Below are 115343 nucleotides of genomic sequence, written 5' to 3' on the forward strand. Positions count from 1 at the left end.
CGCAGGTAAGCCTCTGCCCTGTCGTGCAGGGGATGGCTCAGCAACAGGTCAACCGTGGTGAAATCATCCATATCCTCCGGCCGGCCGGCAATATGCTGCAACGCAATCGCCGCCGTGGTGCCGGTCGCGAAGCGCGTCTCGAAGCCAAGGCTCAGGCTGTGGGCGGGAACCTCTGCCCATTCCGAGGCCACGTCGTTATCGGTATAGGTATAAGCCGCCGTCACCGCATGTCCCAAGCCGAATGCATAGCGTCCATCGAGTTCCAGCCCCCTGCGGTGCGCCTTGCCTTCCACCTGCGCATAGCCATCGTCATTCCAGTCGTCCGGGGTGTCGCGATCATCCCAACCGATCAGGTGATCCGCCTCCATCCAGAACAAGGTGGCACGCAGATGGCTGTCCTCGCCCCACAGCTTCTCCACCCCGATCTCGGCGGTCCTGCTTTCTTCACGCTGCAACTCCGCATCGCCGTAAGGCCCGAACAACTCGTAAAGCGACGGCGCGCGGAAACCGTTGCCGAAAGCGGCCCGGAAAAGCAGATCGTCATCGGCACGATAGACAGCGGCGAAGCGGCCTGATGTAAAACCGCCGAAGCTGGAATGATCATCGCGCCGCAACGAGACGCTGATATCGACACGATCCCCGAGCGGAGCGGAAGCTTCGGTAAACACGCCCGACAGCCGGGTTTCGCCATGCCCCCTGGCTTTTTCCTTCTCGGTATCGGCGCCAAAGATCACGCGCGCTCCGGATGCCCCCAGATCTGTCGCCCCCTGCCAGGACAATTTCGTGCGGGTGCCAACGAAAGGATCACCATGCCCGTTTTGCCAACTGGTTCTGTCGATATGATATCGCGTCAGTGCCAGCTCGTGATCGACTGCACCGGCCGAGAATGTCGTAAAGCCACGCAGACCGTAGGACTCGCGTTCGTTGTAATCATCTCCGGGCGTACTCCCTATATCTCCACCGAAATCGTCGAATTCGCCCTCGCTCTTTTCCCAGAAGCCGTTGAGACCTATGGTCACGCCGTTCTGCAACTCCTGCGCGGCATAGAAATTCAGGCGCGCGGCATCGAAACCGTCATTCTCGAAATTGCCGTCATTATCGTCCGTGGCGGAAAATCCGTCGCTGTGAATGCGACTGGCAGAGAAAGCCAGATCGGTCCCGCCCCGCCTGAATGTCACGCCGTAATTGGCGAGAGCCGTGTTGTAACTGCCCGCCTCGATCGCGAAACTGTGCTGCACGCCATCCTGCGTCGGACGCAGCGATTGCAGGCTGAGCACCCCGGCCACCGCGCGCGAGCCATAGAGGGCGGATTGCGCGCCACGCAAAAGCTCTGCCCGCCCGATTCCCGCACCGGTCATCCCGCCGATATCGAAATAGGGCTGCCCCGCCGCCGGATCGGAAACGTCGATCCCGTCTATGATGACCGGCAGATATTGCGCTGGCGCGCCCCGCAATTGCAGTGATCCAGTCGTTCCGAGCGGGCCCGATTGACGCAATGAGACCCCCGGCAACCGGCTAAGGCTTTGCGCGATCGGCTGGCCGGTGCGGGCAATCAACGCGTCATCCGTCAGCACGGACACCGAGCTGCCCGACCGGCTGAGTTCGGTCGCCTCGCGGTTTGCAGTCAGGGTGATTTCAGGCAGAACAAAAGCATCCTGCGCCATGGCGGGCAGGGCCGTAACGGCAGTGGTCGCAGCCAGAATGGCAAGCTGTCTCATCGGATGTATTCCCTCCGGACGCCCTTGCGGGGCGGGATGCGGTCTGTCCGGAGGGGTCTTTCCTTCGGACGGCGAATACCACCACGACGGAAGAACCGTTTCGCGCATGCCCCTCGCATGCACTCAGGGTGATCGCATCGGCAGGTCTCCTGACTTCGCGGGTCGCAGCTTGGCCGGGCCTTCCCATCGGCGTATTCGCAGACAGTGGCATTCTCCGGTCTCGCTCACCGCTCACAGTTGCGGGGGCAGTCGCGGATTCACACCGCGTTCCCTTTTCACCGGGCAAATCGCCCGAAACCGAGGCAGGGCGGAATTAATCCATCGCCTCATATTAAGCAAGCAATATCGCCGAAACAGTAACGATATTACCTGCTTCCGGCTCAGGAGGACGATCCGGTTGTCGACAGAAGGCACCATACCGGCTAATCATCATTTATGTTGCGCAGATGTGCTGCGATTGACGGGTTCGACTGGTTTACTGCGCAGTTCTAAGTAGATAAGCCGGACGAGTTTCAGGAATCCGATGCACATGAATACAAAGCCATTACCCCGTTCCGCCCGACTTACACGCACATCCCTGTCCGAACGCGCGGCGACAAAGTTGCGCAAACTGATCCTGCGCAATGTGCTGGTCCCGGGCAGTTCCGTCACCGAGCGCGAGGTCTCGGAACAGCTTGGCATCTCGCGCACCCCGGCGCGTGAGGCGATCCGGACGCTGGTTGGCGAAGGGTTGATCGTCGTCAGCGAAACCGGGCGCCTGTCGATTGCCAACCCGGATTTCGATGCGATCATAGATCTCGTGCAGGTGCTCAGAGCATTGGAAGCACTTGGGTGCGAACTGGCCGCAGAAAACGCCAGCGACGCCGAGTTAACCAGTATAAAGCAGAGTCATAACAGGATGTGCGAGGCGGTGGCTGATTCCAGTGACTTCAAGTATTTTGACGCCAATATCGCCTTTCACCGCTCTATCGTCGCCGCCAGCCATAATCCGGCATTGGTGCAGACGCATAAACTGATCGACGATCAGCTTTACCAGGCCCGTTTCCGCTGTTCGCGCCAACAGGGCCGGCGGGAGATCGCGATAGAGGAACATGACCGAATCACCAAAGCCCTGCTCGCCCGGGACAAGGCACAGGCGCGGCAGGCCATGACCCTTCACCTGACCACAACCATCCACAATCTGCGCGCCATCGAGGAAGAGGACTCGCAATCCGCAGAATGATGTAAACGCGATGCGCTTCTGGGCAGCGAACCCGTCGCCGGTGCATTCAGGAAGGCAGCTTCAGGGATAACAAGGCGCATGCCGCATGCCGACCGGACGATCGTACAAGACGATGATCGTCCGGCCATCTCCCTGATCTACGGGATAAATTTCGGGGCGGGAATCCGCTGTTCAGGCTGCTTTCAGCAATCCACTGTCCGAATTCTCGATAAGGGCATGGTGCAGCGCCTTGATCGCCGGCTGCATCACCTCGCGCTCGACGATGAACTGCACATCCACGGGGCGCGGTCCCTGCGTCGCGCCGATCGCCTCCAGCCCGTTATCGGCCAGCGCATTCAGCCCGCGGCTCAGCACCGCCAGCCCGTTCAGGTCGCGTCCCACCGCAGCGACCATCGAAATCGCGCGTGACGTTACCCGCGCCGAAGGATAGCGCTCCACCAAGTCCTTCTCGACCCGGCGCAGCACCTTCAACGAGCTGTCGACGTAATGCGTAACCGTATTGGCGTTCGAGACCTTGGAGACGATGCGGACGTTATGCCGGGTCAGGATATCCAGAACGGCGCTGTCATAGCCCTTGGCACCGACCATGTCCTGTTCGAACAGTTCCAGTGCGAACAGGTCGAGGCCCGTCACGATCTCGACATTCGGCCCGTCTGCGGGCTGGTCATCGATCAGCGTGCCGGGGTCCTCGGGCTCGAAAGCGTTGGTCACGCGCAGCGGCACACCGGACTGGCGCAGCGTCTTGGCGGCCTTGGGATGGATCGCCTCCATGCCAAGGTTGGAAAGCTGATCGGCGACATCATAATTCGTCCGGCCCAGCTTACGCACGGCATCCTGCCCGACAAGCTTCGGATCGGCCGAGGAAAGGTGAAATTCCTTGTGGATAATCGCCTCGCGTGCACCGGTCATCGACGCCAACCGCGAGAAGGTCACCTCGGAATAGCCACGGTCGAATTCACGCATCAGCCCTTCGGCACATTGCGCATAGCCGGTGACGATGGGCATCTCGGCTGCCGGATCGATATCCTTCATCGCGCCCTCGATACGCTCGTCCAGGCTCACATCGCCCTCGTCGCGCCAACCCGACAGGTCGACGAAACGGGCATTCACGCCGGCGCGTTGCAGCATCAGCGCGGTGACGAAAGCCGAATGCGCCTCGCCCAGTCCCGACAGCAGCTCGCGCGTCTGCAGCATATGCTCGGACAGGCGGAAATGGCCGTAAGTGCACAGGCGCTGCAGATCGATCAGGCAGTTGCGGGCGCCAAGGATGCGATCATGCACAAAGGCATCCGCGCGCTCGATATCGCCGGGGTGATCCAGCACCGCCTTATGCGCCGCGACCATCGCGTCCGACACGCGGTCCAGAGCCTCGTGCCAGCCGTGATCGGAATCCGAACTGGCGAAGGCCGCATAGACCCCGGCCTTGCCGGATTTCTTGTGTTCCAGCAGCAGATCGGTGATCCCGCCGAAAGCCGAAACGACAAAGATGCGTCCGTAAAGGTCGGCCCCCTTGCGGTTTCCGATGATCAGCGTGTCGCGCAACTCATTCACCCGCGACATGGACGTGCCGCCGATTTTCTCGACAGTATGGGTCATGTTCAGTCCGTCAATTCTTCCACCGGGGCGTAAGAGCCGTCTTCGCGGTGGACTTCCTTGCCCGTTACCGGCGGGTTGAAGCAACAGGCCATGACCAGTTCTTCTTCGGCCCGCAGGGTATGCTTGTCATGCAGGTTCAGCGCATACATGACACCGGGTTTGATTTCATGCGTCTCGCCGGTCGCCAGATCGGTGATCGAGCCCTTGCCCGACATGCAGTAGACGCTTTCGAAGTGATGCTTGTAGTGGAAGGTATGCTCGGATCCCGCCTCGAGCGTGGTGATGTGGAACGAGAACCCCATCCCGTCATCGGCCAGCAGCATCCGCACCGAGTTCCAGCGTGCATCCGACACCGAGCGGTCGGTGTCTTTCAGTTTGTTGAAGTCGCGAACGATCATCTCTGTCTTACTCCGCAGCAATCTTGGTCGTGTCGAGAGTTTCCCGGGCCGCATCCAGCAGGATGTCAAAGCCTTTTTCGAATGTCTCCACCGGGGTGGTCAGCGGGGCCAGGACCTTCACGACCTGATCTTCGCTACCCGACGTCTCGATCACAAGCCCCTTCTCATAGGCACGTGCGCAGATTTTCCCGGCCAGATCCCCGGACCCTACATCGACGCCGCGCATCAGCCCGCGGCCCTTCAGGAAGGCTCCGGGAACCAGATCGGCCAGTTCGGTCAGCCGCTTTTCGATCAGCGCGGCCTTTCCGGCCAGCTCGGTCTCGAAACTCTTGTCGGCCCAGAATTTCTCGATCGCGATACGGGCAGTGACGAAGGCATGGGTATTACCCCGGAAAGTGCCGTTATGCTCGGCCGGACCAAGTACGTCATGCTCGGGACGCACCAGAACCAGCGCCAGTGGCAAACCGAAGCCCGAAATGGATTTCGCCATGGTGACGATATCGGGAGTGACCCCCATCTCTTCGAACGAGAAGAAAGTGCCGGTCCGGCCGCAGCCAGCCTGGATATCGTCAACGATCAGCAGCGCGCCGTGCTTTCTGGCGACAGCGGCGATCTTCCGGACGAATTCGCTCGAGGCGGCGTTCAGCCCGCCCTCACCCTGTACGGTTTCCAGCATGATGGCGGCGGGCGCGTCGATCCCTCCCGAAGCATCGGACAGCATCTGATCCAGCAGTGCGGCCCCATCGACACCATCGGCATAGCCGTCATAGGGCATCCGGGTGACACCCTGCTTGTCGATCCCCGCGCCACCACGGTGATAACCGTTACCGGTTGCCGCCAGCGCCCCCATGGTCACGCCATGAAAGCCATTGGTGAAGGCGATGACATTCGTGCGGCCGGTCGATTTGCGTGCGATCTTCATCGCCGCCTCGACAGCGTTCGCACCGGTGGGACCAGTGAACATTATCCGATGATCCATGCCGCGCCGGGCAAGGATGTGGCGCTCGAATGCCGACAGGAAGCCGGCTTTCGCGTCAGTGTGCAGGTCCAGCCCATGGGCCAGCCCATCAGCGGTGATATGTTCGACCAGCGCGGTCTTCATGTCGGGATCGTTATGGCCGTAATTCAGTGAGGAACAGCCCGCTAGGAAATCGATATATTCCGTGCCGCCCTGCGCGGTCAGGATCGAGCCGCGCGCGGCAATGAAAACAGCCGGAATACCCCGGCAATAGGAACGCGCCTCGCTTTCGCGGCGCTCGAAAATACCGGTATCGATACCGTTGGTCATATCCTTGGACATTGGAAATCCTTTCGCACCTTGTGCGTTTTGATAAAGTCGGCCTGTTCGGCGAAGCTCAGGCGGCAGCCGAGGACGCGTCTTCCTCGTCGGGCAGGGTGATCGTCACCATATGCTCGGTGGCGTGCTGGCCATCGAAATGAAGATCGCGCTTGTAATGCGCCTTGTCGGAAAGCTCCCCGCCCACCTCGCGGGCAAAGCTGCGGAACAGCGCCCAGGAAGCCTCGTTATCCCTGGTGATGGTGGTGTTGAGCTGCTGCGCCTCTGCACAGGCATCGCGGCCGATCAGATGCTCCAGCATCTTGCGGCCCAGTCCCAGCCCACGGGCGCGGGGGCTGACGGCCACTTGCCAGACGAACAATGCATCCTCATTGGGGATCATGTGACCGGAGATCCAGCCGACGATATCGCCATTCATTTCCGCCACCACGCAGGTGTCGCTGAAATGCTCGGCCTGAACGATATTGCAATACATCGAGTTCTCGTCCAGCGGTTTGCATTCCCGCACGAGTTCCCAGATGGCCGAGCCGTCGGTGCTGCGCGGTTTGCGCAGGACAATCGTCCGGTTGCGATGCTTTTCGATCTCGTTCACGTCTTTGGGCATGGAGTCCGATCTCTGCTTTGCTTCGCTTTACTAACTAATAAAAACACCCCTCGGTTGCAACCGATACGGCAAATTTTAGCCAATATCAGCTAAATAACTGTCGATATGGAGATTTTGGCGGCACCCAAACCAGAACCCTGTGGAAAATCACTTAGTCAAGCAAAATATTTACTCATTGTTTAGCAATTGAACGATTCCCGCGTTTCATGTGATGATCGCAACATGAGCAAGCCGAACGAAAATCGCCTCAACGAAGCCTTGATCGCGTTGCGCCGCATCCTGCGCGCGACCGAGCTTTACGAGCGTGAACTTGCCCAGGCCGCCCGGCTGACACCGGCCAAACTGCGTGTATTGCAAATTCTTGCCAGCCGCGAAGGCGGCAGCGCCACCCCTACGGCATTGGCCAATCAGATGGGCGTCAGCCAGGCAACGGTGACAGCGCTGGTCGATCAGTTGCAAAAACGCGAGATGGTCAGCCGCCAGCGATCCAGCATGGACCGGCGGCAGACCAATGTCGTCATCGCGGAAGCGGGCACAGAAGCGCTGAAAAACGCGCCAAGTGCCCTGCAACAGCATTTCGTCAGGAATTTCGAGAAGCTCGAGAACTGGGAGCAGCAAATGGTCCTAGCGGTCCTGGAACGCGTCGCGGCTATGCTGAATGCCGGAGAGATTGAGGCATCGCCAGTGCTGACCATCGGCGATATCCGCAAGGACCGCGATCGCCTTTGACTACGGCAATGTATCGAACGATTTCGGCCGCCTGGCTTTCGCCGCGCAGCGTCCGGCGGCATTGCCGGGGTCTCAGGCGACCAAGGCTTCGGCGCGCTGCAGATCGACGCTGACAAGCTGGCTGACGCCCTGTTCGACCATAGTCACACCGAACAACCGGTCCATCCGCGCCATGGTGACCGCGTGGTGGGTAATGATCAGGAAACGCGTCTCGGTGCGCCGCGTCATCTCGTCAAGCAGATCGCAGAAGCGGCTGACATTGGCATCGTCCAGCGGCGCGTCAACCTCGTCCAACACGCAGATCGGCGCGGGATTGGCCAGGAACACAGCGAAGATCAGCGCAAGCGCCGTCAGTGTCTGCTCGCCCCCGGACAGCAGGCTGAGCGTGGACAGTTTCTTGCCCGGCGGCTGGCACATGATCTCCAGCCCGGCCTCCAGCGGATCGTCGGATTCGACCAGCACCAAGCGTGCCTCGCCGCCCCCGAACAAGGTGGTGAAAAGCGTCGAGAAATTGGCATTCACCGTGTCGAAAGCCGCCAGCAGCCGCTCGCGCCCCTCGCGGTTAAGGCTGCCGATCCCGGCGCGCAGCTTGCGGATCGCCTCTTCCAGATCCGCCTTCTCGGCAGCCAGCCGGTCGCGCTCTTCCTCCAGTTCGCGCTTGTCCTCGTCGGCGCGCAGATTGACCGCGCCCAAGGCATCGCGCTGTGCGCGCAACCGTGCGATCCGATCCTCCAGCGCGGCAGCGGGGGTCTCGGTATCGGCTTCCTCCAGACTGTCGCACAGCGCCTGCGGCGTCGATTCGGTTTCCTCGAAGATCCGCGTCCGGGCCACGGCCTCGCTGTCCCGCGCCGCCTCCGCCCGTGCCTCACGCGCGGCCCGCGTCTCGCGCGCCTCCGAGGCCATGCGCTCGGCATCGCGCTCGGCGTGGGCGGCGGCGCGGGCTGCGTCATCGGCAGCCGACAGCGCGTTGCGGGCACGGGAAAGCCGGTCCTCGGCCTGCGCCTCTCGCTCGCTCAGACTGTCGCGTTTCTCAGCCAGAACAGCGGGTTGCGCCTCTGCCTGCTGCAATTCCCCGGCGGCGGCCTCGCGGCGGCTGGCCAGCTCAGCGGCCCGCGTGCCCGCCTGCTGAAGCCGCAGCTTCCAGCCCGATTCCTCCTTGGCGATTTCCTGCAGGCGTTTCTGCCGGGCGTTCCCCTCGCGGCGCAATTCATCCAGAGCGGCCCGGCGGGTCATGGTCGCGATTCGCGCCGCCTCGACCCCGGTGCGAGCATTCTCGACTGCCTGCGCGGCATCGCCGCGATCCGGCAGATCGGCCAGAGCCCGCTCGGCCTGGGCCAGTCGGGTCCGGGCGTCCGAGGCATCTGCCCGGTGCCGGGTCAACTCACCCCGCGCCGATTCCACACGGCTGTTCGCCATCGCCAGATCGGATTCCGCACGGGTCGCGGCCCGCGCCGCATCCGACAAGAGCCGTTCGGCCTCGCGCCGCCCGTCGCGGGCGGATTTCTCCTGCATGGAGGCATCGTTCAGCCGCGCCTTGGCCTCGTCATGGGCGACAGTAGCCGCATCCGCTCGTGCCTGCGCTTCTTCAACTTGCGCGATTATCTCGTTGAGTTGGTTGACCTTTTGTAGATGCAGCGCAGCGGAGGAGGATGCCTCGCCCGCCATCACCCGCATCCCGTCCCACCGGAACAGATCGCCCTCGGGTGTCACCAGCCGCTGGCCGGGCAGCAAGCCCGCCTGCATCGCCGCCCCGGTTTCCGTATCCGCGACCAGCCCGACCTGAGACAAGCGCCGCGCCAGCACTTCGGGACCGGTGACATGCCGCGCCAGAGGCTCCGCCCCTTCGGGCAAGGGCTGCGGCGAATCCCAACCGGGCAGATCGTGCCAACCCGTCTCCCCGTCCTCGGCCAGCCCGGCCCGTAGATCGTCGCCCAGGGCGGCACCGAAGGCGACCTCGTAACCCTTGGCCACCTGCACCCGGTCAAGGATCGCCTTGCCATCCGACTGCCCCCGCTCAACCAGCCGTTTGAGCGCCGCCATTTCGGCGGCCAAAGCGCCCGCCTCGCCCTCGGCCTCCGACCGGGCGGCGCGGGCAGAGGCTTCGGCTGCTTCGGCTTCGGCGCGGGCGGCTTCCGCACCGCCCAAAGCCTCCTCGGCAGCCTCGGCCCGGTCGCGCGCGGCGTCTTGCGCTTCTTCGGCGGCCCGCAATGCCTCTTCGGCAGCGATCCCGGCCTGAGCGGCCCGGTTAGCATTCTCGTCGGCCTCGGCGGCGGCGCGTTCCGCACGCGCCAGCATATCGCGCAAATCCGAGACCAGCCGCTCGGCGGATTGATGGCGGGCGGCAAGCCGCGCCGATTCGTCGGTCAGTTCGGCCAGCCGCGCCTCGACCTCGCGTAGCGCCTCGGCGGCCTCATCCGCCGCAGCGGCCGCCGCGTCCACGCGCTCGTCATGGCCCTGCCCCGATTTCTCCAACTCGGTCTTTTCCCAGGTCAGACGCTCCACTACCTCGCCCGCATCGCGGTTCAGTGCTTCCTCGCGTTCGATATCCCGGTCAAGCTGCGCGATCCGGGCGGCCAGCGCCGAAACCTGCTCGGCAGCCCGCGCCTCGGCCTCGTCCAGCGCCTCGCGCTCCACGGTCAGGCGCGACAGGATCGCCGCCGCCACCTGCTCTTCCTCGCGCAAGGGGGGCAGCGCCTCATCTGCGGCCTCTCGCCGCTCTGCGGCCTGGCGCGATGCCGCCTCGGCCTCAGCCGCAGCCTTGACCGCCGCCGCAAGGGCCTCGGTCGCCGCCAGCCGCGCCTCTTCCGCCTCGGACCAGCGGCGATAGAGCAGCAGCCCCTCGGCCAGTCGCAAGGCCGCCCCGATCTCGCGATATTTCGCCGCCGCCCGCGCCTGCCGGGCAAGGCTGGCCGCCTGCGTGGACAACTGATCCAGCGTGTCGTCCACGCGGGTCAGGTTGTTCTCGGCCCCGTTCAGCTTCAGCTCTGCCTCGTGCCGGCGCTGATAGAGCCCCGAGATCCCCGCCGCCTCCTCAAGGATCCGACGGCGGCTTTTGGGCTTGGCGTTGATCAGCTCGCTGATCTGCCCCTGCCGCACCAGCGCCGGGGAATGCGCGCCGGTCGAGGCATCGGCGAACAGCATCTGCACATCGCGCGCCCGCACATCCTTGCCCGCGATCTTGTAGGCGGAACCGGCATCGCGGGTGATCCGGCGCACGATGTCGAAATGATCCTCGTCATTGAAACCCGCCGGCGCCAGCCGGTCCCGGTTATCGAGGGTCAGCGTGACCTCGGCATGCCCTTTGGCGGAACGCCGCGAGGTGCCGGCAAAGATCACATCCTCCATCCCCTCGCCGCGCATCGCGGTCGGGCGGTTCTCGCCCATGACCCAACGCAATGCCTCAAGCAGGTTCGACTTGCCACAGCCATTGGGACCGACAACACCGGTCAGCCCCTCGCGGATGACCAGGTCGGTCGGGTCCACGAAGCTCTTGAAGCCGTTGAGACGAAGGCGGTCGAAGCGCAAAGGTCGGCCTTTCCAGAATCAGAGTTATAGAGGATTGTTGCCGCGAGACCGCTACAAGTCAACACGAACCCCAAGATATGGACGAATATACCATTTTATCCACAAGATGCGTGCAAGCCGCCCCCGGCATGAAACAGCATATTCGTATATGACGCAAAGCCGTCTGGCACAGGTCGCATCGCTCGGCTAGCCTGCCTTTCATGATCAGCACATTGGCCATCATCCTGTCGTTTCAACTGATTGGCGAGGTTATCTCGCGCGCGCTCACCCTCCCCCTGCCGGGGCCGGTCGTGGGGCTGATCCTGCTGGTCCTGACCTGCATCCTGCGCCCCTCTGTCGCCGCCCATATCCGGGGCACGACGCTTGGGCTGCTGCAACACCTGTCGCTGTTCTTCGTGCCCGCCGGGGTGGGCATCGTGGCGCATCGCGACCTGCTGCGCGAGGATGGCGTGGCGCTGATGCTGGCGCTGATCGGCTCGACGGTGCTGGCGATCGCGGTCGGGGCATGGGTTTTCGCGGCGGTGGCACGCTGGACCGGCTCGACCGATCCCGAGGCACAGAAAGGTCCGAACGATGCGTGATCCGCTTCTGATCTGGTCCTACCTGGCGCAGGGGCCGCTCCTGTGGCTGACGGCGACCCTGGTCGCCTATCTGGCGGGGGATGCCTGTTTCCGGGCCACGGGGCGGCAAAGCTGGGCGAACCCGGTGCTGATCGCGGTGATCCTGCTGGCGCTGCTGCTATGGCTGACAGGCACCGATTACGCGACCTATTTCGAGGGTGCGCAATTCGTCCATTTCATGCTCGGCCCCGCAACCGTCGCTCTGGCACTGCCGCTTTACGACAACCTGCCCCGCGTCAGGAAAGCCGCCCTGCCGATGCTGGCCGCCCTGCTCGCGGGTTCGGCCACAGCCGTCGTCTCAGCCCTTCTCATCGCCCGCGCCTTCGGCATCAGCGGCCCGGTTCTCGCATCTCTGGCACCGAAATCCACCACCGCGCCGGTCGCCATCGGCATCGCCGAGCGTATCGGCGGCCAGCCCACCCTGACCGCGGCACTGGTGCTGCTGACCGGCATATTCGGCGCCATCATCGTCACGCCGCTGCTCAATGCCCTGAAGATCCGCGACTGGCGGGCGCGCGGTTTCTCGGTCGGAGTCGCCGCCCATGGAATCGGCACCGCCCGCGCGTTCCAGGTCAATGAAACCGCCGGAGCATTCTCCGGCATCGGCATGGGGCTGAACGCGGTCCTGACCGCCATCATCGCGCCACTGGCGCTGCGCCTGTTTGGCGGTTAAGTCTTTCAGGTATTTGAACAAAGAAGAAATATCCGCTTCTTCTTTGTTCAAATACCTATCCAAAGCCCGCAGCCGGGAATTCACTTGCCCTTGGGGCGGAACGCCTCGATCCGCGCCGGGTCCGTCTCGATCCGAGCGGCGCCGATCAGGTCGAGGCAATAAGGCACGGCGGCGAAAACCGCATCGAGGCAGGTGGCGATGGCCGAGGGTTTGCCGGGAATCGTGATGATCAGCGAGGCGCCGCGGATCACCGCCGTCTGGCGCGACAGGATCGCGGTGGGCACTTCGGCCAGCGAGGCGCGGCGCATTTCCTCGCCGAATCCCGGCAGCTCCTTTTCGGCCACATCGGATACCGCCTCGGGCGTCAGGTCGCGCGGGGCGGGGCCGGTGCCACCGGTCACCAGAATCAGGTCGGCACCGCCATCGGCCAGTTCGCGCAGCTTGGCGGCCACGATGTCGCGGCCGTCGGGGATGATGTGGCGATCGATCCGGACCGGCGAGGTCACAACCCCGCGCAGCCATTCCTCAGCACCCGGACCACCCTTGTCCTCGTATTCGCCACGCGACGCACGGTCGCTGACCGTGACAATCGCGATTCGGGCGGTCAGGCGCTGTTCACTCATGGCTTGATCCGGGCGTTGCGGTTGCCAATCAGTTTCAGGCGCAGCGCGTTCAGGCGGATGAAGCCCGCCGCGTCCTTCTGGTCATAGGCGCCGGCATCATCCTCGAAGGTCACATGCGCTTCGGAGTAAAGCGAATGCTCCGAGTGACGGGCGACCGTCCGGGCAAGACCCTTGTAGAGCTTGAGCCGCACCGTCCCGGTGACATGCTCCTGCGACTTGTCGATCAGCGCCTGCAGCATCTCGCGCTCAGGCGAGAACCAGAAGCCGTTATAGATCAGCTCGGCATATTGCGGCATGATCTGGTCCTTGAGATGCCCCGCGCCGCGATCCAGCGTGATCTGCTCGATGCCGCGATGGGCTTCCAGCAGGATGGTGCCGCCAGGGGTCTCGTAGACGCCGCGTGATTTCATCCCGACAAAGCGGTTCTCGACCAGATCGAGGCGGCCGATGCCATGCCTGCGCCCGTATTCGTTCAACGCGGTCAGCACCGTGGCCGCGGACATCGCCTCGCCATTGATCGCGACCGGATCGCCCTTCTCAAAGGTGATCTCGATGAATTCCGGCTGATCGGGCGCATCCTCGGGGTGAACCGTGCGCTGGTAGACGTAATCGGGCGCCTCCTCGCCCGGATCCTCCAGCACCTTCCCCTCGGACGACGTATGCAACAGGTTCGCGTCGACACTGAACGGCGCCTCGCCACGCTTGTCCTTGGCGATGGGAATCTGGTTCGCCTCGGCGAATTCCAGTAGCCTGGTGCGCGAAGTCAGGTCCCATTCCCGCCACGGCGCGATCACCTTGATCGCCGGATCCAGCGCATAGGCTGCGATCTCGAAGCGAACCTGGTCGTTGCCCTTGCCGGTCGCGCCATGGGCGATGGCATCGGCCCCGTGCTCCTGCGCGATCTCGACCAGCCGCTTGGAGATCAGCGGGCGGGCGATCGAGGTGCCCAGCAGGTAGCAGCCCTCGTAGACCGCATTGGCGCGGAACATCGGAAAGACGAAATCGCGCACGAATTCCTCGCGCAGATCCTCGATATGGATGTTCTCGGGCCTGATGCCCAGCATCTCGGCCTTCTTGCGGGCGGGGTCGAGCTCCTCTCCCTGCCCCAGATCGGCGGTGAAGGTGATGACCTCGCAGCCATATTCGGTCTGCAGCCATTTCAGGATGATCGAGGTGTCGAGCCCGCCCGAATAGGCAAGGACGACTTTCTTCGGCGCGTCGGACATGTGTCTAAACCTTTAAAGATCCCGGTCACGGAATAGAGGGATTTGTTAGTCATCTCAAGGCAGGCTCGGCAGAAAGAATTATCCTGCCGTCCGAGGCATCATGCTCGCGTTCCGAATCGTTAACCACTCCATCCGGCAGATCATCTGCGATGTCCCGGTTATGCTGCGGCTTCTATGGGCACCGGTGGGCCTGCATGTGCTGGCGGTCTACATCTTGTTCAATGCCGGAGAACGGCAGTTGCTGCTACGCGAATTCGGTGATCCGTTTCCGCCCGAGACTGCATCACGCGAAGTTCTCCTGCTGCTGCTCTTTTTCCTGCTTGTGATGTGGCTGGCTGTATCCTTTCACCGTTTCATCCTCCGGGAGGAGGAACCTTCCGTAGTCCCCGCACTCAGCCATGAAACCCGCAGCTATCTGGCACGAAGTATTCTGATCGTTGTCATGGCCATATTGCTGGTGATCCCGGTGGCGATCTCCGGAGCCATCATTGCGGGAATCGCCGAAACCTCCCTTGGGCCCCATCCGGTTGTCTCCTTTCTGGTGATCACTGCTCCGATACTTCTGGTGGAACCCGTCATTCTGCGCTGGTCCGCAGGTCTGCCGGGTATCGCGCTCGGAGAGGAAAACGCGTTCAAAAAGGGCGAGGCCAGCCTCGCGGGGCATTACTGGCTGCTTCTTTGGGTCACGGTCATCGTCTCCGTGATCGGATATATCGTGCATCTTCTCGTGGTGCTGCCCGGCCTGCCCGTTCTGTATTACATTGCCTCGAACTGGTTCAGCACCCTGCTGAACCTGTCCGTTCTGACCACCCTCTGGGGATATTTCGTGGAAGGGCGCGAATTGCACTGACCCTTGCCAAACCCACGCTTTCGCGGCATGGGGCGGGCATGGAAAACTTTGTCGCCTCCGTCCGCCAGGCCGAGGCCGCGCTTCGCGACCTGTTCGAGCCTACGCCGCTACAACGCAATGACCACCTGTCGGCGAAATACGATGCCGATATCTGGCTCAAGCGCGAGGACTTAACCCCCGTTCGCAGCTACAAGCTGCGCGGTGCCTTCAACGCGATGCGCAAGCTCGTCGGCAGCAAGCCCGGCAGCAACGCGCATTTCGTCTGCGCGAGCGCCGGCAATCATGCACAGGGCGTTGCCTTTGCCTGCCGCCATTTCGGCGCGAAGGGAACGATCTTCATGCCGGTCACGACGCCGAAGCAGAAGATCGACAAGACCCAGATCTTCGGAGGCGACGCCGTCGAGATCGTCCTGACCGGCGATTACTTCGACCAGACTCTGGCGGCCTCGCAGGCTTTTGCGCGCGAGCAGCAGGCGCAATTCCTGTCACCCTTCGATGCCCCGGATATCATCGAGGGACAGGCGACGGTCGGACTGGAGATGCTGGAGCAACTGGGCCGCGCGCCCGATCTGGTGGTTCTGCCGGTCGGTGGCGGCGGGCTGTCGGCGGGTGTGACCCGCTATCTCGGCGAGACCGCACCCGAGACCCGCTTTGCTTTCGCCGAGCCATTGGGCGGGGCCAGCCTGCAAGCCGCCCTGCAGGCCGGAGCGCCCGTGGCACTGCCTGCCATCGACAGTTTTGTGGATGGCGCCGCCGTTGCCCGGATCGGCGCCCTGCCCTTCGAAAGCCTGTCGCGTTTCGAGGTCTCGGACGTCCATCTCGCGCCCGAGGACCGTATCTGCCGCACCATGCTGGAAATGCTGAATACCGAGGGCATCGTTCTTGAGCCCGCCGGGGCGTTGGCCGTCGACGTGCTGGATGATCTGGGCGATCTGACCGGCAAGACCGTGATCTGCGTCTGTTCGGGCGGAAATTTCGATTTCGAGCGCCTTCCCGAAGTCAAGGAACGTGCGCAGCGTTTTGCGGGCGTCAAGAAATATTTCGTTCTCAGGATGCCGCAACGCCCCGGAGCGCTTCGCGATTTCCTGCAACTCCTGGGACCGAATGATGATATTTCGCGTTTCGAATATCTCAAGAAATCGGCGCGCAATTTCGGCTCGGTCCTGATCGGAATCGAGACGACGGACCCGGACAGCCTGACCCAACTGACCGAGCGGCTTGACCGGTCGGGTTTTGCCTATCGCGACATAACCGGCGACGAGATACTCTCGGAACTTTTGGTCTAGGCATCGCGGCCTGCAAATGGGTGAACGATAAAACTGTCACGATTCCGGTAATTTGGGTTCATGGGCTGTTTACGCGGACAGTGCTAGCCCTTTGTCATGAGCATCGCCGACCGATCATTGCCCGCTGCAGCCGCCTGCCCCAATGCCGCGACAATGCGCCGGGTTCTGGTCATCGGCGATCTTGCCCGGCAGCAGAAGAAGCTCCTGCAGGCGGGATATCATCTGACCCTGGCGGCCTCTGCCGCCGACGCTCTGGCGATCGGGCCGCAATTCAGGCCCGATGTCGTCATCGCCGACGCTGCCGCACTCGACATGCCCGTCGCCGGATTCTGCCAGATCCTTCGCGGCCTCGATCACGGCGGGTATTGTTATGTCATCCTTGTGGTCCAAAGCCGGGATGCCCGGGAAATCGCTGGTAATCTTGACGCGGGTGCAGACGATTTCCTGGTAAAGCCGGTCAAGACCTTCGAACTGCACGCGCGCCTGTTGGCCGGAGAAAAAACTCTGCTTGCCGGGGGGGACCTGCAACTGCGGAACAGCCGGCTGCACGGCCTGCTTCAGCAGATGCGTGAAGCGCAAGGAAAGGCAGAGCGGGATCTGGGTGACGCGGGTAGGCTGCAACGGGCCATGATGCGGGATCACAGCGGCCAGTTCGGCGATATGACCATATCATTGCTGCTGCGCCCGGCGCATCAGATCGGCGGCGATCTGGTGGGCTTCTTCCCTATCGACGATCAGCGGGCCGGCATTTTCGCGCTGGACATCGCCGGTCATGGCGTGGCTGCCGCCCTGCTGACTGCACGGCTATCGGTGCATTTGTCGGCTTCTCCTGATCTCAACGAGGTGCTGCGCCCATTACGCGGGGGTAACGCAGCGCTGACACCGGTCGAACTGGCCCATCGCCTGAACAGCATCCTGCTGGATGAAATGGGCTGCAATAGCCACATGACCATGGCTTACGCGGATATCAATCATGTCACCGGCCGCGTCAGTATGGTCCAGGCGGGCCACCCGCATCCGGTCCTGCAATCCGCCGACGGCAGCCTCCGGCGTCTTGGACAAGGGGGGATGCCGCTCGGCCTGTTCTCCGCGCCGGAATTCGACGCGTTCGAATTCACCCTGCAGCCGGGGGAGCGGTTGCTGATCGTCTCGGACGGTTTCACCGATTCCGCCGACTTCAAAGGGCACCCCTTGGGGGAACACGGTCTCGACGCCCTTATCGCCGCGAACTCTTCGCTTTGCGGCCATGCATTTCTGGAAGCGCTGATCCTTGCGCTGAACGGGCGAAGCCTTGGAAAGGTCCGGGATGACCGGTCAGCGGTTCTGGTGGAAACCGATCTCTTCCGGAGGTCCTGCTCCACGATCATCCTGACCGGCCCAGTTCCTGATCAGGACGGGGGCGACGGAGTACGGGCCATACCCTGGCGGCTTCGATGCGAGCTTTGCGAATTCAAGGCAGGCTGCCTCGGGCCCGGCTGAACTGTCCGAAGCACCTGCCTTATCGCCGCCTTCGAGCCGGGATCGGACAGCAGTTCCATCGCCTGACCGGCGGGAATCCAATGCGCCTCGTGGCCGGGTTCAGACGGGGCGGCAAGGCGGGTTACCGGACGGGCCAGCCAGACAGAGCACAGCTTTTCGGCATAAAGGTCGTAGTCGGGCATATAGCAGAACCGCCGATAGATCCCGATTCGGCGAGGCGTGGAAATCGTCCAGCCGGTCTCTTCCAGAACCTCCCGGTGCAGGGCCGCGATCGGCCCCTCCCCCGGATCGATGCCGCCGCCGGGCAGCTGGAATTCCGGCTCGGGCCAATCCTGATGCGTCAGCAATACCCGCCCCTCGCGCAACAGTAAGGCATAGGCGCCCGGACGGCGCCGATATTGACGGGCGGGTTCTGGAGCGATTCCGAAACGGGGGATCATGCTGGCCTCCGGACAGGACGCCTTCTCCTAACGCAGTCACAATGTATAGAAAAGCCGCCCCTTGGGATCGCCGGTGAAAGCTCTATATTGGGGCCAACCCGGCTCGCGACCGCAGGCCAGACATAATTTCAAGGATCAGCCATGAGCAAAATCAACCAGATTGCCTGGGACGACACGGTTCTGCCCTTTCAGCTCGACCGCTCGAATATCCGCGGCCGCACCGCTCGGCTGGATGGCGTGCTGGACCATATCCTGTCGCGCCATAACTATCCCGCGGCGGTCAGCGCGCTAGTTGCCGATCTGGCCTTGCTTGCTGCGCTGATCGGCCCGACCATCAAGCTGCGCTGGAAGCTGAGCCTGCAGGTCCGGGGCAATGGCGCCGTCCGTACCATCGCCGCTGATTACTATGCCCCTGCCTCCGAGGACGAGCCCGCCCATATCCGTGCCTGGGCCAGTTTTGATTCCGACCGGCTGGATGACCGCCCTCCCTTCGAGCAGATCGGGGAGGGTTATTTCGCCATCCTCATCCACCAGGGCGAGGACATGCAGCCGTATCAGGGCATCACACCCCTTGCCGGAGGATCGCTGCCGGCCTGCGCGCAGACCTATTTCGCCCAGTCCGAGCAGCTGCCTACCCGTTTCTCGCTGGCGCATGGGCGCTCGCAGCTTTCCGGGGAGCCGGAGCATTGGCGGGCGGGCGGCGTCATGTTGCAAACCCTGCCCGGACAACCCATGGACAGTGCCGACGGCGGCAGCGGAGAGGGCGGCTTGATCGAGGCCGCCGATATCCTGCAGGGCGCGGAATCCGAGGACTGGAACCGCGCCAACCTGCTGCTGGACACGGTTGAAACGCTGGAACTGATCGGCCCGACGGTCGGCCCCACCGACCTGCTCCTGCGGTTGTTCCACGAAGAAAACCCCCGGGTCTTCGATGCGCAGCGGGTGGAATTCGGCTGTCCATGTACCTCGGACCGGGTCCGCGACACGCTGTCGATCTATTCGGCCAAGGATATTTCGCACATGACCACAGATGAGGGAATCGTCACCGCCGATTGCCAGTTCTGCGGTGCGCATTACGAATTCGACCCCGACAGCCTCGGGTTTGAAGCGACGATCGATGCCGATGGCTTGCCGATCGCCGGCGATGACGAAGGCAACATGAAAGGCAGGGCAGCCGAGTGACGCTGGAATGGTCCGAAGACAACCTGCGCAGGGCTCTGTCAGCAACGGCGGAACCGAGTTCGGATTACGAGTTGAACGATCCGGTGCCACCCGACACGCCCCTACGGCCCGCCGGGGTGCTGGCCGCGTTCCACGAGGATGACGGCCGGTTGTTGCTGACCAAGCGCGCCTCGGGGCTGCGGCATCATCCCGGCCAGATCGCCCTTCCCGGCGGCAAGGTCGATCCCGGCGACACCGACGAGACCGCCGCCGCCCTGCGCGAGGCGCTCGAGGAGGTCGGGCTGGATCCGGCACAGGTGGACCTGATCGGCACCCTGCCCCCGCACCGGACCGTGACCAGCTTTGCCGTCACCCCGGTTCTGGGCATCATCCGGGGCAGCTTCACACCCATAGCCGAGCCGGGCGAGGTGGACGAGGTCTTTACCCTGCCCTTCGCCCATATCTCCGATCCCGCACGCTATCGCATCGAACAGCGGCGCTGGCGGGGCGGCTGGCGCAGCTATTACGCCGCACCTCACGGCCCTTACTACCTTTGGGGCGCGACGGCACGGATCCTGCTGGGGCTTGCCAGAAGGCTGCATGCATGACCCGGCTGCCGCCCGAGATACTGGAAGATCCGGCATTGATCGCGGTGCTCGATGCAGTCGAAGCACAGGGCAACCGAGCCTATCTGGTCGGAGGCGCAGTGCGCAATGCACTGTTGGAACAGCCCGTCGATGATATCGATATCGCAACCGATGCACGGCCCGAGCATGTCCAGCGGCTGGCCCTGTCGGCGGGGTTGAAACCGGTTCCGACGGGTATCGAACATGGCACCGTCACCATCGTCTCGGACGGACGCGGCTTCGAGGTCACGACATTTCGTCGCGACGTGGAAACCGATGGCCGCCGTGCCGTAGTGGCCTTTTCGGACAATCTTGACGAGGATGCGCATCGCCGCGATTTCACCATGAACGCGCTGTACGCCGACCGCACTGGCGCGGTGATCGATCCGGTCGGCGGTCTGCCCGATCTGGAGGCGCGGCGGCTGCGCTTCGTGGGTGATCCCGAACAGCGCATTCGCGAGGACTACCTGCGCATCCTGCGGTTCTTCCGGTTCCACGCCTGGTACGGGCATGAGGCGGAACCGGGGGCCGTCGCGGCCTGCGCGGCATTGAAGGATGGATTAGAACAGATCGCCCGCGAACGGATCGGCAGTGAGATGAAGAAGCTTCTGGCGGCTCCGGCTCCCGTGGCCTCGATCCTGCTGATGGCGGAAACCGGGATATTGGATCAACTCTTGCCCGGCGCGGAACCCGGTGCCCTGAGCGACCTGGTGGCACTGGAGGCACGCGAGAACATCCCTCCCTCATGGTCCCGGCGTCTGGCCGCCCTGAGCGGCGGCAGGGATTGCGCCGATGCCTTGCGCCTGTCGAAGGATGAGATCCGCGGGCAAACCGCGCTGGCAGAGGCTATCACGGCAAAATGGTCGCTTAACGAGGCCGGTTATCGCCTCGGGATCAGGGCAGGCACGGATTATGCCCTGCTTGCGGGTAGCCGGAGAATGGCATTACCGCCAAACTGGCGGCCACAGGTCGCGCGGGCAGCCGAGGCAAGATTGCCGATCTCGGCCCGGGATCTGATGCCGCAACTGACCGGACCGGCGGTTGGACGCGGGTTGCAGGCAGCCGAAACCCTGTGGATCGAAAGCGATTTCACCCGGCCCGCCCCGGCTCTGATCCAGGCAGCCCTGCAAGCGGGGGAGGAAGGATGACCCTGCACCGCCGTCTCGGGCAGCTGATCGATGCATTCCGCCCGGCGGATGGCCCTCCTCCGGACAGTTTGCTGGCCTTTGCCCGCTGGTGCCTGTCGGGCGCTTGGGGCGGCCTGTCGCTGGCCGCCGTTGCGTCCGCCCTTGGCGGGGTGGCCGATGTGCTGGCGGCGGTGTTGCTGGGCGCGGTGGTCGATGCGGTGGCGATAGGCAGCCCCGACAGCCTATGGAGCCAGAACGGCTTGCTGATCGCCGCTTTCGTCGGCTTTTTCCTGCTCTTGCGCCCGGTGATCTTCGGGATCTCTTCTGCCACTTCCAGCGTGATCGTCGGGCCGAATGTCCTGCCGCTGGTGCTGTCGCGGCTGCATCGCTGGACCATGGGGCATTCGGTCACATTCTTTGACAATGATTTCGCGGGGCGGCTCGCGCAAAAGCAGATGCAGACCGCCCGTGCCGTGACCGATGTGGCAACCGAGATGGTCAACGTGGTGGCTTTCGCGCTGGCCTCGGTGCTGGGCTCGGCAGCCTTCCTGGTTTCTGTCGATGGCTGGGGCGCGGTGGCGCTGATCGTCTGGCTGGGGGCCTATCTGGGGCTGATCCGCTTTTTCCTGCCCCGGATCCGCTCACGCTCCAGCGCCCGCGCCTCGGCTCGCGCCATGGTGACGGGGCAGGTCGTCGATACGATCACCAATATCAAGACCGTCAAACTGTTCGCCCATGCCGAGCACGAGGACCGCGCCGCGCTTGGCGCCATGGCCGGGTTCCGCGAGCGGGCACTGGATTTCGGCGTGGTCAGCAGCAGTTTCCGCCTGTCATTGATGGTCATCGCGGGGCTGTTGCCGGTGATCCTTGTCGGCGGCTCGATCGTGTTATGGCGCGAGGGGCTGGCCACGCCGGGCGATATCGCCGCCTCGGGCGCCATCTCGATGCGGCTGAGCCAGATGACCGGATGGGTCAGCATGGCGCTGATGGGGATCTGGGGCAGCATCGGCGAGGTCGAGGACGGCATGCGCACCCTGGCGCCGCCCCATGCGCTGACCGATGCCCCCGAAGCCAAGGAGCTGGAACGCGTGGCGGGCAAGATCGATTTCGACGATGTGAGCTTTGCCTATGGCCGCGATCTGGGCGGGTTGCAGGATGTCGCGCTGCATATCCGGCCCGGCGAAAAGATCGGCATCGTCGGGGCCTCGGGCGCGGGAAAATCGACGCTGGTGGCTCTGCTGCTGCGGCTTTACGATGTCGAGGACGGCACGATCCGCATCGATGGCCGCGACATTCGCGAAGTGACCCAGGAAAGCCTGCGCCGTCAGATCGGCATGGTCACGCAGGAAACCGCGATGTTCAACCGTTCGGCCCGTGACAATATCCTGTATGGCCGTCCCGGCGCCACGCAGCAGGAGATCGAGGCCGCAGCCAAATCCGCAGAGGCGCATGATTTCATCCTCGGACTTCAGGATCACGCCGGGCGCAAGGGATACGAGGCACATCTGGGAGAGCGCGGCGTCAAGCTGTCTGGCGGCCAGCGTCAACGGATCGCACTGGCGCGGGCTTTTCTGAAGGATGCCCCGATCCTGGTGCTGGACGAGGCAACAAGCGCGCTGGACAGCGAGGTCGAGGCGCAGGTGCAGCAGGCCCTTTCCCGCGCTATGAAGGGCAAGACCGTGCTGGCCATCGCGCATCGTCTTTCGACAATCGCCCAGCTTGACCGGATCATCGTCATGGATGCGGGACGGATCGTCGAGCAGGGCACGCATGAGCAGTTGCTGGCGAAGGCCGGGCTTTATGCGCGCTATTGGAACCGGCAATCGGGCGGCTTCCTGGGGACCGAAGAGGCGGCCGAATGAGCCTGTGGCAGATCGAGCGGCTCGGACGGCGCGGCGACGGCGTGGCGGTCGGAGCGGATGGGCGCGCCCTCGCCCCGCTGACCCTGCCCGGAGAGGAGATCGAGGGAGAGGCGCGGGATGGCCGTATCGCCTCTCCGCGTATTGCGACGCCATCGCCCGATCGGGTCAAACCCATATGCAGACATTACAGCGCATGTGGAGGCTGTGCACTGATGCATGCCTCCGAGGGGTTCACGACCGGGTGGAAAACCCGGGTGGTCGAGGGCGCACTGGCAGCACATGGCTTGCAGGCGCCGGTGGCAGGGATGCATATATCGCCGCCGCGATCCCGCCGCCGGGCGGTCCTGTCGGGACGCAGGACGAAGAAAGGGGCCCTGGTCGGTTTTCACGCCCGTGCCTCGCAGGTGATCACGGACCTGCAGGCATGTCATGTGCTGCATCCCGTGATCGCGGCGGCTCTGCCCCTGTTGCGGCAGATCGTTATCGTTGGCGCATCCCGGTCGGCCGAGCTGACCCTGACCGTCATTCACGGCCCCGCCGGGCTGGACGTGGCGGTGCGTGGAGGCAAGCCGGTGGATGCCGGGCTGTTCCGGGCATTGGCGGCGCTTGCCGACCAGGGCGACCTGGCGCGGCTTGACTGGGATGGCGAAGCCATAACCCGCCGCGCACCCGCGCTGCCGATGGGGTCCGCGCGGGTGGTGCCGCCGCCCGGGGCTTTTCTGCAGGCGACTACCGAAGGCGAAGCAGCCCTTCTGGCAGCCGTGCAGGAAATCACGCGGGACGCAAGGCGGATCACCGACCTCTTTGCCGGTTGCGGGACGTTCTCCCTGCCCCTGGCCGAGGCGGCACAGGTCCATGCGGTGGAGGGTCTGGCCGCTCCTCTGCAAGCGCTGGATGCCGCCTGGCGCGATACGCCGGATCTTCAGCGCGTCACGACAGAGATTCGCGATCTGGCCCGCCGCCCTTTGGCAGCCGGTGAACTCGCGAGGTTTGACGCAATCGTGATCGACCCGCCCCGCAGCGGGGCCGGGGCGCAGGCGCGGGAAATCGCCGCCTCGCCGGTGCCGAAAATCGCCTTCGTTGCCTGTGATCCGGTGAATTTCGCCAGGGATGCGAAAATTTTAACGGATGGAGGCTATGTTCTGTCAGGCATTCATATCGTCGATCAGTTCCGCTGGTCGCCACATGTCGAAACCGTGGCAGAGTTTCATCGCCGCTAGTCAACCGGGCTGAAAATATGCTATCCAGTCCATACAAAACAATAAAGTTTCTGAGGCAGTGATGTATCGAGCAACCCGCCGGACAGTCGCGTTTTCGTTGCTGGCCTTACTGGCAGCATGCGGCAAACCTCCATCCAAATTCAAATCCTATAGCGGCCCGCCCGTGACCCAGGTCGTGGTCAACAAGGGTGACCGCCGCTTGTATCTGCTAAGCGGCAAGACCGTGCTGAAAGCCTATGATATCGGGCTGGGCAATGTGCCGGTCGGCCACAAGCAGTTCGAAGGCGATGGCAAGACCCCCGAAGGGATCTACTTCATCGACCGCTTCAATCCCAAGAGCCGTTATCACCTGTCGGTAGGTGTTTCCTATCCCGACCCACGCGACATGGCATTTGCCGAATCCATGGGCCGCAAGCCGGGTGGAGATATCTTCATCCATGGCTGGGGGCCCGAAGGAAACGCGCTGGCACCGAAAAAACGGGACTGGACTGCCGGTTGCATTGCCGTGAAGGACGAAGAGATCGAGGAAATCTTTGCCATGGTTCGTCCGGGTGTGCCGATCATCATCAATCCCTGATCGTACCGGATGACGTGGATCAAGCCCCGGCTGGCTGGCCGGGGCTTTGCCGTTCTTGTAGCCTTCCGGTCAATTGCCTCCGGTCAGCAATGTCCACCAGATTTTGCCCGATGGCTCCTGATACCATGCGATCCCCAGTCTGGTCGCGCTCGGATCCATGATTACATCGCGGGTATCGCGCGTCGCCATCCATGCGTTCAGCGTCTGGATATCGTTTTCATATGTTTCCGAGATATTCTCTCCGACCAGATGTCCATAGAAGCCCTGGCGCCGAACCCGCTCCAATGGCGAGGACCCGTCCGAGCCCCAGTGCCAGGCGCGGTTCTGCGCGGACATGTCCCGCGAATGTGCCAGCGCCGCCGCCGCCAGTTGCGGGTCCAATGTCAGCGGTGTCAAAGCAACATTGGCGCGCAGAGTGTTGACTTGCTGCAACACCCGGACGGGAATTTGTGCCTCTTCACGGGCATCGATTTTATATGCGACCGGCAGTGGCTGTCCGTCCGGTCCGATCTGCGCCGCCATGCGCGGCTGGCATGCAGCCAGTGCGATTAGCGCAACCACCGATATTAACTTGATTTTTTTCATCCACCTTGTCCCTCGACTGCTCTGGGTTACAGATCTACCGAATGGCAGGGGAGCCTTCAAACGCAAGAATGCGTGAGCTAGGCGCGTTTTCATCCGAGGTAATTCTCGCATCTGTTTGATTTGGCGCTTCTCTGCCACCGGGCTATATATTCATTATCCGCAATGCAGAAGCAGTAGGCCCCCGAAAGAGCGGCCATGAGGAACGAGGACAACAGCTGATGAGCATGACAGCTTTTAATCGCCGGGCATTTCTTGGCTCGGCCGTTGCGCTTGGAGCGACCGGTTTGGCGGTACCGGGCCTTGCGCAGCAAATCGACCCATATACCGGACAGCCAATCTATGGCGGCGCGGCAGGCGGCGCGACCCCTGATGCCGGGGCAGTCCAGTATGACAATGGCGGCGACCAGCGCCACAATATATCGAGCTTCCGGGCACAGGACTGGCGTCCTTACTTCAGCAATCTGACCAACGGCGCCATCCTGTGCGACATCACCTCGCGCGCGGTGCATTTCTGGTCCGAGGATGAAAGCGTCTATCGCGTCTATCCGTCGTCAATCCCGGTCAGCAAGGACCTGACCCGCCTTGGCCGGACCGAGGTGATCAAGAAGGTCGAAGGTCCCTCATGGGCGCCGACCCCCGAGATGAAGGCCCGCAACCCCTCCTGGCCCGATTTCGTGCCGCCGGGGCCGGACAACCCACTTGGAACCCATGCTCTGTGGCTAAGCTGGCAGTATTACCGGATCCACGGGACCCATGACACGCGCAAGATCGGGCGCAAATCCTCGAATGGCTGCATCGGTCTGTATAACGAGCATATCAAGGAACTCTTCGGCATGGCCAAGATCGGCACCCAGGTGCTGCTGATCTGATCCGGCACAAGAACCGAGTATCCACAGGGGGCCCGACGGCCCCCTTTTCGTTCTGTCAGACCCATCCACCGATATTCTCGCGGATGACATTCATCATCACCTCGATATGCGCCGGGTCGTCGTTGAGACAGGGGATATAGGTGAACCCCTTGCCGCCCGCATGTTCGAACGACTCGCGGATCTCTCCGTTGATTTCCTCCAGCGTCTCGATGCAGTCGGCTGCAAAGGCAGGTGAGATCACAGCGATGTCGGAATGCCCCTGCCGCGCCAGTTCGGCCACATGCTCGACCGTGTAGGGGCGCAGCCATTCCTCGCGCCCGAAAACCGACTGGAAGGAGGTGTCGATGATACCGTCCTCCCAGCCCAAACGCTCTTGCAGCAGTCGGGAGGTTTTCCGGCACTGGCAGTGATAGGGGTCGCCCTGCGTCAGGTAGCGCTTGGGCATGCCGTGATAGGAGGCGACAAGCCTGGAGGGTTTGCGCCCCTCCAGCGCCCGCTCGACCGAGCCCGCCAGCGCGTCGATATAATCGGACCGGTCGAAATAGGGAGCGCAGGTGCGCACCGAAGGCTGCCATCTCTGCTCCATCAGCGCCCGAAAAAGCTGGTCATTCGCTGTCGCCGAGGTCGCCCCCGCATATTGCGGATAAAGCGGCAGGAACAGGATACGGCGGCAGCCCGCCTGGACCATTCGCCCCACGACCTCATGGGTCGAGGGGTTTCCATAGCGCATGCAGAACTCCACCATCACCTGTTCGCCCCATTCGGCGGTGGCGCGTTCGCGCAAGGCCTGTGCCTGGTCGCGGGTGATGGTCATCAGCGGGCTTTCGCCCTTTTCCTCGTTCCAGATGGTCTTGTAATTCGCGCCCGAACTGAAAGGCCGCTTGGTCAGGATGATACCTTGCAAAATCGGCTGCCATTTCCAGCGCGGCAGGTCGATCACCCGCCGGTCCGAGAGGAACTCGTTCAGATAGCGGCGCATCGACCAGTAGTCATAGCCGTCCGGCGTGCCCAGATTGGCAATCAGGATCCCTGTTCTAGCGGGCGCTATCCGGGGATGATCGGCGGGCGCATAGGCTGGCGTCATGACTTGTTCCTGATTTCGTTGAGCGCATCGGCAAGACTTTTCTGTGCGGAGCCGGGACGCAGGGGTTTCTGCTGTGTTTCGGACGGAGCCCATCCAGTCAGAAAAACCAGATCGAAGCTCGCCTGGATACGGGACGGATCGTCGCGGTCGGGATGGGCCTGCGCATAGATCGCCCCTGCGCGGGCGAATACCTCGCGCCGGGTGGGCCTGCGCAGCCGCGCGGCCATCGCGTTGCCCTCGCCCATCGCCCGCAAATCATGCGCCAGATGCAGCAGGTCGCGATAGCTGGCACGCTGACTGACCAGATCGGCAACCGGCAGCGCCAGCCCGGCGCGCGCAAGCAGCGCGCCCATATCGCGGATCTCGCCCATCGGGAGGATCCGCGGCGACAGCCCGCCGGTGACCTCTGCCTCGGCCTGGGCTATGGCAGCACGCGCCTCGTGCAAGGTCTGCCCGCCGAAACAAACGGCGATGAACAGCCCGTCCTCGCGCAGCGCCCGCGACGACTGCACGATCTGCCCGACCGGATCATCGGCCCAGTGCAGCGCCATGGCGTGGACGACCAGATCATGCGATGCCGGAGTCAAATCCAGCACCGGATCGTCGGAAACCACGCGAGCCTGCGGAAATTCCGCCGACCAGAAGCCTGGAAAACCGGTCACGACGACAGGTGCGCGAAAATCCCTGTTAACTTCCGACAGCCTATCCTTCAGTTCCGCCGCCGCGATGCGGTGCAATATATCGACATGCCCCTGAAGCATCGCCCTGCGCCGCTGACGCCGCAGCGCCTCGCGATCGGTCAGCGGGGGGCGTTCGGTAAGGGATGGGGAAGGACTGCTGCTCATGGGCATGGAACATAGGATGCTTCGCGGCCCGGTAAAAGCCATGCTGCGCATGCTTTATCCACCGCAATGCCTTTCATGCGGCCAGGCCGTTGCGAGCGGACCGGACGTTACCCCTGCGCAAGATGCCGGGGGTGGGCTCTGCCCCGAGTGCTGGCAGGAGACATGTTTCATTTCCGGTCTTGCCTGCGCAAGTTGCGGTGCGCCACTTGCCGATGACGGCCATTCCGGCGCCCAGGAGCAAGAGACCAGATGCGACGATTGCCTGTCGGTCGCACGCCCGTGGCATCACGGCCGGGCGGCAATCGTCTATTCCGGTGTCGGACGGGAACTTGTCCTGACACTGAAACATGGCGATCGACCGGATCTGGCGCCGACACTTGCCCTCTGGCTGTCGCAGGCCGCCGCGCCGGTCATTCGCCCCGGCATGATCGTCGCACCGGTCCCCCTGCATTTCCGCCGCCTGCTGAAACGGCGCTATAACCAGTCCGCCCTGCTCGCCCGGCATCTCGCCGGGATGCAGGGGTTGCACCACCTGCCGGATCTGTTGCTGCGCAGGCGGCACACACCCGGTCAGGACCATCGCGGCGTGGCGGATCGCTTCGCGAATATCTCGGGAGCGGTCGCCATCAATCCCCGCCGTGCATCCCGCATAGCGGACAAGCAGGTGCTGCTGGTCGATGACGTGATGACTTCTGGCGCGACCCTCGCCGCCGCGGCAGAGGCGTTGCTGGCAGCGGGATCGGGACCGGTTTCGGTTGCAGTGCTGGCGCGCGCCGTGAAGGATGCCTAGATAGAGGAAAATCCACCAAACGGAAATGCCAATGACCGATCAGCCGCGTATCGAGATCTATACCACCCGGACCTGCCCTTTCTGCATTTCGGCGAAATCGCTTCTGCAACGCAAAAATGTCCCCTTCGAGGAAATCGACGTGGGCGCCCAGCCCCAGTTGCGCGCCGAGATGACCCAAAGGGCGAATGGCCGCCGCACGGTTCCGCAGATCTTCATTGGCGGCAAACATGTGGGTGGCTGCGACGACCTGTTCGCGCTGGAACGCGATGGCAAACTGAATCCGTTGCTTGCGGGATCGGCCGCATGACCACTCCCGAACCCGCCTCGCTGAAGATTGCACTGCTGCAGCTCAATTCCGGGGACGATGCCTACGCGAATCTCGCCGCCACGGTGCCGATGATCCGCGAGGCAGCGTCGGCCGGCGCCAAGTTCGTGCTGACGCCCGAGGTCACGAACCTGCTTTCCCCGGACCGCAAGCGGCAGGCAGCCATCCTGAAGCCCGAGGCAGAGGATCCGACCCTGTCCGCGTTGCGGGCCGAGGCGAGCGCAGCGGGAATCTGGCTGCTGATCGGCTCGCTGGCGCTGAAAGGCGACGATCCCGATGACGGGCGTTTCGTGAATCGGAGTTTCCTGATCGATCCGGAGGGCGGGATCGCGGCGCGTTACGACAAGCTGCACATGTTCGACGTCACCATCTCGGAGACAGAGCAATATCGCGAAAGCTCTGCCTACCGTCCCGGCAGTCGGGCGGTGCTGGCGCGCGCTGCGGGGCAGCCGGTTGGCATGACCATATGTTACGACCTGCGCTTTCCCTATCTGTATCGCGATCTGGCAAAGGCCGGGGCGCGGATCCTGACCGTTCCATCGGCCTTCAGCCCCACCACCGGCAAGGCGCATTGGGAGGCGCTGCTGCGCGCCCGCGCCATCGAGACCGGCTGTTTCGTGCTGGCGCCGGCGCAATGCGGCACCCATCCCGCCCCGCATTCGCCTGACCGGCTGCCGCGGCAAAGCCATGGCCATTCGCTCGCGGTCGATCCATGGGGCAACGTGTTGTCCGATGCTGGTGTATCACCGGGGGTGAGCATGGTTTCCCTTGACCTCGAGGCGGTTGACAGGGCACGGTCCCGCATCCCTTCCCTGGCACATGACCGGGCCTATGACGGCCCCTGAGGCAATGACCACGACCAAGAACGAAATCGAGCGCGACCAAAGCAGCGACCGGCTGGCCGCAAGCCTGTTTGCCGAAGTCTTCATTGCCGATCAGCTGTCGCGCAGCCTGATCAGCCATGCCCTGCCGCGCGGCATGCAGATCTCGCATTTCTCGGTGCTGAACCTGCTGGCCCATGTGAATGAAGAGCGCACACCCGCACAACTGGCCGAAGCCTTCCACGTCACCCGGGGCGCGATGACCAATACACTGTCCCGGCTGGAATGGGCGGGCCATATCCATATCCGTCCCGATTGGGACGACGCGCGGCGCAAATTCGTATCGATCAGCCCGGCGGGCCGGGCCGCCCGCGACGCGGCGATCGCCGCCTTCATGCCGATCATCGCCGAGGTCGTGCGCGATATCGGCGCCGAGCGGGTCCGCCTTGCCCTGCCCGTCCTGCGCGAGCTGCGCCGCAGGCTCGAGGGTGACAGTTAGGCGGGCCGTCGCGCCGCGATGGCGTAATTCACCGACAGGTCGCGATCGGACAGGCTCCATCCCCATGTCAGCGGGTTGAACACCATCCCCCGCGCATCGACCGGGGCCAGTCCCGCACCGCTCGCCATTTCCGACAATTCGTCCGGCGTGATGAAACGGCTCCATTCATGCGTGCCCCTGGGCAGCCAGCGCATGATCCATTCCGCGCCGATGATGGCCGCGCCGAAGCTTTTCGCCGTGCGGTTCAGGGTCGAGACGATGGCCAAGCCGCCGGGGTGCAGCAAGCTGTGACACGTGGCGATGAAAGCGGCCGGATCGGCGACATGCTCGACAATCTCCAGCGCCAGCACCACGTCGAAAAACTCGCCCGATTCGGCCAGCGCCTCGGCTGTGGTGGCACGGTAGTCGATCTCCAGCCCCTGCTGCTCGGCATGCAGCTTCGCCACAGCGATGTTGCCCTCTGCGGCATCGGCCCCAATGACCTCTGCCCCCAACCGCGCCATCGGTTCGGCGATCAGCCCGCCGCCACAGCCGATATCCAGCAGCCTGAGCCCTTCGACGGGTCGCAGGCTGCGCCGGTCCCGTCCATATTCAGCGGCGATCTGTGTCACGATATAGTCAAGCCGCACCGGGTTCATCATATGCAGCGGCTTGAACTTGCCCTTCGGATCCCACCATTCCGCCGCCATGGCCTCGAACTTGGCGATTTCGGTCGGGTCGATGCTTGTCATGACGGGTCCTTCTGGCGGGTTGCGGCAGTTGGGCTTATAGTCGGTCCATGGACAGATTGGCAGGACAAATCGGCGCGTCAGATGGCCGCCTTTACCGCTCGACCGAACCATATGAGCGACGCGTCGTCGATACCGGCGACGGGCATCGGCTTTATGTCGAGGAATGCGGCAATCCCGAGGGCCGGCCGGTCATCGTCCTGCATGGCGGTCCGGGCGGAGGATGCAGCCCCTATATGCGTCGCTTCTTCGATCCGGAGCATTACCGCGTGGTGCTGTTCGACCAGCGCGGCTGCGGCCGTTCCCGCCCCGCAGCCTCGGTCGAGGGGAACACCACTCCTGACCTGATCCGCGACATCGAGCAGATCCGCACTGTGCTGGGGATCGAGACCGCGCTGCTCTTTGGCGGCAGTTGGGGGGCCGCGCTGGCGCTGGCCTATGCGCAGGCGCATCCCGACCGTGTAGCAGGACTGATTCTGCGCGGGGTATTCCTGGGCAGGCAGGCCGAACTCGACTGGTTCTATGGCGGCGGCGCGGGTCGTTTCTTTCCCGATCTCTGGGCAAGATTCTGCGATCCGATTCCCGAAGCCGAGCGGGATGACATGATCGCGGCCTATCACCGCCGGCTCTTTTCCGACGATCTTGGCCAGCAGGGGCGTTATGCAATGCCCTGGCTGATGTGGGAAAACGCGCTGGCCGGGTTACAGAACTCCGCTACCGGCCACGCGCCCCCCGAATATGCCCGCGCCTTCGCCCGGCTGGAGAATCACTATTTCGCCAATGGCTGCTTTCTGGACGAGGGTCAGCTCCTGCGCGACCGGCATCTGATCGAGCATCTGCCCGCCGTGATCGTGCAGGGGCGCTACGACATGGTTTGCCCGCCGCTTTCGGCATATGAGCTGGCGCGGGGCTGGGAAAAATGCGACCTGCGCCTGATGCCCGCCTCGGGACATGCATTGTCGGAGCCGCGGATCTCGGCGGAACTTGTGCGGGTCATGGATGCGATTCGCGACGATGACCGGCGCGAATCGGGAAAGGCGGATTGACATGCTTCACTGCCATCGCCTGCTTGCAATCCGGAAGATTCGGTCCTATATGCGGGTCAACAGCGGTGCAGGCTTCCACCCCCTGCCCACCGGAAGTTTCGCACGGGCCCGCTGACGGCCCGTTTTTTGTATCCGAAAGGAAGTCATGTCCAACGATCTGATCGCCAAGACCGCCATCGACAGGCGCCTTGCCGAGATCATCACCCCGGTGATCGAGGATCTTGGCTTCGAGCTGGTGCGCGTGCGGCTGCAGGGCGGCAAGACGGCGACCCTGCAGATCATGGCCGACCGTCCCGAGGGCGGCATCAATGTCGATGATTGCGGCGATATCTCCGTCGCTGTTAGCGCCACGCTGGATGTCGAGGACCCGATCGAGGATGCCTATCACCTCGAAGTGTCCAGCCCCGGCATTGACCGTCCGCTGACCCGGCTGAAGGATTTCGCGGCATTCGAGGGTTACGAGGCCAGGCTGGAAACCAACCAGCCCATCGACGGGCGCAAACGCTGGAAGGGCGTGCTCGCTGGCGTCGAGGGCGACGAAGTCCTGATAAATATAGAAGAAGGCGGTGAGGTGCAGACCATCGGGCTGAATTTCGACTGGCTGTCGGACGCCAAGCTGGTTCTGACCGATGAACTGATCCGCGAAATGCTGCGTCAGAAGAAAGAGGCCGGTGTCGAGATCGACAATCTCGACGAGACCGCCTTCGACGCGATTGAAACCGACGATGAACAGGGCGCGGACAGCGCCGATGACGCAAGGAGTAAGTGATGGCAATCACCTCTGCCAACCAGCTGGAACTGTTGCAGACGGCCGAGGCCGTCGCGCGCGAGAAGATGATCGAGCCTGAACTGGTCATCGAAGCGATGGAGGACAGCCTCGCCCGTGCCGCCAAGTCGCGCTACGGCGCCGAGATGGATATCCGGGTCAAGATCGACCGCAAGACCGGCAATGCCAGCTTTACCCGCGTCCGGACCGTGGTCGAGGATGACGCGGTCGAGAATTACCAGGCCGAACTGACCGTCGAACAGGCCCGCCCCTATCTGGACGATCCGAAGGTCGGCGACGTGATCGTGGACGAGGTGCCGCCGGTCGAACTGGGCCGGATCGCCGCGCAATCGGCCAAGCAGGTCATCCTGCAGCGCGTCCGCGAAGCCGAGCGCGACCGTCAATACGAGGAATTCAAGGACCGTGCCGGCACCATCATCAACGGTGTCGTCAAGCGCGAGGAATACGGCAATATCATCGTCGATGTAGGCCGTGGCGAGGCGATCCTGCGCCGCAACGAAAAGATCGGCCGCGAAAGCTATCGCCCGAACGACCGTATCCGCGCCTATGTCAAGGATGTCCGCCGCGAGACCCGTGGCCCGCAGATCTTCCTGTCGCGCACCGATCCGCAATTCATGGCGGAACTGTTCAAGATGGAAGTGCCGGAAATCTATGACGGCATCATCGAGATCAAGGCCGTGGCCCGTGACCCCGGCTCGCGCGCGAAAATCGCCGTGATCAGCTATGACAACTCGATCGACCCGGTCGGCGCCTGCGTTGGCATGCGCGGCAGCCGCGTTCAGGCCGTGGTCGGCGAATTGCAGGGCGAGAAGATCGACATCATCCCGTGGAACGAGGATCAGGCGACCTTCCTCGTGAACGCGCTGCAGCCCGCCGAGGTCAGCAAGGTCGTGTTCGACGAGGATGGCGGCCGCATCGAGGTCGTGGTGCCGGACGAGCAGCTTTCGCTGGCCATCGGCCGCCGCGGCCAGAACGTGCGCCTCGCCAGCCAGTTGACGGGCCTGGATATCGACATTCTCACCGAGGAAGAGGAATCCAAGCGCCGCCAGGCCGAGTTCAACGCCCGCACCAAGCTGTTCATGGATGCGCTGGACCTGGACGAATTCTTTGCCCAGCTTCTGGTCGCCGAAGGCTTCACCGATCTGGAAGAGGTCGCCTATGTCGAACAGGACGAGTTGCTGAGCATCGAGGGCGTGGACGAAAGCACGGCCGAGGAATTGCAGGCCCGTGCCCGTGACGTCCTGGAAGCCCGTAACAAGGCGGCACTGGAAAATGCCCGCGCGCTCGGGGTCGAGGATTCGCTGGTTGAATTCGAGGGGCTCACTCCCCAGATGATCGAGGCGCTGGCGAAGGACGGCATCAAGACGCTGGAGGATTTCGCGACCTGCGCCGATTGGGAACTGGCCGGGGGCTGGACCACCGTGGATGGCCAGCGCGTCAAGGACGAAGGCCTTCTGGAACCTTTCGACGTCTCGCTGGAGGAAGCGCAGACCATGGTCATGACCGCGCGCGTCAGCCTTGGCTGGGTCGATCCGGCAGAGCTGGAGGCACCGGCCGAGGAAGCCGGGACCGAAACCGACGAGGAGGCCGGGGCCTGACCGCCCCGGATCTGGCAAGGCCGTGAGCCGAGGCGGACGGGACAAAACGCGCGAGCAGCCGGAACGCCGCTGCATCGTGACCGGCGAGGTGCAGCCCAAGCCGGGGCTGATCCGTTTCGTCATCGGGCCGGACAATCTGGTGGTGCCGGATCTGGCGGAAAAGCTGCCCGGCCGCGGCATCTGGGTTGCAGCCGACCGTGCGGCTATCGAAAAGGCCGCGGCCAAGGGATTATTCTCGCGCGCCGCCAAGGCCCAGGTGAAGGCGCCCGAGTCTCTGGCCGGAATGGTCGAGGATGGCCTGGCGCGGCGTGTCGTGGAACTGGTTTCGCTGGCCCGCAAATCCGGAAACGCGGTGGCCGGGTTCGAAAAGGTCAAGGGATGGCTGGCCGATGGCAAGGCCAAGGTGCTGCTGCAGGCCAGCGATGGCTCGGAACGTGGGAAGGGCAAGCTGTGGACGCCAACGGGCGGACGCTGGTTCGGTTGCCTCACCGCCTCAGAATTGGGTTTGTCCTTCGGGCGCGATCATGTCATACACGGCGCGCTTGCGGCGAGTGGCCTGACGGACAAGGTGATCTTGGAAGCCGGCAGACTGACGGGTCTGCGCGGGCATGACGGTGGCAATACGGCCACCGGGAAGGAATGAAGACGCAGATGAGCGATAAAGACGGTAAGAAGACACTCGGTCTGGGCGGTGGTAGTGGCCGCTCGGGTCAGGTCAAACAGAGTTTCAGCCATGGCCGCACCAAAAGTGTGGTCGTGGAGACCAAGCGCAAGCGCGTCGTGGTGCCGAAACCCGGCGCGGCTCAGTCCGGTGCCGGTGACATGTCCAAATCCGCAGGCCTCGCGAAACGTGGCGGCGATCCGTCGAAGCGTCCGGCCGGGATCACCGAAGCCGAGATGGAGCGTCGGCTGAAGGCTCTTGCCGCCGCCAAGGCGCGCGAGGCCGAGGAAACGGCTGCCCGTGAGGCCGAGGAAAAGGCCCGCGAGGCAGAGCGCGAACGCCGCCGGGCCGAGGCCGAAGCCAAGGCACGCGAAGAACGCGAGCGCGAGGAAGCCCTGAAGGCGAAAGCCGAAGAAGAGGCCCGCAAAGCCCGCGAAGCCGAGGAAATGGCCAAGCGCAAGGACGAGCCGAAGAAGGAAGAGCGCGCCAAGCCCGCCGCCACTCCGCCCGCCCCCCCCGCTCCGCAGGATCAGGCCGCCATAGAAGCTGCCGCAGCACGTGCCGAGACCAAGGGTGTGACCGCAGCCGGTCCGCGCAAATCCGATCGCGACCGTCCTGATCGCGTCGCAGAGCGTGACAGCCGTGGCAAGAGCGTCCGCGATGACAACCGCCGCTCGGGCAAGCTGTCGCTGAAGCAGGCGCTTGACGGCGAAGGTGGCCGCCAGCGCAGCCTTGCCGCCATGAAGCGCAAGCAGGAACGTGCCCGCCAGAAGGCGATGGGCCAGCAGCAGCGCGCGGAAAAGCAGTCGCGTGAAGTGCAGTTGCCGGAAGCCATCGTCGTGCAGGAATTGGCCAATCGGATGGCCGAACGCGCCGCCGATGTGGTCAAGTCGCTGATGAAGATGGGCATGATGGTGTCGATGAATCAATCCATCGATGCCGACACCGCCGAACTGGTGATCGAGGAATTCGGCCACAAGGCCGTGCGCGTCAGCGATGCCGATGTCGAGCAGGTCATCGATACGATTCAGGACAAGCCCGAAGATCTCCATCCGCGCCCGCCGATCATCACCATCATGGGCCATGTCGATCACGGCAAGACCTCGCTTCTGGACGCGATCCGCCACGCCAATGTCGTTTCGGGCGAAGCCGGCGGCATTACCCAGCATATCGGCGCCTATCAGGTGAAGGCCGAATCGGGCGCGGTGCTGACCTTCCTCGATACGCCGGGCCACGCCGCCTTCACCTCGATGCGGGCGCGTGGCGCACATGTCACCGATATCGTGGTGCTGGTGGTGGCCGCCGATGACGCGGTGATGCCGCAGACCATCGAGGCGATCAATCACGCCAAGGCGGCGAAAGTGCCGATGATCGTGGCGATCAACAAGGTCGACAAGCCGGAAGCAGATCCCGACAAGGTGCGCACCTCGCTGCTGCATCAGGAGGTGATCGTCGAGAAACTGTCCGGCGATGTGCAGGATGTCGAAGTATCGGCCAAGACCGGTCAGGGGCTGGACGAGTTGCTGGAGGCCATCGCGCTGCAGGCAGAGATCCTGGAACTCAAGGCCAACCCGGATCGGGCGGCACAGGGGGCGGTGATCGAGGCGCAACTCGATGTGGGCCGCGGCCCGGTGGCCACGGTTCTGGTACAGAATGGCACATTGAGGCGCGGCGATATCTTTGTCGTCGGCGAACAATGGGGCAAGGTCCGCGCCTTGATCAACGACAAGGGCGACCGTATCGAAGAGGCTGGTCCCTCCGTTCCGGTCGAGGTGCTCGGCCTTAACGGCACACCCGAGGCCGGCGACGTGTTGAACGTCGTGGAAACCGAAGCTCAAGCCCGCGAGATTGCCGATTACCGGACCCAGCAGGCCAAGGACAAACGCGCCGCCGCCGGGGCTGCGACCACGCTGGAGCAACTCATGGCGAAAGCCAAGGCCGACGAGAGTGTTGCCGAATTGCCGGTGGTGGTGAAGGCCGATGTGCAGGGATCGGCCGAGGCGATCGTTCAGGCGCTGGAAAAACTGGGCAATGACGAGGTGCGCGTGCGCGTCATCCATTATGGCGTCGGTGCGATCACCGAATCGGACATTACGCTGGCCGAAGCCTCGAAAACTCCGGTCATCGGTTTCAATGTGCGTGCCAACGCGCCGGCCCGGAACTCGGCCAACCAGAAGGGTGTCGAAATTCGTTACTATTCGGTCATTTATGACCTGGTGGACGATATCAAGGCAGCCGCTTCGGGCCTGCTGTCGGCCGAGGTTCGCGAGAACTTTATCGGCTATGCCGAGATCAGGGAAGTCTTCAAGGTTACCGGTGTCGGCAAGGTCGCGGGCTGTCTGGTTACCGAAGGTATTGCCCGCCGTTCGGCAGGTGTGCGCCTGCTGCGTGACAACGTGGTGATCCACGAGGGCACGCTGAAGACATTGAAGCGCTTCAAGGACGAGGTCAAGGAAGTGCAGTCAGGCCAGGAATGCGGTATGGCCTTCGAGAATTACGACGATATCCGGCAGGGCGATGTCATCGAAATCTTCGAGCGCGAGGAAGTCGAGCGCAGCCTGTAAGCACCTGTCTCCAGTTCGCCACTGATGTCAGGCGGAAATTCAAAAGGGGCGCTTTGAAGCGCCCCTTTTATATATTCTTGGCACAAAAATAGCGAGTTACTTGGATACTGGCTTGCCTTCATAGGTTTGCTTGCCGACGCGAACGACGACATTTCCATTCGGCACCATCCGTTCAAAGAGACCTTGAACCGAAATGTAGCTGCCGATCTGAATCGTGCGAATCATGACACTACTCCTCCTGCCATAGGCTGATAATCGCCAACGGCAGGAAAAATTGGAAGCAGATTTACGCTATTGTCACAATTTCAAGTTGTGGCCCGGCCCGCGGGATGCATCAAAGCCACATCTGTAGCATCGGCAGCAGGGGAATATCGGCGGGCGGCATTGGATAGTCGCGCAATTCCCGCCCGTGAACCCATTTCAGCTTCTGCCCCTCCTGAGGATGCACCACACCGCTCCATTTGCGGCAGGCGTAAAGCGGCATCAGCAGATGGAAATCGTCATAGCTGTGGCTGGCGAAGCTCAGCGGGGCGAGGCAGGAACTCCATGTGTCGATACCAAGTTCTTCCTGCAGTTCGCGGATGAGCGCGGCTTCCGGGGTTTCTCCCGGTTCGACCTTGCCGCCCGGAAATTCCCACAACCCGGCCATCGATTTACCCTCGGGGCGCTGTGCGAGCAGCACGCGCCCGTCGGGATCTATCAAGGCAACAGCGGCGACAAGAACCGTCTTCACGAGCGGTAATCGGCGTTGATGTCGATATAGCCATGGGTCAGGTCGCAGGTCCACATGGTCTGCGCCCCCTCCCCCAAACCAAGATCGACGGAGATCAGCAATTCCTGATTCTTCATATAGGCGCTGGCCCTGCCCTCATCATAACCCTCGGCCCGCCAGCCGTTCTCCGCCAGAATCATGTCGCCGAAACATATGGTCAGCCTGTCGCGATCGGCGCTGGCGCCCGATTTGCCCACCGCCATGACTATACGGCCCCAATTCGCGTCCTCACCGGCGATAGCAGTCTTGACCAGCGGCGAATCGGCGATGGCCCTGGCGACTTTCCTGGCATCGGCATCCGAGGCCGCGCCCGTCACCCGGATCTCGACGAATTTCGTCGCGCCCTCGCCATCGCGGACCACCAGATGCGCAAGCTCGCGCATGACCCTGTGCAGAGCCTCCGCAAAAGCCTGCCCCACAGGACTTTCAAGCGACGTGATCCCGGCCGCCGCGCTGCGGCCCGTGGCCGCCAGGATCAGCGCGTCCGAAGTGGAGGTGTCGCTATCCACGGTAATGGCGTTGAAACTCGATCCAAGGCCGCCATCCAGTGCCTGTTGCAGCAGCCCTGCCGGAATCCTGGCATCGGTAAAGATATAGACCAGCATCGTCGCCATATCGGGCGCGATCATGCCCGATCCCTTGGCAATGCCCGCGATACGGATTTCTCCGCCCTCCCCGGCGACAGTCGCCGAGGCCCCCTTGGGAAAAGTGTCCGTGGTCATGATGGCGCGGGCAGCATCCGCCGCGCCTGCCCGGTCCAGCCTCCGGGCCAGATCACCGATGACCTTCACGATCCGCTCATGCGGCAGCGGCTCGCCGATCACGCCGGTCGAGGAAGAGAACACATGTGCAGCAGGGATGCCAAGTTCCGACGCCACGGCCCCGGTCACCGCATTCACCGATTCCTGTCCGCGCGCGCCCGTGAAGGCATTGGCATTGCCGGAATTCACGATGATCGCGGCCCCTTGATCGGCAGAACCGCCCATGGCCAGTTTGGCCTGATTATCCAGCACGCAGGCAGCGCGGGTCGACGACTTCGTGAAGGCACCGGCGATCTGTGCCCCTTCGGCTATGCGGATCAGGGTCACATCGGTGCGGCCCTGGTATTTCACTCCCGCCGCCGCACTGGCGAATTCAACGCCATCGATCACCGGCAGATCCGGAAATGCCGCCGGCGCCAATGGCGATACGGGATGCCCCGCCTTGGCCATGATTACTCGGCCTCCAGCAAATCGGTATTGTTGATCAGCGCGGGATCGATGCCTTCGGCCTTCTCGACCTTGGCCTCGCTTGACACGCGCTCGATCTCGGCCTCGATCTTGTCGCGGCGGATCTTCTGCACGAGTTGCTCGCGGATCTCTTCCAGCTTCGGAGCCTCTTTCACCCGGGTATCGTTCAGCTTGATGATATGCCAACCGAAATCGGTCTGCACAGGATCGGAAACCTGCCCCGGCTCCATCGCCTTCACGGCCTCGGCAAAGGGCGGAACCATCTGGTCGGCGGCGAACCAGCCCAGATCACCCTTGTTCGGCCCGCTCGGTCCGGTCGAGTTTTCCTCGGCCAGCGTGCCGAAATCGGCGCCGCCATCCAGTTCCTTCTTCAACTCTTTCGCCTTGTCCTCTGTTTTCACGAGGATATGCGCCGCCGAATATTCGGTCGTCGCCTCGGCATTGGCGAAAAGCTCGTCATAGGCGGCCTTGATCTCTTCATCCGTGGGATCGCCCCCGGAAAGTTCGGTCACCGCCGCTGCGGCCAGCGTATTGCGGCGCTGCAGTTCCAGTTGCGCACGGACACCGGCGTTTTCCTTGCCGTTCGCCGCCACGGCGGTCTGGCGGACCAATTGGTCGAGCATCAGGTCCCACAGGGCCTGATCGGGCAGTTCCGCCATCTGCGGATCCTGCATCGACTGCTTCATCACGATCATCTGCCCCAAAGTGATCTCCTGGCCGTTGACGGTTGCGACAACCGTGTCGGCATTGCTTTCCTCGGCCTGCAGGGTGGCAGGCAGCATCATCGGCGCCGCGATCACGAAGGCCGCGAGAATGGAGGATTTCAGCATGGAGATTCCTTTATGGGTCAGGGCCGAATCCCCCTGCGGGGAAGAGCCAGCGTTGACAGTCAGGCAAGCCGGGCATACATCCCACGCAACCGTGGAAGGCGCCGCCGCCGCGTTTCGTTCAGGCCCCTGATACGGCAATGCGGCAGGTACGGGCAAGTGGCCCATTCGTAACAGCCTTTCCCAACAACGTGACTGTGAAGGTAACATGCTCGGCATCGGAACTCTGGCGAAGAAGGTCTTTGGTACGCCGAATGACCGCAAGGTGAAATCGACCCGCTCGCTGGTCGCCCGGATCAACGCGTTGGAAGACGAGTTCAAGGCATTGTCCGATGAAGGGCTGGTCGAGAAGACCCGCGAGTTCCAGCAAAGGGTACAGGGGGGTGAGCCGCTCGACGCGATCCTGCCCGAGGCTTTCGCCAATTGCCGCGAGGGCGCGAGGCGCGCGCTTGGCCTGCGGGCCTTCGATGTGCAGCTGATGGGCGGGATTTTCCTGCATCAGGGTAATATCGCCGAGATGAAGACCGGCGAGGGCAAGACGCTGGTCGCCACCTTCCCCGCCTATCTGAACGCTTTGACCGGCAAGGGCGTGCATATCGTCACCGTCAACGACTACCTCGCCAAGCGCGACGCCGAATGGATGGGCAAGGTCTATCTGCAGCTCGGCATGACCACTGGCGTCGTCTATCCCTTCCAGCAAGAGGCGGAAAAGCGCGAGGCATACGCCGCCGACGTCACCTATGCCACCAATAACGAACTGGGCTTCGACTACCTGCGCGACAACATGAAGGGCAGCGTCGAAGAGATGGTCCAGCGCGGCCATAACTTCGCCATCGTGGACGAGGTCGATTCGATCCTGATCGACGAGGCGCGGACGCCGCTGATCATCTCGGGGCCTTCGCAGGACCGGTCAGAGCTTTACAAGGTGCTGGACAAATATGTCCCGCTTCTGACTGAAGAGCATTACAAGCTGGACGAAAAGGCCCGCAACGCCACCTTTACCGAAGAGGGCAACGAGTTCCTGGAGCAGCAGCTCGCCGAGGATGGCGTGCTGCCCGAGGGACAGACGCTCTACGATCCCGAATCGACCACCATCGTTCATCATGCGAGCCAGGCATTGCGGGCGCATAAGCTGTTCCTCAAGGACCAGCATTACATGGTCCGCGACGGCGAGGTCGTGTTGATCGACGAATTCACCGGCCGGATGATGAAGGGTCGCCGCCTGTCGGACGGGCTGCATCAGGCCATCGAGGCCAAGGAGGGCGTGAATATCCAGCCCGAGAACGTGACGCTGGCAAGCGTGACCTTCCAGAACTATTTCCGGCTTTACGACAAGCTGGCGGGGATGACCGGCACCGCCTCGACCGAGGCCGACGAATTCGCCGAGATCTACAAGCTGGGCGTGGTCGAGGTTCCGACCAACCGTCCGATCCAGCGCCTGGACGAACATGACCGCGTCTATCGCACCGCGAACGAGAAATACGCCGCCGTGATCGAGGCCATCAAGGAGGCTCATGCCAAGGGCCAGCCTACCCTTGTCGGCACCACCAGCATCGAGAAATCCGAGATGCTCTCGGCACTGCTGAAACAGGAAGGCATTCCTCACAATGTGTTGAACGCCCGTCAGCACGAGGCCGAGGCGCAGATCGTCGCTGATGCGGGCAAACCGGGCGCCGTCACCATCGCCACTAACATGGCCGGCCGCGGCACCGACATCCAGCTTGGCGGCAATGTCGAGATGAAGGTGATGGAGGCGCTGAAGGCTGATCCGGAGGCCAATCCCGACGAGTTGCGCGAGCGTATCGAGGCTGAACACGCCGCCGACAAGCAGAAGGTGCTGGATGCCGGCGGGCTGTTCGTGCTGGGCACCGAACGCCATGAAAGCCGCCGTATCGACAACCAGCTTCGCGGCCGTTCGGGCCGTCAGGGCGATCCGGGCCGCTCGCTGTTCTTCCTGTCGCTGGAAGACGACCTGATGCGGATCTTCGGCTCGGAACGGCTGGATAAGGTGCTGTCGGGCCTCGGCATGAAAGAGGGCGAGGCGATCGTTCACCCTTGGGTCAACAAGTCGCTGGAACGCGCGCAGGCGAAGGTCGAGGGACGCAACTTCGACATCCGCAAGCAATTGCTGAAATTCGACGACGTGATGAACGACCAGCGCAAGGCCATCTTCAGCCAGCGGCGCGAGATCATGGACAGCGAGGAGGTCGGCGAGATCGCCGCCGATATGCGCCATCAGGTGATCGAGGACCTGGTCGACGAATACATGCCTGCCAAGACCTATGCCGATCAATGGGACATGGACGGGCTGAAGACCGCCATCCGCGAAGGGCTGAACATGAACCTGCCGGTCGAGGAATGGGCCGAGGAGGAAGGCGTCGATCAGGAGGTGATGCGCGAACGCATCGTCGAAACCACCGACACCTACATGTCCGACAAGGCGCAGGCCTTCGGCGAAGAGAACATGCGGATGATCGAGAAGCAGGTGCTCTTGCAGATGATCGACCAGAAATGGCGCGACCATCTGCTGACGCTCGAACATCTGCGCTCGGTCGTGGGCTTCCGCGGCTATGCGCAGCGCGACCCCCTGTCGGAATACAAGACCGAGGGCTTCCAACTGTTCGAGAGCCTGCTTGACGGGCTGCGTGGCGACGTGACGAAACGCCTTGCGCAAATCCGTCCGCTGACCGAGGCCGAGCGCGAGGAAATGCTGCGACAGATGGCCGAACAGCAAAAAGCGCGCCAGGAACATCTGACAATGGAACATGGCTCCGAGTCGCAATCCTCGGATGATGAGAACAAGCCCGAACCGCTGATCCAGGGCTTCAACGAAAACGATCCCTCGACCTGGGGCAGCCCGTCGCGCAACGATCCCTGCCCTTGCGGCTCGGGCAAGAAGTTCAAGCACTGCCACGGATCGATCTGACCTGCACCGGGGCGCCCCGGCAGGAGTTCGCCACCCGCTATACAGGAAGTATCAATCATTTGCCGCCAAAACTCATATGGCATGGGTTTTGACGGCGTTTGGTGCCGCTTGGGATTGCGGTAAGCCCGTGCTGCTGTATTGATACACCGGAAATGTGTAGTCAGGTTGTGAGTGCGACATGCGGATGAACGGGCGATCCGGCCCCCATGACGGCAGAGGCGAACTTCGCCGCAACGGCTCGGCGGGATTGCCCCTTGTCGTCGCGGTGGCACTGTTCTCGGCTGCCGTCAACCTGCTGATGCTCACCGGCCCGCTCTTCATGCTGCAGGTCTATGACCGGGTGCTTGCGTCACGCTCGGTCGAGACATTGACGGCACTGTTCGTCCTCGTCGTCTTCCTGTTCCTGTTGATGGGCATCATCGACCTGGCCCGCAACCGGGTGTCGCAGCGGATCGCCGCCCGGTTCCAGAACCGCATGGAGCCCCGAGTCTTTGATGCGGCATTACGCGAAGGGGCGATGGCGGGTAACGATCCTGCTGCAACTGCCAGCGGCATGCGCGATCTGGATGCGGTGCAACGTTTCATGGGCTCGCCCGTGATGCTGTCGATCTTCGATCTGCCCTGGGCGCCGGTTTTCCTCGCGGCGGTCTATATCTTCCATCCTCTGCTGGGGGTCGTCGCCACGGCCGGCGGGGTGATCCTGGTGATGTCGACCATCGCCAACCGGATTTTCTCCAAGGCGCCGTTGCGGGATTCGCTGATCGCATCCAACCAGGCGCAGCGGATGTCCGATCTCTACCACAACGAGGGTGAGGTGATCGGCGCGCTCGGCATGCGCGGCGCGACCTTTGCCCGCTGGCGGAAATTGCGTGCCGAGGCGCAGGAGCAATCGGTGCGCGGTGCCGATCTATCTGCCGGTTTCACCGTGTTTTCGCGCAGTTTCCGGCTGTTCCTGCAAAGCGCGATGCTGGCGGCGGGCGCGTGGCTGGTCCTGCGCGAGGAACTGACGCCCGGCGCGATGATCGCCGCTTCGATCATGATGGGCCGCGCCCTCGCCCCGGTGGAGCAACTGGTCGGTGGCTGGGCACTGGTGCAGGCCGCGCAGGACGGGCGCGAACGCCTCGCCCGGCTGCTGAGCAAACATCCCCCCGAGGCGCCGCAGACCCCGCTGCCCCGGCCAACCGCGCGGATCGAGGCGCGGCAGGTCAGTGTCGTGGCTCCCGGACAGGACAGGCCGGCACTGCGCGGTGTCAGCTTTGCGCTCGAGCCCGGGCAGGCACTTGGCGTGATCGGGCCCTCCGGGGCGGGAAAATCGACCCTTGCGCGTGCCCTGATCGGGGCATGGCCGATCGCGGCGGGATCGATCCGCTTGGGAGGGGCGCCGCTGGATCAATACCGGCCGGATGTGCTGGGCAACCTGATCGGTTACCTGCCCCAGCAGGTGACATTGTTCGACGGCACCATCGCCGAGAATATCGCCCGCCTTGCACCCGACCCTGATCCCGGGCGCGTGGTCCGGGCGGCGCAGGCGGCGGCAGCGCATCAGATGATCCTCGATCTGCCGGAGGGTTACGATACAAGGATCAGCCAGACCGGCGGGCGGCTGTCGGGCGGTCAGGTCCAGCGCATCGGTCTTGCCCGGGCGCTGTATCCCGATCCGGTCCTGCTGGTTCTGGACGAACCGAATTCCAACCTCGACAACCAGGGTTCCGAGGCGCTGAACCAGGCGATCCGGCGCGTCAAGGCACAGGGCGGGGCCGTGATCATCATGGCCCATCGCCCGGCGGCCATCACCGAATGCGAGCTTTTGATGGTGCTGGAGCAGGGAACCCGCCGCGCCCTTGGCCCACGCGACGCGGTGCTGAAGGAAATGGTGCAGAATTCGGCGCAGATTCTCAGCGCCCGGAAGGCCGGTGACCGGGGGGGCGTGACATGAGCGATGACGGCAAGCCTTCCGGTCGAATCGCCGGAAGCCCGGTTTCTGCGGACAGGAGCGGCTCTGCGGACCCGACCGGCCCGGGCGAAAAAAACCTGCCCTGGCCGACCACCCCGCAGATTGCGAACCCGTCACCCCGGGCCAGAAGGGCAGAGCCCCCCCAGCCATCGGTCGAGTCATCCCCCTCCTCGCCTCTGCCACCGCCCGCACCGCCTGCCGCACCCGGACCGGAACGCTGGTCCATGCGTGGACCGCTACTGCTTGGCACTGCCGCCATCATCCTGCTGATTGGCGGCTTCGGCATCTGGGCCACCCAAAGCCGTATCGCAGGTGCCGTGGTCGCCTCGGGTCAGGTAGAGGTGCAACAGCAGCGCCAGGTCGTTCAGCATCCCGATGGTGGCGTGGTCGAGGAAATCCTGGTCGACGAGGGCGAAACAGTATCGGCCGGCCAGGCTCTGCTGCGGCTGGACGGCACCCTGCTGAAGACCGAGCTTGCCATCGTCGAGGGCCAGTATTTCGAAATCCTCGCCCGCCGTGGCCGGCTGGAGGCCGAGCGTGCCAATGCCGACACCCCCAGCTTTCCGGCAGAGCTGCTTGATGCGGCCACCAACGACCCCGAGCTGGCCGCCCTGATCGAGGGCCAGAAAAGCCTGTTCATGGCCCGCCGCGACACGCTGACCCAATCGCTGCAGCAATTGGCGAAACAATCCGAGCAGGTGCAGGAACAGATCACCGGGATCGATGCCCAGCTTGCCGCCATGTCCGAGCAGCGCGAGTTGATCGGGCAGGAACTCGAAGACCAGCAATCACTTCTGGATCGCGGCCTGGCCCAGGCATCCCGCGTACTGGCCCTGCGGCGCGAAGCGGCCCGCATCGACGGGCAGATCGGCGAATTGCAGGCCGGCCGCGCATCGGCCGAAACCCAGCAGAGCGAACTGGATGTGCAACGCCTGCGGATGGCCGCCGAACGCCGCGAAGAGGCAGAGACCCAGCTGCGCGATCAGGGCTATCGCGAACTGGAACTGGTGGAGCGCCGCCGCAGCCTGATCGAGCAGATCAGCCGGCTGGAATTGCGCGCGCCCGCGGGCGGCATCGTTTATGACCTGAAGGTCACAACGCCCCGCTCGGTCATCCGCGCAGCCGATCCGCTGATGTATATCGTGCCGCAGGACCGGCCGCTGGTGATCGGTGCGCGCGTCGCCACCATCAATGTCGACGAGGTGCAGCCGGGCCAGCCCGTAGTCCTGCGCTTTGCCGCCTTCTCGTCACGGACCACGCCCGAGATTGACGGCAAGCTGCTACGCGTCTCGGCCGATGCGCTGATCGACGAGGCAACCCGTGCGCCCTATTACCGCGCCGAGGTCACCATCCCGCCCGAAGAACTGGAGAAGCTGGGCGATCTGGCCCTGATCCCGGGCATGCCGGTCGAGGTCTATATCCAGACCGGCGAGCGTAGCCCGATGGCCTATCTGCTGAAGCCGCTGACGGATTACTTCAACCGCGCCTTCCGCGAAAGCTAGAACCCCAAGGCGGGTGGCGTCGCAGGAACGGCTTGTCTTTCCGCCCTGGCTGCCTCACCTTCCGACCGTTACTCGTGGAGAAGATTACCAATGCTCAGAGCCCTGTCCCGGCCAGCCACCCGCCTGATGGAACGCTGGTTGCCCGACCCGTTCATCTTCGTCATTGTCCTGACATTGCTGGCTGCCGTGGCGGCCATCGTCACGCAGGGAACATCCCCGGTCGCGCTGGTCGAGATGTGGGGCAATGGCTTCTGGGCATTGCTGCAATTCGCCATGCAGATGCTGCTGGTCCTGGTGACCGGCTTTATCCTGGCCAGTTCGCCCCCGGTCAAGCGATTGCTTGCGGCAATTGCCGGGCTGGCGACATCGCGCGGCTCGGCGATCATTCTGGTTTCGCTCGTGTCTCTCGCGGCAAGCTGGCTGAACTGGGGCTTCGGCCTTGTCGTCGGCGCGATCTTCGCCAAGGAGCTGGCACGCCAGATCCGGGTGGACTACAGGCTGCTCGTGGCCGCGGCCTATTCCGGTTTCGTCATCTGGCATGGCGGGGTGTCGGGCTCGATTCCGCTGACCATCGCCACAGAAGGGCATTTCACCGCCGAGCAGATCGGGGTAATCCCGACATCCGAGACGATCTTCTCGGCCTGGAACCTGGTGATCGTTCTGGCGCTGGTCATTGCCGTGCCGCTCGTCAACCGGCTGATGATGCCGCTGGAACATGAACAGGTGCTGGTCGATCCGGCCAAACTGGATGGCACCGCCTCATCCCGCCGCCTGCCTGTCGATGCGACCCCGGCCGAACGGCTGGAGAACAGCATGATCCTGATGTGGCTGATCGGGGTGCCCGGCCTGGTCTGGCTGGCCTTCTATTTCGCCGGCGGCGGAGGCATCAATCTCAACGTGGTGAATTTCCTGTTCCTGTTCCTGGGTATCCTCTGCCACGGCACGGCCCGCAGCCTGCTGGGCGCGCTGGAAGAGGGCGTGCGCGGCGGCGCCGGGATCGTGATCCAGTTTCCCTTCTATGCCGGCATCATGGCGATCATGACCGATAGCGGACTGGCTGCCAGCCTGTCGGAATGGTTCGTGTCGATCTCGACGGCACAAACACTGCCGTTCTGGAGCTTCATCAGCGCCGGGATCGTCAATATCTTCGTGCCATCCGGAGGCGGGCAATGGGCGGTGCAGGCACCGGTCATGCTGCCCGCCGCAGAAGCGTTGGGGGCGGATATCCGGCGCGTGGCAATGGGGGTCGCATGGGGCGACGCGTGGACCAACCTGCTGCAACCTTTCTGGGCCCTGCCGATGCTGGGCATCGCCGGCCTGAAAGCGCGCGACATCATGGGGTTCTGCGTCGTGCAGCTGCTGATCACAGGGATCATCATCGGGGTGCTGCTCTACCTGCTGTGACCGTGCGGGAACTACCTAACCTACCGGAAAATGCGTCCCGCGATGGCTAAGGGGCCTTGCCCCCGTCACCGGCAGGTTTTCGAACCAGTGGCACCTCAACCGGCAACCCCCACAGGATATTTGCTAGAAGAAGAGAGGGCGGTGGGCGACGACCGACCGGTTGCCGATCGGCCGCCCCGGTCCTAGCGATCCTCGAACAGGTCAAGCTGGGCCCGTCGCGGCCCTCGTCCTGTTCAAAGCCCGACAGGGTGATGCCCAGCAGGCGGGCGCCGCGCGGGTCGGGCAGCACGGTCGCGGCCAGTTCCCGGGCGAGCACCAGCATCTCGGGCGAGCGCCAGCATCTCGGCCGCCGCCACCACGCCGCGCAGTGCTGCTCCGCCCACGGCGACGGGCTTGCCCCGCAGTTCCGGGTGATCGCGCTGCTCAACCGACGCATAAAAAGCATCCATGTCATATGCATACTATTTTCAATAGTTGGCAGAATGACCTTCCCCCAGAATTGCACATAATAAGCTCTTCGATGGTATTTACGCACCACTTCGGCATATATGCCTTCGCGATTCAATAAACCCGGGGGAACAAGGCATAGAATATCTGCGCAAAAATATACGGCACAGCGTTATCACTGGGCATCAGGCAGGAACTCGGCACGCGTTCGGTAATCCTTCTGCACGGCGGGATGGCACCGTGAGCGCACTACGACCACCGGTTGAATACCTACGACTTACATCCAGCTCGCAGATAATAATCACGACAAAAAGAATGAAGACAACGAAGAAAGAATTTCATCTTTCTGCTTAATGCTTTATTTTGAAATTGGCAATTGCGCCTTCCTGCGAGGAACTCAGTTCTATCACACGATCTGCAACTGCAAGGCTTGACGGGCGATGCGCAACAATCACACGCGTAATCGGGAGACGCCGCAACACCTCGTTTACTATTGCTTCATTTCCTTGGTCGAGATGACTTGTAGCTTCGTCAAGCAACAGGATGCCCGGGTTCCGATAAAGTGCGCGGGCCAGGATTATTCTCTGGCGCTGCCCCCCGGATAGCGCATTGCCCATATCCCCCGAAAGTGTTTCGTAGCCCATTGGCATTCGAATTATCTCATCGTGAATGGCAGCCATTCTTGCGCATGTCTGAACACGTGCCAAATCCATTCCCGGCTCGAAACCACTGATATTTTCGGCGATTGAACCGGCAAACAACCGATCTTCCTGAAGAACGCATCCAACCCGATCCCGATACCCCGCCAACCCCATCGCAGAGATGGAAACGCCGTCAATCAAAACCTGCCCGTCGGTCGGGCGGATCAAACCTCCCATAATCTTTAACAACGTCGACTTGCCTACTCCGGACGGGCCGGCAATACCGACGCACTCTCCGGCCCGGATTTCGAAGTTGAGATCCTTGAAGATATCGGGATCATTATCGGCATAGCGAAAGCGTAGCCCACGCACTGTCATAGTGCTCGGACCTGTTTTCGCTGCAACGGTTGCTTCTGACGGGTGCAATTCGCCATCATCCTCCACTTCGGCGAGCGCGATATCGGCGATACGTTCCCCGTGCAATGACAGCATGCGCATTTCCATTAGCGTATCGACGAAACTGTTGCCGCGTCCGGTGAACTGATCTTTATAAGCCAGGAAAGCGATTAACATCCCTACGGTCATATCCTCGGCAAAAATGGCCTGAACACCGAAATAAATCATTAAGATCCGGTCAATACCAAACAATATCTCGGCAGCGGATGAGAATATGATATTGAATCTTTCCGTCCGCAGCTGTGCTCCCACGCGATCAACGAGATAATTGATCCAGACAGCCCGCCGGCGTTGTTCAAGATTGAGAGCCTTGATACTTGCGATCCCCCGCACGCTCTCCATGAAATGTGAATTTTCCTTTGCCTGATAAACGATCGCCTCTTCGGAAAGCAATCGAAAATGCCAATAGGTAACCAAGCGCAGCAAGATATATATAAGCGTAACCGAGATAGCGATGAAAACCAGCCAGCCGCCGTAAAGATACATCATGACCAACAGCGCGATTGACATGACACCGTCGAGAAGAACGGCAATTGCCTTTGTCGTTATGGTTCTTTGAATGGAATCAAGTGATCCGAAGCGAGAGACCACATCGCCGACATGACGCTTTTCGAAAAAGTCCAGCGGCAATCGTGTCAGTTGATCAAACAGGCTTACTTTCCACTGCAATATGAGACTCGCGCCGAAGATCATGGTGCTCCATGATCGAATGAATTTCGCCACGACCTTCATTGCCAACAAAAGCCCGAGACCAATAGCAATCAATGTCAGGAGATCCAGATCGGCCGCGACTACGACCTCGTCGAGAATAATCTGGAAACCGATCGGCATCGCGATCGTGACCGCCTCAAGCAGAACCGAGACGGCCAGCACCTGAATCGCTGCGCGACGAATACCAGAGGTCTGCCGCAACATGCCGATGAGGCCGATGCCTGTACTTTCATGTTTTTTTTCGAATTCACTCGTCGGCCACGCCTCAAGAGCGACACCGGTGAAATGCTGCGACACTTCGGCAAGCGATAGCACGCGCCGACCCACTGCCGGATCGTGAATCGTGACCTTGTTTCCCTTAACCGCCGTTAACACAACGAAATGCGAATGGTCCCAGTGGAGGATGCAGGGCAGGCGCAACTGCCTGAGACCGCCCAGATCCAGGCGCAGGGCGCGGGTTGCAAGCTTCAACTCACCACCAAGCTTGATAAGATCGCGCAACGTCACGCCCTTGAGGGAAACCACGAATCGGCGGCGCATCGCGGTAAGATCAATACGATGCCCGTGATGTCCCGCAATCATGCCAAGACATGCCAGTCCGCATTCGGCGGCTTCTGTCTGGACCAGAAGCGGAGTTCCCGTTCGTAACGCGCCGGTAATCCGCTCAAACAGCTTCGAGTGCATATTTTCCGTGGTCACAAGTTTGAACTTTCCGCCGAAGACAAATATCCGCGAAGGCCATACAACGGCTCCAGGATCCATTGATAAAGCGGGCGTGTTTCCACCAGAATATCCGCTTCCAATTGCATTCCCACCTGCAGCGGCTCTTGTCGTCCGTAAGCGAGGATATAATTTTGATCCGGCTTGACGGTCACACGATAAACAGAATTCATCTGACTGTTGCCGATGCCGCCAGACAGAAATTGCGTCACTTCCTCGGGACGCAAGGTTGTTCGTGAAATCATAGAAACCGTTCCGGGGAATTGACCGAATTTCTGATGCGGGAATGCTGTATAACGCAACAAGACCCTTTGCTCCGGCTGCACGAAACCGATCGCATCGCTTGGCGTCAGGAGCTGTATTTCAAGAGATTCCTTTCCATCCGGCAGAATGGTAAGCAATGGCATTCCCGTGGACACGGTCTGGCCTGCCTGCGTGACAATTCCCGTGACCTTTCCATCTCGTGGTGCGGTTACCGATATTTCCCGTTCCGCCTCACTTTGAGCGATCTGACGCTTGAGATCGATAAGTTGCTGCTGTCGCATACTGTAATCGGCAGCAGCCTCCAGATCGAAGATCTCGAGTTCATCTCTAACCTCCGACAGCCTTGCGGCAATCTGCACACGATCACGGGTAAGAGCGGCAAGCTGTGTCTGCAGATTCATATATGCCTGAAGGAGTGCGCGGTGCTCACGAGAGGTCGATATTCCCTTCGAAATATAGACCTCTTGTTGATCAACCAGGGTTCCGAAAGTCTCGGCGTTTTTTTCAGCGACTTTGATTTGTGCCGCAACTTGCTTCGCTTCGCGGGCCAGATGCTGTTCCTGTGTCTGCAGCGCTTGCTTCCTGCCCCTGTCTATATTTTTTTGGCGCTCGAGATCTCTTTCCAGTTCCTGGCGTTGCTGCCGCAGCAGATCGACGACAACGCTTTGAGTACGGCCGAGTGACGTGGTTCTTTCGTGATTGATCGTATAAAGAACCTCTCCCTGCGAGACGAGATCGCCTTCACTGACTCGCTGATCCCGAATCCATCCGGTCACAGGGGAAGAAACATGGGTCAATCCCTGGGTGGGAAGTACGATGCCCTGGACTCGTACCCGGCGGGTATACTGCCCGAAAATCAGCAGCACACAGAGAAGAAGCATGATGAGCAATGACAGACTCGCCATGACACGCAGCGGAACGTTCGATGGAAGTGCCGGTCGCCCTAACCAGGCAGAGGAGCGTGCCTCCTGAACCTCTTGCCGGAAAAGGCTGTCGAGAGGTTGATTCACGATTATCCCAATATTGTGGAAATTGGCTTGCTATCGATGAACACAAGAAAACCAGAGCGGAAAACCGCTCTGGCCATTTTCTCTCCAACTCTGCCTTATGCTACGCTCGGCAGGCCAGGGACATCGGGAAGTCCAGGAACATCGGGGATGCCAGGAAGACCGCCAAGCGAATCCAGAATAAGTCCCGGAGTCAAGGCAACTCCCGTCCAAGCACCTGCAACAAGCATTGCAGCTCCTTGGCCAAGCATCGCACCACCAGCGATAAACGTGTCGAAAGCCTCATCAAAAGTTACACCGCCAGAAACAGCGTCAATCTCAAACTCGTCCAGAGGGCGAAGGGCAGTTTCTGCATCCGCCTGAGGAGCGTATGTAAAATCAAGCATTTCTTTCTCTCCTGGTGTAATCACGCATTAATCACGTGACGTAACGAAGTCTTGAGGTCATAGTACCGTTTGTCAACTCAGATATTAGGGTCAGATCTCATAACCAGATCATGTTCGGCAGGCTCAGGGACTGGCGGCGCGTGGCGACCCGTTACCACAGATGCCCCAAGGTCTTCCTCTCCGCCGTCGCTCTCGCTGCAACCGTCATGTTCTGGGTATGTGTCCTGACTCTAACATTCTAAGCACCGATATTCGATCATCGCTTGATCCTCCGCCCCGCCTCCTGCAGGCAGCGGAAGGCGTTGTAGCGGTGGTCATGCGTCTGGCGCGATGCGGCTGAATCGGGAAGGCATTCCCGCGACATATGTGACATCGATTCCATCGCCTGACGCATCTCCCGGAAATGACCTGCCGCCAATGCTCCAAGAATGGCGGAACCCAGCAGGACCGGTTGTTCGGCGGACACGGCCACCACGGGAATATTCACCGCATCCGCCAGAAGCTGCCGCACGAGGTCAAGCTCTCCCGCCCCGCCCGAGATCACGATCCGGCGCACCGTTGCACCGGCCTGTTCCTGCGTCTCGATGATCTGGCGCAATCCATATCCGATACCGCTGATCCCAGCGATATAAAGGGCTACGAGGTTATCGACATCACGTTCCATGCCCAGCCCGGCGATCATCGCCCGGGCATGCGGATCGGCGAAGGGCGCGCGGTTGCCGAGAAACTCGGGCACGACATGTATTCCGTCCGCCAGGTCGATGGCCGACGAAAGCGACGGGGCGGCGGCGCTTGCCTGCCCGGCCAGCCAGACGGGAAGCGGTTGCCCGGCCTTGCCAGCCGCTTCCCGCGCCTCGGCTGAGGCGGGATGAAAGGACAGGAGTTGGTCGATAGCCGCGCCGGTGGCGGATTGCCCGCCCTCGTTCAGCCACAATCCCGGCACCATCGCCTGATAATAGGGGCCCCAGACACCCGGAACGAAGACCGGCTCGTCCGTCGAGGTCATGGTGCAAGAGGAGGTGCCGAAAACATAGGCGAGATTGTCTTGCGGCCTGCCCTCGACCCCGACCGTGCCGATCCCGCCCGCATGGGCGTCGATCAAACCCGCCGCGACCGGTGTCCCCGGACGAAGGCCCATTTCCGCCGCTGCCTCGGCCGTCAGCCCCTGCCCAAGCGGGGTGCCGGGGGCGACGACCTGCCTGCCGATCCGGGCGAAATCCTCATCCGCCAGTTCTGTCAGGCCGATCTGGCGGAAATAATCCGGGTCCCACCGGCTCTCATGGGCCAGATAGGTCCATTTGCAGGTCACGGTGCAGGTCGATCGCGCCAGATCGCCGCTTGCCCGCCATGTCAGGAAATCCGCCAGATCCATGAATTGCCAGGCGCTGCGATAGCTTTGCGGCATGTTCTCCTTGAGCCACAGGATCTTGGGCGTTTCCATCTCGGGCGAGATCACGCCCCCGACATAGCGCAGCACCGGATGGCCGGTCGCGTTGATCCGCTCGGCCTGCCGAACGGCGCGGTGATCCATCCAGACGATGATATTGCGTGCGTCATCGCCCGAGGCACTGACCGAGACCGGAGCACCACCCTCGCCCAGCACGACCAGCGAACAGGTGGCGTCAAAGCCGATCCCCGCCACGCGGGCCGGATCGATCCCGGCCTTGTCCACCGCCTCGCGCACGGATGCGCAGACGGCGGACCAGATATCCTCGCTGGATTGCTCGGCGATCTCGGCACCTTCGCGCCACAGGATGATGTCGCGCTTGGCTGACGCAAGCATCCGGCCTGCCGCGTCGAAAATACCCGCACGCGCACTGCCCGAGCCGACATCGACGCCAAGAAACAAGGCGTCCGACGCGCCTTCGGATTGGTCTTCTGTCATGGGAAATCCTCGTGAATGACCGGCCGTTACAGATCGACGCTATTCGGCAGGATGACGAGATCGCGGATGACGACATTGCGCGGGCGGCTCAGCATGAACAGCACCGCCTCGGCCACTTCCCTGGGTTGCATCAGCGAGCCATTGGCCAGCGCCTCTTCCATCTTGGCCTTGGGCCAATCGTCCAGCAGCGCGGTCACGACCGGACCGGGCAGCACCGCGCCCATGCGGATGCCATGCTGCGACACCTGCCGCCGCGTCGTATGCAGAAAGGCCTGCACCGCGAATTTCGAGGCCGTGTAGATCGGCTCCCACACGACCGGCACGACGCCCGCCACCGAGGAGGTGAAGATGACATCGCCGCTCTTGCGTTCAATCATTCCGGGCAGGACGGCGCGGACCGAGCGGAAGGCCGCATTGATGTTCAGGTTCAGCATCCGGTCCCAGTCATCGGGATTGCCCTCGGCCGCCGCCCCGCCGATATAGGTGCCGGCATTGGCATGCAGGATGTCCAGCGGCCCGGCGATCTCTTCGATCCGCGCCGCCATCGTATCCACCTGCGCACCGTCCAGCAGATCGACGACCAGCGGTTTCGCCTGCGGTCCAAGTTCATCGCACAGCTTTTCCAGCCGGTCCGCTGCACGGTCGATCAGCACGACCGTCGCCCCCTCGGCCAGCAGCGTTCTTGCGCATTCCAGCCCGATCCCCGAGGCCGCGCCGGTGATTGCCGCGACCTTGCCTGTCATCAGTTCAGCCATCTTTTTTCTCCTGTCTTCGGGTCACGCACGGCCGTGGCTTGCGCGGGATTGGCGGGCCAGCGAGTCGACGATGACCGCGATGGCCAGAACAGCGCCGGTGATCATGTAGCGCAGCGACGAGCTGAGATTGAGCAATGTCAGCCCGTTCGAGATCGCCTGGATGACCAGCACCCCCAGCAGCGCCGACCAGGCCGAGCCGCGCCCGCCGAACAGCGAAGTTCCCCCGATCACCGCCGCGGCGATGGCGTTCAAGTTCACGTCCCCGGTGCCCGCCTGCTGGCTGGACGAGGCCAGCCGGGCCGCCGACAGCACCCCGCCAAGCGCGGCCAGTGTCGAACACAGCATGAAGGCTGACAGGCGGATGCGGTTGACATTGATGCCCGCGCGGCGGGCGGCCTCGCTATTGCCGCCGACGGCGAACATCGAACGCCCCCATTTCGTGCGGGTCAGTGCATAGTTCATGATCACGACCAACAGCACGAACAGCCCGAACATGTAAGGCACGCCACGGCCCGTGTTCAGATATGACACGGCAATCAGAAGCGCGACGGTCAGCAGGCCCGTCTTGGCCAGCAGCACGCTCAGCCCCGGATTGGACAGGTTGGCCTCGGCTCGGCGGCGCATGGCGCGCAGCCCCGTGACGACGATGACCACCCCCGGCAGAACCGCCAGCAGATAGCTGAGCCAGGCCGGCATGATCAGGATCTGGCCAAAGCGCACCAGGGCCGAATTGTAGTTGAGATTGATCGACCCGGTAGAGCCAAGCAGGTAAAGCTGCATCCCCAGCAGCGCCAGCAACCCGGCCAGCGTTGAAACGAAGCTGGGCATCCCGAACCGGTTCAGGAAGCTGGCATAGACCAGTCCGGCCAGTGCCCCCGCGGCCAGCGCCGCAAGGATCGCCAGCGGAACCGGCAGCCCCATCTTGACCCACAGCACCCCCATCAATGCCGAGGCAAGCCCGCTCATCGAGCCGATCGACAGATCGATCTGCCCCAGTAACAGGACACAGACGACACCAAGCGAGATGCAACCGACAGCCGCGGCATCGAACAGCAGGTTCACGAGATTGTTCGGCGCCAGGAAGACCGGGTTCAGCGAGGTGAAGACGGTCGCGATCAGCACGAGGCCGACCGCAACGGGCAGCATGCCCAGATCACCCGAACGAATACGATCCATGAAGGCGCGGACCGCACCGATGATGCCTTCGTCATGGCGGACCCGGCTGTCGGACCGGTCCAGCGCGGTGGGACTTTTCTCTTCGGTCATGATGAATGATCCATTTCTTCGAGTTTGCGGGCCCGGCGGCGCGAGACCGAATTCTCAGACGCGCCGGTGATCGCGGCGACCAGTTCCTCGTTCGAAGTATTGGCATCGAAAACGCCGTTATTGCGGCCCAATCGCAGCACGACCACACGGTCGGCGACGGCGCGCACATCCTCCATGTTATGCGAGATCAGCACGACGCCATGCCCCCGGTCACGCACCCGCTCGATCAGGTTCAGCACCTCGGCGGTCTGCGCGACGCCAAGCGCGGCGGTCGGCTCGTCCAGCATGATGATCTTGGGCTCCAGCAGCAGCGAGCGCGCGATGGCGACCGTCTGCCGCTGCCCACCCGAAAGCGAGGCGATGGGTTCGCGGACCGAAGGGATGCGGGCGGCCAGTTCCTGCAACAACGTCCAGGCGCGCACCTCCATCTGCACCTCGTCCAGCGCCCAGGGCGCCAACTCGTGCCCGAGGAACAGGTTGGCGACCACGTCTAGGTTCTCGCACAGCGCAAGATCCTGGAAGACGGTCGCGATGCCCAGATCCAGCGCGGTGCCGGGGCTGTCCAGGGTCACGGGCCTGCCCATGAACTCGATACTGCCCGCAGTCGGCTGATGCACTCCGGCCAATGTCTTGACCAGCGTGGATTTTCCAGCGCCATTGTCTCCGACCAGCGCCACGACCTCGCCGGCATGAATGTCCAGGTCGATGTCGGTCAGCGCCGAAACCGCCCCGAACTGCTTGGACACGCCGCGCAGCCTGAGGATCGGTTCGCCTGTTGTGGATTGGCTTGAGCCCATGCGGTGTTCCTCCGTGATAGCGGCGCGCGCCTGGACGCGCACCGTGACATTCGGTTACTGAAGAATGCCCAGTTCCCGGCAGCCTTCGGCATAATCGCCGGTGCAGACCTCTTCCGGTGTTTGGATACCCTTGTCGAAGATCTCGGCCTTGATGTTCTCGCGCGTGACGACGGCGGGCACGAACAGCTCGGACGGCGTGTCATAGAGTGTCGTCTTAGCCTCCGGCGTCTCGCCTTTCAGGAAGGTCGTGGCCACCTCGGCGGCGGCACGCGCCACGATCTCGGACGGTTTCGAGATCGTGTTGTACTGATCGCCTGAGATGATCAGTTGCAGCGCCGCGATGGTCGCGTCATTGCCTGTGACCGGCGGAAGCGGATCGGCTCCGGCAGCTTTCAACGCCGCAATCGCCCCGCCTGCCGTGCCGTCATTCGCGGCGACGATCCCGGTGATCTCGCCGCCAAAGCGGTTGATCTGGCCAGCCGCCCATTCCTGCGCCTTGGACGGAGCCCAGTCAGGCGTGTCGTATTCGGCAAGCGTCTTGTATTCGGATCCATCCAGCGCCGCGTCGATCCCGTCGCGGATCAGCCCCGCCGCCGCATCGGTGGGCGAACCGTTGATCTGCAACACCCCGGCCCCCTCGGGCACACCCTCGGCCTTCAGGTGATCGACCAGGGACTGCGCGATGGCCTGACCGATCCCCTTGTTGTCGAAAGAGACGTAGTAATCGGCTGGCACATCCGGGATCGGACGGTCATAGGCGATGACCTTCACACCCTGGCTATGGGCGATCTGCACCAGTCCGGCGGCAGCCGAGGAATCCACCGGGTCCAGCACGATGATCTTCGCGCCCTGCGCGATGACCGAATTGATCTGCTGCTGCTGCAAGGACGCGTCCGCATTGGCGTTCTGATAGACGATCTCGCAATCCGGGCACAGCTCTTCCATGGCTGCCTTGAACCCGGGGAAATCATGCTCTTCATAGCGGGTCGATGCCTGGTCCGGCATCAGGAAGGCGACGGTGGCCGCCTCCTGGGCTGTGACTGCCGTGGCAAGAAGCCCGGCCACCACGACCGAAACGGTCGCGATCGAATGTCTGATTTTCATCTCGTGTTTCCTCCACTTGTCCCGAGCACCCGGCAGGATCGTCGGTCGGGAACCGGGCCGCGCCGGGCCTTGCCGCAACGCGATCAGAATGCGGATGGCCAATGAAGACCCCGCTCCCCTCCCGCCGCCCTCCAGGCAGCGCCACCGATTGAGCATGCATGCTCAATCGATGTAGCATCGTTGCAGATAGCACCCTTTCCTGTCAAGATGAAGTATTCGGCAGGTCTTGGGCCGCCATCTCAGATCGGGAAAACATGGCCGAGAGTGACGGAAATTCCGCAAAGCGACCAACGATCTACGACCTGGCAGAAATTGCGGGCACCAGCCCGAGCGCGGTCAGTTCAATCCTGAACGGAACCTGGAAAAAGCGCCGAATCAGCGAGAAATTGGCCGAACGTGTCTCGCGGATCGCGACCGAGCAGGGATATGCCGTCAACCTGCAAGCCAGCCTGCTGCGGCGCGAGAGGTCCCGCATCATCGGGATGATCGTTCCGAAATACGATAACCGCTATTTCGGCGCCATTGCCGAGCAATTCGAGATCATGGCCCGCGCCCGTGGATTGTTTCCGGTCATAACCTGCACCCAACGCGACCCGGATCTGGAATTCGAGGCCGCGCGCGAGTTGATTTCCTACCAGGCCGAATGCCTGATCGTCACCGGTGCCACCGATCCCGACCGGATCGGCGAATTCTGCGCGGCGGCAGGCGTGCGCGCCATCAACCTCGATCTTCCCGGCAGCAACGCGCCGTCGATCGTGTCAGATAATTTCACCGGTGCGCGCGATCTGACCGCACTGATACTGTCCCGCATAGAACGCGATTTCGGCGTGATACAGCCCCTCTGGTTCATCGGCGGACGCGGCCGGGATCACAACACGGCCGAGAGATTGCGCGGTTTCAAGGCGGCGCATCGGCAAATAGGGCTGTCCGTCCTGCCGGACCGGATCATCATGCCCGGATACTCACCCCACAAGGCCATCGCTGCGATGGGGACGAAAACGCTTGCCGATCGCTCCGGCCTGTTCGTGAATTCGACGATTACGCTGGAGGGCGTGATCCACTGGCTGAACGAACAGCGGCACGGTTCCGGTGATATCCGCTTGGGCTGTTTCGATTGGGACCCCTTCGCCGCCCTTCTTCCCCAGAATGTGGGCATGATCGAGCAGAATGTCCCGGCAATGCTGGAAGCCACCTTCGAACTTGTCGAGACGCCACCGACCGGCAATGTCAGGCTCAAGATACCGTGCATTTTGCGAGGCATCGACAATTATCCCGTTAACCCATAGTGATCATGTCAGTACTCACGAAGTTGGTAGTTCCGATGCCGCTAGCCGGGGAGTCATAGAAGGCATCGTCTGTACTCGTCTTGGAAGCATCGGCAAACGCCGCGATCCGCGTGCATTGCGCGCGCCCACACAGCATCTCCTCAATCAGGGTTTGTCGATGGAACGGGTTGCAGAGGGTTTAATAGGGCCTATAGACCGCCGGCACATCCTGCCAACGCAACCCATATCTCTTGACATAGATAATGCCGCTCGGCACCTTGCGACCAGCGCACTGGGCTCGGCCACACGCTTTCGGAAAGTAAGGCTGACTATCTTGCATCTGCTGCGGCATCAGCCAGAAATATCGATCATGGCTCCTGATCATGCCAAGCATGGAGCGTGTAACAGACTGATTTTAAATGAATCACTATAGTTCCTGAGCCCCCAGAAACAATGCTCCATTAATCCATGGGAAGTCCTTCCCGCTTACTGAGCGTCGTTAATGCCGCCGGTGCTAAGAAATATTTCGGGCGATTGAGCTATTTCCCTGACGCGGCTCTGCCGGCCTCGCGCCCAGAATAGAGACAGCCGCCCAGAAACGTCCCCTCCAGCGCGGCATGGCCGTGATAGCCACCCGCTCCGAAGCCCGCGACCTCTCCCGCCGCGTAAAGTCCCGGGAAAACAGCGCGGTCATCGCCCAGCACCCGGCCTTGCAGATCGGTGGCAAGCCCACCAAGCGTCTTGCGGGTCAGGATATGCAGGCGCACGGCGATCAGTGGCCCGGCTTTGGGGTCCAGAATGGGATGCAGCCGGGCGGTGCGCAGCAAGCGATCCCCGCGATAGAGCCGCGCCCGCCTGATGGCGCCAATCTGGGCATCCTTGCCGAACGGGTTTTCAAGATCGGCATCTCGTGCCTCTATCTGCGCCCGGATCGCTGCCGCATCAAGCGGCGCATCCTGCGTCAATCGGTTCATGCCCGCGACCAGCTCTTCCAAATCGCTCGCCACGACGAAATCATCGCCCCGGCGCTTGAATGCCTCGACGGGCGCCGGAGCCCCCTTTGACAACAGGCGCCCGCGCAGAACCTCGCGCCAGCGCCCGCTCTCCAAGTCGGGGTTCTGCTCGGACCCGGAAAGCGCGAATTCCTTTTCGATGATTTTCTGCGTCAGGATGAACCAGCTATGATCGTAGCCCGTCTCCCGGATCCGGCGCAGCGTCGCCATCGTGTCGAAACCCGGATAACAAGGAGCCTCCATCCGGCGTCCCATGGCATCCAGCCAGATCGAGGACGGCCCGGGCAGGATACGGATCCCATGCGCAGGCCAAATCGGGGCGAAATTCGTGATCCCTTCGCAATAATGCCACATCCGGTCCGCATTGATAATCAGGGCGCCAGCATCCCGGGCAATCTCCTGCATCCGTCCATCGACATGATCCGGCACACCGCTCAGCATATGTTTCGGAGGCGGCCCCAGCCTCTCGACCGGCCAGAGCGCGCGCACCCGGTCGTGATTTCCACCCAACCCACCCGAGGCAATAACGACCGATCCGGCCGTCATCTCGAAATTTGCCACGACTTCACGGCTACTCGGCTGCCCGCGCGAAACGTCATCCCCGGCCAATACCTCGCCCGCAACGCCACGAACCCGCCCGGCCTCGACCCGCAGGCCGCTTACCCGGTGCCGGAACGCGAAACGCAACCTTCCCCCTTCACATGCCTCGCGGCATAGCCGGAGGAATGGCGCCAGGACCCCGCCGCCAACACCCCAGGTCACATGGAAACGCGGCACCGAATTGCCATGCCCATCGGCCAGACCGCCGCCCCGCTCGGCCCAGCCGACGACCGGAAACCAGCGCATGCCCAGCCCATGCAGCCAGTCCCGCATTTCACCCGAGGCGAAATCGACGAACGCCTCGGCCATCCTCCGGGGCAGTTCGTCCTGCGGACCGGAAAACCGCGCTGTCCCCATCCAGTCGCGCAAGGCCAGATCGCGACTGTCGCGGATTCCCATCCGGCGCTGTTCCGGCGTATCGACCATGAACAGACCACCAAGCGACCAGAAAGCCTGCCCGCCCAGAGACTGCTCTCCTTCCTGATCCAGAACCACGACCCGCTGGCCGTGCCGCACGGCCTCACTCGCCGCTACCAGCCCAGCCAGTCCGGCCCCGATCACAATGACATCCGCTTCCATCGCCGCCCCTCCCCGTGTGCTCAGCTTCCGGCAAGCGTCGCATGACAGTCAACCGCCGCTCCTTCTTTGCCCCAAATACTTTGCGGGGGAGCCGTAGCGAAACGACGACGGGGGCCCAAAAGAAGCAGCCGGTATTTGCAGTCCGTTACAGATAGGGTGTCACTGCTTTATGATCAGGCTGTTGCGACGATTATTCACCCGAGTTCCGATATCACGAAGCATGCATGCGAGTCATGAACGCGTCCAGGGTTGACCGGATTGGGCGTCGTAGGTTTTGGGCATTTTCACATCGGACAGCGCGGCGGCATCCATGCCTGTCCCCCGCGATGAGCCTGGCTGGAGAAACCGGTTTCAGACGCAATCGCCGCGATGCTGTCATCGGTATTTGCCAGCAGCCAGCGCGCCCATTTTAATCGCTCAGATAGAACATATTATGCTGGGGTGACCCCAAGCGCGTCCTTGAAAGCCGCACTGAGGGCCCTGCTGGTCATTCCCACGAGCCGCGCGAGTCCGTCCACCGTGATCGGATCGCCAAGGGTATTATCGATATGATGGCGCAGCAGGTCTATTTTCGCCGGTGTGAGGGGCCGCTTTGCACCCGTTTCATCCATCAATGACGCAGGGCGCCTCTGCAAAAACGTCTCGGCCGGGGTTTCGCCGTAGCGCGTGTGATAGCGCCTGACGAACCGGTCAAGATCAACGAAGCCGAAGCGCCTGGCGATGTCCGCAGGGGATGTGGCCTGCAAGTCCCCCAGGAAAGCATTCCGTGCCCGCCTCATCCGTTCCCAATACAAAACCGTTCGTGGTGGCACTCCCAGTTTTTCACAAAACGCGCTGTGAAGAGCTGCGCGCTACATCCGATATAGGTTGCGACATCGGTCGGTGTGATGGGAGGTGAGAGTTGCTCTCTATGTAGGCCAAAGCCTTCTGCACATTCTTCTCGCTCAGCGTCTCGCGCCGACCGAAATGATCACTGTAATTATGCGGGTGCATCACCAGCATCAGCGTGATCGCGTAATCAATCAGGTTGCGGATGGCGATCTCGGAAGAAGTGTCCGGCTTCAGAAGTGCATCAAAGGACCAGACTACCCGATCCCAATATTCCTTCAGTTCCGGAGAAAAGGGGTTGTGCTCCAGGACCACAGGCTCGTCCAGCGGCCGGCCAAGCCATCGTGCGCAAACAGTATCGATTTCATCGAAGCTGGTCTGGGTGGAAATATGGGCAAGGTGTCAGATCTCGCTACGCGGACCAGCGCGTGGCGGGCTGGCCTGGAAGGATCGGAGATTACCGGGTCTCAGTTTCCATACTCTGGTTTTACCAAACGGATACGTTGGCGTGTTAGCGGCTGATGGTGGCATCGAGAATCTCTTCATATCCGCATATCGGCGGTATCCGCATTTTCACCCCCGATCTCGCCGTTTCGGCAGATCCTCCCCTGCCCCCTACAAATGGATCAATCATGCCGTTCGAGACTGCCACGATCTTCCCTGACAGCAATCTTGTTCCGGCAAGTCCTGCCCAGAACGGAATCTGGCTCGCGCAGCAACTCAGCCCCGATGGCTATCTCTTCAACCTCGCGGAGTATCTCTCGCTGAAAGGGAAACTCGATGCCCCGGTTTTTCTTCGTTCCCTTCACTATCTGACAGAGGAAGCCGAGGCGCCGCGCGCCCGGTTGCTGGATCACGAAGACGGTCTGATGTTGGAAATTTCACATACTTACGACGAAAAAATTCCGCTGATCGATCTGAGCGAGGAAGCCGATCCGCATGAAGCGGCGCTGCGCTGGATGCAGGCAGATCTGAAGGATCAGGATGGTGAACTTTGGCGGGCCGCACTCATCCGCCTGCATGAGGATCACCATCTCTGGTATCACTGCGCGCATCACGTGCTTCTGGACGGTTTCTCAGGCGGCCTTCTCGCCCGGCGCTGCGCAGATATCTATACGGCACTTGAACAAGGCAATACGCCTCCCCCCTCCCCCTTCTCTCCTGCAACCACACTTCTCGAAGCGGATCTTGCGTATCGGCAAGGAAAGCGGATCGAACGCGACCGGGCTTACTGGATTGAAAAACTTTCTGTTCCCCCGGAGCCCGTCACACTTTCGACTGGCGGGACGCGCAGTGGAGGCGTGTTGCGCGCGACCCGCCAACTGGACATCGGGGAAAGTGACCGCCTACGTGCATTTGCGACGACCTCCAGCGCCTCTCTCCCACAGGTCATGGTCTCGGCATTCGCCGCATATGTCCACCGGATGACGGGAGCGGAGGATTTCGTTCTGGCAATGCCTGTGATGGGGCGGATGTCCAACCATGAACGTGCTGTCCCGATGATGGCGGCGAACGCTGTAGCTCTTCGGTTTTCCATACCGGCAAACGGCAGCTTCTCCGATCTCATTTGCCAATGTGGGCAAGTGATGATGGGCGCGATGCGACGTCAGAAATACCGGTTCGAGCATGTACGTCGGGATCTCGGGATGAGCGGGCCCGTGCAGCAGATCGCGTCCATGGCTGTCAATTTCGAGCCATTCGACTACGACTTGCGCTTCGGCGACATCAAGGCCGAGGTTACGAACCTGTCCAACGGATCTGTCGACGACCTGACCGCATTCATCTTTGATCGTGGAAATGGCCACGGATTGACCATCGTTCTCGACGCGAATCCAGGACTCTACACAGCAGCAGACGTGGAACGGCATGTGCAGCGCCTGCATATTCTTCTCGGCGAGATGGTATCGACCCCCGAAAGCCCTATCGGTGAGACAAGGATCTATCTGCCCGGCGAAGCGGAAGCGATCGCTCGCTGGTCCGAAAACGGACCCATCCCCACCGGTGAGAGCTGGCTGGATGCATTCGAACACCAGCTTCTCCACAACCCCGGGCATTGCGCTGTCAGTGACGGGAGAAACAAGCTCAGCTATGCCGAACTTGACCAGACGGCTTCGCGGATCGCCAGGGTCCTTCGGCAAAGCAATGTCGTCGAGGGTGATATCGTAGCCCTGTATCTTGACCGCGACGTCCTTCTGCCCGCTGCGATCCTTGCGCTGCACAAGATGGGCGCGGTATATCTCCCGCTTGATCCCGATGCACCCCGGAAACGCAACGACCTCATCCTCGGGACCGCTCGGCCCAAAGCCCTCCTCGTATCGGCAGAGATGCCGCCGGAAAGCATTCATGAAGGATGCGAGCCGATAGTTCTTGGCACATCCCTCCTATCTGGGGAGCCTGCCGGTTGGGACGGATTTCAGGGGCGGGTAACAGGAGATCATCTCGCCTACGTGATTTTCACCTCAGGCTCCACCGGCACCCCGAAAGGGGTCGAGATCCGGCACGGGGCCCTCGCCGCCTTGCTGGCATCGATGCGCGATGCAATCGGGGCAAGCGCAAAGATCCGTATGCTAGCCGTGACCACGATCGCATTCGACATCGCAACGCTCGAGCTGCTGCTTCCGCTGACCGTGGGCGGAATTGTCGAGATAGCCTCGCGTCAGGACACGCTCGATCCGGACCGACTCACCGCTCGAATCGAACAGGCGCAGGTAACTCACCTTCAGGCGACTCCTGCGCTGTGGCGAATAGCGCTCGAAGGGGACAGCCGAAGTATATTCGATCTTACCAAGATCGTCGGTGGTGAGTCACTACCACGCGACCTCGCGATCGCGCTCGCGGCAGGCGGTCCGCTCTACAATGTCTATGGTCCGACAGAGACGACGATCTGGTCCACCATCGCCCGGATTCATCCCGGCTTCAACGGCAATCCTCCAATCGGACGCCCGCTTGCCGGAGAGACGATCCATATTCTCGACCCGTTCGGTCATCCTTCACCGGTCGGGGTCACCGGCGAAATCTGGATCGGTGGAGTAGGCCTCGCGAATGGATACCACCTCCGACCGGACCTGACTGAAGAGCGGTTTCGTGAGAGCCTCTTCGGACGCCTCTATCGCACCGGTGACTTTGGGCGCTGGTCGGAGGACGGGCAGATCGAGCATCTCGGACGGATCGATTTCCAGATCAAGCTGCGCGGTTATCGGATCGAAGCCGGAGAGATCGAAGAAATCATGCGAACCTTTCCCGGCGTGCGCTATGCGGTTGCAACCCAATCGGCTGCAACCGGTGCTTTGCTGGGCTATTTCTGCGCATCAACCGATGTCAGTTCTACATTACTCGAGAACCATATCCGCGAACACCTTCCCGCATATATGGTTCCACAACGGTTCGTGCAGCTTCCGTCGCTCCCCCTCAACGCGAATGGAAAGGTCGATATTAGGGCACTCCAGTCCTTCGAAACCAGAGCATGTTACTCGGATCGACACGAGGTTGCGCCGGGGCGTGCCCCGACGTCCACCGAGATGCGGGTTCTCGCGATCGCGCGTGAGGCATTGGGACGGGCGGATTTGGAACTGGAAGACAATTTCTTCAAGGCCGGTGGAACCAGTCTTTCCGCGGCACGCCTGGTTGCCGCTCTCCGCCGCGAATACTCGACGAATATCGCCCTCGCCAGCATCTTTGCAGCCCAGGATTTGCGGGCCTTCGCGCGCGAGATCGAAGAGATACCCTTTCAGGACCCGCTTTCCGCGGTCCTTCACTTGCGCCAAAGCACAGGCTACGCGCCGACCCTGTTCTGCATTCACCCTGTGTTGGGGATCGGATGGGGTTACGCTGCACTGCTTCAAGCGCTTCCCGAAGAGGTTGGCCTTTGCGTTCTGCAGTCTCCCGGTCTTACAGAGCCTGCAGTCTGGCCGGATCTGCGAACGATGGCGCAGGAATATCTGGAGACGATCCTCAACGAACAGCCCGACGGTCCATATCATCTTGTCGGCTGGTCTTTCGGCGGATTGACGGCCCAGGAGATCGCGGCTCAACTGGAAGCCCGGCAAAAGCGTGTCGCCACTCTATGCCTGCTTGATGCCTACCCGTTCCATCCGGGAAGCTGGTCGATACACGAGCATGACCGCATACAACAAACCCTGATCTTCATGGGAGAGCATCCCGATCCCAATATCCGGACAATCGAAGAGCTCGTCGCAAGGATTGCCACACGTCCCGAAATCGAAGCGCTCCGCGTCAATCAGGGTAGTAATCGGTTCGAGCAGCTCCGCGCCAGAATTCAGGAAGTAGCTGAGACGAATCTTGAACTCGCGCAACGCCATATTCCCAAGAGGATCACCGCTCCTATTCTTGATTTTTGCGCCACAGAAGGTAAAACCGAGATGCTCAGCGAGTTACTGGATTGGCAGGATGGTGTCTGGGAAGCCCATTCCCGCTCAGGCGCGACGCGAATTGCCGTGGCGTGCAGCCATAACGATATGCTCGGCCCTGCCAGCATCGCGACAATCCTGCCCTATCTCATCGGAAAATCCAGCCCGTGACTACAACAAAAATAACACGACATCGAACACAGACGACACCGAGACGTTGCCTTTACAAAAGCCCCGAGTAAAGCTAGCTTTGTGGGCAATCGGGATAGTCGAGTGCTTCATCTCAGAGTTAACCATCTGGCATTGAAGGAGCAGAAATATGACATCCCAATGCCCGCGTATCATCCCCTTGCTGATATTGGTTGCGGCGGGATGCGCATCGCCTGTGCAACAACATGAGACGGAACTGTCGGTGCACGAAATTTACGTGGCCCCGCAAAAAGTTCCCTGCACTGGGGTGGGACCGATACTATGTCTGCAGACCCGCGAAACCCCGGATCAGCCATGGCAGCTTTTCTACGGCGAGATTCAAGGCTTCGATTTCCGTCCCGGCACCGAATACAGACTTCGCGTTATCGAGGAGCCGGTCTCGAACCCGCCAGCGGATAGCAGTGCGATCCGAACTACCCTCGATCAGGTGCTTGAAGAACGCAAAGTCTCCTCCCCGAGCAAGCGGTTATGAGCACACGCATAGGCATCATCGATTACCATCATGATGATGTCGGATATCCTGAATCCGCGGCAGATGCTTGAACCCTTCGACGGGAAGTATGACAAATCGTGTCTTCGCGCCCCTCCGAATGGCGGTTGGCGCTTCGTCCGCAACAACCAAGTATGCATAAGGACGATACCACCGACAAGGTTCAAGCAGACCAAGCGACTGCGCGACCAGGCCGAAAAAGGCGGGTTACGCTTTGATGCCTATCTGCCTCCGGAACTGGCCCTATGGCTGCTCGACAAGATCAAACAGGAACAATTCCTCGACCCGTCCGAAGCTGTGTTCGTGATCCTGGGCGAACATGAGAAGCTGGAGCCTTATGCCGATCTACGCCAAGAACTGTTCGAACGCAGTTTGCAGGCCGCGATTGACGCCTCCCGACCGCCTCCCCTTGGAGGACGTCGTGACCGAAATGCGGGAGCGAATGAAGCAGCCCCGACCAGAACCGGCGATATGGCACCGTCTGCGGTAAGGGTTGCGGATGGGATAGGGCTGGCCGGCCCACCCCGAGACTGTCAAATAAAAGTGGGGCGGACCCGCCACTGTCTTCTGGCTCCAATATTTGCGGGGCCGAAGCCTAGCCGGCAGGGTTGGCTCACAGGCAAGTATCGTTTACCATTTGTTCTATTGTGGGCGAGTTGAAATATGGAACCCTGGCACAAGAGCGATGAACCAATGCCCGGAGGGAACAGCGCCACAGATAACAGAGCGAAACAAGCCCCTCTAAGCCATTCTGTTCGCAAAATAATCCACGTAGACATGGATGCTTTTTATGCGTCGGTTGAGCAGCGCGATCACCCGGAACTGCGGGGCAAGCCCGTCGCCGTGGGCGGAGCGGCACTGCGCGGCGTGGTGGCGGCGGCCAGCTACGAGGCGCGGGCCTATGGGGTGCGCTCGGCCATGCCCTCGGTCACGGCAAAGCGGCTTTGCCCCGGCCTGATCTTCGTGCGTCACCGCTTCGATGTCTATCGCGCGGTCAGTGGCCAGATTCGTGATATCTTCAATGACTACACCCCGCTGGTGGAGCCCCTGTCGCTGGACGAGGCCTATCTGGACGTGACCGACCATCTCTGGCCCGGCCAGACCGCCACTCAGGTCGCCCGCGAGATCCGTGCGCGCATCCGCGAGATGACCGGACTGACCGCCAGCGCCGGGGTAAGCTATAACAAGTTTCTGGCGAAGCTGGCATCGGACCAGAACAAGCCCGATGGCCTTTGCGTCATCCCTCCCGGGCGCGGCGCCGATTTCGTGCTGACCCTGCCGGTGGAGAAATTCCATGGCATCGGCCCGGCCACGGCGGCAAAGATGCAGGCGATGGGCATCCATACCGGCGCCGATCTGCGCGCGCAGGATCTGGATTTCCTGACCCGGCGCTTCGGCAAATCGGGGCGGTATTACTGGAATATCTCGCGCGGGATCGATCACCGCCGGGTCAGCCCCGACCGCATCCGCAAATCCGTGGGGGCCGAGAACACCTATTTCACCGACCTGATGACGCTGGAAGAGGCGCATGGCGCCCTTGCGCCGCTGGCGGAAAAGGTCTGGCGGCATGTTTCCCGGAACGATCTGCAGGGCCGGACCGTGACGGTCAAGGTCAAGTTCTCGGATTTCAAGCAGGTCACCCGCGCCCGGACCCTGCCGCATGCCGTGCGGACCGAGGCCGAGATGCTGGCGCTCGCCCGGGAACTGGCCGCGACCGTGCTGCCCGACCCGCGCGGCGCCCGCCTGCTGGGCATCACCCTGTCGGGCTTTGAACAGGACGAGGGCCGCGACCAGACGCAGTTGCCGCTTTTTTAGATAAATGAAAAGCATAATATTCGCATAAACATGGTAGGCTTTCGCGAGACTGCGCATCACACGCAGAGCGCAAATCCACCATGAGCATAATTATCAGACCTGCTATTTCTGCCGGCCCATCAGCCGGTGAAGAGAAATTCTGTGTTTACAAAGATCAAAACCAGCCGTCACTTTACCCTTGGGCGTGGGCTGCATCGCACCGACATTATACACCAAATACGATTCACACGCGCCTCACCCACATAAATCAAATTGAGAACTGGGCAGAGCTCCAGGGAATTGACTTGTACGATAAGGTAGTGCACGGATATGGCCTTGATGAAACAAGGCTGAGAGATCTCAGCTATCATCTTTCCCTTCGCTCAAGCACATTGAGGTCACTTGTTTAGGGTCAGGCCTCGTCATTTTCATAGCCAGAAGATGATAGTCGCCACGAGTGCGATGGCGGATAAGAAGACCTTGGGACATCTGTCGTAGCGTGTTGCGATATATGAGGAGGATCAGATAACAGTCCGGGGGGACTATTATCCTGACGAACGGCTCGAGACACGCCATCCGCGCGTCACAATCGCAAACGCGCTTTGCAAATCTCGTATGAAATGGACCAATCAGGCCGCCTGAGAAATACAGTTGCTAAGTAGTTAGAGGCCGCTCCACTGAACGCCGCTGGTATGGTCTACATAGCATATCGATATGGATGATCTTGCGGACCCGTTCGGGTCCGGCATCGCGGGGCGCTTCGGCCCCGTCCGTCATTCCGTGAAGACACGGGCCGCGCCAGCCTCCATCCCGTCGCCCGCGCGGTCAAAGCGGATATGGGCGATGCCGCGCCCGTTCGATTGGGTGAACAAGGTCCCGACCTCGCGCCCCTCGCGGGTGATCGGCGTGCCGACCGGGGCTTCGCCCTCGATCCGCAGGGTGGTCAGGCCCTTGCGCAGTTCGGTCTTGTGCTTCATCCGCGCCGTGACCTCTTGCCCGACATAGCAGCCCTTACGGAAATCGACGCCATGCAGGCGCTCGAACCCGGCTTCGAGAATATAGGTTTCATTGGGGATCAGTTCGACCAGCGTCTCGGGAATCGTATGGGTCACCCGGATCGCGTCCCAATCGCTGCCGTCATCGCCCGTGCCGCTGTAAAGACGCCAGCCAAGCGCCTCGTGCCGCGGATCGGGGATCGCGCCTTCCGGCACCGGGCCGGTCCCGCGCGCGACGGTCATGGCGACAGGTTCGAGCGTGACCTTCGAGCGCAGCCTGTAAAGCGTCAGGCGGCGGATCAGATCCTCGGCCAGATCGGCATGGATATCGAGCAGCAGCGCATCACCCTGCGGCACGACCAGGAAATCCGCCAGGTATTTTCCCTGCGGCGTCAGAAGCGCCGCCCAGCACGGCGCCCGGGTGACATCGTTGGTCACAAGGCCTTGCAGGAAATCCACCCGGTCCTCTCCGGTGATGCGGATGATCTGACGCGTCATGAGGGTTCTCCGAATTGCATTGCCACAAGATTGGCATAGCTGCCGCCCTTGCTCATCAACTGGTCATGACTTCCCTGTTCGACAACCCTGCCGGCATCGATCACCACGATCTTGTCAGCATTGCGGATGGTCGAAAGCCGATGCGCGATGACCAGCGTGGTCCGCCCCTTGGAAAGCCGGTCCAGCGAATCCTGCACCAGCCGCTCGCTGGCGGAATCCAGCGCGCTGGTGGCTTCGTCCAACAGCAGGATCGGGGCATCGCGCAGCACGGCCCGGGCAATGGCGACACGCTGGCGCTGCCCCCCCGACAGGGACGAGCCGCGCGGCCCCGCCGCGCTGTCCAGCCCCTGGTTCAGCCCGTCGGTGAATTCCGAGACATGCGCGGCCTCCAATGCCTGCCGGAGTGCCGTCTCATCGGCATCGGGGCGTCCCATCAGGATATTGTCGCGCAATGTCTCGTCGAACAGCGCCGCCTCCTGCGACACGGTCGAAAACTGGTCGCGAAGCGTTTCAAGATCGTATTCGGCGACCTCGATGCCTCCCAGCAGGACGCGTCCGCCATCGGGGTCTACCATCCGGGTGAGCAGGTTGAACACGGTGGATTTGCCCGCCCCCGAAGGCCCGACCAGCGCCGTGGTCTGCCCGGCCTCGGCGCGAAAGCTCAGCCCGTGCAGCACCTGCTGGCCGTCATAGGACAGCCGCACATCATCCAGTTCTATCGACGTGTCGGTGGGGGCTTCGCGGCGCGGCCCTGGCAGGATGGTCGGGCGCGTGTCCAGTATCTGGTAAATCCGTTCAAGGCTCGCGGCGGCGGTCTGCCAACTTCCCGCCGTTCCGCCAAGGCGCCGCATCGGCTGGAAGGCCAGCGCCAGCGCCGTGAAGAAGGACATGAAGTCGCCGACGCTGCGCGTGCCATCCATCACCTGGCTACCACCGAGCGCCAGCACCGCCACGAAACCGATACCGGTCACGATATCGGTCAGTGCGGGCATCAGCACGCTGGTCGCGGCAACCTTGATCTCGGCGCGGCGGATACGTCCGATGATCTCGCCGAAACGCCGCGTCTGCGCCTCCTCTGTCCGGTTCAGCCGGATCGAGGCGATGCCGTGCAGGATCTCGTCCAGCCGTGTCGCACGCAGGCTGGCATTGGCGCGGGATTGCCGCATCTTGCGGCGGATATAGCGCTGGATCAGCGCAGCCGGCGCGACCAGCAGCGGCACCCCGATCAGCGCCGCCACCGTCCAGGCCGGATCGATGCTCACGGCAACCGCGAACAGACCGATCAGCGAGATCACGTCACGCGTCGCCCCGGTGATGATGGTCGCCCAGACCCCCTGCACGGCGATGGTATCCCCCTGGACCCGTTCGATCAGTGCACCGGGAGAGTTGTCCCGGAAGAACCGGCCGTCCAGCGTCAGGATATGCGCCAGCATGTCGCGCTGCATCTCGGTCGAGATGTTCAGCGAGATCCGCTTGAGCAGTGACCGGCTGGCGATCAGCGTCACCGCGCGCAACAGGAAGATCGCAAAGATCGCGCCGCCGACCCACCAGATCGCATCGGCGTCCTTGCCGATAAAGACCCGGTCGAATAGCGGCTTCAACATCCAGGAAATCAGTGCCAGTGTCGAGCCTTCGACCGTCATCAGGCCGAAGGCCAGGGCCATCGCGCCGCGATGCTGGTGAAGGTAGTTCTTCCAGAGCCTGACGAAGAGTTGCCGGGACGGAAGCTCTTGGGTGGCTGGCTGTGTCACGGAATGATCATCTCCTTGGCCGGACCGGAAAGCTCCGCCCTGTCGTGACGGATCAAAGAACTCCATACCGCCATATCCCGTCCCGGCGGTTACGGGCAAGCCGCGAAACCGCGCATCCTTCCCCGTTGACCTCGGGCGGGAACAGGCATACCGATTTTGCAGTTTGTGAAGGAACGCCATCATGAGCCTGGCCTTTGGGCATCCCGTCATCGCCATTCCCGGCCCCTCGCCCACCCCCGACCGCGTGCTGCGCGCCGCGCATTGCGCCTCTCCCGACATCTACGGAGAGGAGCTGCCAAAGCTGAACCAGCAAGTCATGGAACAGCTGAAGCACCTGGCGGGCACGAGCGCCAACCTCGCCCCCTATATCGGCAACGGCCATACCGGGTGGGAGGCCGCGGCGGCCAATCTCTTCGCGCCGGGCGATCGGGCCCTGTTGCTGGTCTCGGGGCATTTCGGCGCGTCATGGGCCGCCCAGATGACCGAGATGGGCATAGCAGTCGAGGTCATGGATTTCGACAATGCCCCGCCCCAAGCCGAACGCGTGGCGGCGAGGCTGGCCGAGGACCGCGATGGCCTGATCCGCGCGGTGATGGTCTGCCAGACGGATACCGCCAGTTCCGCCGCCGCCGATATTCCCGCCATCCACGCGGCGATGGAGGGGCATCCGGCGCTGCTGGTCGTCGATGCCATCGCCTCACTGGGATGTTCGCCGATGCACATGGATGCATGGGGCGTCGATGTCCTGATATCGGCCAGCCAGAAAGGGCTCATGTGTCCGCCGGGGACGGCTTTCGTCTGGTTCTCGGAGCGGGCGGCTGCGCGGGGGCGCACCGCGCTGACCACTCCGATCTGGGATTGGCACCTGCGGGCAAAAGCCGAAGCACCCTGGCGCTTCTGGAGCGGAACGCCGCCGGTTCCGCAGCTTTTCGCGCTGAAAGAGGCGCTGCATATGCTGCTGGACGAAGAGGGGCTGAAGGCCGCATGGGCACGTCATGCAGCGCTTGCCGAGGCGGTCTGGGCCGCCGTCGAGACATGGGGCAAGGGAAATCCGGGCATCCGGCTGACCGTGGCAGAACCGGTAGGACGCGCGAATGCGGTCACGGCGCTGTCGCTGCCCGGGGCCGATGCACTGCGCAAATGGACCAGCGAGAAGGCCGGCGTTACCCTGGGCGTCGGACTTGGGGCGAAAGATCCCGAGAACGCGCTGCGTATCGCACATATGGGCCATTGCAACGCCGCCATGGTCATGGCCACGCTTGGCGCGATGGAGGCCGGGTTGAGCGCCCTGTCGATCCCGCATGGCAGCGGTGCCCTGGAGGCGGCGGCGCAGGTCATCGCGATCCGCGCCTGACACAGCCCGCCGTGGCGGATCGGGGTCAGGCAATTGCCATGAAACCCCCGCGCGACCCTGACCAGCTACAAGGAGCGAGTGTCTCGGTCAAAAGCTCGAAACGCTCGCCCCGGCCGGAACCCGCACAAGACTGATGATGCTGTCCCCATATTTGCGCTGATCTATCAGCACCAGCGGCGCGGGAATGTCCGGAGGCCGCGATTCCTCCCATACGATCATCGCATCGGGAGCAATCCACCCGCCGTCAAGGGCGGATATTACCGCCTTTTCTCCCATGCGCCTTGCATATGGCGGATCCAGAAAGACCAGCCCATGAGGCTGCCCGCCATTACCCCCCAATCTGGTGGCATCGCCCCGCCGGATCTCGACCCGGTCCGTTACCCGCGCACGCTCGGCATTGGCACGAATAAGTGCCTGCGATTTCGGTCCGTTATCCACGAAAGTTACATGATCCGCGCCACGCGACAACGCCTCCAGCCCCAGGGCGCCGGTTCCAGCGAACAGGTCCAGCACGCGGGCATTTGGAACGGGATTACCGTGATTGCCGTTGATCAGCAGGTTGAACACCGCTTCGCGCACCCGGTCTGTGGTGGGACGCAGATGGGCGGCCGCATCCCCCTGCCCCAGCTCGGCCAGCTTCAGCCCCCGGAATGTGCCGCCCACGATCCTCATGCAAGCAGCGTCTTGAGATCGGGGACGCCGGGAACCAGATCGGGATCGGGAGAGCGTCCGGCCTCGATCAGGCGCTTGCCGATCATATAGGCGCGGGCATCGTTCAGCGCATCGACGGCGCGCAGTTCAGTCCCCGCGAAATACCAGACCGAGCCGCCATGCGCCCCGTCGCCCGGCCGGGTAACGATCCTGTCGTAATCCGTGCCAAGACCGGCAATCTGCAACTTGGCGTCGAACTGGTCGGACCAGAACCACGGCCTGGCGATATAGGGCCTTGCCGCCCCAAGGATATTGTCCGCCACGGCCTCGGCCATGTCGATGGCGTTGCCCACGCTTTCCAGCCGGATGCGTCCACCGCGCCAGGGAAAGCTGGCGCAATCGCCCGCTGCCCAGATGGCCGGATCGGAGCTTTGCCCGAATTCATTGGTGGCGATCCCGTTGTCGAGCGCCAGCCCCGCATTCCTTGCCAAGTCCGTTTCCGGCATGATCCCTATCCCGGTCACGGCCAGATCGGCGGGCAGGGTCCGGCCATCACCCAATGTGACGCCGGTCACCCGCCCGTCACCGGTCAGGCGGGTGACCGTCACTCCCTCGATGATCTCGACACCATGCGCGCGGTGCAGTGCCCTGATCATGTCCGCCGTCTCGGGCGCGGCAACCCTGCCAAGAATGCGTTGCGCGGCCTCGACCAGCGTGACCTCCAGTCCCAGCTTGCGTGCAACCGCCGCCGCCTCCAGCCCGATATAGCCGCCGCCGATCACCACCAGCCGGCGGCCGGGCTGCATCTCGGGTGCCATCAGATCCACATCGGAGAGGTTGCGGATGACATGAACTCCCGGCAGTTCCCCGCCGATCTCCGCAGGCAGGCGGCGTGGCGCGGCGCCCAGGGTCAGGGCCAGCGCGTCATATTCGATCTCGCCCCGATCCGTTGTCACCTTGCGGCGAGCCCGGTCAATCGAAACGGCGCATTCCTCCAGCCGCAACTCGATCCCCTGCTCCCGCCACCATTCGGGCGCGCGCAGGACCAGCCGGTCAACGCCCATCTCGCCCAGCAGATAGGCCTTGGAGAGCGGCGGGCGCTGATAGGGCGCGGCGGATTCCGCCCCGATCACGGTCAGCGGTCCGTCATGGCCATTGGCCCTGAGCCGTGCCGCCATCGAGGCCGCCGCCTGCCCCGCCCCGAGGATCACGATCCGCATCACGCCGCCTTTCCACATCTGGTTTGTCGCCGGGTTGCAACCTATAGTCGGGCCGAATCCAATGCAATTCAGGAGAACAGGCGATGAGCATCTCGACAGGCGACGATTTTCCCCAGAGCAAGCTCTTGCGGGTGGGCGAAAGCGGCCCCGAAGCGGTCGATACGGGCGATCTGGCCAAGGGCCGGGTGGCGGTCTTCGGCCTGCCGGGCGCGTTCACCGGCACCTGCACCAATGCTCATATGCCCAGCTTCATCCGCACCGCCGACCAGTTTCGTGCCAAGGGCGTGGACCGCATCATCTGCCTGACCGTCAACGATCCTTTCGTCTGCGACGCATGGGCCAAATCGACCGGCGCGCCGGATGCGGGAATCGAGGTTCTCGCCGATGCCGATGGCAGCGTGACCAACGCGCTCGGGCTTAGTTTCGACGCGCCACCAGCCGGGCTTTACGGCCGCTGCAAACGCTTTGCCGCATTGCTGAAAGACGGCAAGTTCGAGGTGATCGATATCGAGGATTCGCCGGGCCAGTGCAGCGTCAGCGCCGGAGAGGCCTTACTGGAAAAGGTCTGAACGAAACCTGGGCGGGATTGTCTTGGCAATCCCGCCACCGCCCTTTCCGGCTCCTTCGGAATGGCTGACCGCACCGAGCCTGCGCTTTTGCGCAATGCACCATCATAGACCGATCCGAAGCAGGGAAAGATTCACCTCGGTCCCATCTGGCCGATCACGGCGAAAATGGTGGCAAATAGCACTCCCCAAAACAGTGCATTCCACCAGAACAGCTTGTGTGGCCCGAACAGCGCCCGGTTGGGGTCACGGCCAATGCCCTGGCGAAATTTCTCCTCGCGCTTGGCAAATCCCTTGCGTTGGGCAGGTGATCTGGTGGCGAGGGCGAGCAGCGGGCCAGCAACGACCCCCACCAGGACTGCGAAGAAAATCATCATGTTAGAACGCTCCATCGGGCCTTGCCCTATCATCCGGAAATCAACTGCAACCGCAAGTGTGCCCGGCGGATAGGCGGCTACCCGTCCTTGCGGAACGGTCCCCAATCCGTCAGCATCCCGATCTCTTCGCCCATCGCCTCACGCTCCTGGTCCAGGTAATCGGCCACCGCGCGCAGAAATCCTTCCTCGCGCAACCAGTGCAGCGAGTGGATCTCGACCGGCAGGTAACCGCGGGCCAGCTTGTGTTCGCCCTGCGCCCCGGCCTCGACGCGGGACAGGCCCCGCGCGATGGCGTAGTCGATGGCCTGATGGTAGCACAGTTCGAAATGCAGAAAGGCGTGATCCTCGACACAGCCCCAATAGCGGCCATATAGCGCATCCGGGCCGATGAAATTCAGCGCCCCTGCAATGGGTTTCCCGTCGCGTTCGGCCAACACCAGCAGCACATCGTCGCGCATGTTCTCCTGCACAAGATCGAAGAAACTGCGGGTCAGGTAAGGCTGGCCCCATTTGCGGTTGCCGGTGTCCTGGTAGAATTCCCAGAAGGCATCCCAGTGCTCGGGCCGAAGATCGTCGCCGGTCAATTGCCGGATGGTCCCGCCAAAGCCCTGTGCACGCTGGCGTTCCTTGCGGATCGCCTTGCGCTTGCGCGATGACAGTTCGGCCAGGAAAGCATCGAAACTGTCGTAATCGCGGTTGAGCCAGTGGAATTGCTGGGTGACGCGCGGCAGGAACCCTGCCTCTTCGCCCAAGGTAGCCTCTTCCGCAGTGCAGAAGGTCACATGGACACCGGAACAGCCTGCGCGTTCCGCCACCTGCGCCATCCCAGACAGGAGGGCCTGCCGCACCGCAGGATCGGGAGACAAGAGGCGCGGTCCGGTCACCGGGGTGAAGGGCACCGCGCATTGCAGTTTGGGATAATAGCGTCCGCCCGCCCGCAGATAGGCCTGCGCCCATGCATGATCGAAGATATATTCTCCCTGGCTGTGCGATTTCGCATAGAGCGGCGCGGCGCCGACGATCCGCCCGTCGCATTCCACCGTCAGGTGCAGTGCCTGCCAGCCGCTGCCCGGCCCGACCGATCCCGATTGCTCCAGCGCGTCCAGGAAGCGGTGGCTGGTAAAGGGATGATCGCCGGCCAGCCCGTCCCAGATATCGGCGGGAATTTCCGAGATGGCGGCATGGGTGGTCAGGGTGAGGGAGGCGCTCATGCGGTGAAACTAGGCATTCCGGCGGGATTTGTCAGGGGGCCAATGCGTGAGGGCGGGGCAATTGTCATCACCCCGTCGCAAAACCTCCCTACGCGCCGCATCCCTGCGTCGGTTCGCCGAAAAATTCAGCAAACCATCAGACCGCCTCGCCCGTCGCGATACCTCGTGGGCGATCTCGTGACCGGCAGGGGCGATACCTTTCCGGTCAGGATCGTCGGCCGGGTCGAGGACCGGGCTCAGGCATTCACGCATTCTCGGATCATCGCCTTTGCACCCTTTTCGACCAGCCCTGACAATGCCGCCGTCAGGTCATCGGCAAAGCCCGCATCCTCGCGCAAGACCGGGGGAAAGACCTCGGCCAGCGCCAGGAAACCTTGCACGGTCCGGGCCGAATCCTCCTGCCACAATTCGGCCAGCCGGGGTGCGAGCGGGTCCTTGACCTCGATGGGCTTCCCGGCCTCGTCCCGGCCCGAGGCATAGCGCATCCATGCCGCGACTGCCAAGGTAAGGCCCGGTACCGCCCTGCCTGCCGCCCGCGCCTCGGCGATGGTGCCGAGTATCCGCTGCGGCAGTTTCTGGCTGCCATCCATAGCGATCTGCCATGTCCGATGCCGGATCGCGGGATTGGCATAGCGGTCATGCAGCGCATCCGCGTAAGCCGCCAGATCGACGCCGGGGGGCGAGGTCAGCGCGGGGATGATCTCGCCCTGCCACAGCCCCCGGACGAATGCCGAGAAATCCGCATCGGCCACCGTGTCGGCGATGGTCTCGTATCCCGCCAGATAGCCCAGATAGGCCAGCGAGGAATGGGTGCCGTTCAGCATCCGCAGCTTCATATGCTCGAAAGGCGTCACGTCCTCGACCATCTGCACGCCGACCGATGCGAGATCGGGGCGGGCGCCATCGACAAAACGATCCTCAACGACCCATTGCCGGAAGGGCTCGTGCATCACCGGGGCCTCGTCGCGCGTGCCGGTCAATGCCTCCAGCCGGTCCAGATCAGTGGGGCTGGTCGCGGGCACGATGCGGTCCACCATGGTCGAGGGAAACGCGCCCTCGGACTCGATCCAATCGGCCAGCGCCGGATCGATCAGCCGGGCGAGTTCCAGCACCACGCCCCGCACCACATGACCGTTTTCCGGCAGGTTGTCGCAGCACAGCACGGTGAATGGCCGCAGCCCCGCCGCCCGCCGCGCCTGCAAGGCCCGCACCAGAAATCCCGGCGCGGTTTTCGGCAGCGGCTCGGCCAGGTCATGGCGGATATCGGGATGCTCGCGGTTCAGCCGCCCGGTCGAGGGTTCATGGCAATAGCCCTTTTCGGTCACGGTCAGGCTGACGATCCTCACCTGCGGCGCGGCCATCGCATCCAGCACCGCCTGACGGTCCTCGGGCGCGACCAGCACCTCGCGCAACACGCTGATAACCTGTGGTTTCTCGCCTCCGGGGCCAAGCTCCAGCGCGGTATAGGCCCAGCCCTGCGGGCGCAGCCGGTCGCGGGTGCCAGGGGATTGTAGCGACACGCCGGTAATGCCCCAATCGCCGCCGGATTTTGCCATCGCCTCGGCGATATAGATCGCGCCATGGGCACGGAAGAACGCGCCGAGTCCCAGATGCACGATGCCCGCAGGCGTATCAGACGGTTCTCGGTAAAGCCTATCTCGCAAGCCAGCCTCCGTCGACATTCAGCACCGCCCCGTTGATGTAATCCGAGGCGGGTGCGGCCAGAAAAACCGCCGTTTGCGCGATATCCTCGGGCTTGCCCCAACGACCCGCAGGGATCCTGTCGAGGATCGCCTTCGAGCGGTCGGGATCGGCGCGCAGGGCCTGCGTGTTGTTGGTCTCGATATAGCCCGGCGCGATCGCGTTCACGTTCAGCCCCCGCGCCGCCCATTCATTCGCCATCAGCTTGGTCAGCCCCGCCACGCCATGCTTGCTGGCGGTGTAGGAGGGCACGCGGATGCCGCCCTGAAAGCTGAGCAGCGAGGCAATATTGACGATCTTGCCCCGCCCACGCGGCAGGGCCGCACGCGCGAAAGCCTGGCAGGTGAAGAACAGCGCCTTCAGGTTCACGTCGATGACATCGTCCCAATCGGCCTCGGAGAACTCCGCCGCGTCCTCGCGCCGGATGATGCCCGCGTTGTTCACTAGGATATCGATGCGCTCTGCGGCAAAGACATCCCGCGCAGCCATCGGGTCTGCGAAATCCAGGCGCATGGCCCGGCCCGAGCCCATCAGCGCCAGCGTCTCGTCGCAATCGCGGCGCCCGGCGGCGATCACTTCGGCCCCGGCTTGCGCCATGGCCACGGCAATCGCCTGCCCGATCCCGGTATTCGCGCCGGTCACCAGCGCAACCTGCCCGTTCAACGAAAAGGGATTCATCGCAAATCCTCTGGCTGGATGAAGTCCATATCCGTGTAATCCACGTTATCGCCCGCCATCGCCCAGATGAAGGTATAGCCGCCGATCCCCGCGCCGGAATGGATCGACCATGTCGGAGAGATCACCGCCTGCTCGTTGGCGACGAAAAGATGCCGCGTCTCCTGCGGCTCGCCCATCAGGTGCAATACCCGCGATTCGGGCTCCATGCCGTGATAGAGATAGGCCTCCATCCGGCGGTCATGCACATGGGCGGGCATGGTGTTCCAGACCGAGCCATCCTCCAGCGTCGTGTAGCCCAGCACAAGCTGGCAGCTTTCCATTACCAGCGGATGGATGAACTGGCGGATGGTGCGCTTGTTCGAGGTCTCGACCGCGCCCAGCCTGACCTCTTTCGCCTCGCTCACCGTAACCAGCCGGCAGGGCAGTTCCCGATGCGCAGGGGCCGAGGTGATATAGAAGCGCCCCTTGCCCGAAAACGTCACCGGGCCGGATCCCATGCCCAGGTAAAGCACATCGCCATAAGCCATGTCCCAGCCCTGCCCGGCCGCCTCGACCCGGCCCGGACCGCCGATATTGACGATCCCCATCTCGCGCCGGTCGAGGAAATTCGGAGTCTTGGTCTCTTCGATCTGGTCCAGTGTCAGGGATTTGTCCCCGGGCACTGCCCCACCCACCACGAAACGGTCGTAATGGGTATAAACCAGCCGGATCTCGCCATCGGCGAACAGTCCCTCGGCCAGGAAGTGCTGACGCAGTGCGGCGGTGTCCATGGCCTTGGCATGTTCCGGATGGATCGCGTGGCGGGTTTCTACATGGGTCATGTTGGCTCCTGTGACTTGGCAGAATTCAAATGTGGCGGATCAGATGGTCGGACAGAGCCGCGCAGCGCCGGGCCGCGGATGGGCGCATGATGGCTTGTGATTAGCGTTTTATCGCGCAGCCCCGAACGACGCGGATACAGCAGGATAACTTCAGCAAAGCGCCCGTCCGGGGGGCGGCCGGGTGCTGCGCGGCGGCCCGCTGGGCCTTGATTCCGCGCAGGGACATAGCGGCCAGAAAAGAGTTTGGCATGGATATGCGAAATCATTTCAAAACCGCTTGGCACCTTTCAGAGGAAATCGTCGCGGCGTGGGGTGAAACTGTCGATCAGTTCTCCTTCCTCAAGGCACAGGCAGCCATGTTCCGCGCCCGAGGGGATCACGAAGGCATCGCTCGGCCCGACCTCGAATTCGCGGCCATCCATGGTGAAGCGGTAACGGCCCGACCGGACATAGGTCGATTGCACATGCGGATGGCTGTGCAGCGCCCCCCGGTCGCCCGCCTTGAAGGCAAAGCGGACGACCATCAACTCCGGTGAATGGGCAAGGACGGTACGGACAGGATCGCTCATCTGAACACCGCAGGAAGCCAGAGGGAAAGTGCGGGGATGTAAGTCACCAGCATCAGGGTCACAAAGGCCGCTCCATAGAAGGGCCAGATCGTGCGCATCGCCTGCCAGATGCTGATCCTGCCGACCGCGCAGCCGACGAACAGCACCGCGCCAACCGGCGGCGTGCACAGCCCGATGCCAAGGTTCAGCACCAGGATCACCCCGAAATGCACCGGATCGACCCCGAACGCCTGTGCCACCGGCAAAAAGATCGGCGTGGTGATGACGATCAGCGGCGACATGTCCATGAAGGTGCCCAGGATCAGCAGGATCAGGTTCATCAGCAGCAAAATGACCAGCGGATTGTCGGAAATATTTTCCAAGAAGGTCACAAGCTGCGCCGGCACCTTCAGATAGGCCAGCAGCCAGCCGAAACAGGCCGCGCAGCCGATGACCAGCAGCACCATCGCGGTGGTGCGGACCGCGCCCTTGGTTGCCTCGACGAATTCGCTCCATGGCAGGCTGCGATAGACCAGCGCGGTGATCAGCAGCGCGTACACCACTGCGATATTCGAGCTTTCCGAAGCGGTGAAGATGCCCGAGCGCACTCCGCCGAAGATGATCGCGATCAGGATCAGGCCGGGCAGTGCCGAGACGAACAGCGCGCCCATCATGCGCAGGCCGGGAAAGGGCTCGGTCGGATAGCCCTTCTTGCGGGCGACCCACCATGCCGCGATCATCAGCATCAGCGCGAGCACCAGCCCTGGGATTATTCCGGCGGTAAACAGGTCAGCAATGGACAGCCGCCCACCAGCCGCGATGGAATAGATGATCATGTTGTGCGAAGGCGGAATCATCAGCGCGATAATAGAACTGACAACGGTGATATTGACCGCATAATCAACATCATATCCGCGCTTCTTCATCTGCGGCACCATCAGCCCGCCGACCGCGGAGGCATCGGCGGCGGCGGAGCCGGACACGCCGCCGAACATCAGCGAGGCGATGATATTCACCTGCCCCAGCCCACCCCTCATATGGCCGACCACGCTGCCCGCCAGCGCCACCAGCCTGCGGGCGATATCGCCGCGCACCATCAGGTCGCCGGAATAGATGAAGAAAGGGATCGCCATCAGCGCAAAAACCGAAATGCCGGAATTCAGCCGCTGAAACACCACCACCGGCGGCAAGCCCAGATAAAGCACGGTAAAGAAACTCGCCGCGCCAAGGCAGAAGGCGACCGGCGTGCCGATAAGCAGCAGCCCGGTAAAGCTGCCGAACAGGATCCAGTATTCCATTGGCTCACGCTCCGTTTTGCCGGTCGGGTTCCTGCAGGTCGTCATCGGTATTGTCGCCAAAGCGCAGGGTGCGCAGCCCCGCCGCGCGGCGCAGGATCCGCTCGGTCGAGAACAGCATCAGCAGCACGCCTCCGGCCATCAGCGGCGCGAAGTCCCACAGCCGCGAGATGCCGAGTCCGGGGATATCACCGCCCGCCGCCTTGGCGGCCAATTGCCCACCGAACCAGGTCATGCCGAATCCGAAGGCCACGACCACGATATCGGAGAGGCTGTGAAACCATGCCCGCCAGCTTTCCGGCACGATCATCAGGCCCACGTCGAAAGACAGGTGATAGCCCTCTTTCACGCCGACCGCCGCGCCGAGAAAAATGAACCAGCCCATCAGCATGACGCTGGCCGGTTCCGCCCAGAACAGGCTGCTGCCCAGAAGATAGCGAAAACAGACCTGCGCAAAGACGAATGCCGTCATAAGCACCAGCCCCACGCCCGCGACCCAAAGCCCGGCACGGGCAACCGCGCCGGTCCATCCGGCCAGCTTTACCAACGCGTCACGCATCACATATGCCCTCCAATGGGTATGCCGCCAGCGGTAAACCGCGGGCGGCGCTGCGATCACTCGGTTTCCTGGATCCGCTTGACCAGATCCTGATCCTCGGGCGTGGTCACGTATTTCTCGTAAACTGGCGCCATCGCTTCGATGAAGGGTGTCTTGTCGATCTCCTTGATAATTTCGGCGCCTGCCGCGACCACTTTTTCCTCGGAAGCCGCTTCCTGCTCGGCCCAGAGCTTGCGCTGCAACTCCGCCGAATTCCGGGCCGCCTCGCGCATGATCTCCTGATCCTCGGGCGACAGCTTGTCCCAGGTCAGCTTCGAGATGGCGACCACTTCCGGCACCATCAGATGCTGGTCCAGCGTGAAATATTTCGCCACTTCCGCATGCCCGGAACTGTCATAGCTGGGATAGTTGTTCTCGGCCCCGTCGATAACCCCGGTCTGGATCGCCGAATAGACCTCGCCATAAGGCATCGGCGTGGCATTGGCGCCAAGCGCGTCCATCATGTCCACGAAGACATCGTTCTGCATGACGCGGAACTTCATGCCTTCCAGATCCTCGATCGACTCGATGGGCTTCTGAGAATTGTAGAAGCTGCGCGCCCCGCCATCGTAATAGGCTAGCGCGACGAGGTCATGTTCCGCGAATTTCGCGCTCACCTCTTCGCCGATCGGCCCATCCAGAACGGCATGCATATGCTCTTCCGAGCGGAACAGGTAGGGCAGCGAGAAAAGCTGCGTCACCGGCACGATATCGTTGAACGTCCCGAAAGAGGCGCGAACCATGTCGATCACCCCGAACTGGGTCTGTTCGATCGTGTCCTTCTCTTCGCCCAGCTGCGACGAGGGGAATACCTCGATGCAGATCCGGCCTCCGGTCTTTTCCTTGACCTCCTCGGCCATAGCCTTGACGCCCTCGACGGTCGGGTAACCGTCGGGATGGGTGTCCGATGACCGCAGGGTCGTTTCGCATTCCGCAGCCGCAGCCGTCGCCAAGGCGGCGGATGCCAGCAATCCGGCCAGTGTCGTCGTCAGGAACTTCATGTCGTTTCCTCCCTATGTGAAGTTCAAAGCCTGTAGGCCCGTTTTGCGAGCTCGTATGTCAGGTCACGCGCCAGTTCATGCGCCTCGTCCTCGGCCAGCCGCCCGGTCGCAACCAGCGTGGCGAGGTAGGCGCAGTCCACCCGCCGCGCGACATCATGCCGAGCGGGGATCGAACAGAAGGCGCGAGTGTCGTCGTTGAAGCCGACAGTATTGTAGAAACCCGCCGTCTCGGTGGTCATCTCGCGGAACCGGCGCATGCCCTCGGCGCTGTCGTAAAACCACCATGCCGGGCCAAGGCGCAGGCAGGGATAGACCCCGGCCAGCGGCGCCAGTTCGCGCGAATAGGATGTCTCGTCCAGCGTGAACAGGATCACCGTCAGATCCGAGCGCATTCCCACCGCGTTCAGCAGCGGGCGCAGCGCCGTGACGTAATCGGTGCGGCCGGGAATATCGAATCCCTTGTCGCGCCCGAACATCGCCATCACCTGACCGGAATGGTTGCGCCGCGAGCCGGGATGGATCTGCATCACCAGCCCGTCCTCCAGGCTCATCCGCGCCATCTCGGTCAGCATATGACCGCGGAAGGCATCTGCCTCCTCAGCCGAACATTCCCCGCGCAGCGCCTTCTGGAACAGCGCCGCCGCTTCGGCCTGCGGCAAATCCTCGGTCCGGGCCGAAGGATGGCCGTGATCCGACGAGGTTGCGCCGAATTCCTTGAAATAGGCCCGCCGTGCACGATGGGCATCCAGATAGCCCTGCCATGTCGCGGTGTCGAACCCCGTCTGCTGCCCCATCAGCGCGACGTTAGCCGCGAAGCCATCCATCTCGGGATCGATCACGCCATCGGGACGATAGGCGGTGATCACCCGTCCATCCCAATCCGACTCGCGGATCATCCGGTGCCAGCGCAGATCGTCGGTCGCCGCCTCGGTTGTGACGATCGCCTCGATGCCGAAACGCTTGAACAGGGCGCGCGGCCGGAATTCCGGCCTGGCGAGGCAATCAGCGATATGGTCGTAATACCAATCCGCCGTTTCCGCTGTCAGCCGCCGGTCTATGCCGAAGACATGCTGGAAGGAATGATCCAGCCACATCCTCGAAGGCGTGCCCCGGAACAGGTGGTAATGGCTGGCGAAGAGCCGCCAGATCCTGCGCCCATCCGTCTCTACCGGGCCGCCATCGACACGCGGCACGCCCAGGTCAGTCAGCTCCACCCCTTGAGAGCAGAGCATGCGGAAAACGTAATGATCCGGTGTCACGAAAAGCTGGGCCGGGTCGGGGAATGCCTCGTCCTCGGCATACCAGCGCGGGTCGGTATGCCCATGCGGACTGATGATCGGCAGATCCCGCACATTGTCATAAAGTGCGCGCGCCAGATCACGGGCGCGACCTTCGACGGGAAACAATCGATCCTCGTCCAGCAATGGCATGGGCCCTCCCGACTCACTTGCCCTCTAGCGAGTCTGCTAATATGCTAGTTTACAAGTCAGGTCAACCGGAGCCGTTCACCATGTCACAACAAAACACACCACCCCCCCTGGGCCTGCCGACACTGGACGATCTGCGCCCCCGCACCGTGACCGACCAGATTTTCGAGGAACTGTACAAGCGCGTGATCGATCTCAGCCTGCCACCCGGAACCAGGTTGTCCGAGGCTGAGGTTGCCTCGAAAATGGGCGTTTCGCGCCAGCCGGTTCGGGACGCCTTTTATCGTTTGTCACAACAGGGTTTCATCGAGATCCGGCCGCAACGCGCCACGATCGTCACTGCGATTTCGGAAGAATCGATCCTGCAGGCGCAGTTCATCCGGCTGGCGCTGGAAACCGCCTGCCTCCGCAAGGCCTCCGAACGGCTGACGGCGGATCATCTCGCCGCACTGGACGAACTGGTCGAACGGCAAGAGGCGGCCGTCAGAGCCGACAGGCGGGCAGAATTCCACGCGCTGGACGATCAGTTTCACCATGACATCTGCGCCTATACCGGCCTCGAATTCGCATGGACGCTGGTCAAGGAGAACAAGGGCCATATGGACCGCGCGCGCTACCTGTCGCTATCTTTCGGCGCAGCGCGCGCCCTGGCCGAGCATCGCGAAATCATGGCGGCCCTGCGCGCCCGCGATGCTGACCGGGCCATCGCCGCCTGCGAAAGACATCTGGGCCGGATCGCCGAAATCTTCCCGCGCCTGCGCGCCGACAATCCCGACGCATTCGACCGGAAGCAGCGCACGGATTCGTAGGCCAGCCGCGCCGCTACCACGCTTCCGTCCCCTTGCGACATAAGAGTGAAACTTGCCCGGCCAACCGCCCGTGTCGGGCAGAGGAGAATCGGCGCCGCAATCCCACTCCACGCCCGGCGAACTTACTGAGGCTGTGCGGGACCATGCCCGCGCATATGACGGAGGCCTTCCGGCCGAAGAATGATCGGGCTAGGCTAACCGGGCAGCCCCGGCACCGAGTTCCCTGCGGCGGCTCGAACGGACTCCGATCACAGCCAAGCCGGAATGTAGGGAAAGCCTGAGGCGATCGCCATAGATCGGGTTCGCGAAGTCAGGCCAGCATCTTGAGATCACCGCAAACCGAGATCGCCTGCCCCGAGATCGTGCTCCCCCTGATACTGGCCAGATACAGGATCTGATCGGCGATCTGTTCCGGCGTAACGTAATGCCGGATCGAGGCGAAGGAAAACGCCTCTGCCTCGATCTCGGCGACGCTGCGCCCCTGCGACTGCGCCTTGGCCTCCAGCACGCGGCGCTGCCGGTCGCCGCTGACCAGTCCCGGCAGGATGGCGTTGACGCGGATATCATCGCTGCCAAGTTCAATGGCCAGCGATTTGGTCAGCCCGATCACCCCCCATTTTGCAGCCGAATAGGGCGTGCGCAGGCGAAACCCCATCCGCCCGGCCGCCGAAGACAGGTTGGCGATCGACGCATTGTCGCTTTTCCGCAGATGCGGCACGGCGCGGGCACAGGCCGCGAACTGGCTGGTCAGGCAGATATTCATGCACTGCTCCCACGCGGGCAGATCGATATCCTCGATCCGAGCGGTCGGCCCGGCAATACCGGCATTGTTCACGAGACAGTCGAGCCCGCCGAGATCGGCGATGGCCGCATCGATGAAATCGCCCAGGGCTTTCGTGTCACCCACATCGACGCGATGGCGGATCACCCCGGATGGCAGGCTTTCCAGTCCGGCCTCGTCTATATCGCAGGTCGCGATCCGGGCGCCCTCGGCCAGAAACGCCTCGACAATGGCGCGCCCGATACCATTCGCGCCTGCGGTGACGATCACACGGTGTTCCTTGAGTTGCAGGTCCATCTTTCCCTCCCCGTTTCAGCCGCGCAAGACGTCACGCGACAGGATAAATTCGGCAGCCGAGCGGATATCGGCAATCAGCGCCATGGCGGCCGCTTCGCCGTCTCGCCTCTCGATGGCGGCGACCAGATCGGCATGGTTGCGCACCGACGCGGCGTTGCGGTTGCGGCGCGATGCATCGCCTAGATCGAGATTGATCACCGGGCCGGCCTTGAGCCACATGGTCGAGATCACCTCGCATAGCACAGGCGATCCCGCCGCCTCGTAGATATGGAAATGCAGCGCCTTGTTGGCGCGCACCGCATCGCGCCCGTCGGGACTGGCCAGCGAGTCGCGGAAACGCCGGTCAAGATTTCGCATCTCGTCCATCGCGGGCACCGGCATGCGTTCGGCGGCAAGCCGCACCGCATAGGTTTCGTTATAAATCCGGATCTCGGTCAGGTCCTGGAACCCGGCACGTGTCAGAACCGGCACCGCCACGGCACGGTTCGGCCTGACCTCCAATGCGCCGCTGGCCACCAGCCGGCTAACCGCTTCCCGCACCGGCATGACCGACACGCCCAGGCGGTCGGCAAGATCCCGCATCGACATGCGATCATCGGGCCGTAATTGCCCCGACAGCAACATCTCGCACAGGATGTCATGCACCTGCCGGGTAAGCGAATCCGGGCGCTCGGGGCGCGTCACATGTGGCGAATCCGGGATCATGTATTTGTCCTGACCATACCGTCATTCTACAACTGTGATCTCACTTCGCAAGCAATATGCAAATGAATCGTTGACAAATGTTGTTAAAATGAAAACTGTGATCTCAGATCGCAGCGGCGGGGAGGCCGCATGATCCGACACCGAACAGAGGAGGAATGTTCGATGACTCTCCGTTCCAATTTCGACCGCCGCGGGTTCCTGCGCACCACGGGTGCCGCCGCTTTGGGGACGCTGGCGGCACCATCTATCCTGCGGGCGCAGGATGGCCCGATCGTCATCGGCCACCTGACCCCGCGCACCGGTTTCCTGGGACCGCTTGGAGAATATGCGGTGATGGCCGCCGATCTCGCGGCCGAGGAAATCAACGCGGCGGGCGGGATCGATGGCCGTGAACTGCAACTGATCAAGGAGGATTCCGTCAATCCGCAGACAGCCTCGACCAAGGCCGAGCGAATGATCGACCGCGACAAGGTCGCCGCCATCGTGGGCGAGATCTCGTCCGCCTCGGCACTGACCATTGCCCAGACCGTCGAGCGCGGCAAGACGCTGTTCCTGAATACCGGGGCCAATTCGGACGCCTTGCGCGGAGCCGACTGCAAACGGCACATGTTCCATGTCGAAACCCAGAACGCCATGTATGTGAATGCCGAGGGCCAGCACCTGCTGCAAAACGGGTTGGTCGAGGGCAAGAAATGGTATGTCCTGACAGCCGATTACGCCTTTGGGCATGACCTGCTGGCCGGAGCCAAAGCATTTCTTGAACGCAATGGCGGCAGCATCGCGGGCGAGGATCTGGTGCCGACCGATGCGACCGATTTCTCGTCCTTCATGCTGAAAATTCGCGCCGCCGAGCCCGATCTGGTCGCCCTGAACCTCGCCGGCACCCAGATCACCAGCTTTTTCAAGCAATATGGCGAGTTCGGGCTGGACTTCCCGGTTGGCGGCTTTGGTTTCGACACAGCCATGGCATGGGCGGCCGGAGCGCAGAACTTCCGTGGCACCTGGCCTTGCGTCTGGAACCACCAGATCGACACGGAACGCTCGCAGGCTTTCACCAAAGCCTTCACCGACAAATACGGCAAACCGCCCGAAAACCAGGCCTGGGGCGATTACATGGCAATCCAGATCCTGGCGCAGGCCATCCGCGAGACCAAGGGAACCGACGCCGCCGCGATCATCGAGTATTTCGAAGGTCCGGACGCGAAATTCGACATGATGAAAACGCGCGAGGGCTATTTCAATCCCGAAAACCACCAGCTGCTGCAGGAGATCTACGCCATCACAGCCGTGCCTGCCTCTGATGCGGAAAACGAATGGGATATCTTCACCACCTCGGGGCCGCTGCCCGCGCCTGATCAGCCGCTGGAGTCCCTGATCGCCGATGCGGTCGGCGGCAGCTGCAGCTTTTCCGGCTGACACCTGCGGGGGCGCGGTTGCCGTGCCCCCGGCCCACGCAAGGGAGTTTCATCGGAATGACCCTGTTTCTTTTCCTGTCCCAGCTTCTGAACGGGTTGCTGGACGGCTTCTACTACCTTCTGATCGCCATCGGCCTGTCGCTGATCTTTTCCCTCGGCGGGATCGTCAACCTCGCCCATGGCGCCTTTTTCGCCATCGGCGCCTATCTGGCCATCGCGCTGACGCCCTATACCGGCTTTTTCGGCGCGGTCATCCTGGTGCCGCTGATCGTGGCCGGGTTGGGCATGATCGTCGAGAGGCTGCTGTTCACGCGGTTCTACAGGGTCGATCCGCTTTATTCGCTACTGCTGACCTTCGGCCTGGCGATGATCATCGAACAGGCCCTGCGATGGAGTTTCGGAGCAGCGCCCCTTGCCTACAACATGCCCGAACTCTTGCGCGGACAGGTTTTCATGGGCGATTTCATCTATTCGCGTTACCGGATTTTCCTGATCGCGGTAGCGATCCTGGCGGTGGCGGCGCTGTGGCTGCTGCTGAACCGGACCGCCTTTGGCCGGATCGTGCGGGCCGGTATCCAGAACCCGGACATCCTCGGCGCCATGGGTATCTCGCTGCGCCCCTATCTGTCGGCGGTGGCGGGGATCGCCATCGGGCTGGCCGGTCTGGCAGGCGTGCTGATGGCACCGATCGTTCCCGTTCATCCCGCAATGGGAGCCGAAGTGCTGACCGCCGCCTTCGTGGTGGTGGTGATCGGTGGGCTTGGGTCCTTCTGGGGTGTCGTCCTGGCCGCGATCCTGGTCGGCCTGGTCAAGGGCTTTGTCATCGGGATCGACCTGCCGTCCTGGTCGCTGGCCGCCATCTACCTGCTGATGTTCCTCGTCCTGCTGCTGCGTCCGCGTGGGCTGATGGGCGAACGAATCCTGCGCTTCGAGTGATTTCATGCCAGCAAGACATCCGCTTTTTCATCCCCTGACGATCGCTCTGGCTGCCGCGGTGGTCCTGCCCCTGCTGATGCAGGCCGTAGGGCTGACCACGACCTCGGCCACCGAAGTCGTCATCTTCGCGCTGGCCTGCATGGGGCTGAACCTGCTGGCCGGCTATACCGGGCTCGTGTCTTTCGGTCATGGCGCCTGGTTCGGATTCGGCGCCTATGCGGCGGCATTGATTGCCCTCGCCCTGCCCGGACATGCCTTTGTGCTGCCGCTGATCCTGTCGGTCGCGCTGACGGCGGTGGTCGCCCTGCTGTTCGGCTGGCTGATGCTGCGGCGGCGGGGAGTCTATTTCTCGCTGATGACGCTGGCGCTGTCCGCGCTCGGCTTTACCGTCGCCTTCCGCTGGACCTCGGTGACGGGCGGCGAGAACGGGCTGGGCGGGGTCGAGCGCCCGGTTCTGCTGGGTATCGACCTCAATGATAATCTCTACTTCTATATCGCTGTCGTGATTATCGCGCTGCTGGTGATCGGGGCAATGTGGCGCTTCGTGAACTCGCCGCTCGGACGGGTGCTGGAGGCGATCCGCGAAAACGAAACCCGCGCAACTGCACTGGGCTATAGCACACTGCGCTACAAGCTGGCGGCCTTTGTCCTTTCGGCCAGCGTCACCGCATTGGCGGGCGGGCTGTTATTGTACAAGAACCGGCTGACCTCGGCCGAACCGATGTCGATCATCTTTTCGGGCGAGTTGCTGGCCATGACCGTGATCGGCGGGATGCGGGGCTTTCTGGGCCCGGCATTGGGCGCGCTATTCTACATCATGTTCCGCGAATACCTCTCGATCTATACCCAGAACTGGCTGTTCTGGTTCGGGCTGGTATTCGTCGGCTTCGTATTGTTCGCCCGTGACGGGCTGATCGGCATTGGCCGGCAAGTCTCGGCCCGGCTGTTCCCGGGACCGGATCTCGAAGCCGCCATGGCCGAGCGGAGGGTCGAAACCCTGCCCCTGCCCGAAATGCTGCGTGCAAGGGGCGACTCCGACGGATCGGTGCTTAAGGCGCAGGAACTCGTCAAGTCCTTCGGCGCTTTCAAGGCTGTCGACGGCGTCGGTATCGATGTGCGTGACCGCAGCCTGCACGCGCTGATCGGGCCGAACGGTGCCGGCAAGACCACCGCCTTCAACCTGCTGACCGGAATGCTGACGCCCGATAGCGGCAATGTCACGCTGGCCGGGCAGCAGGTCGCGGGCCTGCCCGCCGAGCGGATCGCGGAAATGGGCATGGGCCGGTCATTCCAGATCACCAGCCTGTTCCCCGATCTGAGCGTGGAAGAGAATATCCGGCTCGCCATACAGGCCGGGGATCCCTCGCGCATGAATCCATGGCTGCGCGCCGGGGACATTGAGCGGATCAACGACAAGGCACGGCAGATCCTGGCCTGGGTCGGGCTTGCCGGGATGGAGCGGGCCAAGGCAAGCTCGCTGTCCTATGGTGGTCAGCGTTTGCTGGATCTGGGATTGGCGCTGGCCAATCATCCGCGCGTGCTGCTGGCGGACGAGCCGCTGGCCGGTCTGTCGGTCGCGGAACGCGAGCGGGTCGGCAACCTGATCAAGCAGGTCTCGGCCGATATCCCGGTGCTGCTGGTCGAACATGATATCGACCGGGTCTTCAACCTCGCCGATCATGTGACGGTCATGAATGAAGGCAGTGTTCTACTGGATGGCACCGTCGCCGACGCCCGCGCCTCGGATGCGGTGCGCGAGATCTATATTGGCTCGGGCACTGCCGAGGTTGCGGCAAGCGCCCATCCGGGCGAGGTCGGTGCTTCGGTCTGCACGCTGCACAAGGTCAATGTCCATTACGGCAAGAGCCATATTCTCCACGATGCCAGTTTCGATATCCGCAAGGGCGAGATCCTGGCCCTGCTGGGCCGCAACGGTGCCGGGAAATCGACCCTGCTGAAATCCATGATCGGCATCGCTCCAGTCAGTTCCGGCTCGATCCGGCTGGAAGGGCAGGAACTGGCCGGATTGGATTCAGCCGCCATCGCCCGGGCAGGGATTGGTTATGTGCCGCAGGGACGCGGCCTGTTCGCCGGAATGACCGTGCGCGAAAATCTGGAGCTGGGGCGGATCAGGCGGCGCACCGGCGCGGGCAGCCATTGGAGTGACGAGCAGATCCTGGAGTTCTTTCCGCGCTTGGGGGAACGTATGGAGACCGAGGCCGACCGCCTGTCGGGCGGAGAGCAGCAGATGGCGGCGGTGGCGCGTGCGCTGTCGGGCGATACCCGTGTGCTGCTGTTGGACGAGCCTTTCGAGGGGCTGGCCCCCGCCGTGGTCGAACAGTTGTTCCACAGCTTCGACCGGTTGCGCGAATATCTGTCCATCGTGATCGTCGATCACAACCTGGATCTTGCGTTGGCCCTGTCGGATCGCACCGTCGCCCTTGAAATGGGGCGGGTCTTCCATGAGGGACCCTCGCGGGCATTGGCAGAGGATCTGGATCTGCGCCGTCAGGTCCTGTGGTTGTAAAGGAGAAAAGATGACCGCAATCGCTATTGTCGGTGCCGGACTTATCGGCAGATCATGGGCCGTGGTCTTCGCCCGGGCGGGATTGTCGGTTCGGGTCTGGGACGCCGATCCCGCGGTGCTGGAGCACCTGCCCGACGATATCGCGGCGATGATCAGCGATGCCGGAGCCGATCCCGCCATCGCCAATCATGTCACCGCCTTTCCGACTCTGGCCAAGGCGCTGGACGGGGCTGAATGGGTGCAGGAAAACGGCCCCGAAAAGCTAGAGGTCAAGCGCGCGCTGTTTGCCGATCTCGACCGGCTGGCCGGACCCGAGGCTATTCTGGCCTCATCCAGTTCGGCTTTGATGCCCTCGGCCTGGTCCGAAGGGCTGGCAGGCGCGAGGCGTTGCCTGGTCGCCCACCCGGTGAACCCGCCGCATCTGGTTCCCATCGTGGAGCTTTGTCCCTCGCCCCGAACCGCGCCCGAAGTCATGGACCGGGCGGAAGGACTGTTCCGCCGCGTCGAACAGGTTCCCGCCCGGCTGAACCGCGAGATCGAGGGCTTCGTGCTGAACCGCTTGCAGGCCGTGTTGCTCGCGGAATCCCTGCGGCTGGTCTCTGAAGGCGTGATCAGCGTCGAAGGATTGGACGACACGGTGCGGCACGGGCTGGGCCGCCGGTGGGCGTTCATGGGGCCGCTGGAGACGATCCTTCTGAACGCGCCGGGCGGCGTGCCCGATTACATGCGCCGCTATGGTTCCATGCTTGCTGCCCTGACCGATGGTTCGGCGCGCGGCGAGGCATTCACCGAAGACGCCGGCAGGATCGTTGCCGAGGCTTTCCCCGGCACCGATATCCGTAACCGGCAGGATTGGCGCGACCGGGAACTGGCCGCGCTGGACAGGCATCTGCGCAGCCGTATCGAAAGGAACAACTGATGGCCAAGCCACGCAAGACGATCATCACCTGCGCCGTGACCGGTGCGATTCACACGCCGTCGATGTCGGAATATCTTCCGGTCACCCCTGCCGAGATCGCCGAAGCCGCCATCGGCGCGGCCGAGGCGGGCGCGGCCGTCATCCACCTGCACGCCCGCAATCCGCAGGACGGCCGCCCCGACCAGACTCCCGAAGCCTTCGAGCCTTTCCTGCGGGTGATCAAGCAACGTTCGGACTGCGTGGTGAACATCACCACAGGCGGCGCTCCGACCATGTCCATCGAGGAACGCGTCCGGCCTGCCGCGACATGGAAGCCCGAGGTTGCCTCGCTGAACATGGGCACGATGAATTTCGGCCTGTTCCCGATGCTGGCGCGCTTCGAAGGCAAGCTCAGGCATGAATGGGAACGCGACTATCTGGCCAATCGCGACATCGTCTTTCGCAACACCTTCGGCGATATCGAGCATATCCTGACGACATTGGGGGCAAACGGCACCCGTTTCGAATTCGAGTGCTATGACAGCGCGCATCTGTATAACCTCAAGCATTTCTTCGATGCCGGGTTGGTCAAGGGGCCGCTCTTCATCCAGACCGTCTTCGGACTGATGGGCGGAATCGGTGCGCATCCCGAGGATGTCATGCATATGAAGCGCACCGCCGACCGGCTGTTCGGTGACAATTACCGCTGGTCGGTCCTTGGCGCGGGCAAGAACCAGATGGCCGTTGCCGCCATGGCTGCCGCCATGGGCGGGCATGTCCGGGTGGGACTGGAGGATTCGCTATGGAACGGACCCGGTCGGCTGGCCCGCACGAATGCCGAACAGGTAACCCGGGCGCGCCAGATCATCGAGGGTCTGGGGCTGGAAATCGCAACGCCGGACGAGGCACGCGAGATTCTTGCGCTGAAAGGCGGCGATCAGGTAGGGTTCTGACCCAGTGGCGAAACTGCGGGGGCGTGACCGACCGATTATTTCTCGTCTCTCCGCCCCTGAACTCCCTGCTGGACAGGCCAGAACGGCCCTATTGACACCCTTACCCTGGATACCAGGACGTTTCCCCTTCACGATCTGCACAGAAAAGTCAGTCCGAAACCCAGAGTCAATCTTATTTCAGCGTTTGAAAAAAACGGATATCTCCGGGTGTCAGTTCGTTGAGAAGATAGTATCCCGCATCTTCGGCGGCCTCTTCAAACTCTATCAACAAGTCTCGGACACGGGGCTTCGTGAGAATGGCGCTCATTCTTTCATATCTCAGCAAGATGGCATCTTTCTCCTGATGAGGAAGCAATCCCCACCCTCGCGGCGCCATTGAAAACCGGTTCTGCAGCGAACGTATGACCATTTGCAGCGCCACCCTAGGCGCCATATCTTTTACCTTTTGCCCTAATTGCGCGTTATACACGCTTATTGTGGAGGATTTCCACAAATCAGAGAACTGACTGCTTGTATCGAATATGATCACGGAGGGATCAAACTGCTTCCCAACTTCCTTAGCGGAAGATAGGCTTGGATCTCTTTTTTGCTTGACGATATTTTCCCAAGCTACGCTCAAAATATCGTCAGAAACGAAATCCTTATGATAGCTTGATGGTGCAGAAAACCCATTCGTGAGATTACTGAGATCGGAAATATCGAAACTGCTAAGAAGAATGCACTTGGGATCCAGCAACATCACGAATTTCGAATTGAATTCAGATGAGGCTATATCGACATGCTTGAAGATAGTTTCGGGATGCCTGTAATACAATCTCGGTAAAAACTCCCTAACCTCCACGCCCAACCACTCGAAAAGAGAGAGTGTCTCGGTGGATAACGGGGAGCCATTAGGCAACTTAAATGCGACAATCTTTACAGTGTCGGGTAAAAATCTTCGAACCGACATCGCAAGAATTCGCGCATGCAAACTCTGCGGCCCTCGCTCGATCGGAAAGCAAATTGTCAGCTGGCCCGGCAAATCTTTCCCTCGGTATATTTAATTACACATTCAATCAGCGGGTTGCCAGATGCCAAACTTATCACGAATGATCTCTACATCCCGAAGAAACCTATCCTTCAAACGGTCAATATCCGATTCGGAGAATGGTTGGAATTTCTCTTCCGATTTAACGGTCATCGAATTCCGAATTATATTGAACACCTCGGCCTGAAATTTTCTGCCCACATACGGAACTACTTTCGTATATAGGTCAACTTCCTGCCGAGTAGGTGACAGGCGCTCGCTTCCGCTATCGTGTTCCCCAAACTTTTTGATCCCGCCCCCGGAGATCATGTTGATAATCTCTTCCGGATGACCGCGAAAGTCGGAATACATCCACAAGGTGAAGTTACCGGGCTCAACATACGAGTCTATTTCTTCCAGAACCTGTACATAACCACGCTCAGCCGGGCCCTCGCGGAACTTGAAAAATGGAGAGAACCGAAGGGATTCCAACCAGGACGAAACATAGATTTCATGATATGGACGAAGCGCAAAGAACAGGTTCGGCTTGTGCCCCTTACTCCACTTCAGAGAGGATGCTGCTTGCGGATACATGTTCAGTGGCCCTTGCGGACCCCCGATGAGGTTTTCATCGGAATACACGTAATTAAGCGAGCTGTCTGACATGCAGGCAGGCAGCTCCCCTTCAGCGCAATCTCTCACTTGGGAAAGCACTTCGCGCCGCGACTCGAAGATGTCAAAGTAACGATAGCCAGGCAGCCATTCAGAGTTCTTCATAACACTCTGCAAGTAGGTCGTAGCCGTCTTGTGGGGGCCGAGGTGAATGTTCAACATTGGTTGGCCTTCAAAGAAAAACAAATTGCGCCAGCCGCGGCTCGCAGTTGCGGGCTCTCATAAACGCCGCGGTAGTCCGCCGCAATGGGTATTTTCCCCCACTTTTGCTCCTCCATGTCTAGACGGGCCTCGTCACGCAAATCCAATTTGAAAATTTATGTCATGAATACAATTGGTTACAATGGACCACTTTTTGTACCGGCCTGAACAGGCGGATCCGTTCAGGCCTGGGTCAGGCGGTGATCCGCCACCAAGGCATGGCAGCAGCAGGCACAGCCATCCATCTGTTCGAAGAGAAGCCACCGGAACCGGCCTCCCTCCGGGCGGGAGTGTCTCCGGAAGCGCCCAGGCACCACCGGTTTCGGCAACCCGGATACGGTATCGAGGTTGAGCAAACGCTCCCGCCATGCTTCAATTCACCGGCCAACCGCGGGACAGCATTATGAACAGGTATTTGCCGCATTCTGGATCAAACGGAGAGATGGCGACGGTCAGGGGCGGCCTTGCGCTTGTCATCCTGCTGACCGGTTCGATATCCTCTTTTGCCCAGCAGGGCGCCAGCACGAGCCGGATCGATGCCGTTACCCTGTCATCCGGCGGGCTGGCCGAGATTCATCGCAGTGCTGCGATAGACGGCTCCACCAGCCTGAGCATCGATATTCCCCTTGGGCATGCTGATGACTTCCTGAAAACCCTCGTCATCCATGATCCTTCCGGGCGGGTCGGTGCTGTGACGCTGGACGGTCTTTCGCCTGTCGAGGAAACCTTCCGCCGCCTGCCATTCAGCCCAGAGCAAATGGGTTCCCTGCCAAGCCTCGCAGCTTCTCTGCAGGGGATCCGCGTTCGCGCATCCTCGGGCGGCCGGACGATAGAAGGTGCGGTATTGGGAGTCGGTAGCCACGATATCTTGCAGGGCGACATGCCGCGCCAGGAACATGTCCTGTCCGTCCTCGCGGACAGTGGCGAGATCGAGGTCTTGCCCCTTGGAACGGACGCCAACCTCTCCATCCTCGATAGGAATATGCGCGACAAGCTGCGCGAAGCGGCCGAGGTCAGTGGCCGGGGTCGCACGGACGATATCCGGACCGTCGCGATCGAGCTTGCGGGCGAGGGCAGCCGGGAGATCGGGCTGACCTATCTCGCCCCCGCCCCCATATGGAAAACGGCCTACCGCCTGGTGACCGGTTCGGAGGGAGCCGCGCGGCTTCAGGCATGGGCGGTGGTCGAGAATGCGACGGGCGAGGATTGGGATGATGTTTCACTGACGCTGTCCTCGGGCGCCCCCGTGACGCTGGCACAGCATCTGCATCAGAGATACTGGCATGACCGCCCCGAAATACCGGTGACAGCCGGCACGACGACACCGCCGCGCCCGGACAGCTTCGGGGCCAAGACCACTGCCGGTGGCAGCGGTGGCGGCGGACAATCGCTGATCAGGCGCTCGGTGGCACCGGCCCCCATGGCCGAACCGGCGATGGAGGCGGCGGACATGGCCTATTTCGAACCCGCCGCACCGGATAATACGGCAGTTGCGCAGGAGGGGCTGACGACGGCAACATATCGCCTTCCATCGGCAATCGACCTGCCGGCAGGTCGGACGGTGTCCATGGCATTCATCGACAAGGAAATCCCGGCCGAGCGGATCTCGCTTTTTCAGCCCGAGCGCGGCGAAACCCATCCCATCGCGGCATTGTTCCTTGAAAACGATACGGGAACCAGCCTGCCGCCGGGACTTCTGACTGTCTATGACGAGGCGGATGGCTATGTAGGGGATGCCCAGCTTACCGGGCTGCCGGCGGGCGAGAGCCGAATGGCGAGTTTCGCCGCCGACCGGAAAGTCCAGGTCACGGCCGAAACCCAATCGCAGGACTCGGTCGAGCAGGTCACCATTGTAGATGGCAATCTTCGCGCGACACGGTTTTCGCGCCGGGTCACCACCTATTCGATCGACGGCGCACCGGATGCGGCGCGCACCGTCATCATTGAACATCCCCGCGATGAAGGCTGGCAATTTTCATCCGAAGCATTGGACAGCGACACGCCGACCCATCACCGGTTGCGGGCAGAAATTCCCGCTGGCGGATCAGCCAGGGTGACTGCTGTTTCCGAAAGACGCGAGAGCGAGGTCTATGCCCTGCTCGACACGAATGCGGATATGGTGATCCACTGGTCTGGCATGGCCACCAATCCCGAGACTGCCGCGAAGCTCGACAATCTGGCAAAACTCAAGCGGCAGGAAGCGGAAAGCCGCAACGCAGTCGAGGAAATCCGGCGCAACATAGAGCACGCATCCGAAAACCAGGCCCGGATCCGGGAGAACCTCGGTTCGGTTCCGCCCGACAGTTCCCTTGGGCAGCGCTACCTCAGGATGCTCGAAGAGGAAGAGAACGCGATTGGCGAGCTCAGCGAACGGCTGAGCACCGCAGAAACAACGCTCAGGGAACGCCATCGTAAGGTCACGGACTTCATCCGCAGCCTGTGATTGAAGAAAAACAGAGCTACGCGCCAGACGGTATCACCCACGGTGACGGCTGATTCCAGGAACCGCCGTCACGCTGCTCGCCGTTTTCAGATCGGGTGTCGCACAATTTCCGGCTAGAGCGTTTTGCGCGAACTTGGAATCATGACGCTTTTCGTGGGCGGCGTTTTGCGATTCACCGTATTCGGAGGTGGATCACATGGGCAAAGCGTATTCTTCCGATCCCAGAGAACGGGTGCTGAAGCATATCGAGGCCGACCACACGACGGGATGCGGCGGTGCGGTTCGAGATCAGTCCGAGTTTCGCGATCAAGCTGGATCAGAGGGTCCGGGAAACGGGGCCGTCTGAGCCTTCGCAGCAGGGCAGCCACCGGGCTCCGGGCCGCTAGCGATATTCCGGGATTACCTCATCAGGCTGGTGGAAGCTCGCCCCGACATCACCCTGCGTGAACTGGCCGAAACGCTGGAGGCGGACCGCCGGCACCGAACGCATCAGTCCTCGATCTCGCGCCTGCTGAAAGGCGCCGGAGTTCTCATATAAAAAATCGCTGATGGCCAGCAAATGTAGGCGCGCTGACGTGAAGCGCAAGCAGCGCGAGTGGATCGCCTTGCGCCAGCCCCGGATACGCGAAGAGCCGCACCGGCTGGTGTTCATTGATGGTGAGCCATTCCGGCGCCACCGGTCCGAGCCGGATGGCGAACGGCACCACCATGATTTATCCGGCTGCGCAGGCTCACTCGAACGCATGGCGTTCGCCTGCTCACATCGATCATGATCGTCTTCTGAGCCGCGGCCTCCGCAGCCAGCCCCTCGGAGTTCCTGGCGAACACGCCCATCTCGCTCCAGCGCTTCCAACGGTTGCGGAGCGCCTTCGGTGGAGCATATTCGGCCGGCGCATCGCATCACCGCAAGCCATTGCGGTTGATGAAGATTATCCGGCTCAGAACGCGCCGATCATCGACCCCCGGCTTGCCATGATCCTTCGGAAAGAAAGGCTGCAGCCGCTCCATCTGCGCATCGGTCAGCCAGAAAAGATTGCTCATCAATGCCTCCATCAGCTGGAGAGCGTGAAACATGCGAGCAGAACCCCCGCAGGCAAATTAATGGCTCCTGAGCCTAGTTGGAGGATGGCCCGCATACTCGTGGATGGGCATTTCCCGGAATGGCAGCCCGAGGGAGATCCGGTTGAACGGATGAAACGCTTACTTACGCAGTTCATCGAGGATTTGCGGAGGCATCGCCGTTCGCCAGAGCAGCTCGGATAGTTTGATTGTTTGTATCTGCCGCTTCCTGCGCATTGCCGCCCGTAGTTGAGGCCGCAGCAACATTGGTCGGGTGTTTCAGTCACTGAACGGCTGCTTTCGCTTTGCTGAGGCATGATCAGAGCAATTGTGGCAAACGCCCGGAGTCCGCCCATATTCATGGGAAGACCCACCCTGCGATCACAAATCCGGTAGCGAGCAACCATCATGTCACCGAAAGTTTAATGCAGCGACACGCTCATGTTACCTTGCAGGTAGATCAGCCCCCCGTCCGATCCAGTTTCATTCGGATCATACAGAAGATGGGGATGTCATGCTTATCAACCGCCGCCGCACCCTGGGCCTCATTGGAGCCGCCGCTGCCGGTTCTCTGATCCTGCCATACCGCCTGAGAGCCCAAGGAGCCCGCCGTTCGATCACGATTTCAGTGCAAAAGATCACTAACAACAACACTCTGGACATCTGGTACGAACAATCGAATGTCGGTGAGCGTGCCTTCTTTCCGAACTTGTGGGAAGGTCTGATCGATCGCGACTGGATGGGCAATCAGGGACCTGTCCCGGCGCTCGCGACCGAATGGAAACGCCTCGATGACCAGACGATCGAGTTGAAGCTGCGCCAGGGTGTCAAGTTCCACAATGGCGACGAGATGACTGCCGAGGATGTGGTTTTCTCCTTCTCGGACGAGCGCGTTTTTGCGGGGACCGAACCCGTCGGGGGCAAGACGCTCTATGCGGAAAACTTCAAGCCGCAATCCGCCAAGGAACTTCCGGCGAGCGTGCCCGGGGTGGGCCGTCGCCTGTGGCCGGCCCTGCGCGGGGTCGAGGCTGTCGACAAATACACCGTGCGTTTCCACAACGCCACGCCGGACGTGACGCTTGAGGGCCGTCTTTATGCCTATGGCTCGCAAATCACCTCGAAGCGCGCCTGGGACGAGGCGGCGACCTATGCCGACTGGGCGCGCCAGCCAATCACCACCGGCCCTTACAAGGTCGAGGAATACCGCCCCGAAGTCTCGTTGGTCCTGGTTGCCCATGACGAATACTGGGGTGGCCGCCCGCCGCTCCAAAGCATCCGCTTTGTCGAGGTTCCCGAAGTCGCCAGCCGGGTGAACGGCCTGCTGTCGGGCGAATATGACTTTGCCTGCGATTTGCCGCCCGACCAGATTCCGACTGTCCAGGAGGCGCCGGGGCTCGAGGTCCAGTCCTCGACCATCTGGAACCACCGCATCTCGGTCTTCAACACCCAAAACGAGATCGTGGCGAATCCGCTGGTGCGCCGCGCCATGACCCATGCGATCGACCGCCAGGCCATCGTTGATGCCTTGTGGGCAGGCCAGACCAAGATCCCAGCGGGTATCCAGTTCGAAAGCTATGCGGCTTCGGACATGTTCATCGACGGTTGGACCGTTCCCGAATACAACCCGGAACTTGCGCGCGACCTGCTGAAACAGGCGAACTATAAAGGCGACGCAATCCCCTACTTCCTGCTGAACAACTATTACACCAACCAGACCGCCACCGGGCAGGTTCTGACCGAGATGTGGCAGCAGGCGGGTCTGAACATCGAGATCCAGATGAAGGAAAACTGGGACCAGATCTTCGCCGGTCAAGGCGAGCGCGGGGTCCGCGACTGGTCGGCTTCGAACAATATCAACGATCCGATTACCCCGATGGTTACCCAGTTCGGTCCGAACGGTCAGTCGCAGCAGTACAAGGAATGGACGAACGAAGAACTGAACAAATTGTCTGTCGTCCTTGAAACCTCAACCGACCATGCGACCCGCAAGAAGGCTTATGCCCGCATGCTGGAAATCGCCGAGCGCGAGGACCCGGTTTACACGCTCCTTCATCAGAATGCGGTCTTCACCGGCATGAAATCGGAACTCAAGTGGAAAGCGGCGCCTGCCTTCGCGATGGATTTTCGCGCCGGGAATTGGCACATCTGACGATTTTCATCGTGGGCAGGCCACGAGGCCTGCCCCGACCACGCATCAGGAAATGCAGGAGGACAACGCATGGCGTTTGTCTCCATACGGGACCTGAAGGTCTCGTTTGACGGTGTTCAGGTGCTACACGGCATCGGCCTCGATATCGGCCGCGGCGAGGCCGTGGGCCTTGTCGGCGAAAGCGGTTGCGGAAAATCGGTGACATGGCTTGCGGCTCTCAGCTTGCTGCCCGCGAAGGCGCGGATATCCGGTTCTGTCAGGATCGACGGGCAAGAATTGATCGGCGCCCCCGGCCCCGAGATCGAGAAAGTGCGAGGCGCTCGCATTGCGATGATCTTTCAGGACCCTTCATCCTCTCTGAACCCCGTCCAGCGGGTAGGCAAACAGATCATGGAAAGCTTGCGGCTGCATCGCGGCCTCAAGGGGGCCATGGCACGTACCGAGGCCATCCGCCTGATGAATATGGTCGGCATTCCCTCGGCCGAGACCCGCGTCGATCTCTACCCCCACGAATTTTCCGGCGGCCAGTGCCAGCGTATCATGATTGCCATGGCGCTTGCGGGTCAGCCCGATCTGCTGATCGCCGATGAGCCGACGACCGCGCTTGACGCGACCATTCAGGCCCAAATTCTCGATCTCCTCTCCACCATCCGGCGCGAGACCGGCATGGCGATGGTTTTCATCAGCCACGACCTCGGCGCGGTCTCTGCCGTCTGCGACCGCGCGGCAGTGATGTATGCGGGCAAGATCGTGGAATCCAATGAGATCACCGCACTGTTTGCTGCACCGCGCCACCCTTACACGGTTGGTCTTCTCGACGCGATCCCCGAGCTCGATGTCACGCGTGCACGTTTGCAACCCATCAAAGGTACAGTTCCCGATCCAAAATACCTGCCTACAGGCTGTGCCTTTGCCCCACGCTGCACGCACGCCACGGATTTCTGCACCACCGACCAACCCGAGTTGAAACGGCAGCCAGATAGCGGACTTCTGGCCTGCTTCCATCCCGCAGGCAGATACAAGACGGAAACCCTGACGCGACGCGAGGAACTGGTCTGATGACGCCCATTCTTGAAGCCCGCGGCCTTGTGCAACAATATGCGACGGGCAGGTCGCTCTTCGGAAAACCCCCTTCGATGCGCGCTGTGGATGGGGTCGATCTTGCCGTCCGCGAGGGCGAGATACTTGGCATAGTGGGTGAATCCGGTTCCGGGAAATCGACGCTTGGCCGAATGCTTCTGGGCCTCGAAACGCCTTTTGCCGGCGAGGTTCGTTGGCGGGGCCAGCCGATGCCCGCCCCTCGAACGGATATGTGGCGCAGGCTGCGTGCCCAAATGCAACTGATCTTCCAGGATCCCCTCGCCGCCCTCGACCGCCGCATGACCATCGCGGCTCAGATCGCCGAGCCGCTGGAGATCCACGGCCTGATGAAGGGTGCCGAGGCCGCCGAGCGCGTGGCCGAGTTGATGGCAAGAGTCGGCCTGCGTCCTGATCAGGCCGACCGCTACCCGCACGAGCTTTCCGGCGGCCAGCGTCAACGCGTCGTGATCTCTCGCGCGCTTGCAATGCGTCCGAAATTCCTGGTCTGCGACGAGCCGGTTTCGGCACTCGATGTCTCGATCCAGGCGCAGGTCGTGAACCTGCTGCGCGATCTGCAGGAGCAAGAGGGCCTGACCATGGTTTTCATCAGCCACGACCTGAAGGTTGTACATAATATCTGCAATCGCGTTGCGGTGATGTATCTGGGGCGCGTGGTCGAGGAAGGTCCATCGGGCGAAGTCTTCGGCGATCCGCGCCATCCCTATACCCGGGCACTGGTCTCTTCGATACCCAAGGCGGGGCGAGGGCTCACGGATCGCATCATCCTGCAGGGCGAACCTCCGAATCCGGCCATGCGTCCACCAGGCTGCGCCTTCCATCCGCGCTGCGCTATCGCCGATGCCGCATGCGCAGGCGAAATCCCCGAACTTTCGGGCCATCGTGGACGCTTGACCGCCTGCCTGAAACAGCGCGCCATAATCCCGGCCACTGCTGCCTGAGGACCCCATGCTGAACTTTATCCTTTCCCGAATGGCAAGAGCGGTGATGACCCTGGTGATGGTCATGAGCTTTGCCTTCATCGTGATGCGCCTGTCCGGAGATCCGGCGACGATCCTGCTGGGACCGGATGCACCGCAGGATGCGATCGACGCCTTCCGCGCTCGCTGGGGTCTCGATGATCCGTTGTGGAAACAGTATCTTGCCTATATCGCGCAAATTTTTACCTTTGATTTCGGCATCTCGATGCGCGATCAGATGCCGGCACTGGACATTGTGCTGGAACGTATCCCCGCAACATTGGCGATCACGCTGCCGGCGATGATACTCAAGCTTGGCATCGGCATACCGGCAGGTGTCTATGCCGCTCTTCACCGTGAATCGATCGCCGATCGGGGCGTGATCACGCTGTCGATCTTCGGCTTCACGATTCCCTCTTTCGTGCTTGCCCTGGTGCTGGTTCTGATCTTTTCGGTGCAGCTTGGTTGGCTCCCCTCTGGCGGGCAGGACAGCTGGCAACATGCTATCCTGCCGATCGTTACGCTCTCGGTCGGAGGCATTGGCATCATGGCACGCTTCTCGCGTTCGGCCATGATCGAGGTCTTGGGCCAGCCCTATATCCGCACGGCCATGGCCAAGGGGCTCAGCTGGCGCGATGTCGTCTGGAAGCATGCGCTGCCCAATGCCTCGGTTCCGATCGTGACATTGGTGGGCTTCATGGTGGGTGCGCTGATCGCCGGTGCCGCCGTGGTCGAAAGTATCTTTTCCTGGCCCGGCGTGGGACGGCTGATCGTATCTTCGGTCGCCAACCGCGATCTGGCCGTAGTGCAATGCCTGCTGCTGGTGATCGCAAGTTCGATGGTTGCCGCGAATTTGCTGGTCGATATCGCCTACGGGCTGCTTGATCCCCGCCTCCGCTCGAAGCGCTCCGCACATTGAGGAATGGCCCCATGACGGATACGACCCTCCCCGAAGGAACAGGCACTTCCCCGGTCAAGGCCGGAATGGTCAGACGCCTGCGCACCAGCATGCCACTGGTAATCTGGTGCGCGGTCGGATGGCTTGCCGCAATGGTGCTGACTGCCATCTTCGCCGATCTCCTGCGCCCCCACGAGATAACTGCGATGAGCCTCACACAACGCATGGCGCCGATGGGCACGCCGGGATACTGGCTTGGCACCGACGATCTTGGGCGCGATGTGTTGTCCCGCCTGATCCAGTCGATCAGGGTTTCGCTTGTGATCGCATTCGGTGCGACGATCATCTCTGCCGTGTTCGGCACGACCCTGGGCTTTCTGGCCGCGCAATTCCGTGGCTGGGTCGAGAACCTGGTGATGGCTTTGGCGGATTTTCAGGCAGCCTTGCCCTTCATGATCATGTCCTTGGCGGTGCTTGCCTTTTTCGGCACTTCGATGGTGCTGCTAGTCGGTCTGATGGGCTTTTACGGTTGGGAACGCTATGCCCGCATTGCCCGCGGCCTTGCGATCTCGGCTTCAGCGCAGGGATATGCGGGGGCAGTGGTGCAATTGGGCGCCAAGCCCTCGCGCGTCTACCTGCGCCATATCCTGCCCAATGTCGCCTCGACGCTTATCGTGTCGATGACGCTGACCTTCCCCGAGATCATCCTGATGGAATCCGGTCTCAGCTTCCTCGGCCTCGGCGTGCAGCCGCCACAGACATCGCTGGGGAACATGGTCGGCTTCGGACGCGAATATCTGACGCGGGCACCCTGGATCATGCTCGCACCGTCGGTGGTTATCGTGCTGACCACTCTCTCGATCTCGTTGCTGGGTGACTGGTTGCGTGATCGCCTGGACCCAACCATCCGCTGAACCGGAAAGTTCTGTAATGACACGTATCATGGCGCACCGTGGCGCGCGCAATCTCTGGGCCGAAAACTCGCTCTTTGGCTTTCGTGAAACCCTGAAGCACGGTTTTGATGCCGTCGAATTCGACGTGCACCTGACCGATGCGGGCGAGTTGGTGGTGATCCATGACGCCACGCTTGAGCGTACGACCGACGGTCACGGGCCCGTCCGCGCCCTGACACCGGAGGCCCGCCGCGCACTGCGCCTGAAAGGCCCCGACGGCGAACTGATCGACGAATGCCCACCCACGCTGGACGAGGTTCTGGCGCTGCTGGCAACCGATCCCGTGATCGAAGTATGGGTGGAACTGAAATCCGACGTTGAAGATCGTCCCTATACGGGCCTTGCGGAACAAGCGGCCGATGCCATCCTTAAGGCTGGTCTGACTCATCGCGCAGCACTGCATAGCTTTGACATCGATGTGGTGCGCGAGGTCCGCAATATCGCCCCCGAGATGCGCCGGCTGATCTCGGTCAATCACGGCTGGGCTGCGCGTCACGGCGGCATCGCCGCCCTTCTGCGCGAGGCCGAGGGGCTGGTTGATATCGTCGGCATTCATCACGAGTTGTTCGAGGCCGAGCTGGATGTGATCCGTGCCCTGCGTCCGTTTTCGGGCTGCTCGGTCTGGACGATCAATACGCCTGAACTCATGCGTCGCTGGATTGACCTGGGTCCGGGGTTTCTCGTCTCTGACGATCCGGTTCTGCTGAAATCGCTGATGCACCAATCGGCAGGTGCGGCATGAGCAATTTCCGTGCGATCCTGTTCGATTGCGATGGCGTGCTGATCGACAGCGAGCCTCTGGCCTGCGGCGCGCTTGCCGCAGCGATCACCGCCGCCGGCTGTCCGATGACCCAAGCCCGGGCGACAGCGATCTTTTCAGGCAGCGCCGCCGCCGACAGTCGTGACTGGTTGACGAAGGCGGGGCTCGATCCTGAAAGGATATTTGCCGAAGGCGATCGAATTCTGTTCGAGATGTTCGAGCGCGAAATTCCCCTCATCGAAGGGATCGAAGTGGTCCTCCGCGACTTCGATGTTCCAATGGCGGTCTGTTCTAACTCGCTCAGGCGCAGGCTGGAACTGTCGATCATGCGCACAGCCCTGGCCGCGTGTTTCGGGCGTCATATCTGGTCGGCCGACGATGTCGAACGTCCCAAGCCTGCGCCCGACATGGCGCTGCATGCCTGCCGCGAATTGGGCATCAGCCCCGATCAGGCGATCTTCATCGACGACAATACCCACGGCATCCGCTGCGCGTGCGAAGCGGGCTGTCTTGCGGTGGGCTTCGTCGGCCCCTCCGATCATCGTCCGAATCGCGAATATATCCTGCGTGCGGCTGGTGCGGATCATGTCGTTCACGGCATGGCCGAATTCCACGCACTTCTCACCCGCCTTTCCCTTCCCTTTGCTGCATGAAAGTAAGCTAAATGAACGCCCTTCCCCTCCTTGGCGCTGCAATGGCCGTAAGCGAACTCGAAACTCTGCAGGATTTCATCCTGTCCGAGAACCGCGACCTCGAGTTACAGGATTTCTGCGTCACCGGCGCACTCGACGCCGATTGGAAACCAACCGCCGACCACGCAAGATCGTTGCTGGCGGGTTATACCGGTCGTCTGGGCATCCATGGTCCATTCTGGGGGCTGACCGTTGCGAGTGCCGACGCCGAAATTCGCAAGGTCGTCACCCGGCGCATGCTGCAGGGTCTTGAAGTTTGCGAATATCTGGGTGCGACGCAGATGGTCATCCATTCGCCTTACAGCACCTGGGATTACAACAATCTCGACAACGCGCCGGATGGTTCGGCTTACCAGATGATTCTCGATTATACGCACCAAACCCTGGATGCGACCGTCAAGCGTGCCGAGGAAATTGGCGTGACCATGGTGGTCGAGAACATCGCGGACAAGGACCCCGACATTCGCCGCATTCTGGTCGAAACCTTCGCCTCTAAGGCCATGGCGGTTTCGATCGACACGGGGCATGCGCATTACGCCCATGGCTCGACCGGCGCGCCGCCGGTTGACTATTATGTGCGCCGTGCCGGCAACACGCTGCAGCATATCCATTTGCAGGATGCCGACGGCTATGCCGACCGCCACTGGAGCATCGGTGAAGGCAATATCTGCTGGCACGGTGTGTTCCGCGCATTGGGTGAGCTGACTTCGCAGCCACGCCTGATCCTCGAGTTGCGGGACAAATCGGGAATCCTGCCATCGGCCAAGTGGCTGGAGGAGAACGGTCTGGCACGTTGAACACCGTGGACCCTCTACCGGTCCTTATCGCGGTGCTCACGGATTGATGCTTCCGCAGCAAGGTAGGATTGGAATAGCAATATTCTCGGGAGCATCGTTGAACGGCACTGTGCCTCTTTCCACGGCTTGCCTTCTCTATTCTACGGCGGCGCAGCCGCATGCGGTGCACTGTCTCGGCGACTGATAGACATCTTGCCCTGCTCATTGCCGCAACCACGTCAACCGTCACATGACGTCCTGCAGACGAGCGCGTGCGAGACCGTTTGATCTATTCGGCTCGCTACTAGACCCAATAAGAGATGAATGGATAGACGATATCGAGACGCTGGGGAGAAGGTGGATGAATACATCAACGCGCAGCGTGAAGCTACAGGGTTTGATCTTCGTTACAACGCAACCGCGAAGCCTTTCGATCGAGACCGGCGGGAATGCACAGAAGCTCTTTCACGCCGAGAGTTCGATCTCCGTTCTTTTATTCAAGCGCCACTCGCGCCGAACTACCCAGCTACGTCTTTTTTAATAATCGACGTATTTCCTGTTAGATACAAGAAATTCACTAAATCTGCCCAGGCAACAGGTCCGAAGAATATCGGCGCTGAAAGAGTGCTTCCGTGCCCCCAAGAGCCTGGGCCTGTGCTCGCCCCCTCCCGCGTAATCCTCAAAAATAACAAGAAAATCGGGTCGCCCCCGGATCAGGAGACGCCTTTCACGAGGGAAAGTGGCGGAGCGAGAGTCCGTCACCATGACCGCGGAATAATATTAATATATTGTTATAAAACAATTTTATTTTTCGCACATTAGCACCTTCATTAGCAAAAGCATTGGCAGATTCTGAGGCGCTTAACCTGCTCTATCCAAGTGCAATCCCCGCAGCGCGAGTTCGAATTCCGTTAGCGATACTCTCTGCCAAGTCGGTCGGGAAACCTGCGGGTAGAGTTGCCATAGTGTCCGCCAATGCAGCATCGATCCGAGCGGCGATGTCTTTCAGCACCTCTTCTGCCAGTGCCACCCCGAAACCCGCCGCCCTCGCCGCTTGCAGGAAGTGGCGTGGCACGATTTCGTTGACCTGATAATGACCATCTATCGTCATCGCGAGGCGCATCCGGTTCTGACGGATCTGCCCGTCATCAACTGCCTTCTGCGCACTGAGCACATCGTAAAGGGGCGTCATGCGAAAACCGCCGGGACGCAACGCGATGCTGAAATTCTTCGCATGACCGTCGGTCGCTCCCAAAAGCCAAAACAGTGCCTGCGCACGAAAGAGCGCCCGCCGATCCAGTTCAGGGGTATCGCTGCCTTCCAGCAAGGCGATTCCGTCGGAAAATCCCGGTCCACCGTCCGTCTGGTATTTTTGACTTGGAGCAATTCCAAGCGCCTGGCAGAAGTCCTCCTGGGGAAGACGGATCAACCGCCCTGCCCCGGTCCATTGCCGGTCAAAGCGCGTCACGACGAGACTGCGCACGTCCTCGAAATCCGCTATCTCGACCTCGGCGACTTCTGCTCCCATTTTGCGGCAGAAACTCATGCAGAAATACTCATTCTCGACACTGTCGGAGAGATTGATACCGCTCGGCAATTCGCCGATCTGCGTCTTGAGGATATGGGTGGTTGGCGTCAGACCGGTAGGACGTAACCATTTCCCATCGTAACGCAGCAATGCGGTCTTTTCCTGCGCCCCGGCGATAGAGATGCGAAAATCACCTTCCGCATCCAGCCCCAATGGAGCGCTCGCCAGGTTGCGCAGCATAGCGGCGATTTGCACGTCATCTACCGGTTCTCCTTGCAGGGCCGGTGCTTCCGGCACCTCTCCGGAAACGAATTGCAGTGCGCCCACGCAATCGCGGCCGATCTTTTCGAGGATGTGCCAGGCATCGGTGCCCTCTGCCCGCACCTTGGCTGCGACACGCTCACGGATCGCCTGATTGTCGGGCAGCAGATTTTCCAGATAGGCGATGACCGGCCCGCCGTGATACGCTTCTTCGCGCAGAGGCAACGAGAGCGAGATCGGCATCGCATGCTGCCAGGCGAGCCAGTTCGGATCGTAGGTGAAGCTGATCGCGCCGGACCTGGCCAGGCGCAATTGCCCCACGAGCCGCCCGTTCAAAAGCACCTGCATCATGCCGCCGCGCCCACGCTTCGCCATCAGAAGATGTCCTCAATCTCAACTGAGCCGCCGCGTTCGACCAACCGGAATTCCAGTCCGAGCGCAGCCATCACTGCCAAAACGGTTGCCAGTTTCGTGCCCGCGTCGCCGTTTTCCAGCGACGATATCGTCGCCACGCGCAAATTGGTGCGTGCGCTGATATCGCTCTGAGTCCAGCCGCGCGCCTTGCGGGCACGGCGGATCGCTTCACCAATCTGTTCGGCAGTTCTTGCTGTAAGATCCACGACATGCCTCCTTTACGCCATAGCGTAAAATAATTTGAATTACGCTTCAACGTAAATTTTTGTATTTTACTCTACGGCGTAAATTTACTGTGTCTAACCCACTGACGCACAGGAACGCGCTCAAGGTCAGCCCGGCAATCGGAAAAGGAGGAATGGCTAGACTGCACGCTGTCCGGTGCCGGAGCCCTATCCGAGTTTCGTATCAATGGGCACCGGAAACACCCAATCGTTTTTTGCCGGGCGCATAGCGGGCGATTATCCGGTCCCTCGGTCCCTGTGATCCCACCACCCACAGGCTACAACTTTCCAGAGCGTATCGCCCGAGTTCTGACCTCGGGCGACCATTATTCCAAGTTCACCCCCCGAGTCAGCAAGTTTCGTCCAACAAGACCCTGAGCCTGCGAACCCTCTCGGGATTCACGGCCAGATCGTGCCCACCTGAAATGATCCGGATATACTCGCTCCAGTCACGCTCGTTGGGCGTCAAGTATTTCCCAGGTGTTGATCGACAGCGGATGGGCGGGCAGCATGAAAACATCTTTGTTCATTTCCCGAAATGCCCCCGGATTGCCGCACGTCCCTTGCCCGTTATATGCGGATCCTTGTGATCTGACGCATCACGAATCTCATTGATCCACTGCAACTCGTTCTTGGTAATCGGTGTCCCGAACACGCTCACGACCGCCGCTGCTGCAGCCGACCCGATCCACTGCTCAAGCGACGACCGCATCAAGTGGGCGGGATCAACTTCCAGTGCCCGCGCCAGGTCCGGCACCCGGTCGAGGGGAACCTCGTTCTTACCGCTTTTCAGCATCGTCAGGAGATTCGCATTCCGGAAACCTGCCTCGGCGGCGATCTCATCCTGGGTCTTGCAGTGCTTCAGGTCACGGACATGATCTGCAATCAGCTTGGCTGCGGAGGTGCCTGCGTAGGGTTTGGACATATATCTGCTCGTCCGTTTATTAACACCGACAAGTCATACCGACCCGGGCTCTCGACGTCGGGTGGGATTAGCGCGACATGATCAGGAGTTGCGAAGTCCTAGGGAAAACTCACCTGCATGATGGGGATGCAGGCGGTGCCCGGAGCGTTCCGGGCACCCGATCCTCCATCCCGGAAGGTAGATAGTGGTTTTGAACCCTACACTGACATCTACTACGAGTTCGCGTTTTTATTTCCATGGGCCGACAACCCAGACATCAGCCAACGACGGCAATTGCTTCCACCTCGAAAAGCATTCCATCAAGTGCAAGACGAGTCACCGGAACCAGTGTCTGAGCAGGCAAGGAGGGGCCGAACAGATCGCGAACTGCATCGGTGAGTAATCCAAGCTTGGTCTCGTCGTGATCGACGATGAAGGTCGAGATCTTGACCACGTGACTGGGATCGACACCAGCGGCCGACATCGCCGTAGCAAGGTTGGAGAACGCTTGACCGACCTGAGCTTCGAAGCCGCTGGCCAATACTCCGTTGCGGTTTTCGCCACCTTGACCGGCGATATAAACGAGGCGACCGGAAGGCGCTGAAACGACATGACTGAAGCCGAAGGGCTCGGGGTCGAACAGCGTTTCGGGATTGATGATTGCTTTGGACATTGGTTTTCTCCAGGTTGAGGCGGTGACGATGAAGGTCACTCCAACCAAGACGATCCGGAGCCAGTCATTGTGACATGCGCAATTGTCATATTCCGCCTTTGCCCCCTTGCCGACGAATCATGAAGGTCCCACGTTGAGCCGACAGCACAGGTCTCATCGGCATCATCGGCACGAGAATGGTGGAGAAATGGACGTAGAAGTCTTATTTTTCGACGTTCTGGGAACAGTCGTCGACTGGCGCGGGAGCATAGCCGCAAAGGCACAATTGTTTCTCACGCGCCATCAGATAGATTCTGTTGACGCAGAGGTATTTGCCGACGCCTGGGTCGGCCGATATGACGCAGCGGTCGAGGTCGTTCGCGCGGGGGAGCGCGACTTTGTGCCGCTCGATGTCGTTAACATGGAGAACCTGAAGGCTTGCCTGGATGACTTTGGTCTTGCGCCGACAGCGTTTCCGCAAGCCGAGCTTGAAGAATTGAACCTGGCCTGGCATCGCTTGAACCCATGGCCCGACGCGATCGAAGGTCTCTCGAAGCTCAAGCAACGTTTCGTCATTGCCCCCTTGTCCGACGGGAACACGCGCCTTCTGGTGAACATGGCGAAACAAGCCGGGCTGCCGTGGGATACGATCCTCGGGGCCGATATCTTCAGGGCATATAAGCCAATGCCCGAAGTCTATCTGGGAGCTTGCGAACTTCTCGGCGTAAATCCGGAAAGGGCAATGTTGGTCGCCGCGCATGACTATGATCTGGATGCCGCTCGGAGATGCGGCCTGAAAACTGCCTATATCCATCGGGATCATGCGCAGGACCCGTCGAAAGCCGACTCGCCCAGGCTGTCGGGTGAATGGGATGTCACAGCAGGTGATCTGATCGAACTCGCCGCCGTGCTGCGGTAAAGTGCAGGAGGCTGGCGGCGCGATCTTCGGCCGGATGGGACGGCCACGATTCCTGGAATCCCGCAGAGCCATTCTTGCCGGTGCCTCACAGCGCCTCCATGCAGCGGATCTGGACAAGTTGCCAGGTTCGAAATGGCCGGTAGCTCTATGCGCTTCGTCGTTGATACCCAGAAGTAGTATGGGTCCGCCGATGGATGCAAGGGCCGGCCTGAGCCCCTATGCGGACGATCGTCCCATACGTTATTCTCGTCATGTGTTGGAGGAGTAGAGGTGCAGCAGGACAACGGTGATGGATGCTGTGCGCGAGATTCTCCTGGCCATGAGCTCCGACAAGCGCTTACATGAAATAGTCAACGCAACCCTTTGGCGGGCAGCTAGAGGAAAACTCTAAACCATCCATCGACCTGTCCGCATCTGTGCCATCCAGAACGCGTGGCGTTCGCATGGCAGGTGCATGATGACCGATCGGAGCCCAATGCGGACACTTGTTGCCGGTCCGTTT

General features: G+C 61.8%; 101 protein-coding genes, 3 pseudogenes and 1 riboswitch (1 of these 105 only partly in view). Of the genes and pseudogenes, 50 read left to right on the forward strand and 54 right to left on the reverse strand.

The features are described from left to right. Window positions 1-1718, reverse strand: partial view of a TonB-dependent receptor plug domain-containing protein gene (locus C9E81_RS14185; RefSeq protein WP_166461919.1) — the 5' portion only. Its footprint begins 94 nt before the window's first position; the window shows 1718 of its 1812 coding nt (coding positions 1-1718); the start codon lies at window positions 1716-1718; its stop codon lies beyond the left edge, outside the window. Window positions 1719-1840: 122 nt separating this feature from the next. After that, window positions 1841-2035: riboswitch (cobalamin riboswitch) on the reverse strand. Between the two features lie 212 nt (window positions 2036-2247). Between C9E81_RS14185 and C9E81_RS14190 the strand changes: the two genes are divergently transcribed. Beyond that, window positions 2248-2940: a GntR family transcriptional regulator gene (locus tag C9E81_RS14190; protein ID WP_279432717.1), complete on the forward strand. Its 693-nt coding sequence runs from the start codon at window positions 2248-2250 to the stop codon at window positions 2938-2940. Between the two features lie 171 nt (window positions 2941-3111). Here C9E81_RS14190 and C9E81_RS14195 read toward each other — a convergent pair whose 3' ends face one another. The 4 genes from C9E81_RS14195 to ectA are packed head-to-tail and all read right to left on the reverse strand — an operon-like array spanning window position 3112 to window position 6835. After that, the gene (locus tag C9E81_RS14195) at window positions 3112-4536 is read right to left on the reverse strand and encodes an aspartate kinase (RefSeq protein ID WP_122113016.1); all 1425 of its coding nucleotides are present in this window, start codon (window positions 4534-4536) and stop codon (window positions 3112-3114) included. Between the two features lie 2 nt (window positions 4537-4538). Further along, entirely contained in the window at window positions 4539-4934 is a 396-nt protein-coding gene (locus C9E81_RS14200; protein ID WP_106689892.1) for an ectoine synthase, read from the reverse strand. A 7-nt stretch (window positions 4935-4941) separates the two neighbouring features. Next, the gene (gene ectB / locus C9E81_RS14205) at window positions 4942-6234 is read right to left on the reverse strand and encodes a diaminobutyrate--2-oxoglutarate transaminase (RefSeq protein ID WP_122113017.1); all 1293 of its coding nucleotides are present in this window, start codon (window positions 6232-6234) and stop codon (window positions 4942-4944) included. 55 nt (window positions 6235-6289) lie between these two features. Then, entirely contained in the window at window positions 6290-6835 is a 546-nt protein-coding gene (ectA, locus tag C9E81_RS14210) for a diaminobutyrate acetyltransferase (RefSeq protein WP_122113018.1), read from the reverse strand. Window positions 6836-7057: 222 nt separating this feature from the next. On the opposite strand from ectA, the gene C9E81_RS14215 reads away from it, so the two are divergent. Then, complete coding sequence (locus C9E81_RS14215; RefSeq protein ID WP_122113019.1) at window positions 7058-7564, forward strand: MarR family winged helix-turn-helix transcriptional regulator; 507 nt, start codon at window positions 7058-7060, stop codon at window positions 7562-7564. A 72-nt stretch (window positions 7565-7636) separates the two neighbouring features. Here the strand turns inward: C9E81_RS14215 and C9E81_RS14220 are convergent, their stop codons facing one another. Then, window positions 7637-11089 (reverse strand): AAA family ATPase, encoded by a 3453-nt coding sequence (locus C9E81_RS14220; protein ID WP_122113020.1) that lies wholly within the window; start codon window positions 11087-11089, stop codon window positions 7637-7639. A 200-nt stretch (window positions 11090-11289) separates the two neighbouring features. Between C9E81_RS14220 and C9E81_RS14225 the strand changes: the two genes are divergently transcribed. Continuing rightward, the gene (locus C9E81_RS14225) at window positions 11290-11670 is read left to right on the forward strand and encodes a CidA/LrgA family protein (RefSeq protein ID WP_122113021.1); all 381 of its coding nucleotides are present in this window, start codon (window positions 11290-11292) and stop codon (window positions 11668-11670) included. Continuing rightward, complete coding sequence (locus tag C9E81_RS14230) at window positions 11663-12382, forward strand: LrgB family protein (RefSeq protein WP_122113022.1); 720 nt, start codon at window positions 11663-11665, stop codon at window positions 12380-12382. Before C9E81_RS14225 ends, C9E81_RS14230 begins: the two co-directional genes overlap by 8 nt. 80 nt (window positions 12383-12462) lie before the next feature. Here C9E81_RS14230 and mog read toward each other — a convergent pair whose 3' ends face one another. Together mog and C9E81_RS14240 are read right to left on the reverse strand one after the other, a co-directional pair. Continuing rightward, window positions 12463-13005, reverse strand: coding sequence for a molybdopterin adenylyltransferase (gene mog / locus C9E81_RS14235; RefSeq protein WP_122113023.1), 543 nt, complete (start codon window positions 13003-13005; stop codon window positions 12463-12465). Then, complete coding sequence (locus tag C9E81_RS14240) at window positions 13002-14231, reverse strand: argininosuccinate synthase (RefSeq protein ID WP_122113024.1); 1230 nt, start codon at window positions 14229-14231, stop codon at window positions 13002-13004. The genes mog and C9E81_RS14240 overlap by 4 nt, the downstream gene beginning before the upstream one ends. Window positions 14232-14331: 100 nt before the next feature. Here C9E81_RS14240 and C9E81_RS14245 point away from each other — a divergent pair, with 100 nt between their 5' ends. From C9E81_RS14245 to C9E81_RS14255, 3 genes are all read left to right on the forward strand, one after another. Then, entirely contained in the window at window positions 14332-15081 is a 750-nt protein-coding gene (locus C9E81_RS14245; RefSeq protein ID WP_122113025.1) for a hypothetical protein, read from the forward strand. Window positions 15082-15119: 38 nt separating this feature from the next. Then, the gene (ilvA, locus tag C9E81_RS14250; protein WP_122113026.1) at window positions 15120-16367 is read left to right on the forward strand and encodes a threonine ammonia-lyase IlvA; all 1248 of its coding nucleotides are present in this window, start codon (window positions 15120-15122) and stop codon (window positions 16365-16367) included. A gap of 96 nt (window positions 16368-16463) precedes the next feature. Continuing rightward, window positions 16464-17846, forward strand: coding sequence for a PP2C family protein-serine/threonine phosphatase (locus tag C9E81_RS14255; RefSeq protein WP_122113027.1), 1383 nt, complete (start codon window positions 16464-16466; stop codon window positions 17844-17846). A gap of 5 nt (window positions 17847-17851) precedes the next feature. Here C9E81_RS14255 and C9E81_RS14260 read toward each other — a convergent pair. Further along, window positions 17852-18286, reverse strand: a pseudogene (locus tag C9E81_RS14260) (NUDIX domain-containing protein); the annotation flags it as partial. A gap of 141 nt (window positions 18287-18427) precedes the next feature. On the opposite strand from C9E81_RS14260, the gene hslO reads away from it, so the two are divergent. From hslO to C9E81_RS14290, 6 genes are all read left to right on the forward strand, one after another. After that, a complete protein-coding gene (gene hslO, locus C9E81_RS14265) occupies window positions 18428-19468 on the forward strand; it encodes an Hsp33 family molecular chaperone HslO (RefSeq protein WP_122113029.1) in 1041 nt (346 codons plus the stop codon). Further along, entirely contained in the window at window positions 19465-20055 is a 591-nt protein-coding gene (locus C9E81_RS14270; RefSeq protein ID WP_122113030.1) for an NUDIX hydrolase, read from the forward strand. The genes hslO and C9E81_RS14270 overlap by 4 nt, the downstream gene beginning before the upstream one ends. Then, complete coding sequence (locus C9E81_RS14275) at window positions 20052-21221, forward strand: CCA tRNA nucleotidyltransferase (RefSeq protein ID WP_122113031.1); 1170 nt, start codon at window positions 20052-20054, stop codon at window positions 21219-21221. The genes C9E81_RS14270 and C9E81_RS14275 overlap by 4 nt, the downstream gene beginning before the upstream one ends. Further along, a complete protein-coding gene (locus C9E81_RS14280; protein ID WP_122113032.1) occupies window positions 21218-23062 on the forward strand; it encodes an ABC transporter ATP-binding protein in 1845 nt (614 codons plus the stop codon). The genes C9E81_RS14275 and C9E81_RS14280 overlap by 4 nt, the downstream gene beginning before the upstream one ends. Continuing rightward, on the forward strand, window positions 23059-24282 hold the full coding sequence (locus C9E81_RS14285; protein WP_122113033.1) for a class I SAM-dependent RNA methyltransferase: 1224 nt from the start codon (window positions 23059-23061) through the stop codon (window positions 24280-24282). Before C9E81_RS14280 ends, C9E81_RS14285 begins: the two co-directional genes overlap by 4 nt. A 61-nt stretch (window positions 24283-24343) precedes the next feature. Next, window positions 24344-24859, forward strand: coding sequence for a L,D-transpeptidase family protein (locus C9E81_RS14290; RefSeq protein WP_122113034.1), 516 nt, complete (start codon window positions 24344-24346; stop codon window positions 24857-24859). Between the two features lie 69 nt (window positions 24860-24928). Here the strand turns inward: C9E81_RS14290 and dalA are convergent, their stop codons facing one another. Next, window positions 24929-25444: a divisome-associated lipoprotein DalA gene (dalA, locus tag C9E81_RS14295; protein ID WP_122113035.1), complete on the reverse strand. Its 516-nt coding sequence runs from the start codon at window positions 25442-25444 to the stop codon at window positions 24929-24931. Window positions 25445-25662: 218 nt separating this feature from the next. Between dalA and C9E81_RS14300 the strand changes: the two genes are divergently transcribed. Continuing rightward, the gene (locus tag C9E81_RS14300) at window positions 25663-26313 is read left to right on the forward strand and encodes a L,D-transpeptidase (protein WP_122113036.1); all 651 of its coding nucleotides are present in this window, start codon (window positions 25663-25665) and stop codon (window positions 26311-26313) included. Between the two features lie 55 nt (window positions 26314-26368). On the opposite strand, the gene hemH is transcribed toward C9E81_RS14300, so the two are convergent. After that, window positions 26369-27397, reverse strand: coding sequence for a ferrochelatase (gene hemH / locus C9E81_RS14305; protein WP_122113037.1), 1029 nt, complete (start codon window positions 27395-27397; stop codon window positions 26369-26371). Next, a complete protein-coding gene (locus C9E81_RS14310; protein ID WP_122113038.1) occupies window positions 27394-28242 on the reverse strand; it encodes a methyltransferase domain-containing protein in 849 nt (282 codons plus the stop codon). The genes hemH and C9E81_RS14310 overlap by 4 nt, the downstream gene beginning before the upstream one ends. On the opposite strand from C9E81_RS14310, the gene C9E81_RS14315 reads away from it, so the two are divergent. Genes C9E81_RS14315 through C9E81_RS14330 form a run of 4 tightly spaced genes read left to right on the forward strand, consistent with a single transcriptional unit; the run spans window position 28241 to window position 30677 of the window. After that, window positions 28241-29032, forward strand: a complete 792-nt coding sequence (locus tag C9E81_RS14315) for a ComF family protein (protein ID WP_243698663.1) — start codon at window positions 28241-28243, stop codon at window positions 29030-29032. The genes C9E81_RS14310 and C9E81_RS14315 overlap by 2 nt on opposite strands. A gap of 31 nt (window positions 29033-29063) precedes the next feature. After that, a complete protein-coding gene (gene grxC / locus C9E81_RS14320) occupies window positions 29064-29339 on the forward strand; it encodes a glutaredoxin 3 (RefSeq protein WP_122113039.1) in 276 nt (91 codons plus the stop codon). Beyond that, window positions 29336-30202 carry a carbon-nitrogen hydrolase family protein gene (locus C9E81_RS14325; protein ID WP_425010646.1) on the forward strand — a complete coding sequence of 289 codons (867 nt, stop codon included), beginning with the start codon at window positions 29336-29338 and terminating at the stop codon, window positions 30200-30202. Before grxC ends, C9E81_RS14325 begins: the two co-directional genes overlap by 4 nt. A 4-nt stretch (window positions 30203-30206) precedes the next feature. Beyond that, window positions 30207-30677, forward strand: coding sequence for a MarR family winged helix-turn-helix transcriptional regulator (locus tag C9E81_RS14330; protein WP_122113173.1), 471 nt, complete (start codon window positions 30207-30209; stop codon window positions 30675-30677). Here C9E81_RS14330 and ubiG read toward each other — a convergent pair. Further along, window positions 30674-31408 carry a bifunctional 2-polyprenyl-6-hydroxyphenol methylase/3-demethylubiquinol 3-O-methyltransferase UbiG gene (gene ubiG, locus C9E81_RS14335; RefSeq protein ID WP_122113040.1) on the reverse strand — a complete coding sequence of 245 codons (735 nt, stop codon included), beginning with the start codon at window positions 31406-31408 and terminating at the stop codon, window positions 30674-30676. The two genes, C9E81_RS14330 and ubiG, sit on opposite strands and share 4 nt — an antisense overlap. Before the next feature lie 47 nt (window positions 31409-31455). Here ubiG and pip point away from each other — a divergent pair, with 47 nt between their 5' ends. From pip to infB, 5 genes are all read left to right on the forward strand, one after another. Next, entirely contained in the window at window positions 31456-32451 is a 996-nt protein-coding gene (gene pip / locus C9E81_RS14340; RefSeq protein WP_122113041.1) for a prolyl aminopeptidase, read from the forward strand. 145 nt (window positions 32452-32596) lie between these two features. Next, window positions 32597-33220 (forward strand): ribosome maturation factor RimP, encoded by a 624-nt coding sequence (gene rimP, locus C9E81_RS14345; protein ID WP_122113042.1) that lies wholly within the window; start codon window positions 32597-32599, stop codon window positions 33218-33220. Continuing rightward, window positions 33220-34836, forward strand: a complete 1617-nt coding sequence (gene nusA / locus C9E81_RS14350; RefSeq protein ID WP_122113043.1) for a transcription termination factor NusA — start codon at window positions 33220-33222, stop codon at window positions 34834-34836. The genes rimP and nusA overlap by 1 nt, the downstream gene beginning before the upstream one ends. 22 nt (window positions 34837-34858) lie before the next feature. Beyond that, complete coding sequence (locus tag C9E81_RS14355) at window positions 34859-35479, forward strand: RNA-binding protein (protein WP_122113044.1); 621 nt, start codon at window positions 34859-34861, stop codon at window positions 35477-35479. A gap of 8 nt (window positions 35480-35487) precedes the next feature. Beyond that, complete coding sequence (infB, locus tag C9E81_RS14360) at window positions 35488-38061, forward strand: translation initiation factor IF-2 (protein WP_122113045.1); 2574 nt, start codon at window positions 35488-35490, stop codon at window positions 38059-38061. Between the two features lie 96 nt (window positions 38062-38157). Here the strand turns inward: infB and C9E81_RS23540 are convergent, their stop codons facing one another. From C9E81_RS23540 to C9E81_RS14375, 4 genes are all read right to left on the reverse strand, one after another. Beyond that, the gene (locus tag C9E81_RS23540) at window positions 38158-38286 is read right to left on the reverse strand and encodes a hypothetical protein (RefSeq protein ID WP_279432718.1); all 129 of its coding nucleotides are present in this window, start codon (window positions 38284-38286) and stop codon (window positions 38158-38160) included. A 109-nt stretch (window positions 38287-38395) separates the two neighbouring features. Beyond that, window positions 38396-38794: an 8-oxo-dGTP diphosphatase MutT gene (mutT, locus tag C9E81_RS14365; protein ID WP_122113046.1), complete on the reverse strand. Its 399-nt coding sequence runs from the start codon at window positions 38792-38794 to the stop codon at window positions 38396-38398. Further along, window positions 38791-40044, reverse strand: coding sequence for a bifunctional glutamate N-acetyltransferase/amino-acid acetyltransferase ArgJ (argJ, locus tag C9E81_RS14370; RefSeq protein ID WP_122113047.1), 1254 nt, complete (start codon window positions 40042-40044; stop codon window positions 38791-38793). The genes mutT and argJ overlap by 4 nt, the downstream gene beginning before the upstream one ends. 2 nt (window positions 40045-40046) lie before the next feature. Continuing rightward, window positions 40047-40892 carry a peptidylprolyl isomerase gene (locus C9E81_RS14375; protein ID WP_122113048.1) on the reverse strand — a complete coding sequence of 282 codons (846 nt, stop codon included), beginning with the start codon at window positions 40890-40892 and terminating at the stop codon, window positions 40047-40049. A gap of 205 nt (window positions 40893-41097) precedes the next feature. On the opposite strand from C9E81_RS14375, the gene secA reads away from it, so the two are divergent. From secA to C9E81_RS14395, 4 genes are all read left to right on the forward strand, one after another. Beyond that, complete coding sequence (gene secA, locus C9E81_RS14380) at window positions 41098-43815, forward strand: preprotein translocase subunit SecA (protein ID WP_122113049.1); 2718 nt, start codon at window positions 41098-41100, stop codon at window positions 43813-43815. A 184-nt stretch (window positions 43816-43999) separates the two neighbouring features. Next, complete coding sequence (locus tag C9E81_RS14385) at window positions 44000-45751, forward strand: type I secretion system permease/ATPase (RefSeq protein ID WP_122113174.1); 1752 nt, start codon at window positions 44000-44002, stop codon at window positions 45749-45751. 242 nt (window positions 45752-45993) lie between these two features. After that, window positions 45994-47271, forward strand: a complete 1278-nt coding sequence (locus C9E81_RS14390) for an HlyD family type I secretion periplasmic adaptor subunit (RefSeq protein ID WP_122113050.1) — start codon at window positions 45994-45996, stop codon at window positions 47269-47271. Window positions 47272-47361: 90 nt separating this feature from the next. After that, complete coding sequence (locus C9E81_RS14395; RefSeq protein ID WP_122113051.1) at window positions 47362-48675, forward strand: short-chain fatty acid transporter; 1314 nt, start codon at window positions 47362-47364, stop codon at window positions 48673-48675. Between the two features lie 233 nt (window positions 48676-48908). Here C9E81_RS14395 and C9E81_RS23545 read toward each other — a convergent pair whose 3' ends face one another. The 9 genes from C9E81_RS23545 to C9E81_RS14440 all read right to left on the reverse strand — a co-directional run bounded on the left by C9E81_RS23545 (window position 48909) and on the right by C9E81_RS14440 (window position 59114). Next, window positions 48909-49124, reverse strand: coding sequence for a Y-family DNA polymerase (locus C9E81_RS23545; protein ID WP_279432719.1), 216 nt, complete (start codon window positions 49122-49124; stop codon window positions 48909-48911). 348 nt (window positions 49125-49472) lie between these two features. Then, window positions 49473-51629, reverse strand: coding sequence for a peptidase domain-containing ABC transporter (locus C9E81_RS14405; protein WP_208021178.1), 2157 nt, complete (start codon window positions 51627-51629; stop codon window positions 49473-49475). Next, window positions 51626-52924 (reverse strand): HlyD family secretion protein, encoded by a 1299-nt coding sequence (locus C9E81_RS14410; RefSeq protein ID WP_147457600.1) that lies wholly within the window; start codon window positions 52922-52924, stop codon window positions 51626-51628. Before C9E81_RS14410 ends, C9E81_RS14405 begins: the two co-directional genes overlap by 4 nt. Before the next feature lie 95 nt (window positions 52925-53019). Continuing rightward, window positions 53020-53307, reverse strand: coding sequence for a hypothetical protein (locus C9E81_RS14415; protein WP_122113054.1), 288 nt, complete (start codon window positions 53305-53307; stop codon window positions 53020-53022). Window positions 53308-53563: 256 nt separating this feature from the next. Next, the gene (locus C9E81_RS14420; RefSeq protein WP_122113055.1) at window positions 53564-55192 is read right to left on the reverse strand and encodes an FGGY-family carbohydrate kinase; all 1629 of its coding nucleotides are present in this window, start codon (window positions 55190-55192) and stop codon (window positions 53564-53566) included. Between the two features lie 26 nt (window positions 55193-55218). Beyond that, window positions 55219-55947, reverse strand: coding sequence for an SDR family oxidoreductase (locus tag C9E81_RS14425; RefSeq protein ID WP_122113056.1), 729 nt, complete (start codon window positions 55945-55947; stop codon window positions 55219-55221). 21 nt (window positions 55948-55968) lie between these two features. Beyond that, on the reverse strand, window positions 55969-57213 hold the full coding sequence (locus C9E81_RS14430) for a sugar ABC transporter permease (protein WP_122113057.1): 1245 nt from the start codon (window positions 57211-57213) through the stop codon (window positions 55969-55971). Continuing rightward, the gene (locus C9E81_RS14435; protein WP_122113058.1) at window positions 57210-58010 is read right to left on the reverse strand and encodes an ATP-binding cassette domain-containing protein; all 801 of its coding nucleotides are present in this window, start codon (window positions 58008-58010) and stop codon (window positions 57210-57212) included. Before C9E81_RS14435 ends, C9E81_RS14430 begins: the two co-directional genes overlap by 4 nt. A 54-nt stretch (window positions 58011-58064) precedes the next feature. Beyond that, window positions 58065-59114, reverse strand: coding sequence for an ABC transporter substrate-binding protein (locus tag C9E81_RS14440; protein ID WP_122113059.1), 1050 nt, complete (start codon window positions 59112-59114; stop codon window positions 58065-58067). Between the two features lie 254 nt (window positions 59115-59368). Between C9E81_RS14440 and C9E81_RS14445 the strand changes: the two genes are divergently transcribed. Next, window positions 59369-60400, forward strand: a complete 1032-nt coding sequence (locus tag C9E81_RS14445; protein WP_122113060.1) for a LacI family DNA-binding transcriptional regulator — start codon at window positions 59369-59371, stop codon at window positions 60398-60400. A 518-nt stretch (window positions 60401-60918) separates the two neighbouring features. Here the strand turns inward: C9E81_RS14445 and C9E81_RS14455 are convergent. From C9E81_RS14455 to C9E81_RS14465, 3 genes are all read right to left on the reverse strand, one after another. Next, entirely contained in the window at window positions 60919-62571 is a 1653-nt protein-coding gene (locus tag C9E81_RS14455; protein ID WP_122113062.1) for an FAD-binding dehydrogenase, read from the reverse strand. Window positions 62572-63002: 431 nt separating this feature from the next. Further along, window positions 63003-63383: a helix-turn-helix domain-containing protein gene (locus tag C9E81_RS14460; RefSeq protein WP_166461921.1), complete on the reverse strand. Its 381-nt coding sequence runs from the start codon at window positions 63381-63383 to the stop codon at window positions 63003-63005. 10 nt (window positions 63384-63393) lie between these two features. Beyond that, on the reverse strand, window positions 63394-63714 hold the full coding sequence (locus C9E81_RS14465) for a hypothetical protein (protein WP_122113064.1): 321 nt from the start codon (window positions 63712-63714) through the stop codon (window positions 63394-63396). A gap of 317 nt (window positions 63715-64031) precedes the next feature. Between C9E81_RS14465 and C9E81_RS14470 the strand changes: the two genes are divergently transcribed. From C9E81_RS14470 to dinB, 4 genes are all read left to right on the forward strand, one after another. Beyond that, complete coding sequence (locus C9E81_RS14470) at window positions 64032-67937, forward strand: non-ribosomal peptide synthetase (RefSeq protein WP_166461922.1); 3906 nt, start codon at window positions 64032-64034, stop codon at window positions 67935-67937. A 148-nt stretch (window positions 67938-68085) separates the two neighbouring features. Next, on the forward strand, window positions 68086-68448 hold the full coding sequence (locus tag C9E81_RS14475; protein WP_122113066.1) for a DUF4377 domain-containing protein: 363 nt from the start codon (window positions 68086-68088) through the stop codon (window positions 68446-68448). A 30-nt stretch (window positions 68449-68478) separates the two neighbouring features. Next, window positions 68479-69126 (forward strand): hypothetical protein, encoded by a 648-nt coding sequence (locus C9E81_RS23125; RefSeq protein ID WP_208021179.1) that lies wholly within the window; start codon window positions 68479-68481, stop codon window positions 69124-69126. 33 nt (window positions 69127-69159) lie between these two features. Next, on the forward strand, window positions 69160-70281 hold the full coding sequence (gene dinB, locus C9E81_RS14485) for a DNA polymerase IV (RefSeq protein ID WP_122113067.1): 1122 nt from the start codon (window positions 69160-69162) through the stop codon (window positions 70279-70281). A gap of 407 nt (window positions 70282-70688) precedes the next feature. Here the strand turns inward: dinB and C9E81_RS14490 are convergent. From C9E81_RS14490 to C9E81_RS14500, 3 genes and pseudogenes are all read right to left on the reverse strand, one after another. After that, window positions 70689-70769 (reverse strand): annotated as a pseudogene (locus tag C9E81_RS14490) (IS5/IS1182 family transposase); the annotation flags it as partial. Between the two features lie 264 nt (window positions 70770-71033). Then, window positions 71034-71753: a CAF17-like 4Fe-4S cluster assembly/insertion protein YgfZ gene (gene ygfZ, locus C9E81_RS14495; RefSeq protein ID WP_122113068.1), complete on the reverse strand. Its 720-nt coding sequence runs from the start codon at window positions 71751-71753 to the stop codon at window positions 71034-71036. Then, entirely contained in the window at window positions 71750-73417 is a 1668-nt protein-coding gene (locus C9E81_RS14500; RefSeq protein ID WP_243698675.1) for an ABC transporter ATP-binding protein, read from the reverse strand. Before C9E81_RS14500 ends, ygfZ begins: the two co-directional genes overlap by 4 nt. Before the next feature lie 268 nt (window positions 73418-73685). Here C9E81_RS14500 and C9E81_RS14505 point away from each other — a divergent pair, with 268 nt between their 5' ends. Then, window positions 73686-74858, forward strand: coding sequence for a pyridoxal-phosphate-dependent aminotransferase family protein (locus C9E81_RS14505; protein ID WP_122113070.1), 1173 nt, complete (start codon window positions 73686-73688; stop codon window positions 74856-74858). An 87-nt stretch (window positions 74859-74945) separates the two neighbouring features. Here the strand turns inward: C9E81_RS14505 and rsmD are convergent, their stop codons facing one another. Both rsmD and C9E81_RS14515 read right to left on the reverse strand, forming a co-directional pair. Then, complete coding sequence (gene rsmD, locus C9E81_RS14510) at window positions 74946-75530, reverse strand: 16S rRNA (guanine(966)-N(2))-methyltransferase RsmD (RefSeq protein WP_122113071.1); 585 nt, start codon at window positions 75528-75530, stop codon at window positions 74946-74948. Next, complete coding sequence (locus C9E81_RS14515) at window positions 75527-76732, reverse strand: NAD(P)/FAD-dependent oxidoreductase (RefSeq protein ID WP_166461930.1); 1206 nt, start codon at window positions 76730-76732, stop codon at window positions 75527-75529. Before C9E81_RS14515 ends, rsmD begins: the two co-directional genes overlap by 4 nt. A gap of 80 nt (window positions 76733-76812) precedes the next feature. Here C9E81_RS14515 and C9E81_RS14520 point away from each other — a divergent pair, with 80 nt between their 5' ends. Continuing rightward, window positions 76813-77298 carry a peroxiredoxin gene (locus tag C9E81_RS14520; protein WP_122113073.1) on the forward strand — a complete coding sequence of 162 codons (486 nt, stop codon included), beginning with the start codon at window positions 76813-76815 and terminating at the stop codon, window positions 77296-77298. A gap of 131 nt (window positions 77299-77429) precedes the next feature. Here C9E81_RS14520 and C9E81_RS14525 read toward each other — a convergent pair whose 3' ends face one another. The 10 genes from C9E81_RS14525 to uxaC all read right to left on the reverse strand — a co-directional run bounded on the left by C9E81_RS14525 (window position 77430) and on the right by uxaC (window position 86955). Then, window positions 77430-77672: a hypothetical protein gene (locus C9E81_RS14525; protein ID WP_122113074.1), complete on the reverse strand. Its 243-nt coding sequence runs from the start codon at window positions 77670-77672 to the stop codon at window positions 77430-77432. A gap of 77 nt (window positions 77673-77749) precedes the next feature. After that, window positions 77750-78883: a GNAT family N-acetyltransferase gene (locus C9E81_RS14530; RefSeq protein WP_122113075.1), complete on the reverse strand. Its 1134-nt coding sequence runs from the start codon at window positions 78881-78883 to the stop codon at window positions 77750-77752. Between the two features lie 236 nt (window positions 78884-79119). Further along, window positions 79120-80565, reverse strand: coding sequence for a mannitol dehydrogenase family protein (locus C9E81_RS14535; RefSeq protein ID WP_122113076.1), 1446 nt, complete (start codon window positions 80563-80565; stop codon window positions 79120-79122). Continuing rightward, a complete protein-coding gene (gene kduD, locus C9E81_RS14540) occupies window positions 80537-81262 on the reverse strand; it encodes a 2-dehydro-3-deoxy-D-gluconate 5-dehydrogenase KduD (protein ID WP_122113077.1) in 726 nt (241 codons plus the stop codon). Before kduD ends, C9E81_RS14535 begins: the two co-directional genes overlap by 29 nt. Beyond that, the gene (gene kduI, locus C9E81_RS14545; RefSeq protein ID WP_122113078.1) at window positions 81259-82083 is read right to left on the reverse strand and encodes a 5-dehydro-4-deoxy-D-glucuronate isomerase; all 825 of its coding nucleotides are present in this window, start codon (window positions 82081-82083) and stop codon (window positions 81259-81261) included. The genes kduD and kduI overlap by 4 nt, the downstream gene beginning before the upstream one ends. A gap of 287 nt (window positions 82084-82370) precedes the next feature. Further along, window positions 82371-82652, reverse strand: a complete 282-nt coding sequence (locus C9E81_RS14550) for a cupin domain-containing protein (protein ID WP_122113079.1) — start codon at window positions 82650-82652, stop codon at window positions 82371-82373. Next, window positions 82649-83929 carry a TRAP transporter large permease gene (locus C9E81_RS14555; protein WP_122113080.1) on the reverse strand — a complete coding sequence of 427 codons (1281 nt, stop codon included), beginning with the start codon at window positions 83927-83929 and terminating at the stop codon, window positions 82649-82651. The genes C9E81_RS14550 and C9E81_RS14555 overlap by 4 nt, the downstream gene beginning before the upstream one ends. 4 nt (window positions 83930-83933) lie before the next feature. Continuing rightward, complete coding sequence (locus C9E81_RS14560) at window positions 83934-84485, reverse strand: TRAP transporter small permease (protein ID WP_122113175.1); 552 nt, start codon at window positions 84483-84485, stop codon at window positions 83934-83936. Window positions 84486-84541: 56 nt separating this feature from the next. Further along, window positions 84542-85525, reverse strand: coding sequence for a TRAP transporter substrate-binding protein (locus C9E81_RS14565; RefSeq protein ID WP_122113081.1), 984 nt, complete (start codon window positions 85523-85525; stop codon window positions 84542-84544). 23 nt (window positions 85526-85548) lie between these two features. After that, window positions 85549-86955 (reverse strand): glucuronate isomerase, encoded by a 1407-nt coding sequence (gene uxaC / locus C9E81_RS14570; RefSeq protein WP_122113082.1) that lies wholly within the window; start codon window positions 86953-86955, stop codon window positions 85549-85551. 80 nt (window positions 86956-87035) lie between these two features. On the opposite strand from uxaC, the gene C9E81_RS14575 reads away from it, so the two are divergent. Then, a complete protein-coding gene (locus tag C9E81_RS14575) occupies window positions 87036-87761 on the forward strand; it encodes a GntR family transcriptional regulator (RefSeq protein WP_122113083.1) in 726 nt (241 codons plus the stop codon). Window positions 87762-88071: 310 nt separating this feature from the next. On the opposite strand, the gene C9E81_RS14580 is transcribed toward C9E81_RS14575, so the two are convergent. Further along, entirely contained in the window at window positions 88072-88839 is a 768-nt protein-coding gene (locus C9E81_RS14580) for an SDR family oxidoreductase (RefSeq protein ID WP_122113084.1), read from the reverse strand. Window positions 88840-88854: 15 nt separating this feature from the next. Further along, on the reverse strand, window positions 88855-89544 hold the full coding sequence (locus tag C9E81_RS14585) for a GntR family transcriptional regulator (RefSeq protein ID WP_122113085.1): 690 nt from the start codon (window positions 89542-89544) through the stop codon (window positions 88855-88857). 162 nt (window positions 89545-89706) lie between these two features. Between C9E81_RS14585 and C9E81_RS14590 the strand changes: the two genes are divergently transcribed. Genes C9E81_RS14590 through kce form a run of 5 tightly spaced genes read left to right on the forward strand, consistent with a single transcriptional unit; the run spans window position 89707 to window position 96273 of the window. Further along, the gene (locus tag C9E81_RS14590) at window positions 89707-90960 is read left to right on the forward strand and encodes an ABC transporter substrate-binding protein (protein WP_122113086.1); all 1254 of its coding nucleotides are present in this window, start codon (window positions 89707-89709) and stop codon (window positions 90958-90960) included. Between the two features lie 56 nt (window positions 90961-91016). After that, window positions 91017-91895, forward strand: a complete 879-nt coding sequence (locus C9E81_RS14595) for a branched-chain amino acid ABC transporter permease (RefSeq protein WP_122113087.1) — start codon at window positions 91017-91019, stop codon at window positions 91893-91895. Between the two features lie 4 nt (window positions 91896-91899). Further along, window positions 91900-94422, forward strand: coding sequence for a branched-chain amino acid ABC transporter ATP-binding protein/permease (locus C9E81_RS14600; RefSeq protein ID WP_122113088.1), 2523 nt, complete (start codon window positions 91900-91902; stop codon window positions 94420-94422). A 10-nt stretch (window positions 94423-94432) separates the two neighbouring features. Then, window positions 94433-95341 carry a 3-hydroxyacyl-CoA dehydrogenase gene (locus tag C9E81_RS14605; RefSeq protein WP_122113089.1) on the forward strand — a complete coding sequence of 303 codons (909 nt, stop codon included), beginning with the start codon at window positions 94433-94435 and terminating at the stop codon, window positions 95339-95341. Beyond that, complete coding sequence (kce, locus tag C9E81_RS14610; RefSeq protein ID WP_122113090.1) at window positions 95341-96273, forward strand: 3,5-dioxohexanoate:acetyl-CoA acetone transferase; 933 nt, start codon at window positions 95341-95343, stop codon at window positions 96271-96273. Before C9E81_RS14605 ends, kce begins: the two co-directional genes overlap by 1 nt. Before the next feature lie 172 nt (window positions 96274-96445). Here the strand turns inward: kce and C9E81_RS14615 are convergent, their stop codons facing one another. Beyond that, window positions 96446-97294 (reverse strand): hypothetical protein, encoded by an 849-nt coding sequence (locus tag C9E81_RS14615; protein WP_147457601.1) that lies wholly within the window; start codon window positions 97292-97294, stop codon window positions 96446-96448. A 30-nt stretch (window positions 97295-97324) separates the two neighbouring features. Further along, the gene (locus tag C9E81_RS14620; protein ID WP_147457602.1) at window positions 97325-98056 is read right to left on the reverse strand and encodes a hypothetical protein; all 732 of its coding nucleotides are present in this window, start codon (window positions 98054-98056) and stop codon (window positions 97325-97327) included. A 538-nt stretch (window positions 98057-98594) separates the two neighbouring features. Here C9E81_RS14620 and C9E81_RS14625 point away from each other — a divergent pair. Next, a complete protein-coding gene (locus C9E81_RS14625; RefSeq protein WP_166461923.1) occupies window positions 98595-100595 on the forward strand; it encodes a DUF4139 domain-containing protein in 2001 nt (666 codons plus the stop codon). 530 nt (window positions 100596-101125) lie between these two features. Here the strand turns inward: C9E81_RS14625 and C9E81_RS22920 are convergent. Together C9E81_RS22920 and C9E81_RS14635 are read right to left on the reverse strand one after the other, a co-directional pair. Beyond that, the gene (locus C9E81_RS22920) at window positions 101126-101305 is read right to left on the reverse strand and encodes a hypothetical protein (RefSeq protein ID WP_166461909.1); all 180 of its coding nucleotides are present in this window, start codon (window positions 101303-101305) and stop codon (window positions 101126-101128) included. A 48-nt stretch (window positions 101306-101353) separates the two neighbouring features. Further along, window positions 101354-101636 (reverse strand): annotated as a pseudogene (locus tag C9E81_RS14635) (transposase); the annotation flags it as partial. 532 nt (window positions 101637-102168) lie between these two features. Here C9E81_RS14635 and C9E81_RS14640 point away from each other — a divergent pair. The 8 genes from C9E81_RS14640 to C9E81_RS14675 all read left to right on the forward strand — a co-directional run bounded on the left by C9E81_RS14640 (window position 102169) and on the right by C9E81_RS14675 (window position 109960). Continuing rightward, complete coding sequence (locus C9E81_RS14640; RefSeq protein WP_122113095.1) at window positions 102169-103803, forward strand: ABC transporter substrate-binding protein; 1635 nt, start codon at window positions 102169-102171, stop codon at window positions 103801-103803. A 69-nt stretch (window positions 103804-103872) separates the two neighbouring features. Next, window positions 103873-104862: an ABC transporter ATP-binding protein gene (locus C9E81_RS14645; protein WP_122113096.1), complete on the forward strand. Its 990-nt coding sequence runs from the start codon at window positions 103873-103875 to the stop codon at window positions 104860-104862. Next, window positions 104862-105842: an ABC transporter ATP-binding protein gene (locus C9E81_RS14650; RefSeq protein WP_122113097.1), complete on the forward strand. Its 981-nt coding sequence runs from the start codon at window positions 104862-104864 to the stop codon at window positions 105840-105842. The genes C9E81_RS14645 and C9E81_RS14650 overlap by 1 nt, the downstream gene beginning before the upstream one ends. Window positions 105843-105849: 7 nt before the next feature. Beyond that, complete coding sequence (locus C9E81_RS14655) at window positions 105850-106779, forward strand: ABC transporter permease (protein WP_122113098.1); 930 nt, start codon at window positions 105850-105852, stop codon at window positions 106777-106779. Between the two features lie 11 nt (window positions 106780-106790). Further along, on the forward strand, window positions 106791-107672 hold the full coding sequence (locus C9E81_RS14660; protein ID WP_122113099.1) for an ABC transporter permease: 882 nt from the start codon (window positions 106791-106793) through the stop codon (window positions 107670-107672). Window positions 107673-107688: 16 nt separating this feature from the next. Further along, window positions 107689-108453 (forward strand): glycerophosphodiester phosphodiesterase family protein, encoded by a 765-nt coding sequence (locus tag C9E81_RS14665; protein WP_122113100.1) that lies wholly within the window; start codon window positions 107689-107691, stop codon window positions 108451-108453. Then, complete coding sequence (locus tag C9E81_RS14670) at window positions 108450-109124, forward strand: HAD family hydrolase (protein WP_122113101.1); 675 nt, start codon at window positions 108450-108452, stop codon at window positions 109122-109124. Before C9E81_RS14665 ends, C9E81_RS14670 begins: the two co-directional genes overlap by 4 nt. A gap of 11 nt (window positions 109125-109135) precedes the next feature. Beyond that, on the forward strand, window positions 109136-109960 hold the full coding sequence (locus C9E81_RS14675) for a sugar phosphate isomerase/epimerase family protein (RefSeq protein WP_122113102.1): 825 nt from the start codon (window positions 109136-109138) through the stop codon (window positions 109958-109960). Window positions 109961-110810: 850 nt separating this feature from the next. Here the strand turns inward: C9E81_RS14675 and C9E81_RS14685 are convergent. The 4 genes from C9E81_RS14685 to C9E81_RS14700 form a co-directional block, all read right to left on the reverse strand. Further along, window positions 110811-112103 (reverse strand): type II toxin-antitoxin system HipA family toxin, encoded by a 1293-nt coding sequence (locus C9E81_RS14685; RefSeq protein ID WP_122113103.1) that lies wholly within the window; start codon window positions 112101-112103, stop codon window positions 110811-110813. Then, a complete protein-coding gene (locus C9E81_RS14690) occupies window positions 112103-112348 on the reverse strand; it encodes a helix-turn-helix domain-containing protein (RefSeq protein ID WP_122113104.1) in 246 nt (81 codons plus the stop codon). The genes C9E81_RS14685 and C9E81_RS14690 overlap by 1 nt, the downstream gene beginning before the upstream one ends. A 544-nt stretch (window positions 112349-112892) precedes the next feature. Beyond that, on the reverse strand, window positions 112893-113291 hold the full coding sequence (locus C9E81_RS14695) for an XRE family transcriptional regulator (RefSeq protein ID WP_122113105.1): 399 nt from the start codon (window positions 113289-113291) through the stop codon (window positions 112893-112895). Between the two features lie 256 nt (window positions 113292-113547). After that, a complete protein-coding gene (locus C9E81_RS14700) occupies window positions 113548-113943 on the reverse strand; it encodes a RidA family protein (RefSeq protein WP_122113106.1) in 396 nt (131 codons plus the stop codon). Window positions 113944-114130: 187 nt separating this feature from the next. On the opposite strand from C9E81_RS14700, the gene C9E81_RS14705 reads away from it, so the two are divergent. Further along, window positions 114131-114841 carry a haloacid dehalogenase type II gene (locus C9E81_RS14705; RefSeq protein WP_122113107.1) on the forward strand — a complete coding sequence of 237 codons (711 nt, stop codon included), beginning with the start codon at window positions 114131-114133 and terminating at the stop codon, window positions 114839-114841. Window positions 114842-115343: the final 502 nt, after the last annotated feature.

Source organism: Paracoccus alkanivorans (assembly GCF_003697785.1).
GTDB classification, from domain to species: Bacteria; Pseudomonadota; Alphaproteobacteria; order Rhodobacterales; family Rhodobacteraceae; genus Paracoccus; species Paracoccus alkanivorans.

Bases quoted from the DNA above. Each gene is read 5' to 3' on its own strand.
- C9E81_RS14190 (WP_279432717.1), top strand. From the start codon at position 2,248: ATGAATACAAAGCCATTACCCCGTTCCGCCCGACTTACACGCACATCC.
- C9E81_RS14195 (WP_122113016.1), bottom strand. From the start codon at position 4,536: ATGACCCATACTGTCGAGAAAATCGGCGGCACGTCCATGTCGCGGGTG.
- C9E81_RS14200 (WP_106689892.1), bottom strand. From the start codon at position 4,934: ATGATCGTTCGCGACTTCAACAAACTGAAAGACACCGACCGCTCGGTG.
- ectB (WP_122113017.1), bottom strand. From the start codon at position 6,234: ATGTCCAAGGATATGACCAACGGTATCGATACCGGTATTTTCGAGCGC.
- ectA (WP_122113018.1), bottom strand. From the start codon at position 6,835: ATGCCCAAAGACGTGAACGAGATCGAAAAGCATCGCAACCGGACGATT.
- C9E81_RS14215 (WP_122113019.1), top strand. From the start codon at position 7,058: ATGAGCAAGCCGAACGAAAATCGCCTCAACGAAGCCTTGATCGCGTTG.
- C9E81_RS14225 (WP_122113021.1), top strand. From the start codon at position 11,290: ATGATCAGCACATTGGCCATCATCCTGTCGTTTCAACTGATTGGCGAG.
- C9E81_RS14230 (WP_122113022.1), top strand. From the start codon at position 11,663: ATGCGTGATCCGCTTCTGATCTGGTCCTACCTGGCGCAGGGGCCGCTC.
- mog (WP_122113023.1), bottom strand. From the start codon at position 13,005: ATGAGTGAACAGCGCCTGACCGCCCGAATCGCGATTGTCACGGTCAGC.
- C9E81_RS14240 (WP_122113024.1), bottom strand. From the start codon at position 14,231: ATGTCCGACGCGCCGAAGAAAGTCGTCCTTGCCTATTCGGGCGGGCTC.
- C9E81_RS14245 (WP_122113025.1), top strand. From the start codon at position 14,332: ATGCTCGCGTTCCGAATCGTTAACCACTCCATCCGGCAGATCATCTGC.
- ilvA (WP_122113026.1), top strand. From the start codon at position 15,120: ATGGAAAACTTTGTCGCCTCCGTCCGCCAGGCCGAGGCCGCGCTTCGC.
- C9E81_RS14255 (WP_122113027.1), top strand. From the start codon at position 16,464: ATGAGCATCGCCGACCGATCATTGCCCGCTGCAGCCGCCTGCCCCAAT.
- hslO (WP_122113029.1), top strand. From the start codon at position 18,428: ATGAGCAAAATCAACCAGATTGCCTGGGACGACACGGTTCTGCCCTTT.
- C9E81_RS14275 (WP_122113031.1), top strand. From the start codon at position 20,052: ATGACCCGGCTGCCGCCCGAGATACTGGAAGATCCGGCATTGATCGCG.
- C9E81_RS14280 (WP_122113032.1), top strand. From the start codon at position 21,218: ATGACCCTGCACCGCCGTCTCGGGCAGCTGATCGATGCATTCCGCCCG.
- C9E81_RS14285 (WP_122113033.1), top strand. From the start codon at position 23,059: ATGAGCCTGTGGCAGATCGAGCGGCTCGGACGGCGCGGCGACGGCGTG.
- C9E81_RS14290 (WP_122113034.1), top strand. From the start codon at position 24,344: ATGTATCGAGCAACCCGCCGGACAGTCGCGTTTTCGTTGCTGGCCTTA.
- dalA (WP_122113035.1), bottom strand. From the start codon at position 25,444: ATGAAAAAAATCAAGTTAATATCGGTGGTTGCGCTAATCGCACTGGCT.
- C9E81_RS14300 (WP_122113036.1), top strand. From the start codon at position 25,663: ATGAGCATGACAGCTTTTAATCGCCGGGCATTTCTTGGCTCGGCCGTT.
- hemH (WP_122113037.1), bottom strand. From the start codon at position 27,397: ATGACGCCAGCCTATGCGCCCGCCGATCATCCCCGGATAGCGCCCGCT.
- C9E81_RS14315 (WP_243698663.1), top strand. From the start codon at position 28,241: ATGGGCATGGAACATAGGATGCTTCGCGGCCCGGTAAAAGCCATGCTG.
- C9E81_RS14310 (WP_122113038.1), bottom strand. From the start codon at position 28,242: ATGAGCAGCAGTCCTTCCCCATCCCTTACCGAACGCCCCCCGCTGACC.
- grxC (WP_122113039.1), top strand. From the start codon at position 29,064: ATGACCGATCAGCCGCGTATCGAGATCTATACCACCCGGACCTGCCCT.
- C9E81_RS14325 (WP_425010646.1), top strand. From the start codon at position 29,336: ATGACCACTCCCGAACCCGCCTCGCTGAAGATTGCACTGCTGCAGCTC.
- C9E81_RS14330 (WP_122113173.1), top strand. From the start codon at position 30,207: ATGACCACGACCAAGAACGAAATCGAGCGCGACCAAAGCAGCGACCGG.
- ubiG (WP_122113040.1), bottom strand. From the start codon at position 31,408: ATGACAAGCATCGACCCGACCGAAATCGCCAAGTTCGAGGCCATGGCG.
- pip (WP_122113041.1), top strand. From the start codon at position 31,456: ATGGACAGATTGGCAGGACAAATCGGCGCGTCAGATGGCCGCCTTTAC.
- rimP (WP_122113042.1), top strand. From the start codon at position 32,597: ATGTCCAACGATCTGATCGCCAAGACCGCCATCGACAGGCGCCTTGCC.
- nusA (WP_122113043.1), top strand. From the start codon at position 33,220: ATGGCAATCACCTCTGCCAACCAGCTGGAACTGTTGCAGACGGCCGAG.
- infB (WP_122113045.1), top strand. From the start codon at position 35,488: ATGAGCGATAAAGACGGTAAGAAGACACTCGGTCTGGGCGGTGGTAGT.
- C9E81_RS23540 (WP_279432718.1), bottom strand. From the start codon at position 38,286: ATGATTCGCACGATTCAGATCGGCAGCTACATTTCGGTTCAAGGTCTC.
- argJ (WP_122113047.1), bottom strand. From the start codon at position 40,044: ATGGCCAAGGCGGGGCATCCCGTATCGCCATTGGCGCCGGCGGCATTT.
- C9E81_RS14375 (WP_122113048.1), bottom strand. From the start codon at position 40,892: ATGCTGAAATCCTCCATTCTCGCGGCCTTCGTGATCGCGGCGCCGATG.
- secA (WP_122113049.1), top strand. From the start codon at position 41,098: ATGCTCGGCATCGGAACTCTGGCGAAGAAGGTCTTTGGTACGCCGAAT.
- C9E81_RS14385 (WP_122113174.1), top strand. From the start codon at position 44,000: ATGAACGGGCGATCCGGCCCCCATGACGGCAGAGGCGAACTTCGCCGC.
- C9E81_RS14390 (WP_122113050.1), top strand. From the start codon at position 45,994: ATGCGTGGACCGCTACTGCTTGGCACTGCCGCCATCATCCTGCTGATT.
- C9E81_RS14395 (WP_122113051.1), top strand. From the start codon at position 47,362: ATGCTCAGAGCCCTGTCCCGGCCAGCCACCCGCCTGATGGAACGCTGG.
- C9E81_RS23545 (WP_279432719.1), bottom strand. From the start codon at position 49,124: ATGGATGCTTTTTATGCGTCGGTTGAGCAGCGCGATCACCCGGAACTG.
- C9E81_RS14415 (WP_122113054.1), bottom strand. From the start codon at position 53,307: ATGCTTGATTTTACATACGCTCCTCAGGCGGATGCAGAAACTGCCCTT.
- C9E81_RS14420 (WP_122113055.1), bottom strand. From the start codon at position 55,192: ATGACAGAAGACCAATCCGAAGGCGCGTCGGACGCCTTGTTTCTTGGC.
- C9E81_RS14425 (WP_122113056.1), bottom strand. From the start codon at position 55,947: ATGGCTGAACTGATGACAGGCAAGGTCGCGGCAATCACCGGCGCGGCC.
- C9E81_RS14430 (WP_122113057.1), bottom strand. From the start codon at position 57,213: ATGACCGAAGAGAAAAGTCCCACCGCGCTGGACCGGTCCGACAGCCGG.
- C9E81_RS14435 (WP_122113058.1), bottom strand. From the start codon at position 58,010: ATGGGCTCAAGCCAATCCACAACAGGCGAACCGATCCTCAGGCTGCGC.
- C9E81_RS14440 (WP_122113059.1), bottom strand. From the start codon at position 59,114: ATGAAAATCAGACATTCGATCGCGACCGTTTCGGTCGTGGTGGCCGGG.
- C9E81_RS14445 (WP_122113060.1), top strand. From the start codon at position 59,369: ATGGCCGAGAGTGACGGAAATTCCGCAAAGCGACCAACGATCTACGAC.
- C9E81_RS14455 (WP_122113062.1), bottom strand. From the start codon at position 62,571: ATGGAAGCGGATGTCATTGTGATCGGGGCCGGACTGGCTGGGCTGGTA.
- C9E81_RS14470 (WP_166461922.1), top strand. From the start codon at position 64,032: ATGCCGTTCGAGACTGCCACGATCTTCCCTGACAGCAATCTTGTTCCG.
- C9E81_RS14475 (WP_122113066.1), top strand. From the start codon at position 68,086: ATGACATCCCAATGCCCGCGTATCATCCCCTTGCTGATATTGGTTGCG.
- C9E81_RS23125 (WP_208021179.1), top strand. From the start codon at position 68,479: ATGATGATGTCGGATATCCTGAATCCGCGGCAGATGCTTGAACCCTTC.
- dinB (WP_122113067.1), top strand. From the start codon at position 69,160: ATGCCCGGAGGGAACAGCGCCACAGATAACAGAGCGAAACAAGCCCCT.
- ygfZ (WP_122113068.1), bottom strand. From the start codon at position 71,753: ATGACGCGTCAGATCATCCGCATCACCGGAGAGGACCGGGTGGATTTC.
- C9E81_RS14500 (WP_243698675.1), bottom strand. From the start codon at position 73,417: ATGGCCCTGGCCTTCGGCCTGATGACGGTCGAAGGCTCGACACTGGCA.
- C9E81_RS14505 (WP_122113070.1), top strand. From the start codon at position 73,686: ATGAGCCTGGCCTTTGGGCATCCCGTCATCGCCATTCCCGGCCCCTCG.
- rsmD (WP_122113071.1), bottom strand. From the start codon at position 75,530: ATGAGGATCGTGGGCGGCACATTCCGGGGGCTGAAGCTGGCCGAGCTG.
- C9E81_RS14520 (WP_122113073.1), top strand. From the start codon at position 76,813: ATGAGCATCTCGACAGGCGACGATTTTCCCCAGAGCAAGCTCTTGCGG.
- C9E81_RS14525 (WP_122113074.1), bottom strand. From the start codon at position 77,672: ATGATGATTTTCTTCGCAGTCCTGGTGGGGGTCGTTGCTGGCCCGCTG.
- C9E81_RS14530 (WP_122113075.1), bottom strand. From the start codon at position 78,883: ATGAGCGCCTCCCTCACCCTGACCACCCATGCCGCCATCTCGGAAATT.
- C9E81_RS14535 (WP_122113076.1), bottom strand. From the start codon at position 80,565: ATGTCGACGGAGGCTGGCTTGCGAGATAGGCTTTACCGAGAACCGTCT.
- kduD (WP_122113077.1), bottom strand. From the start codon at position 81,262: ATGAATCCCTTTTCGTTGAACGGGCAGGTTGCGCTGGTGACCGGCGCG.
- kduI (WP_122113078.1), bottom strand. From the start codon at position 82,083: ATGACCCATGTAGAAACCCGCCACGCGATCCATCCGGAACATGCCAAG.
- C9E81_RS14550 (WP_122113079.1), bottom strand. From the start codon at position 82,652: ATGAGCGATCCTGTCCGTACCGTCCTTGCCCATTCACCGGAGTTGATG.
- C9E81_RS14555 (WP_122113080.1), bottom strand. From the start codon at position 83,929: ATGGAATACTGGATCCTGTTCGGCAGCTTTACCGGGCTGCTGCTTATC.
- C9E81_RS14560 (WP_122113175.1), bottom strand. From the start codon at position 84,485: ATGCGTGACGCGTTGGTAAAGCTGGCCGGATGGACCGGCGCGGTTGCC.
- C9E81_RS14565 (WP_122113081.1), bottom strand. From the start codon at position 85,525: ATGAAGTTCCTGACGACGACACTGGCCGGATTGCTGGCATCCGCCGCC.
- uxaC (WP_122113082.1), bottom strand. From the start codon at position 86,955: ATGCCATTGCTGGACGAGGATCGATTGTTTCCCGTCGAAGGTCGCGCC.
- C9E81_RS14575 (WP_122113083.1), top strand. From the start codon at position 87,036: ATGTCACAACAAAACACACCACCCCCCCTGGGCCTGCCGACACTGGAC.
- C9E81_RS14580 (WP_122113084.1), bottom strand. From the start codon at position 88,839: ATGGACCTGCAACTCAAGGAACACCGTGTGATCGTCACCGCAGGCGCG.
- C9E81_RS14585 (WP_122113085.1), bottom strand. From the start codon at position 89,544: ATGATCCCGGATTCGCCACATGTGACGCGCCCCGAGCGCCCGGATTCG.
- C9E81_RS14590 (WP_122113086.1), top strand. From the start codon at position 89,707: ATGACTCTCCGTTCCAATTTCGACCGCCGCGGGTTCCTGCGCACCACG.
- C9E81_RS14595 (WP_122113087.1), top strand. From the start codon at position 91,017: ATGACCCTGTTTCTTTTCCTGTCCCAGCTTCTGAACGGGTTGCTGGAC.
- C9E81_RS14600 (WP_122113088.1), top strand. From the start codon at position 91,900: ATGCCAGCAAGACATCCGCTTTTTCATCCCCTGACGATCGCTCTGGCT.
- C9E81_RS14605 (WP_122113089.1), top strand. From the start codon at position 94,433: ATGACCGCAATCGCTATTGTCGGTGCCGGACTTATCGGCAGATCATGG.
- kce (WP_122113090.1), top strand. From the start codon at position 95,341: ATGGCCAAGCCACGCAAGACGATCATCACCTGCGCCGTGACCGGTGCG.
- C9E81_RS14620 (WP_147457602.1), bottom strand. From the start codon at position 98,056: ATGAAGAACTCTGAATGGCTGCCTGGCTATCGTTACTTTGACATCTTC.
- C9E81_RS14625 (WP_166461923.1), top strand. From the start codon at position 98,595: ATGGCGACGGTCAGGGGCGGCCTTGCGCTTGTCATCCTGCTGACCGGT.
- C9E81_RS22920 (WP_166461909.1), bottom strand. From the start codon at position 101,305: ATGGTGGTGCCGTTCGCCATCCGGCTCGGACCGGTGGCGCCGGAATGG.
- C9E81_RS14640 (WP_122113095.1), top strand. From the start codon at position 102,169: ATGCTTATCAACCGCCGCCGCACCCTGGGCCTCATTGGAGCCGCCGCT.
- C9E81_RS14645 (WP_122113096.1), top strand. From the start codon at position 103,873: ATGGCGTTTGTCTCCATACGGGACCTGAAGGTCTCGTTTGACGGTGTT.
- C9E81_RS14650 (WP_122113097.1), top strand. From the start codon at position 104,862: ATGACGCCCATTCTTGAAGCCCGCGGCCTTGTGCAACAATATGCGACG.
- C9E81_RS14655 (WP_122113098.1), top strand. From the start codon at position 105,850: ATGCTGAACTTTATCCTTTCCCGAATGGCAAGAGCGGTGATGACCCTG.
- C9E81_RS14660 (WP_122113099.1), top strand. From the start codon at position 106,791: ATGACGGATACGACCCTCCCCGAAGGAACAGGCACTTCCCCGGTCAAG.
- C9E81_RS14665 (WP_122113100.1), top strand. From the start codon at position 107,689: ATGACACGTATCATGGCGCACCGTGGCGCGCGCAATCTCTGGGCCGAA.
- C9E81_RS14670 (WP_122113101.1), top strand. From the start codon at position 108,450: ATGAGCAATTTCCGTGCGATCCTGTTCGATTGCGATGGCGTGCTGATC.
- C9E81_RS14675 (WP_122113102.1), top strand. From the start codon at position 109,136: ATGAACGCCCTTCCCCTCCTTGGCGCTGCAATGGCCGTAAGCGAACTC.
- C9E81_RS14685 (WP_122113103.1), bottom strand. From the start codon at position 112,103: ATGGCGAAGCGTGGGCGCGGCGGCATGATGCAGGTGCTTTTGAACGGG.
- C9E81_RS14695 (WP_122113105.1), bottom strand. From the start codon at position 113,291: ATGTCCAAACCCTACGCAGGCACCTCCGCAGCCAAGCTGATTGCAGAT.
- C9E81_RS14700 (WP_122113106.1), bottom strand. From the start codon at position 113,943: ATGTCCAAAGCAATCATCAATCCCGAAACGCTGTTCGACCCCGAGCCC.
- C9E81_RS14705 (WP_122113107.1), top strand. From the start codon at position 114,131: ATGGACGTAGAAGTCTTATTTTTCGACGTTCTGGGAACAGTCGTCGAC.